Consider the following 111,586-nt stretch of genomic DNA (forward strand, 5'->3'; position numbering starts at 1 on the left):
GGTTGATAGGCCAGATATGGAAGACCGGTAACGGTTGGAGTTGACTGGTACTAATAGGCCGAGGGCTTGTCCTCAGTTGCTCGCGTCCACTGTGTAGGTTCTGAAGTAACGACCTGTGTCCATGCCGGGTTGGTCAACTTCATAGTGTTTCGGTGGTCATTGCGTTAGGGAAACGCCCGGTTACATTTCGAACCCGGAAGCTAAGCCTTTCAGCGCCGATGGTACTGCAGGGGGGACCCTGTGGGAGAGTAGGACGCCGCCGAACAATTTTTGTGAAAAGCCCCGTGAGGAACTCAGGTTCCTCACGGGGCTTTTTCGCGTTTCCGGCACGCTCGCTACCCTCGGGGTATGCGCTACGACCTGGTCATTTTCGACAACGACGGCGTCCTCGTGGACAGCGAGCCCCTTTCGAACCGGATTCTCGCCGCGTACCTCACCGAAGTGGGCCGCCCCACCACCTACGAGGAATCGTTGCGCGACTACATGGGCTCCGCCATGCACCGCATCCACGATGTCGTCCTCGAGCGGTACGGCCAGCGGCTGCCGGAGGAGTTCGACGAGACCTTCCACGCCCGGGTATTCGAGGCGTTCCGCCGGCAGTTGGAGCCCGTGCCGGGCGTGACCGAGGTCCTGGAGAAGCTCGCGGCGGACGGGGTGCCCTACTGCGTCGGCTCGTCGGGGAGCCATGAGCGTATCCGGGTGGCGCTGCACAAGACCGGGCTGTTCGCGCGGTTCGGGGACGAGCGGATCTTCTCGTCGCAGGACGTCGGGCGGGGCAAGCCGGCACCCGACCTGTTCCTGTACGCCGCGCGGCAGATGGGTGTGGCGCCCGAGCGGTGCGCGGTCGTCGAGGACAGCCCGCTGGGGGTGCAGGCGGCCGTCGCGGCGGGAATGGACGTCTACGGCTTCACGGCGATGACGGCCGGGACGAAGCTCGCCGGAGCCACGGCGCTGTTCTCCGACATGGCGGAACTGCCGCACTTGCTGCAGTAGCCGCGCGGGCCGCCCCGGACGACCGCCGCTTCACCCCCTGGGCATCAGTCGGAATTGGTGAGGTGATCCATCTACCCAGTGGTAGTGGGGAGTTCTAGGCTGAGCCGCCATGACGGCCCCTCGGGTACCTGGAGCGCAGCTGCGGCACGGCCGGCTCTCGCTCGGTCTGAGCTTTTTCATCCAGGGTGCGGTCTTCGCCCTCCTCGTGACCCGTATACCGGCGATCCAGGACCGCTACGGCATCTCGGACGGTCTGTTGCCGGCGTTCCTGGCGGCGGTGCCGGTCCTGGCCGGGGTCGGCAGTGTCGTCACCGAGCACCTGGTGAAGCGGGTCCGGCCGAGTGTGGTGCTGCGGAGTGCGCAGCCTGTGGTGTGTCTGGCGCTGCTCGCTGCCGGGGCCGTCGGCTCCATGGCGCAGGTTGCGGTGGCGCTGGCGGTGTTCGGGTTGTCCGTGGGTGCGCTGGATGCCTCGATGAACATGCTCGGGGTGAGCCTGCAGAGGGCGTACGGGCGGAGCATCATGCTGGGCTTCCACGCCGCGTACAGCCTGGGCGGCATCGTGGGGGCCTCGCTGGCCTGGGCCGGGGCGCACTGGCAGCTGTCGCTCGCGGTGCTGTACGGGCCGGTGGTGGCCGTGCTGGTGCCGCTCGCGCTGGGCGTGGGCCGGTGGTTCGTGGACCGGGAGGCGGTGGGACTCGCAGCGGGGGCGGAGGCCCCTCCGGCGGACAGTGCCGCGGTCGGGGCCTCACCGGCCGGTGCCGCGTCGTCCGGCGGGCCTGTCGTGATGAAGCTGCTGTGGCCGCTGTGTCTGGTGATGGCGTTCGCGTACATCGGGGATTCGACGGTCTCCAACTGGAGCGCCAAGTATCTGCAGGACGTGCTGGGCAGCTCCGAGCAGCTCGCCACCGTCCCGTACAACGTCTACATGGTCACCACGCTGCTGGGACGCGCGGTCGGTGACCTGGGGGTGCGGCGGTTCGGGGCGGCCGCGGTGGTGCGGACCGGGGCTGTGGTGGCCGCGGCCGGGTTCGCGGTGGTGGCGGTCGCGCCCGGGGCGTGGGCCGGAATGGCGGGATTCACACTGTTGGGCCTGGGGCTTTGTGTGATTGTGCCGCAGACGTTCGCGGCGGCCGGGCGGCTGTTCCCGGGGGCTTCGGACACGGCCGTGGCACGGTTGAACATCTTCAACTATGTCGGTTTTTTGGTCGGTTCCCCTCTGGTGGGGGCTCTGGGCGATGCCTGGAGTTACCGCGGGGCCATGCTGGTCCCGATGGCTCTCGTGCTGGTGACGCTCGTGTATGCCCGTTCGTTCGGTTCTCAACAGGCCCGATACGGTGACAGGCATGAGCGGCCGAGCACAGCTGATGTGGGACGAGGCAGTAACGAGCTATGACTTCGGGCCCGGGCACCCCATGGACCCGGTCCGGCTCGCGCTGACCATGCGCCTGGTGGAGGCGTTCGAGCTTGACCGAGGGCCTCTGGAGGTGATCGCCGCCAAGCCCGCAGGGGACTCCACCCTGCGGCTGGTGCACCGCGAGGACTACATCGCGGCGGTCCGGGCCGCGTCGGCCGATCCGTCCGCCGCGGACACCGCGTACGGCCTGGGCACGGAGGACGATCCGGCCTTCGCCGGTATGCACGAGGCGGCGGCGTTGATCGCCGGGCAGTCCGTGGGCGCGGCCGAGGCCGTCTGGCGCGGTGACGCGCTGCACGCGGTGAACTTCACAGGTGGGCTGCACCACGCCATGCCGGGCGGTGCGGCCGGCTTCTGCATCTACAACGACGCCGCGCTGGCGATCGCCCGGCTGCTGGAGCTGGGCGTCGAGCGCGTCGCCTATGTGGATGTGGACGTGCACCACGGCGATGGCGTTCAGGCGGCGTTCTGGGACGACCCGCGGGTCCTGACGATCTCGCTGCACGAGCACCCGCGGACGCTCTTCCCGCAGACCGGCTGGCCGGAGGAGACCGGCGGCGAGGCCGCGGAGGGCAGCGCGGTCAATGTGGCGCTGCCGGCCGGGACCGGGGACGAGGGCTGGTTGCGGGCCTTTCACGCGGTGGTGCCGGAGCTGCTGGGGGCGTTCCGCCCGCAGGTGCTGGTGACGCAGCACGGCGCGGACACCCACTTCGAGGACCCGCTGGCGCATCTGGCGGTGAGCCTCGACGCGCAGCGTTCGGTGGCGGAGTCCTGCCACGACCTGGCGCATGAGCACGCGGACGGCCGCTGGGTCGCCCTCGGTGGCGGCGGCTACGAGGTGGTGGACGTGGTGCCGCGCAGTTGGACACATCTGACGGCGATCGCGGCAGGACGGCCGATCGATCCGACGTCGACGGTGCCGGAGTCCTGGCGGCACGAAGTGTTCCGCAGGACCCGGCAGTTGGGGCAGTTGCGGATGACGGACGGGCGTACGCCGCACTGGCGGGACTTCGCCGACGGTGGCTACGACCCGGCGGACCGGCTGGACCAGGCGGTGCTGGCGACGCGCCGGGCGGTGTTCCCTTCGCACGGGCTGCTGCCCTGAGGGCTGCCGCGACGGCGGGTGGCGAGGAGGCCGGCCGGGGTACGGGCCGCTCGGGCGGTGGCGCCGATGGCGCTCTGCTTTAGCGCGTGCGGGACATGGGCGGGCGGCGTACGCGTCCTCGTGCCCCCGGATGTGTGACTACCCGTCGGTTAGGGCATCCGGTAGCCGACCAACGGACCAGCATGAGCGTCGTGTTGGGCACCGGGGCGCTGCGCGCGCACCTGATCGAGGCGCGGCTCGCGGGCAGGATCGCGACCCTGCGCGAGAAGAGCCTGAGCCGCTATCGGCTCTTCTCCGCGCGTGACCCGCGGGTGCTGCTCGGGCTGGACCCCGAGGGGGACTGGCCGGTCGCGGAAGTACTGCGACTGATGGGGCAGAAGTGCGGGGTATCGGTCGATCCTGCACACACTTCCGGCCCCGACTTGATCGATCCCGATCGGACGATCGCGGGGTTGGACGGCTTCGCCGACCGGATCGGTGAGGCGGCGGGCCGGCGGACGCCGGTGCTGATCGGCACGGGGCATCCGCACCGCCTGCTGGAGTTCTACGCCGCCCTCGCAGACGCCCTCTCGGCGGCGGGCTGCCCCGTACTCACCCCGGCGTATGGCTGCCGTGTCGACATAGCGACCCGGTTCGGCGTACGTACGCACGCACTCTCATACGTACGGGGAGTCGCGCTGATGCGCGAGACCGGCGTGCGGGGCGCACCTGGTGAGGGGGGCGTGCACACCCATTCCCCGTTGCCGGTACGCACCGCTCTCGCGGCCGCGGCGGATGCCCGGGGCCCGCTGCCGGGGTTGGTGATCGGGGACCACGGATGGGTCTGCGGAGCAGGTCAACTGGGCATCGAGGCGATCGGCCTGGCGGACACCGACGATCCCGCGCTGTTCGTCGGGCAGGCCGAGGGGCGGGTGTCCGCGGTGGTGCCGCTCGATGACGCCGTACGGTCCGCGTACTACCGGCCCCTGACGCGCTATGTACTCAATCGGGCGTGTCTGTCACAGTAGGCGCGCTTCGCTGCTCCTCTTCCCCACTCGCATCACCCGCCCCTAAATTGGGGAGTGAGCGCATAGCGACGAAGAGTCACCGGAGGGGAAGCCGGTGCCCGTCTTATGCGGAAGGTGCAGGTGTGTCATGGCCGCAGACCAGAGGCCTCTGAACGAGGTCGTGTTTCTGACAGTGGCGGAAGTCGCCACGGTGATGCGAGTGTCGAAGATGACCGTGTACCGCTTGGTGCACAGCGGTCATCTGCCGGCGATCCGGGTGGGAAGGTCCTTCCGGGTCCCGGAGCAGGCGGTGCACGACTACCTCCGTGAGTCCTATGTGGGGGTGGAATCGGCCTGAGGAGCCCTCTCGGACCCTCGGATTACGCCGTACGCCCGGCGCCGGGTAGGCTGGCCCGATGTAGGTAGTGTGGGCTCGGACGCCCCGCACCGAGTGATTCGAAGTAAGCGAGGGTAGTCGTGGGCTCTGTTATCAAGAAGCGGCGCAAGCGGATGGCAAAGAAGAAGCACCGCAAGCTGCTCAAGCGCACCCGTGTTCAGCGTCGTAACAAGAAGTAAGCGACGCTGATCGCGATTTCGCAGCCCCCCACCACACACCTGTGGTGGGGGGCTGCGGTGCTTTGTGGGCCGTATGGGCGGTGCGCGGGGCGGGAAATGTCGCGGACGGCATCGTGGGGTCATCACAGCGCAACACCGACCCGATAGCGTGGCGCGTACAGCTCGGCTCAGGCGGACGTCGAGGGGCGAAGGAAGGGCTGATCTTGGGCAAGGTCGTGCTCGTCACGGGAGTCGCGCGGCAGTTGGGCGGCCGGTTCGTACGCCGTATCCAGCGTGATCCCGACGTCGACCGGGTGATCGGGGTCGATGCCGTGCCACCGGAGCACCATCTGGGCGGCGCCGAGTTCCTCAAGGCCGACATCCGGCATCCGGCGATCGCGCGAGTCCTGGCCGAGACGGGCGTCGACACCGTGGTCCACATGGATATCAACGGCACGCCGCTGGGCAGCCGTGGTGGCCGTGGCTCGGTGAAGGAGACGAATGTCATCGGGACCATGCAGCTCCTCGGGGCCTGCCAGAAGGCCCCGAACGTGCGGCGCCTGGTCATCAAGTCCACCACCAGCGTCTACGGTTCGGCGCCCCGTGACCCCGCCGTGTTCACGGAGACCACGACGCCCAAGTCTCTGCCGAGCGGCGGCTTCGCCAAGGACGCCGTGGAGGTCGAGGGGTACGTACGGGGCTTCGCGCGGCGCCGGCCCGACGTGGCGGTGTGCGTGCTGCGCTTCGCCAACATCCTGGGGCCGTCCGCGGACTCCCCGCTCGCCGAGTACTTCTCGCTGCCCGTCCTGCCGACGGTTTTCGGCTACGACCCGCGGCTGCAGTTCCTGCACGAGGACGACGCCATCGAGGTGCTGCGCATCGCCGCCTCCGAACCGCGTCGCGGCACGCTCAACAGCGGCACGTTCAATATCGCCGGAGAGGGCGTCCTGCTGCTCTCGCAGACCTCACGGCGGCTGGGACGGCCCACGCTGCCGCTGTTCCTCCCGACGGTGACGTGGGCCGGCTCGGCGCTGCGCTCCGTCGGGATCACCGACTTCTCCCCGGAACAGATCCGGATGCTGACGCACGGCAGAGTCGTCCAGACGACGCAGATGCGCGAGACACTGGGGTTCCACCCGCAGTACACGACGGCGGAGACCTTCGCGGAATTCGCCCGCAGCCGCGGACCCGGGCTGTTGCCGCCCGAGTCCCTCGCCCGCACCGTCGACCGGCTCGCCGGCGTGCTGCCCGCACGCGGCGGCCCGACCCAGTGAGGAGTTCAATCCACCATGGCGGACGCCAAGGTCATTCCTTTCGGCGAGGAGCCTCGGGCGCGCAGAAAGGCCAGGCGGGCCGTGCGCGAGGGGCGTAAGGCGGGCCTGGTGCCCGTGCCGGAGGCGCGGTCCGGCCCGGAGGAGCCGGTGCTGCCCGAGCGGCCCGCCGCCGGGCGGAGCCTTGACGAGCGGATCGCGGGCGGGCTGAGCTTCCTGCGCCGGCGGATCACGGGCGACTACGAGGTCGACGACTTCGGCTATGACGAGGAACTCACCGACCAGGTGCTGATGTCGGTGCTGCGGCCGCTGGCCGACAAGTACTTCCGGGTCGAGGTGAAGGGCATCGAGAACATCCCCACCGAGGGTGGGGCACTCGTCGTCTCCAACCACTCCGGGACGCTGCCGCTGGACGGCCTGATGCTGCAGGTCGCCGTGCACGACAACCACCCGGCCCGGCGTCACCTCCGCCTCCTGGCTGCCGACTTGGTGTTCGTGCTGCCGGTGATAAACGAGCTGGCGCGCAAGGCCGGGCACACCCTCGCCTGCGCGGAGGACGCGCAGCGGCTCCTGGAGCGCGGTGAGATCGTCGGGGTGATGCCGGAGGGCTTCAAGGGCATCGGGAAGCCCTTCGCGGACCGCTACAAGCTCCAGCGCTTCGGGCGGGGCGGCTTCGTCTCGACGGCGCTGACCGCCGGGGTGCCGATCGTGCCGTGCTCGATCGTGGGCGCGGAGGAGATCTATCCGATGATCGGCAACGCCAAGACGCTGGCGCGGGTGCTGGGGCTGCCGTACTTCCCGATCACGCCGACGTTCCCGTGGCTGGGGCCGCTCGGGGGCGTGCCGCTGCCGACGAAGTGGACGATCCAGTTCGGTGAGCCGATCCCGACGGACGGCTATCCGCCGGAGGCGGCCGACGATCCGATGCTGATGTTCAACCTGACCGATCAGGTGCGAGAAACGATTCAGCACACGCTGTACAAGCTGCTCGTGCAGCGACGCTCGGTGTTCTTCTGAGGAGCTGAAGAACACCGAGCGTCGGCTCGGGGACTTGCTTGGGCCCGCCGCACGCGCGGACCGTCGGGGCGGACCTCTTACTTCGGGAGGTCCTCGCCGTCGATGCCCAGGCCGGGAAGGAGCCCCGGGATCAGCGGCGGGAGGGTGACGTCGGGCGCGGCGGGGGTGTCCTTGCCGCTGCCGTCCGGGCTGGGACTGCCGCCCTTGGACGGCTGGCCCAGCAGACCGCCGGTGTTGCCGCCGAGCAGGCCGTCGTCCTGGGACGGTGAGGCCGACGGGCGCGGAGCGTGGCCACCCTTGCCGTGCTTGCCGGAGGTGGATTCGCTGCCCGAAGGAGCCGGCCGGCCGCTCCGACCCGATCCGGTGCCCGCGGTGCCGGGCGCCTCCTTGCGCGCGTGCTTGCCGCCCGGCGTGGCCGGCAGCAACGAACGCAGCGGTCCGACCTCTTCGTCTATGGCGTCGAAGACCGAGCTGACCTGATCGCGGACATCCGTGAGCTGAACCGGGAGCCGGTCGCGCAGCCGCGACCAACTGTCGCGATGCGACTTGGTGAAGGAGTTCAGCGCCTGGATGGGGCCGAGCGAGCCGTCGCGTTCGTACGCCTCGTGCAGCAGGCGGTGTCCCTCCCCGGCGTCGTGCCGGACACCGGAGAGCGCCTTGCGGACCTCGCCGATGGACTCGTGGTCGAGGTCGGCGACCCGCCCGCGCTCCATCAGCCGCCGGGCCTCCATCATGCGTGTCGAGGCCTGGTCGAGGTAGAGCTGTCCGCGGTCGGAGTCGTCGTCGGACATGCCGAGTTTGAGGTCCTCCATTCCGCGTTTGAGGCCGTAGAGCGAATCGCCCGGAAGGGCGTCGGAACTGGCCGCTGCGACGCCGCCGAAGGCCCCGGCGGCGACGCCGACCGTCAGTCCGCCCGCGGCCAGCCTCTTGGAGAGGCGGGAGCGCGGGCGCAGCCGGCCGATCGATGGGGTCGCGCGGTGCGCCCCCTTGGATGTGCGCTGCTCGGGCACCCTGGTGTCGTCGGACGGAGCGCCTTCGGCGAAGGCGGCCTCCATCGCGGCGACGAGCTGGGCGCGCTGGACAGTCTTGACCTCGGTTGCCATCTCCGGCCTCGGGAGTTCCCCGAGGCCGTCGGCAACCGCCAACAGTCGTGCTTCTCCCGGCGTTTGCGCCGGATTGTCGACCTGGTCCTCGGCCGCCGCGCCCTCAAGGACCTGCTCCTCCAGGGCCTGGGCGAAGGCGTTGGCCCGCCGGTGCACCGAGACATTCGCGATCACGGGCGGCACCTCCTCTCGTCATCCCGCTCGACTCCCCGGACTGGCTTTGACTGTCCAGACGGACCGGACGGTTGCACGCCGATATCCGCGGCCACTCGAAAGAGTGAGAGGCAGCGGGCATGGCGTGACCGCATGGAGCCTGCATCCCGCACAACGAGCGGCGCGGCACTCGGGTTACGCACTCACGATGATGTGACCGACCGGTCATGACAGGTCACCAAGCGTGAGGGCAAGTGGGTGTGCGGGGGGTCGGTGAAGGACGGGTTGTCGGGGTCAGCGGGCGTCTTCGGGGAGCAGGCGGGCGAGGGTGCGGACCGCTCGGTATTGGAGGGTCTTGATCGCCCCCTCGTTCTTGCCCATGACGCGGGCGGTCTCGGCGACCGAGAGGCCCTGAAGGAAGCGAAGCGTGACGCATTCCTGCTGTTGGGGGTTGAGCTTGCGTACCGCCTCCAACAGGGCGGCGTTGGAAAGGGATTCGAGGACCGAGTCCTCGGGGCTGCGCTCGACCTCGTTGGCGTCGAGCATCTCCCCGGTGGTGACTTCCAGGCGGAAACGGGAGGACTTGAAGTGGTCGGCGACGAGGTTGCGGGCGATGGTCACCAGCCAGGCGCCGAAGTCACGGCCCTGCCAGGTGAAGGTGCCGATACGGCGCAGGGCGCGCAGGAACGTCTCACTGGTGAGGTCTTCGGCCGTGGCACGGCCGCCCACGCGGTAGTAGATGTAGCGGTAGACCGTGTCGGCGTACTGGTCGTAGAGCCGGCCGAAGGCCTCGGCCTCGCCGGCCTGGGCTCGTTCGACAAGATCCATCATGCGACGGCTGTCGCTGTCGGCGGGGCGACGGGCGGTGGTCGTGCCGGCGCCGGAACGGCGGGTTCTGCCGGCGGCCTTGCCGACCGCAGCACTCCCGTCGGCCAAGGCGTAGCAGGGGCCGGCGGGGACGGCTGAGGCGAATGCGGGGACGGCGTACGCGGTGGGGACAAAACTGCGCAGGTGGTCGACGAGTGTCGTACGCAGCGTAGCCAGGCCCGAGGCGTCAACCCCGACGTGTGGGTACACGGGACTCCCAGAGGCAGAGCTTCCATCACGTGCAGTGCGGGACCATTCACTCGTCGTAGGGACGTGTGGGTTCCGGATTGCGTCTGAGGAGAATAACGCTTCGTACAGGCAGCGCTACACCCAGTTGCTCAAATCATCGATTACTTACGGTCCGTGCCGGGTTGGTGGCAGATCAAGTATCGAATATTGAGCAACTTTTGATCGGAAGGGAACGCAATCTGCCTGGTTGGAGGGCGTGTTGTGGTTGAGCCGCGGCAGTCGGACTGCCGGGGGCGCGGCGGGGGTAGGTAACGAGGATGCCCGCCGCGCCGACCGGTGATCAGTCCTGGTCAGCGGCGGCGGCGTTGCAGCGCCACAGCTGCCGCGGCACCGCCCGCGAGGGCGCCCACTCCGGCCGCCGCCGGGATTCCGATCTTGACCGCTTTGCGGCCTGTTCGGTAATCACGCAGTCGCCAGCCCTGTTCGCGGGCGTGCTTGCGTAGTCGGCTGTCGGGATTGATCGCGTAGGGATACCCGACGAGCGACAGCATCGGGATGTCGTTGGCGGAGTCGCTGTAGGCGGCGCAGCGCGAGAGGTCGAGTCCCTCGGCGGAGGCGAGCGCGCGGACGGCCTCGGCCTTGGCCGGGCCGTGCAGCGGTTCGCCCACCAGCTTGCCGGTGTAGACGCCGCCGACGGATTCGGCGACGGTGCCCAGCGCGCCGGTCAGGCCGAGCCTGCGGGCGATGATCGTCGCGGTCTCCACGGGGGCCGCAGTCACCAGCCAGACCTTCTGGCCGGCGTCGAGGTGGGCCTGGGCCAGGGCGCGGGTGCCCGGCCAGACACGCTCGGCCATGTACTCGTCGTAGATCTCCTCGCCGATGGACATCAGTTCGGCGACACGGTGGCCCTGGACGATGGACAGCGCGCTGTTGCGGACGTCCGCCATGTGCTCGGGGTTCTCCGAGCCGGCCAGCCGGAAGTAGATCTGCTGCCAGGCGAAGCGGGTCAGGTCGCGCTTGTGGAAGAAATGCCGCTTGTAGAGGCCGCGGCCGAAGTGGAAGAGCGCGGCGCCCTGCATGACGGTGTTGTCGAGGTCGAAGAAGGCGGCGGCGGCGACGTCCCCGACGACCGGGAACTCGGGCTCTTCCGGGGTCTCCTCGACCTCGGGCAGCTCCTGGGAGCTTTTGCGGGCGGCCTCGGCCGCGGCCTCGCCGGCCAGCACGCTGCGCGCGGTGGCGGCTCGTCTGCGGCGGGTGAACCATCCCGTGGGGAAGTGCATCCCGGAGGAGCTCCTGCCGGGGCGGTGGGCGGGCGACGGGTGGGCCATGCGGCTAGCCTAGCCAGTTTGTTCGGTGCGGCCGGTTACGCCTGCATGTCAGGCAGGCACGTCGTGGTCGACGGGCGTGTTAAGGCCATTACGGGCGGCGCTCCGGAGGGGCGCCCCGGGGGCTGTCGCTGGAGGCCGTGGGCGGGGTGGGGCCGTCAGGCGCCCAGGGCGGCGCGCAGGCGTGCCGGGTCGACCCGCCAGAAGTCGTGCTGGGCGCCGTCGACGAGGACGACGGGAATCTGCTCCCAGTACTTGTGGTGCAGTTCGGCGTCCTCGGTGATGTCCTTCTTCTCCCAGGACGCGCCGGTCTCCGCGCAGACGGTCTCGATCACTTTCTGTGCGTCGTCGCACAGGTGGCAGCCCGGCTTGCCGATGAGGGTGACCATGCAATCGGCCGGATTCTTGCGGGTGCCGCGGCTGAACAGGGGTGCCATGCGGCCATTGTGCCCGGTCGCACGGCGGTTTTGGAGTGCTGCCCGGTCGATTACGATCGGTGGGCGATTTGTAGGTTTCCGGGGGCATGACGATGAGGAGTGAGGGTGCGTGCTCCCGTCTGTATTGCCGCGATATGAGGGCTGCGCGGGCGAACGGAGTGACGTGGGAGTTGGTTCCGCGCACACCGGGAAAAGCCGCGTGACCCCGGTCACTTTGGGCGGACAAAACGGACACCATCTTTGTGCACGCGTTCACAAAGACATAGCCTGCTGTAGACGGGGCGGTCGGGGGACGTACGGCCGCCCGCAGCCCCGCTCTACCCGCAGGAGCACCGTGGCAACTGGCCGAACTCACCGACCGGCGACCCGAAGCCGAGGCATCCCCGAGGCCACCGTCGCCCGGCTTCCGCTGTATCTGCGCGCCCTGACCGCGCTCTCCGAGCGTTCGGTACCCACGGTCTCCTCCGAGGAGCTCGCGGCCGCGGCGGGGGTCAACTCCGCCAAGCTGCGCAAGGACTTTTCCTACCTCGGCTCCTACGGGACGCGCGGTGTCGGCTACGACGTGGAGTACCTCGTCTACCAGATCTCGCGAGAGCTGGGACTGACGCAGGACTGGCCCGTCGTCATCGTCGGTATCGGCAACCTCGGCGCCGCGCTCGCCAACTACGGCGGTTTCGCCTCCCGCGGGTTCCGGGTGGCCGCGCTGATCGACGCCGACCCGGCCATGGCCGGCAAGCCGGTCGCCGGCATCGCCGTGCAGCACACCGACGAGCTCGAGCACATCATCGACGACAACGGCGTCTCGATCGGCGTCATCGCGACGCCGGCGGGCGCGGCCCAGCAGGTCTGCGACCGCCTGGTCGCCGCCGGGATCACGTCGATCCTCAACTTCGCGCCGACCGTGCTGACCGTCCCGGACGGGGTGGACGTGCGGAAGGTCGACCTGTCCATAGAGCTGCAGATCCTCGCCTTCCACGAGCAGCGCAAGGCGGGCGAGGAGGCGGCGCAGGACGGTGGCCCGCCGGCCCCCGTCTCCCGCGCCGCGGCCGCGGCGGCCAACCGCAAGGGACCGGACGGGGACGTGCCCGCCGTGATGCCGGCATGAGCGAGCGAATGAGGGAGAAGCGCGGCACGGGCGAAAGCTGTACCGCGCGGAGTGAGGTGCGAGCATGAGCCTCCTTGTTGTCGGGCTGAGCCACCGCAGCGCGCCGGTCAGCGTGCTGGAGCGGGCCGCCCTCGCCCCCGAGGCGCGCGGCAAGCTGCTGCAGGACGCGGTGTCGACCGAGCCGGCCACCGAGTGCGCGGTGCTCTCCACCTGCAACCGCATCGAGCTCTACGCCGACGTGGACAAGTTCCACGCCGGAGTCGCCGAGCTGTCCACCCTGCTGGCCCGCCACAGCGGTGCCGGCCTGGAGGAGCTCACCCCTTATCTGTACGTCCACTACGAGGACCGTGCCGTCCACCACCTCTTCTCGGTGGCGTGCGGCCTGGACTCGATGGTCGTCGGCGAGGGGCAGATTCTCGGGCAGATCAAGGACGCGCTGGCCGTCGCCCAGGAGCAGCACACCGCGGGCCGCCTGCTGAACGACCTGTTCCAGCAGGCCCTGCGGGTCGGCAAGCGCGCCCACAGCGAGACGGGCATCGACAAGGCCGGCCAGTCGCTGGTCACCTTCGGCCTGGAGCAGCTCGCGGGCGACACCGACGTCGAGACGTGGGCCAAGGGCAAGCGGGCGCTGGTGATCGGCGCCGGTTCGATGTCCTCGCTGGCCGCCACCACCCTCGTACGGGCGGGCATCGGTGACCTGGCGGTCGCCAACCGGACCGTGGAGCGCGCCGAGCGGCTCACCCAGATCCTGACCGAGCCGGGCGGGCCCGGTGCCGCGAACAGGCTGACCGCGCGCGCCGTGGCGATGACCGCCGTCGAGGAGGAGCTGTCCCGGGCCGACATCGTCGTGTCCTGCACCGGCGCCACCGGCCTGGTCCTCGCCGGTCTCGTGGTCGCCGCCGCGCTCGCCGAGCGGGAGGCCCCGCTGGCGCTGCTCGACCTGGCGATGCCGCGCGACATCGACGCCGCCATCCACCGGATCGATGGCGCGCACCTCGTCGACATCGAGTCGCTGGCCGACGCGTCCGCGGACGCGCCGATGGCGGCCGACGTGGACCAGGTGCGCGGCATCGTCTCCGACGAGGTCAGCGCGTTCGGCGCCGCGCAGCGTGCCGCGCACATCACCCCCACCGTGGTCGCGCTGCGCACCATGGCGGCGGACGTCGTCACGGGCGAGATCGCCCGGCTCGACGGCCGCCTCCCCGACCTTGACGACAAGCAGCGCGCGGAGATCAGCCAGACCGTGCGCCGTGTCGTCGACAAACTCCTGCACGCGCCCACCGTGCGGGTCAAGCAGCTCGCGAGTGAGCCCGGCGGCGCCGGCTACGCGGACGCGCTGCGGGAACTCTTCGACCTCGACCCCCAGACGGTCGCCGCCGTCAGCAGGGCCGACACGCGGGCCGACAGGCACGATGCAGCACGGGAGCGGGCATGACTGACAGCACTATGAGGGCCCTGAGACTGGGCACGCGGCGAAGCAAGCTCGCGATGGCCCAGTCCGGACAGGTCGCCGAGGCGGTGCGCGAGCTGACGGGTCGCCCCGTCGAGCTGGTGGAGATCACCACCTACGGCGACACCTCCCGCGAGCACCTCGCGCAGATCGGCGGCACCGGCGTGTTCGTCTCCGCCCTGCGCGACGCACTGCTCGCAGGGGAGATCGACTTCGCCGTCCATTCGCTCAAGGACCTGCCCACGGCGCAGCCCGAGAACCTGACCCTGGCCGCCGTTCCGGTGCGTGAGGACCCCAGGGACGCGCTGATCGCCAGGGACGGGCTGACCTTCGAGGAGCTCACCGCGTCCCCGGACCGGGTGGCGCGGATAGGCACCGGTTCGCCGCGCCGCATGGCGCAGCTGAACGCCTGGGCCAGGTCGCTCGGCCGGCAGGTGGAGACGGTGCCGATACGTGGCAACATCGACACCCGGATCGGCTTCGTCACCAAGGGCGAGCTGGACGGGGTCGTACTGGCCGCCGCCGGACTCATCCGGATCGGCCGCATCGACGAGGCGACGCAGCTGCTGTCGCCCGACGTGGTTTTGCCCGCCCCCGGCCAGGGGGCACTGGCGATCGAGTGCGCTGCGTCCAACGCAGAACTCGCCGCCCTGCTCGCCGAGCTCGACGACCCGTTCACCCGGGCCGCCGTGACCGCCGAGCGTTCCCTGCTCGCCGCCCTGGAGGCCGGCTGCTCCGCACCTGTGGGTGCGCTGGCCGACCTTTCCCCAAGCTCTCGACTTCGTTCGAGCAGGGGAGACCCCAAGGCTGACGAGCAGGCTGTCACCGAAATGCACCTGCGCGGCGTCGTCGGCACGACCGACGGCAGCGCGATGGTGCAGCTGTCCACCACCGGGCACGTACCCGCCTCTCCCGACGATGTATCGACCCCGCAGGACATGGGTCGAGAACTCGCCGCCGAGATGCTCGCAAAGGGTGCGGCCGGTCTTATGGGGGAGCGAGCACTTTGAACCCCACCGCCCCGAACCACTCCGCCTCCGGTCAGGTCACCTTCCTGGGTGCCGGGCCGGGAGACCCGGGTCTGCTGACGCTGCGTGCCGTGGAGGCGCTGGCCACCGCGGACGTGCTGATCGCCGACCCGCAGGTGCTGGACGTCGTCCGCGTGCATGCGCGGGCACAGGTCGACACACCACTGCAGACGTCGACTGACGAGGCGTCAATTACCGGCGCCTCCACCGACGTTTCGCCCCTGCGGGACACCGCCAATCTTGTCATGGCGGCGGCCCGTGCGGGCAAGCGGGTGGTGCGAGCCGTCGCCGGTGACCCCGGCCTCGACGGGTATGTCGCCGAGGAGATGCTGGCGTGCGCCGCCGAGGGCATCGTCTTCGAGGTCGTGCCCGGCGTCGCCGCCGCGGTCGGCGTGCCCGCGTACGCCGGTGTGCCGTTGCGCGACGCGCAGGGCACGGACGTGCGCTTCGTCGACGCCCGCAGCGCCGACGACCGCTGCTGGACCGAACTCGGCGCCAGCGACGCGACCGCCGTCGTGACCACCACGCTGGACTCGGTGGCCGCGGCCGCCGGGGAGCTGGTGGCCGCCGGCCGCAAGCCCGACACCCCGCTGACCGTCACGGTCGCCGGCACCACCACCCGGCAGCGCACCTGGAACGCGACCCTCGGGTCCGTCGCCCAGGTGCTCAAGGCCGCCAAGGTGCTGCCCTCGCCCGACGGGGGCCAGCCGGTCATAGCCGTGGTCGGTGAGCGCAGCGCCGCAGCGCAGCGTGGCCAGCTGTCGTGGTTCGAGTCCAAGCCGCTCTTCGGCTGGCGGGTGCTCGTGCCGCGTACGAAGGAGCAGGCCGCGTCGCTCTCCGACCAGCTCGTCTCGTACGGCGGGGTGCCGCACGAGGTGCCGACGATCGCCGTGGAGCCGCCGCGCACCCCGCAGCAGATGGAGCGCGCGGTCAAGGGCCTGGTCACCGGCCGCTACGAGTGGATCGCCTTCACCTCGGTCAACGCCGTCAAGGCCGTCCGGGAGAAGTTCGAGGAGTACGGCCTGGACGCCCGCGCGTTCGCCGGGATCAAGGTCGCCGCGGTCGGCGAGCAGACCGCCAAGGCGCTGGTCGCCTTCGGTGTGAAGCCCGACCTGGTGCCGAGCGGTGAGCAGTCCGCTGCCGGGCTGCTGGAGGACTGGCCGCCCTACGACCCGGTCTTCGACCCGATCGACCGGGTGTTCCTGCCGCGCGCCGACATCGCCACCGAGACCCTGGTGGCCGGTCTGATCGAGCTGGGCTGGGAGGTCGACGACGTCACCGCCTACCGGACGGTGCGCGCGTCGCCGCCGCCGGCCGAGACCCGGGAAGCCATCAAGGGCGGCGGCTTCGACGCGGTGCTCTTCACGTCGTCGAGCACGGTGCGGAACCTCGTCGGTATCGCCGGCAAGCCGCACAACGTGACGGTGATCGCCTGTATCGGTCCGGCCACGGCGAAGACCGCCGAGGAGCACGGGCTGCGCGTGGACGTCATGTCGCCGGAGCCGTCGGTGCACAAGCTGGCCGAGGCGCTCGCGGACTTCGGTGCGGCGCGGCGCGATGCCGCGCTCGACGCCGGGGACCCGGTCACCCGGCCGAGCGAGCGGCGGCCGGGGTCGCGGAGACGCGCCCGTAGCTGAGCAGCCGGTAATCACGTGCCCCGCCCCGATCCGTCGGGTGCGGGGCATGGCTGTTTAGTGCGTCAGTGTCCGGAGACGTACGGCAGGAAGTCGGCCCAGGTGGTGGGAGCGAAGGTGAGCTGGGGGCCATCGGGGTTCTTGGAGTCGCGGATGCGGATGGTGTCGGGGGCGGTCGCCACCTCGACGCAGGAGTCACCTTCGCTGCTGTTGCTGTAGCTGCTCTTGGTCCAGGCGACTTCGACGCAGTCGTTGCCGTCACCGCTGCTGCTGTAGCTGCTCTTGAACCACTCCAGCTCGGAAGTACCTCCGGCAGAGGACTTCAGGGTCATGTCTCTCCCAGTACCTGCTCGATGAAGGCCAGTGACTCCCGTGGCGTGAGAGCCTGGGCCCGGATCATCCCGTAGCGCAACTCAAGGATCCTGAGCTGTTTGGGGTCGGATACCGGGCGGCCGCTGAACGCGCCCTCGGAACGCCCCACCGCGGTGCCGTCGGGGAACTTCAGCACCTCGATCAGCCCACCGGTCCCGGGATGTTCCTCGCAACTGGTCGGCATCACTTGGATCGTGACATTCCGCAACTTCCCCACCTCCAGAAGGCGTTCGAGCTGTCGGCGCCACACCATTGTGCCTCCGACCGGACGGCGAAGCGTCACCTCTTCCTGCACGAAGCTGAGTGGGATGGGATCCCGATCGAAGATGGACCGCCGAGCCATCCGGGCATCCACCATGCGATCCATCTCGCCTTCCGTGTACGCGGGCAGCCACCCCGCGAACAGCGCCCGCATGTGCTCCTCGGTCTGCAACAGGCCATTGATGTTGTGGTGGTGGTACGCCGCCACCTCCACCGCCTTGGCCTCCAGCTTCGCCAAGTCCCGCACCTTCTTCGGGTACCGGGCCTCCGCCACATCCCGTTTCATGGCGGCCAACTTGCCGCCCGCCCGCAGCACTTCGTCCGCTCTGTCCAGCAGCTCCGGCCGGGGGATCCGGCGTCCGCCCTCCACCTTGTAGATCAGGTCCTCGCCGTACCCGATCGCCGCTCCGAGTTCGCAGGCCCGCAGGCCGGCCGCCTCGCGCCATGCCTTGAGCTGGCGGCCCACTGTCGCGACCACCGCCGCCCCCGACTCGTCGTCCGGATCGACGTCCCAGCCCGGCTCGTCCGCCCCGCTGTCCGTGTTCTCGCCGTCCCCGCCGTCCACGCCGTCCACGTCCATCCGTGACCACCTCCGAGATGCCGTTCCCGTTCAACTCCCACCCGCCGCGCAGCGTCACTCCGGACAGCCGGGACAGCACTGGACAAGCCCGGGACAGTCTCCGTACGCACAGGCGTCAGCGCTTCTCAGTGTGCACAGGAGTCGCCACGCTGAGTGACATGAATCAAGAAGTCGCCGTATCCGGCACCAGTACGCGGCAGTTCGCCGTCCAGCTCTCCGCCACCCGCAGAGGTGCCCGGCTCGCCCGGCTGCTCGCCACGGAGCAACTCCGTTCCTGGGAGCTCCCGTTGGATGCCGCCGCCCTTGTCGTCGCCGAACTCGCCGCCAACGCCGCGCTCCACGGACGCGTACCGGGGCGGGACTTCCGGCTCAGGCTCGCCGTCCACGGTCATACGCTCCGTATCGAGGTGACCGACGCCCGAGGTGACCGGCTGCCTGCCCGTCCACCGGCCACCTGTGGCTGCCCGGCGGAGTTCGGCTACGGGCTGCTGCTCGTGGCGGAGTTGGCGGACCGGTGGGGTGTCGAGGACGGGCCGGGGCCGTGCAAGACGGTCTGGGCGGAACTCGCTCTCGATGCCGGTCGCTGAGCGCCGGACCGGAGCCCGGAAACGCGGGATCCGGTGGTCCGGGCGGCGGCAGGGCGGGCGATCAAGAACAAAGAACCCGGGGAAAGAACCTTCCAAACCAACCAAACCCCGGATTCGTCACCCATGGGGGTGAACCGCCTCAACTCGGCTGGCGCGGCGGAGGTTTGGGCGGGCAGGGTCGCTCCTGACAACCACAGACATGCGACGGCCCCCGCCGGGACTGGCATCCCAGTGCGAGGGCCTGACCTCCAGAGGAAGCAGAACCTTCCCTGATGGCTGAGAAGAAGCCTAGCGCCGCTGTGCGCGCCCATCCCCGTGTTCGGCGAACTGCCACCCACGCCGGGGTCACCCACATCACGCGACATCAGCCCGATCGCTACACGATCATCGGCAATCACCTCGCACAGCACCGCGAACTGTCCCTGACCGCGATCGGGGTGGGCACCCACATCCTGTCGCTGCCCGAGGGCGCGTCCGTCGATATCCGCACCCTCGCCGCTCGTTTCCCCGAGGGGCGTGACCGGATCGCCTTCGCGCTGCGGGAGCTGGAGGCGCACGGCTACATCGAGCGGGTACGGGAACGCGTCCCGGGCGGCCGCGTCATCACCCGGACCTACGCCCACAACGCCCCAGGCGGCGCCCAGGGCCATGGCAGCACCCAGGGCCGTACGGCGATCGGCCGCGGCCAGGAGGCGAAGCCCCCGTCGCCACCCGCTCCGGCACCCGCTCCGGCCGAGCCCCGCCCCGTAAGGCCGGTCGCGGCCGTGCCACCCGTGCCGCGGGTGTCGCCCGCGCCCGCGGACGCGCCTCGCAGCGAGCACCAGGATGCAGCCGTCGCCCTCCTCGCGGCCCTGCGTCGCACCGACGACCGGCTCACTCTCTCCGCACGGGACGTACGCCGCCTCGCCCCCGACGCCATCGCATGGTTCGACAACGGCGCCACGAACGCGGCCGTCCATCGCGCTCTGACCGCGAACCTCCCGCCCGAGGTGGAGAGCCCGGCCGGGCTGCTCGCCCACCGTCTCCGGGAGCTGCTTCCGCCACCCCTTCCCGCAGGGCCCACGGCCTCAGCAGGCCCCGCCGCAGACGCTCGTCCCCGTCCGCACCCACTGCAGACCTGCGACGGCTGTGACCGCGCCTTCCGCGCCGAGCAGCCGGGGTGCTGCCGCGACTGCCGCTCGCAGCCGACGGCCGGAGGCACCGTTCTCGTGGCCTGACCCGTCCGACGCCCAGTCGGCAAAGGCACGGGTGGGGCGGGCGTAGCGTGGCCGTATGACGAAGTACGGAAGCTTCCCCGGGGCGCGGCCGCGTCGACTGCGCACCACCCCCGCCATGCGGCGGATGGTCGCGGAGTACCGCCTGCATCCGTCCGACCTGATCCTCCCGGCGTTCGTCCGGGAGGGCATCTCGGAGCCGGTGCCGATCTCCGCGATGCCGGGCGTCGTCCAGCACACCCGTGACACGCTGCGGAAGGCCGCCGCCGAGGCGGTCGCGGCGGGCGTCGCCGGGATCATGCTCTTCGGTGTGCCGGAGGACGAGAAGAAGGACGCGCTCGGCACGGCCGGCACGGACCCCGACGGCATCCTCCAGGTCGCCATCCGCGATGTGAAGGCCGAGGTCGGCGACGATCTCGTCATCATGTCGGACCTGTGCCTGGACGAGTACACCGATCACGGCCACTGCGGTGTGCTGGACTCCGACGGCCGGGTCGACAACGACGCGACGCTGGAGCGGTACGCCGAGATGGCGCAGGTCCAGGCCGACGCGGGCGTCCATGTGGTGGGCCCCAGCGGCATGATGGACGGTCAGGTCGGTGTGGTCCGGGATGCGTTGGACCAGACCGGGCACGAGGACGTCTCGATCCTCGCCTACACCGCGAAGTACTCGTCGGCGTTCTACGGCCCGTTCCGCGAGGCCGTCGGCTCCTCGCTCAAGGGCGACCGCAAGACCTACCAGCAGGACCCGGCCAACCTCCGCGAGTCGCTGCGTGAGCTGGCGCTCGACCTGGAGGAGGGCGCCGACATGGTCATGGTCAAGCCGGCGCTGCCGTACCTCGACGTGCTGGCGAAGATCGCGGACGCGGTGGACGTGCCGGTCGCGGCGTACCAGATCTCCGGTGAGTACGCGATGGTCGAGGCGGCTGCCGAGAAGGGCTGGATCGACCGGGAGAAGGCGATCCTGGAGACCCTGACGGGCGTCAAGCGCGCGGGCGCCAACATGATCCTGACCTACTGGGCGACGGAGGTCGCGCAGGGGCTGTGATGTGCGGCAGGGCGGTCGCCGGCGCGGTGCCCGCCCCGCTGTGGCTCCCGTTCCCGGGCGACCGGGGGCGGGAGCCTCGTCGTAGCGGTCGTCGTAGCGGGCTTCGTGGTCGCGGGTTTCGCCCGGTGGGCCCCGGGCACGCGCCCTGTGTCAAGGAAGACCCCGACCGATCGAGGAGAGGGAACACCATGACTGCCAAGCGCACGATGCAGGCCAAGGGCGCGCAGGCTCGCGGCACCGTCAAGGAAGCCGCCGGCCGAGCGATGGGCAACCGTCGGATGCAGGCGGAGGGCCGGGCGGAGAAATCCGCGGGCCACTCGCTGGACTCCGCGCAGAAGGCCAAGCACACGATGCGAGGGCATTGACGCACAGCGCCCCCGTCCGGCTCCGGCCGGGCGGGGGCGACGTGTGCGGCAGGCGGTGAGCCGTCAGAGGCGCTCGGGGGTGCGGATGCCGAGCAGGGCCATGCCCTGGTGCAGGGTGCGAGCCGTCAGGTCGCACAGGAACAGCCGGTTGGCGATCTGGTCCGGGCCGCCCTCGGCCTTCAGGACCGGGCACTGGTCGTAGAAGGTCGTGTAGAGGGAAGCGAGCTGGTAGAGGTACGCGGCGAGCTTGTGCGGCTCGAAGGAGCCGGCGACCTCGGCCAGCACCTCGGAGAACTGGTCGAGGTGCAGGCCCAGCGCCCGCTCGGCCGGGGCGAGTTCGAGCTCGGGGTGGGCCGCGGGCCGGGCGTCGCCGCTGAGCCGAAGGATCGACTGGATACGGGCGTAGGCGTACTGGAGGTACACCGAGGTGTCGCCGTTGAGCGAGACCATCTGGTCCAGGTCGAACTTGTAGTCGCGGGAGGCGGACGTCGAGAGGTCGGCGTACTTCACCGCGCCGATGCCGATCTGGACACCGTTCGCGACGATCTCTTCCTCGGTGAGCGCGATCTTCTCGTTGTTCTTCTCGCGTACGACCGTCGTCGCCCGCTCGATCGCCTCGTCGAGGAGGTCCACCAGCCGCACCGTCTCGCCCTCACGGGTCTTGAACGGCTTGCCGTCCTTGCCGAGGACCGTGCCGAACGCGAGCTGGACGGCGTCGACCTTGTCGCCCAGCCAGCCGGCCCGGCGGGCGGTCTCGAAGACCATCTTGAAGTGCAGCGACTGGCGGGCGTCGACGACGTACAGCAGGGTGGACGCGCCGAGGTTCTGGACGCGGTCGCGGATCGCGGAGAGGTCGGTGGCGGCGTAGCCGTAGCCGCCGTTGGACTTCTTGACGATCAGCGGGGTCGGATTGCCGTCCGGGCCCTTCACATCGTCGAAGAAGACGCAGAGCGCACCGTCGGAGCGGACCGCGACGCCGGTCTCCTCCAGGATGCGGCAGGTCTCCTCCAGCATGTCGTTGTAGCCGGACTCGCCGACCACGTCGACGTCGCGGATCTCCATGTCGAGCTTGTTGAAGACCGAGTAGAAGTAGATCTTCGACTCGTCGACGAACCGCCGCCACAGCGCGAGGGTCTCCTCGTCGCCCGCCTGGAGATCCACGACCCGGCGGCGGGCCCGGTCCTTGAACTCCTCGTCGGAGTCGAAGAGGCCACGCGACGCCTTGTAGAGCCGGTTGAGGTTGGACATGGCCTCCTCGCCGGAGACCTCGCCGTCGTCGTGGTCCAGCTCGTGCGGGTGCTCGATGAGGTACTGGATGAGCATGCCGAACTGGGTGCCCCAGTCGCCGATGTGGTGCCTGCGGACGACCTTCTCGCCGGTGAACTCCAGGATCTCGGTCATCGCGGCGCCGATCACGGCGGACCGCAGATGGCCGACGTGCATCTCCTTGGCGACGTTGGGCTGCGCGTAGTCGATGACGGTGGTGCCGGACTCCACGGCGTACGGCACGCCGAGGCGGTCATCGGCCGCGCGCTCGGCGAGCGTCTTGATGATCGCCTCGTCCGCGACGGTGATGTTGAGGAAGCCGGGCCCGGAGACCTCGACCTCCTTGATCACCGCGCCACTGCCCGTCGGGATGCCCTCGACGACCTGGGACGCCAGCTCCCGCGGGTTGCCCTTGAGCTTCTTGGCGAGCGCCAGCATGCCGTTGGCCTGGAAGTCGGCCCGGTCGCTTCGTCGCAGCAGCGGGTCGGCGGCGCCGGCCTCCGGCAGGGCTGCCGAGAGGGCGTCCGCGACGCGCTGGTGTACCGAAGCTGCGAGCGAGGTGACCGAGGCCATGGAGAAGAGCCGTTCCGTCGGGAGTGGAAAGGGTTTGCCAACGAGTATCCCACGGCACTACCACTGAATTTCCGCCCGGAGGACGTCTGGGAGAATGGGTGCCGTCAGGCTTTTGTGCGCCGGACGGCGCAAAAGGAAGAGGAAGGGCCGATCGTGGCTCAGCAGAGCACCGAGACCGACTGGGTCTCCAGGTTCGCGGACGAGGTCATTGCCGAGGCGGAGCGCCGCGCTCCCGGCAAACCGATCGTCTGCGCCTCGGGTCTGAGCCCGTCCGGCCCCATCCACCTCGGCAACCTCCGCGAGGTCATGACGCCGCACCTCGTCGCGGACGAGATCCGGCGCCGCGGCTACACCTGCGAACACATCCTGAGCTGGGACGACTACGACCGGTACCGCAAGGTCCCGGCCGGCGTCGACCCGTCGTGGGCCGAGCACATCGGCAAGCCGCTGACGTCCGTGCCCGCCCCGCCCGGCAGCCCGTACGGCAGCTGGGCCGAGCACTTCAAGGTGGCCATGGAGGCCGCCCTGGAGGAGCTGGGCATCGAGTACCGCGGCATCAGCCAGACCGAGCAGTACACCTCCGGCGCCTACCGCGAGCAGGTCCTGCACGCGATGAAGCACCGCTCGGACATCGACGCCGTCCTGGACCGCTACCGCACCAAGGACAAGGCGACCGGCGCGCCCAAGAAGCAGGGCCAGAAGCAGCAGAAGCCGGTCGACGAGGCCGAGCTGGAGGCGGCGGAGGGATCCGGCGCGGCGAGCGAGGACGACGGCAGCGCGGGCGGCGCGGGCTACTTCCCGTACAAGCCCTACTGCACGGTCTGCGAGAAGGACCTGACCACGGTCACGTCCTACGACGACGAGAGCACCGAGCTGGCCTACCACTGCACCGCGTGCGGCCACGCCGAGACCGTCGTGCTGCGTGAGTTCGACCACGGCAAGCTGGTCTGGAAGGTCGACTGGCCGATGCGCTGGGCCTACGAAGGGGTCGTCTTCGAGCCCAGCGGCGTCGACCACAGCTCGCCCGGCTCGTCCTTCGTCGTCGGCGGCCAGATCGTGCGCGAGATCTTCGGCGCCGATCAGCCGATCGGCCCGATGTACGCCTTCGTCGGCATCAGCGGCATGGCCAAGATGTCGTCCTCCAAGGGCGGCGTGCCCACCCCGGGCGACGCCCTGAAGATCATGGAGGCACCCCTGCTGCGCTGGCTGTACGCCCGGCGCCGCCCCAACCAGTCGTTCAAGATCGCCTTCGACCAGGAGATCCAGCGGCTGTACGACGAGTGGGACGCCCTGGAGCGGAAGATCGCGGACGGCTCGGTGCAGCCGGCCGACGCCGCGGCCTACGCGCGCGCCATCGGCACCGCCGCCGGCGAGCTGCCCAGCACGCCCCGCCCGCTGCCGTACCGCACCCTGGCCTCGGTCATGGACATCACCGCGGGCCACGACGAGCAGACGCTGCGCATCCTGAGCGAACTCGACCCGGAGAACCCGGTCACCTCGCTGGAGGAGACCCGGCCGCGGCTCGACAGGGCCGAGTACTGGATCACCACCCAGGTGCCGGCCGAACAGCGCACCATCGTGCGGGACGAGCCGGACGAGGAACTGCTCGGCTCCCTCGACGAGGAGGCGCGCGCCTCGCTGCGGCTGCTCCTCGACGGGCTCGACGAGCACTGGTCCCTGGACGGCCTGACCACGCTGGTCTACGGCGTCCCGAAGATCCAGGCGGGCTTCGCGCCGGACGCCAAGCCCACCCCGGAGCTGAAGGTCGCCCAGCGGCAGTTCTTCGCGCTGCTCTACACGCTGCTGGTCAGCCGGGAGACCGGGCCGCGGCTGCCCACGCTGCTGCTGGCGGTCGGCGCGGACCGGGTGCGCAAGCTGCTCGGCGGCTGAATCGCGGCGGGTGGTCGCCGGACGTGAGGCGTAGGGCCCCGCGGGCGACTGCGACTTCGGAGTGACACGGGTTCGGCCCCAGGGAGGAGGAATCCCTGGGGCCGAACCCGTCACGCTGGGGGCATGAGAGGAATCATCGGCTTCATCGCCATGCTTCAGGGGGCTCTGGGTTTCATCGGCCAGGTGTTCTTCGACGGCGCCTGGGGTCTGCTGCCCCACTGGTTCGCGCTGCCGTCGGTCGCCTACGTCGGCGTGTTCGCGGCCGGTGCCGCGCTGGCCGTCTGGGGGGACACCGACAAGAAGCGCAAGCAGGCGCGGTCGGGGGGCGGGACGGTGGCCTAGCGCAGCCTCGGCGCCGGCCCTGGCCCCGGTGCCGGCTACGGGATGTGCTCGGTCTCCATCTCCATACGGAGCCGCAGCCGGAAGTCCCTTACGAATCCGCGCAGGTAGCTCTCGGACAGCGGGCCGCCGTCCCGGCCGGTCACGCCGTAGAAGTCCAGGAGATAGCGGCCGAACTGCCGGGAGTCGGGGAACCCGTTCTTCTCCGCGACATACGCGCGAAAGGCCGTGAAGTACGCCTCGTCCCGCGGGATATCGTCCGGCAGCGTGCTGAGCGGCGGCAGCTGCACGGGATCCGGGGCGAATCCGGCGGCCGGGTCGGCGGGCGCGGTGAGCGGCTCGGCGTACGCCTCGACGGCCTCCGGTTCCTGCGCCGGTACGGTCCCCGCCTCAGCCGTCGGCACGCCGCCGCGCTGCTCGGGGATCGGCAGCGCACCGCCGACGCTGCCCAGCGGACGACTGCGCCCCGGACCCACCGGAACGGTCAACTGCGGTGCCCCGGCGTCCTGTTCGGTGTCGCGCGCGGGCGGTTCCTCGGACAGTGCATGGCTGATCTCCGGCTCGGCGGCGGCCGTACGGAGCGGCGGCGCGGGCTCGGAATCCGTCCGGCCGGTGAGGGCGGCGGCGGTCTCGTGCGGCTGCCCCGCGGTGTCGTTCGGCGCGGGGGCCATCGACGGGACGGGCGCGTGCCGGTCCTGCGATGTCGATCCTGCGGGCATCAGGGCCGCAGGTGCGATGCCGGCCGCGGCGAGGCCGGCGGGCGCGGTCTTGGCCAGCGGCACGCCGTAACGCGCCAGCCGCAACGGCATCAGCGACTCGACGGGCGCCCTGCGGCGCCACGCCCGCCCGTAGCGGGCCCGCAGCCGCGCCTGATAGACGAGCCGGTCCTGTTCCAGCTGGATGACCTGTTCGTAGGAGCGCAGCTCCCACAGCTTCATTCGGCGCCACAGCCGGAACGTGGACGGGAAGGCGAGCAGCCAGCGGGTGAGCCGGACGCCCTCCATGTGCTTGTCGGCGGTGATGTCCGCCATCCGCCCGACGGCGTGCCGGGCGGCCTCGACGGCCACCACGAACAGCAGCGGGATCACGGCGTGCATGCCGACGCCGAGCGGGTCGGGCCAGGCGGTCGCGCCGTTGAACGCGATGGTCGCCGCCGTCAGCAGCCACGCGGTCTGACGCAGCAGCGGAAACGGGATGCGGATCCACGTCAGCAGCAGATCCAGGGCGAGCAGCACGACGATCCCGGCGTCGATGCCGATGGGGAAGAAGACCGAGAAGCCGCCGAAGCCCTTCTTCTCGGCCAGCTCGCGCACCGCCGCGTAGGAGCCCGCGAATCCGATGGCCGCGATCACGGCGGCCCCGGCGATGACCACACCGATCAGGATGCGGTGGGTACGAGTCAACTGCGCCGTGTGCGTCGCGGACACCCGCGGTCCCTCCCGGCCTCGGCGACATGACGCGCCTAGGGTGGCACACCTGTTCGCCGGCCGCCGCCGCAGGTGCCCCCGGCCGGGCCGGGGGCAGTCAGGGACGTGGTGCGGTCAGCTGTTCGCCTTGGCCGCGGCGGCGACCGCCTCCTTGGCGGCGGCCTGGGCCTTCTTCAGCAGGTCGTCGGTCTTCGGGGTGTCGCCGCCGGCCAGACCCGCGCCGTTGTAGTTGAGGGTGACGACGATGTTCGACGTGCGGGCCACCACCGTCGTGTTCTTGAAGTCGTTGTCGTCCTTCTTCAGGTCGTAGGTGACCGTGGTCGCCTCGTCGCCCGTACCGGACGTCTGGACCGTCTTGACCTTCTTGGCGCCCTCGGAGGTCTTCGCGCCCGCGACCTGCTTGCCGTAGAACTCCCGGGCGCGCTGCTCACCGGAGCCGAGGGCCGCCTCGGAGTCGTAGCGCTGGTAGCCGATGTCCAGCCAGCGGAACTGGGTGCCGTCGACGCCCTGGGCGTCCGAGCTGTTCCAGGCGCAGGTGCCGTGCGCGGAGTTGTCGTTGGACTTGCCCCGCTCCCCGGACTCGTCCTTCACCTCGGGCAGCAGCTTCTTGACGGTGTCCTTGGAGAACGCCTCGCACGGGCTCGGCAGCTTCTTGTACTTCGCGGCCGCGACCTTCGGCGACGGGCTGTTCGCCTTGCCGGCGGTGTCCGAGGAGGAGGAGGCGCCGGAGTCCTTGGAGTCCGAGTCGGAGCAGCCGGCAACGAGCATCACCGGTACGGCGGCGCAGGCGAGAAGGCTGGCGAGTCGCTTGGCTGAACGGTGCATGGTTCCTTCGCTGTTCGTCGTCGTGAAGTCGGCGTGGCGCGACCGTGGGGGTCGCCCGTGGCGGCGAGCCCTGCCGCACACGAGGGGCAGGACTAGACGGCACGGTACGCGGCGGAACGGGATGGGTGGCCGATTCGTGTCGTTTGCGACATCGGGCAAAGGTGATTCACTCGCCGCTAAGGGGCAAATGGGCTTATTCGGACTTACGGGACTATTCGTTGAACCGCTCGACCAGCTCGCCGGCCAGCGAACGTGCCCTGTCCTGCAATTCCTGGCTTTCGGGCAACATCGTCTTGTCGGTGGACCACTGGTCGTACCCGATCGTCACAATCACATTCGACGTGCGGAAGACCACAGTCACATCACGGTGTACGCCGGAGTCCGCGGTGATCAGTTTGTCGTTGAGGAACGCGGCGTCGCCGAGGTCGTCCAGCACGCGCGGAGCGGTGGAGCTGTCCGGGGCCGTGCTCGCGTCGGAGGACGCCGAGGGGCCGGTGGAACCCTTGCCGCCGTCCTCGGGGGCCTTGGCCGCCCCGGACGCCTTTCCGGCGCCGGACGCCTTGCCCGCGCCGGCGCCGTTGGCCGTCCCGGCTCCCTTGCCCTTCGTCGCGGACGCGGACGCGGACGGAGGTGTGGGCGAGGTCGAGTCGGCGTCGCCGGCCGGAATGTCCGCGGCCAGCTCCTTGTCCGCGTAGATCTCCTGCGCCTTGTCGTCGTCGCTGACGGCGGCGTCGTAGGAGACCACCCGCTGGATGTCCAGGCTCAGATGGCGGGTGCCCGCGGCGGTCTCGCGCTTCCAGCGGCAGCCGACACGGCGGTCGGTGTCGTAGGTGATGTCGGCCTCGCCGCCGTAGATCTTCTCCGCGTCGGCCTGTGAGGGCTGCCGGCCGTCACCGGGCAGCATGCCCCGCACCGTGCCGCGTGCGGGCAGTCCGCAGGCCTCCGGGAGGGTCTGATAGCGGCCGGGCTCGGCGGCCTGGCTCGATGAGGTGGCGCCGCCGGCCTTGGCGTCGGCGGCGTCGTCGTCGGTGCTGGAGCCGCCGGTGCAGCCGGCGAGGCCGACGGCCAGTGCCGCGGCGGCCGCCACTGTGGCACCGGGTACGAACGACTTGCGTGGCATCGTTCGCGGCTCCTTCCCTGCGAAATGCGGTTGCCGCCGGACGGCGGGCGATGGACACAATGTGTACCGCACGTCTTGCCGCGAACGCCGGTCCGCCGTCCGTCATCGGATGAGTTGTCCGTCTTTTGCGTTTTATGTTTTTTCGGGGGAATGGGGGAGTCATGTCGTACACCGAGGTGCCCGGGGCGCAGGTGCCGATCCGGATGTGGGCGGACCCGTCCACGGTCGAGGGCGTCGCCATGCAGCAGCTGCGCAATGTCGCCACGCTGCCGTGGATCAAGGGCCTCGCCGTGATGCCGGACGTGCATTACGGCAAGGGGGCCACCGTCGGCTCGGTGATCGCCATGCACGGTGCGGTCTGCCCGGCGGCGGTCGGCGTCGACATCGGCTGCGGGATGAGCGCGGTGAAGACCTCCCTCACCGCGGACGACCTCCCGGGCGATCTCTCCCGGCTCCGTTCCAAGATCGAGGAGGCCATCCCGGTCGGCCGCGCGATGCATGACAGCCCGGTCGACCCCGGGCGGATGCACGGCTTCCCGGCGGCGGGCTGGGACGACTTCTGGGCGCGGTTCGACGGAGTGGCGTCGGCGGTCAAGTTCCGTGAGGAGCGGGCCGTCAAGCAGATGGGCTCGCTGGGCGGCGGCAACCACTTCATCGAGTTCTGCCTGGACGAGGCCGACACGGTCTGGCTGATGCTGCACTCCGGCTCCCGGAACATCGGCAAGGAGCTGGCCGACTTCCACATCGGCCAGGCGCAGAAGCTGCCGCACAACCAGGGGCTGGTCGACCGCGACCTGGCCGTCTTCGTCTCGGACACCCCGCAGATGGAGGCGTACCGCAACGACCTGTTCTGGGCGCAGGAGTACGCCAAGAACAACCGCTCGATCATGATGGCGCTCTTCCAGGACGTCGTCCGCAAGGAGTTCAAGAAGGCCCGTCCGACGTTCGAGCCGGTGATCTCCTGCCAGCAGGAAGATGCCGAAGGTCAGATGAGGACCGTCGAGTACCGTCCTGGCGTGATCAGCTGCCATCACAACTATGTCAGCGAAGAGCGCTACGACGGTATGGATCTGCTGGTTACGCGTAAGGGAGCTATCAGCGCCCGTGGTGGTGAGTGGGGCATCATCCCCGGCTCGATGGGGACGGAGTCCTACATCGTCCGTGGCCTGGGTAACGAGAAGTCCTTCAACTCGGCCTCGCACGGGGCCGGCCGCAAGATGAGCCGGAACGCTGCGAAGAAGCGGTTCTCGACGAAGGACTTGGAGCAGCAGACGGCGGGCGTGGAGTGCCGCAAGGACTCCGGCGTCGTTGACGAGATCCCTGGCGCGTATAAGCCGATCGGCAAGGTGATCGAGCAGCAGCGCGACCTGGTCCAGGTCGTCGCCAAGCTCAAGCAGGTCATCTGCGTCAAGGGCTAAGGCCAGCGCTACACGTGACCGACAAGCCCCGGACGGTTCGTCCGGGGCTTTGCGCTTGCAGTAAGGCGGCAGGGGGCTTCTGATCGAGGGGAACGCGGCTGCGTGGCTGATTACGGCCGCTGCGCCAAAGTGCACGGGAGTACGAGATGACAGACCAGCCAGTGTCCGAGGACGGCGTTCCCATCTCGTTCGCTGTGCCGATCAGCGAGCCATTCGCGCAGGCCGCAGCCCAGGTGCTCAAGGATGTCCGGGAGCTGGCCGACGATGGCTTTCCCGACAGCATGGAGGGTGCAGGGACGCCGTTCAGCCGCGAGGCGGAGAGCTTCTGGAGTTTGCCTGATCCTGTCGGCGAGGCGAGGAGGTCGATGCTCGGCCTGATCCTGGAGCTTGGCCAGCTGTCGTGGGCGAACGCCCTTGACCATGTGCGGGCTCTGGAGCAGGACATCATCATGAAACCGCCGCCCGTCTGGTCGCCCCTAACCTTGGGTCGAGCGGTGATGGAGAACTGTCTGCTCCTTCACTACTTGCTGGACCCATCGATCTCTGGAGCCAAGCGATTGGCTCGTTGGGCCGGGCTGCGGCACACAGATATCGAACACATGGAGAAGACGGCAGTTGCCTTCGGCCCTGAGCAGGTGGCAAGGGTTGCTGAGCTGAAGACGCAGGTGCAGCGGGGCCTCGTTGATGTCGGGGCCACAGAGTGCTCGAACCCGAACGGCAGGGTGGTCGGATACGAAGTCGATCACGAGAGAGCTGGCCTGGACATCAACCTCACAGAGGAAGCTAAGGCCCTGCCGGCATACCTCCTCGTCCCGTATCGGGTTCTTTCGGGAGCGGCTCATGGCCGACCGTGGATGACCGGCCGCGCGCGGGAACTGGCGCAGGGGACCGGCGAGCCATTGGCTGGCGAAGCGGCCACCGTCATGCACGCCGTCATGGCCGTCATCGGCTCCCTAGAGACGGCGCTGGTGGCATGGCAGGACTACTGCGGGGCCGACCTCAGCGACACGTTGCAGGGACTGCTCGACCGGCGAATGACGTTCTTCATTGATGCGGTTGGCCTGACCCATGAGGAGATGCCTTAGGGCGAGTCAACTGGCTGTGCTCGGCACGGCTTTGGATGCTGTCGCCTTGCTGATGAGTAGCGGTGCAGGTTTGGGTCGGACACGCGGAGTGGACCTGCTGGATACCCCGAAGGGCGCCACAAGCGCGCGTGGCGGCTGGTAGGCACACTCCCGGCCGTAGGACACGGAGTCGTGCATCGCGTCGTGTGCAACAAGAACCCTCTGGCTGTGGGTGAGGTCCCGATGTATGCCTGCCGGTTGGCGAGGACACTCAGGGGCCGAAGGACGCTAGTTAACGCGTTTTCTTGTTTGCGCATTCGAGCGCTGCCACAAGTGGCGCCAAACCGCGAATAAAATTGTCGGAAAATTCCAAAAGGTCAGCTTCGCCTCTCAGGGACTCGACTCTATCGGAATCGATTCTTACGGCGCGGACTGGCCATTGGTTGCGCCGTGCCTTATCCAGAGCCGTCTGGAGGCAAGACAGCTTACCTGTTAGGGTGAGAAGGTCAACGCCTTCGACGTTTTTATAGCTACGCGAGATAACCCCGGGGCGTCGCTGGCGAGTCCCGATGGCGTGGAGACGCTCAAGCAGGTTCGCTGCTTCCAGGTCGGCCTTTATTAGTAATCTCTTCGTCAGTTCGGCCTGGCCTTTTTCGCGCAATCCGGGCAACGTCGTGAGGGTGACATTTGTTTTTCCGGCGGACTGGATTGCGCCTGATTGGAACCCGGAATCAGCAACGAACAGACCTCGATCGGCACCGACGTCTTGGACGATTCCGATGAAGGTCAGAACCTTACTCTTTTCGACTCGTCGTTCTTGCTGCTTACACTCGACGATCCAAGTAAAGCAGATTCCTGTCTTTTCATAAGTCCCAACGACATCCAAATCGTGTGATCCGCGTGCTCCTTCCAGGGTCACATCAACGGCTGCCGTGAATCCCATGCTCCTCAAGAACTCAGCTACCTCCTCTTGGTAGTCATGCCAGCTGGCCACGGGGGGCTCCTCTCTGGATGAAGATTCTAGGTAGCTGACCGGACTTTTTCGTATACCTTGCGGCTCTGCCAGTAGGGAAGATGTCGAAGGTCAGATGAGGACCGTCGAGTACCGTCCTGGCGTGATCAGCTGCCATCACAACTATGCCAGCGAAGAGCGCTACGAGGGGTGGATCTGCTGGTTACGTGTAAGGGGGCGATCGGCGCCCATGGCGGCGAGTGAGGCATCATCCCCGGCTCGATGGGGAGGGAGTCCTACATCGTTCGTGGCCTGGGCGAGGAGAAGTCCTTCAACTCCGCCTCCCATGGTGCCGGCCGCAAGGTGAGCTGGAACGCTGCGAAGAAGCGGTTCTCGACGGAGGACTTGGAGCAGCAGACGGCGGGTGTGGAGTGGCTGCGGTGGTGGACGAGATCCCCGGTGCGCACAAGGTGATCGAGCAGCAGCGGGATCGTCCAGGTCGTTGCGAAGCTCAAGCAGGTCACAGGCCATCTGTGTGAAGGGCTGACCTGCAAGAGTCACGTGATCAGCAAATCCTGGATTCTGCGCGTGCTCTACCGAAGCGCGTCCTCGACACCGCTCTCTGCGCGGAAGTGGTCGTCCACTCGACAAGCCCCCGTGGTGAAACCGCCCGGCTAGGTGGGAGCGTCTTCGGGGTATGACCTCTGCAGGACTCGATTCTTTTCTCCCTACACCGGACTGGTCACCGTGTGGTTTCGGTGCTCATCCTTCGATTGACCCTGTTGGCTGTCGAGGCGTCCTCATTCCTGGTCGCGATGCTTGTCTGGCTCATCTGGGCGAGGCGGAACGAACCGCTCACATGGCTACCCTCTCGTCAGGCGCCGACATCGACCATCGCGGTACGCCCTTCACCGAAGATCTGCTGACCGAACTGCTCAGAGCGGTCACCGACCCCTCTACTAACCGCCCCTGCCTTGGTGATGCTTGGTTTGTCGGCGCGAGGTTTGAGGGCCCTGCCATGTTTGCTGACGTGACGTTCGGTGGCCACGCCCGGTTCGACGAAGCGACGTTTGAGGACGAAGTCTATTTCACCGAGGCTAAATTCAGCTGCGAAGCCCGGTTCGCCGAGACGACGTTCGAAACTGCTTGGTTTATCGGTGCGACATTTTTCAAAGTTGCCGTGTTCACCGGGGCTACGTTCGGTGGTAACGCTTGGCTTTCAGGTGTGAAGTTTGGCCATGAAGCCGTATTTGTTGGAACGCAGTTCGAAAGCTTCGCCAACTTCGAGGGGGCGAAGTTCGATGGCGAAGCCAGGTTCAATTCCGCGAGGTTTGGTGATAGCGCCGTGTTCGGCGGGGCGCTCTTTCGCAGTGACGCCAAATTCCCGAGAGTGGCGTTCGAGCGAGCTGTAGCGGTGGGACCGCTGGGATGCGTGGGGACATTCGATCTTTCGGAGGCGGAGTTCGGCACCGCTGTGGTGATCGAAGCGGCAGCAGCGGCAGTGCGTTGCCGGCGAACGCGGTGGTCCTCCACCGCCGCGCTGCGGCTGCGACATGCGTCCGTGGACTTCAGCGACGCCGTAATGGAGTATCCGGTGAGTCTCTCTGCCCACCCCCGCCCCTTCAGACTGCGGGATCAAGAGGTGGCCGAACCTGAGGTGTCGGAATCCCGTGTGCGGGCCGTATCGCTGCGGGGGGTGGACGCGGCGCACATGGTGCTCACTGACGTCGACCTCACCGTCTGTCAGTTCACCGGAACCATTCACCTCGACCAGCTGCGCCTGGAAGGGCGGTGCCGTTTGGCAACGGCTCCCTCCGGGCTGCGCTGGCATGGGATACGGCCGGTGCGCTGGTCACCGCGCCGGACGCTGGCGGAAGAGCAGCATTGGCGTGCCGCACAGGGATCTAACGCAGAGGGTTGGACTTCCGTAGCAGAGGGAGGGGAGGTGCTGGGCCCAGCCGCGCTCGCGCCGGTGTACCGACAGCTGCGCAAGGCATTCGAGGACAGTAGGGACGAACCCGGCGCGGCTGACTTCTACTACGGCGAAATGGAGATGCGCCGCCACGATGCCGACACTCCTCGGGCCGAGAGACTCCTGCTCGCTGCCTACTGGGGAGTGTCGGGTTACGGCATGAGGGCCTCCCGAGCGCTGGGCTTGCTGCTGGTGGCTATGACCGCCACCGTTCTGGCGATGATGCTGTGGGGTCTACCGCAGGACGCATCGAAGCCGACCAGCACCGGCACCTTCACCGGCCGCAATATCACCATGACCACCGACACGCCTGATCCGGTCAACCCCTCTGGACCGTTGCGTGGGCGGCTGACCACGGAGCGATTTGAGAAGTCCTTGCGGGTGGTGATCAACTCGGTTGTGTTTCGCTCCTCCGAGCAGGAGCTGACCACCGCCGGTACCTATACCGAGATGGCATCCCGCGTCACTGAGCCGCTGCTCCTCGGGCTGGCCATTCTGGCTATCCGTGGTCGGGTCAAACGCTAGTTGCCAAACAGTTCACGGTCAGCGTTGGCCCTGAACCTCCGAGGCTGAGCGGTCGAGCGCCGACTCCGTAGGCACCGAGCATCGAGGAGGTCACTCTTGTCAGATCGCTAACTAGGCCGTTTCCTACGGATCATCTTGCTGACCAGATGAAGATTGCGGCGAGGTGGAGCCCGGTAGATGGTGGCGGTCCCGGGTAGCGAGACCACGCCACTGCTTGAGCTTGTTGGTGCACCGCTCGACGGAGTTGCATCGGCGGGAGGCGTCGCGGCCGAAGGTTGGCAGCCTGCCGGCGGACCAGCCTCGCTTCCTGCGGTTGATGATCTGGTCGGCGGGCTGGGGGGGACCGCCCGGGTCCCGCCGCAAGGCAGGCGGGCTTATCCCGTTGCTACACTCTCTCGAATGTTTCTGATGGGTTCATGCCAGTGAATTCAGTTCATTTACCGAGCATTGGGGGGCGTTGAGAATGCCGGACGGGTTCTCCGTGGACCTCGAGGCGCTACACAAGGCCGCATCTGGGATCAGAACCACTCTGGACGCGATGGCCACCAAGAAGGTGAGCGACATCGACGCTCCCGAGGACGCCTTCGGACACGATGAACTGGCCACAGCGGTGGTCGATTTCTGCGATCGGTGGAACAGCGGTGTCTCACACCTGGCATCTGACGGTGCAGAGGTCTCCGACCGGCTGAACCACTGCGTCAAGAGCTACGCAAGGGCTGAGAAACATATCCAACTCTCAGCTCAGGGCATTCTTCATTCCTCTTCCGGAAAAGATCCGGGGGCGTCCTGATGGCTCAGCTTGGTGAGACGTCGAATCCCCGCGAGCTTGTCCCGGGCGCACCGGGTGCCCTGACCACGACCGCACAATCTCTGCTTGCCTACGGTGATGTACTTCAAGAGGCTGGCCAGGGGTTGGCGAAAATCGACACTGAGGCCGGCTGGAGTGGCAAAGCCGGTGATGCCTTCCGTGATCGCTTTCATGGCCAGCCGGCCAGATGGTTAGAGGCAGGCAAGGATTTCCACGCAGCCGCGGCCGCCTTGTACGAATACATCCACACCCTGCGCGCAGCTCAGCAGCGCGCCGACGACGCCATATCCCAATTCTCGCGCGGCGAGGCGAGTACCAAAACTGCCGAGAAAGCCCATGCTCAGCGAGTTAGTGACGCCTCCAGCAGAGGGGACAGCGTCGAGATCCCTTTTCACGATCCTGGCGAAGCGGACCGTACTACCGCTCGTGAGAATCTCGAAACTGCTCGCGGCAATGTGAAAGACTCTGGGAACACCGCGGCCAGGCTGGTGAGGAAGGCCACGGAGTCCGCCCCGGAGCGCCCAGGATTCTGGTCCGACGTCGGCGATTTCTTCAGCGATGTGGGTGAAGGGTTGGTGGACGGTGGTATAGACGTTCTCACTGGCCTTGCCTCCTTCGGAAACGCCATGATCCAGCATCCGGGCGACACCGCGGCGCTGCTCGGCGGTACGCTCCTGGCCGGGGTCAGTGCCGGCGGTGAAGGGCTGGGCATTGCCCTGGACGCCACCGGTGCCGGTGCTGTCGCTGGAGTACCGCTCGGCGCTGTCTCCGCTGCCGGGATCGCCACGGGAGTCGGACTGGCAGGTGCTGGCGCCGCGGATCTCGCCCAGCACGCCGCACGCGACTCCAAGGTCGAACCTCTACAGAGGAACAGCGAAGGGCCTGGCGCCAGCGGCTCCGAACAGCAGCAAGCGTCCGAGCTGATTAAGAACGGTCAGCATTACAAGGGCACGGGTGGTCGCGCAGGGAACAATCTGCCGGTGGAGGGCGGTCCGGAAAACGGAACCCTCTACAAGACCAATCCGGAGACGGGAAATGTAAGCAACTATACAACTTACGATTCCGCAGGACGGCCTTTGAAGCGTGTAGACTTGGAAGGTGATTCGCATGGCGGGGTGGAGACGCCGCATGTCGTAGAATACACGCACAATACCAATCCGAAGACCGGTGAAGTCTTCGTGCGCCCATCAAGGTCAGTGCGCGCCGCATTCCCCTGGGAGATCCCGTGAACAGCAGCAAACCGGCGTGGTCCGAGCGTGAGCTGCCGGTATTTTTCAGGCAATGGCGCACTGAGTGGAAGGACGAGGGCCTCTCGCCGGACAACTACCTTGACTTCGAGGGCGGCCTGCGTTTCGTCCTGGCCGCAGCCTGGCTGTTCTGCCCCGAGACGGTCGAGTACCGCGGCTGCGTGTTTCTCAAGGAGAACTTCAGTCAGAGCACTGCCGACGACTGGTTCACGAACCTGGAGGACGATCGGCGCCGTATCGAACTCGTCGTCAATCACGTCGAGTTGTGGGCAATTTTCAGCAACACCGCTTTGACGGATGACAATCAACTCGGGGAGGAACTTCCCCAACTCGCGCTGGCTCTGGGGGAGTGCTGGCAGGGAGTCCTGTCCGCGCGTTACCCCGACCGAGAGATCACGGTCGAGGTGAGCGACGAGGAGGACGGCTCCTACGGGCCGACAGTAACTTTCTGGACATCGCCGTCCATCTCTGCCTTCGGCTAGGCCGTTTCCTGCGGATCGCATTGCTGACCAAATGAAGACGGTGGTCCTGGCGGCAGTCAACGTCGCTTGCCCTGAGCTAGGGCCTGACTGGAAGGGCAGCTGACGGCCCACACGGAGTGGACGTCACAGTCGCCTACCGTCATTCTCGATGCAAGAGGGCCCCGGCAGGTAATTGCTGGGGCCCTCTTGTTCTGCCCTGCACGTCAGTCGGGCGGGTCCGACCCTGTGCACGGGGGCGGCGGCGAGACCGCGTGGCCTACCTCCCGGGAACGGTAACCGCGCCGTTGGCGGCAACCTCGTCTGAGATGCTGGGGGCACCAGGCGAGAGGGGCACGTTCATGCAGTGGAAGACTCATGGCGAACGGCAGATCTACACGAATCCTTGGGTGAACCTGTGCCTGGTGGATGTGCAGCAGCCGGACGGACGACGTTGGGAACATCATGTCGTCCGGCTTCGGCACCTGGCCGTGGGCGCCGTGGTCAATGATCGCTCTGAGGTTCTCATGATGTGGCGCCATCGCTTCATCACGGACGCATGGGCCTGGGAATTGCCAATGGGTCTCATAGAGGAGGGGGAGACGCCGGAGCAAGCGGCGTCCCGTGAGGTCCTCGAAGAGACCGGCTGGCGACCTGGACCGATGAAGCCTGTGATCTACGCCGAGCCAGCCAACGGGATCACGGACTCGCAGCACTATGTCTTTCGTGCCGACAGTGCGACCTACGTCGGTCCGCCGACGGAGAAGAACGAATCCGACCGCATCGAGTGGGTCCCTCTCGCCGACGTTCGAGGCATGATCGACCGCCGGGAGATCGTGAGTAGCGGCTCGCTTGTTGGTCTTCTATACGTGCTCATGGACGAGGCGACCAGCTGATCTATGTGGGGAGGGCTTCCCTCAGGCGCGCCTCGAAGGCTAGTGCCACAGGCTCCTGCCGGTAAGCAGCCAGCTGTTCGTAGAACTCTCTGAGGTGGCCGGCCAGCCGCTCGGAAGCAACCGCTGAGGCGGAATCAAGGGCTTCTGTAGCGGCGTGGCATGCCTGGTCCAGCTTGCCGAGCTGCAGTTGGGTGCGGGCCAGCCAAAAGGCGTGGAAGGCGCGTCCTCGCTGGTTGGAGGTGTACTCCCTGCGCATGGCCTCTGCGATCAAGGGCTCAGCGGTTGCTGCTTCCCCGAGCTGGCCGTGTGCGATGCCGGTGTCCACGATGAGCTTGGGCTCGTCGAAGTAGAACATCCACGCCGGGTCAGGGTCCTTTGCGTCGATGAGTTCGAACTGCCGGTGGGCTTCAGAGATCGCCCTGTGAGTGGCTGTCTGGCTGCCGAGTGCCGCATGTGCGAATGCTTCCCTCATGGACAGCATTGACAGGAGTCGGGGGGTTGAGCCCATACCGGTGTGAGCGGCATCTTGTGCGGCGTTGACGAGTGCCAACGCATCCGCGGGCTTCTCCTGGTACGTCGCTTGCAGGCTCATACAGGCAAGCACGTTGGCCATGAACGGCCGGTCCTCGATCTCCCTGGCTAGTTGCAGTGACTCCGTGAAGTAGGCACGCGCTTGGCTGTATTGGCGGGCGTCGAAGTGCGTCCAGCCGGTGAGACGCGCAAGTTCGGCAGCCACCCCATAGAGGCCGTGCCTCATGGACGTCGACTTACTCTCCGGCAAGAGGCCCACTACATAACGCAGTTGTCCGACCACTGCTGGCCTCAGGGCCTCGCCACCGTGCTGGTCGTCCCGTCGCCAGTAGTCCTCAATCGATGACTGAAGTGCCCGCAGTGTGGACGGGCCTGGGCTGGTCCCTGAAGTGATGGCAAGGATGCTGTCGACATCGGGGCCCGCCAGAGTCACGGGGCTAGATAGCGCAGGCTGCGAAGCTTGAGGCGGCTCTCGCTCGGTGACTACAAGCGCCTGCGGCGTTTCCCAAGGCCGGCGGGCGAGGCCCAGCATGTCTCCGGGGATGCGCAAGCCATCAGAGATGCGCTCGATAACGTCCATGTGCAGCAACTGACGTTGACCGGCAATCACTTCACCGACACGACTTGGCGTCAGATCACATAGCCGGGCAATCATCGACGGGTAGATGCCTGCCTGCTTCTTCACCAACCGAAACACCCGAGCGAAGTCCCGGACTCGGCACGCATTGATCATCTCTGGGTCGGTAAGCAGCCTTGCAGGAAGCTCCCGCGGTTGGGCCAGCTTCGTCATCGAGCGGGCTCCCATGCTTGAGGGCTACGCAACGTCGCAAATTCTCCACCTCTCGTGATGTTACCCAAGTTGGGTAACCAGCTGGGCCTTTGAGGGGTGTTGGCAGGAGCGCGATGCTCCTGGGCATGGCTACAGGGCAACCAGTGGAATTCACCTGTGACCGCTGCGTGAGGCGGTCTCACTGCTTCCTGACCAGGAGGCCAACGATGAACAGGACAGGTACGCCGGCCGTTCTCTACATCTGCGCGGCCCGTAACCAGGACGCCCCTGGCTTGGCGGTGCAGCGCGCTGAGCAAGAGGGCCGCGAGTTCGCGTCCGATCGCAACTTTCGCATCGTCGGGGAGATCAACGACGCCTTCGGCGAGCCGGACCCGCAAAGACGCTCAGGCTGGCTGCGAGTTCGGGAGATGGCCGAGCGCGGCGAGGTGCAGGCAGTCATCACGCGTTGGCCCAACGCGTTGTCCCCGGTACCTGAACTGCGTCACCCGGAGCTGGATCACCTCGGACGCCATGGCGCGCAGGTGCTCTTCACCTGGGCGCCGTTGGTCGCGACGCCTGCTGGCGTGAGTGCGCCGTGAGCGGCCGCCATGCGCGGGACACGCCGTCACGCCCTGGTTTGGCGGTTGCCCTGTTGGGCGTGCTGGGGCTGGCACCGCCTGTGGTGATCGTCGGGGATGCGGTGGCTGCTCGCAGCCTCCCACCTCCGGCGGCCCGAGTGGAGATCGACCCCCAGGGCCTCACAGCTGGGGACGACGGGCGGGGCGAATGGCATGGGGGCGTCGATGGTGAGGGGGTTGGAAGTGTCCGAGTATCCGGTGCGTAAGCCGTCCGTGGTGCCTTACGTCGCGTCGTGGTCTGGCGAACTTGCCGTCTTTGAAAATGAGTTAGTGGTGCAGTTGGCCCGGGGTGGGCCGAGGCTTGGCTACAGGAACGAGCGCCCCTCAGACCGTTCCGGTCGTGACGAGGTGCTCTGGGGGCGGATGGATAAGTTGCCTGGGGCGGGCCGGCCTCAGTACGACTGCATGCACCCTGCGCGCCAGTACATCGCGATGTATTCGATGAAGTGCCAGATCTGCGGCCAATCGGCGTCCAGGAACGAGGACGGTTGGCTGTTCCTGGATTGGCGCAAGCCCTATGACCCGCCGACCTGGCCGGAGCGTTCGTTGACGGCTATGCCGCCGCTGTGCGAGACGTGCGCCCGTGTGTCCGTCGCCGAGTGCCCGCACCTCAGGAACACGGAGATCGCTGTGCTCAGAGCGCGGACGCCTCGTCTGTGGGGCTTCTCCGGTACGCCTTACACGCTTACCGCTGACGGCTGGAAGGGGCACGAGCAGGACGCGCTGTTGCCCTGCGGCGATCGAAGACTCCGAGGCTTGCTCGCCTCGTGCCTCTACCGCGAGCTGCGCAACGTCACCGTTGTCGGCGGTGGGCTTGCGGGCTGATCTGCCTTCGCCGGTGATGCCGGCCTAACAACAACTGAGACCGGACCGCCCTGAGCCTGGCAGCACGCGGGCGGTCCGGCCGGAGAGTTCCTGTTCAGAACCCTGGTGCCGATGGTACCGGGGCTGTTGTCGTGCGCACGTTCGGCCAGCCTCAGCTCAAGTCCGGTTTCGAGAGGGAGTGGTGGGGCTGTTTCTGACTGGTGAGACCTCGGCGTGGGCGGACGGCAAGGGCTGGTGGGTTGTTCCGCCTGACCCACGGAAAGTCAGCCACGACGCTGCTGCGCTGTGGGGAGCACCCGTCACGTGTGCCACCCGCGCCCTCGACGGCCTGTGCCACGCTGCCCTGCTTGAGGTTGGCCCGCGAACTGCCGGGCGTCACCGCGGATTCGGGGGCTGGCCACTGGTCGCGTGCGCCTGGTCGTGGTGCCGGCGTGGGTCGCGTCGTGGTCTCGGCCTGGTGGTGCTGCTTCGGGCTGGTCGGGTTGCTTCACGGGCTCTGTCGGGTCGCTGTTGGTCTTGCGCGCTGAGCTGCCGGGGGCTGCCGGAGCGGGGCGGTAGACAGGAGCGTCGGCGGCCTTCGGCCGCCAGCGCGCGCGGCCCGCGTAGCGGGCCGCCTTGATCCAGTAAAGAAACTTTGAACAGCTCGCCTGGCGCCCGGCCTTGCCCATTGCTGCGAAGCGTTCCCTCGCTGCTTCGTCACCCGCGCCGCCAGCGCCACAGATTGCCATGAACTACGCCGCTTTGTGCGTATTCGTCTCTGTGATCGTAGAAATCTATCCACAGGCAGATCGGTCCAAGGTTCCTACATGCCGATTTCAAGCGAGCGCGATTCGAGATGTCCGCGATCTCCTGCACAAAGCGGATGGGCTCCCGGCCAGTTGTCGCACTGGTTGGGCGTGAGGTCCTGCCCGTTTCGGGGCTCCGCTCCGTGCCCTGCCGACCGCCGAAATGTTGTCCACAGGGAGAGCTGTCCGCTTTCTGTGAAGGGATGTCCTCGACGGCGTCCATGCCGCAGGAGGCGGAAGCGGAAGGAGGTGTGTGATGCGCGTCACATGCTGTCCGAATCGGCCTCATGCCCGCACTTGGTCCTAGTGAAGAAGGTCTGCGGCTCGGTTAGTTGGGCCGGTGGCCCTGGAGGAGCGCTTTCGAGGAGGTGTCCGACAGCGGTGTTGGACTGGTCGAGAAGGTCCACCCTTTCGGCGCGCGATGCCGGCCTTCGGGAATCCGGGAGCGGTTGGTGTGGTGATGGCCGATCAGGGTGGCTGGCTGCAGGGCCCGAGGGAGTGGAGGAGCGCGCCGTGTACGCGGTGGGCGAGGAGTGGCGAATCGTTCCGTCGCGCGGGACGTGGGTGCGGATTGATTCCCGCGTGACGGGGTTTCCGAGGGAGGCCGGCCGCCGGGCGGGAAGTGCCGCTGGGGCTGTTGTGCGCGGCCTGCAAGGTGGTGCCAGGTGCGTGGGCCGGGAGTCGTTGTGTGAGGAGCGGGGCCGCGCTTACCAGGGCTTCCGGGGGCTTACCACGGCGCTTACCAGGGCGGTTGTGCCGCTTCCGTTACCTCAGCAGGCCCATTTGGCAAGCGGGGCGGTAAGGGCACTAGGGCTCACTGGGGTGGACGGGCAATGACGCACGGAACGGGGAATCGCGCGATGAACGAGCATGAAGTAGCGGTGCTGGAAGAGGCGTTGGCTGTGCTGTGCGGTCAGCTCGCCGAGCTATACGAACTGCTGGAGGAGCGGGGAGAGGCTACTTCTCCTGGCTTTCCCGGGCCTGCTCAGTGATCAGGGTTCGCAGCCGCTCCATCTCGCGGGACAGCTCAAGAATGCCGTGTGCGAGGGTGTTGAACTCCTCGCTGCGCAGGTGGCTGGGGGCAAGTTCGATGCCCTCGGCCACGCCGTCGTCGGCGTCTTTCAGGCGCTGCTCCTCGTCCTTTCCGTCCGGTTCGGAGGGCTGTTCGGCCTCGGGGGCGACCAGGTCGGAGCGCACGAAACTGCCGCGTCCCTGGACGCTGTAGATCAGCCCTTCGCTCCTCAGCACCCGCAGCGCGTTCTGCACGGTCGAGCTGGCGATGCCGTACTCGGTCTGTAGCTCGCGGGCAGACGGCAGCTTGTTGCCAGGCTTGAGGAGGCCACCCCTGATCTGGCGGCGCAGGACCTCGGCCGCCTGGACGTAGGGGGGCCTGGGGTCGTCTTCAAGTGGCAGTTGCATGCCCGCAGGATACGGCGACTCCTCCACACGCGATACAGCCAAGTCAGCCACTTCACCAGGGTGTATCGAGTGACCAGGTGTGCGGGTGTAGCGGGTGTGGCGGGTGTTGTGGTTATGTAGTGATGGCAGGCACCGCACAAGGCGGAGCCGAACGAAAGGAAGAAACAGATGGCTCGCACGAGCATTCGCGTTGGACTGCTGCCTGAGACCCAGCTCATGGCTGGTTCATTGCCGGCGGCGAAGTGGAAGGACCAGGAGAAGGGTGAGCGCGCCATTGACCAGGCCACCGGCGCACCACTGTCCACGGTGATGATCTTCCTGATGGAGGGTGAGCGCGCTGAGGCGCTGAAGGTCACCGTTCCGGAGAAGGGTCTGCCCAACGGCCTCAAGCCCGGCATGCGGATCAAGACCGTGGACCTTATGGCCAACCCCTGGGCCAACCTGTTCAACGGTCAAGTGTCCTCGGGCGTGGCCTATCGCGCCACCGCGCTGGTGTTGGACCAGGCGCCGGAGTCGGGCGAGTGAGGGACGTCATTCCGGGCTGGGATCGGGCCTATCCGGTCCCAGCCTCCACCCCCGATAGGCGTTTCAGCGAAGACCTTGTCAACCAGACAGCTGCCCTGCTGGTCGCCCACGGATACCCGCCGCTCTCTCATCTCTTCGAGTGGGGCGAGCTGGAACTGGCCCTGTGGGACTTCCTCTACGGAGAACGGAAGCAGACATGACACTGAACGAACTCGACACCTACGCCCCGGTGGTGGCGATGTTGGTCCTGACCGTCTTCGCGGTCATAGCGGCTGTGTGGCTGGGTCGCTACATCGCGGCGGACCGAACGATGCGGGCCAGCATCCGACAGGCGGTCCGTGTGCGGTGGAGTTGGAAGCGTCTCGCGCAGATGGCCGGTCTGTCCGTCACGGACAAGATGCCTACCCCGTTGGCCGCATTTACCTCCGATGGCGATAAGCCGCCAAAGCCGCGCGTGCTCACTCCGTCCTTGAAGGTCAAGCCCGACCGGTTCGGGATCGTGGCGCGGGCCAACTGCCTGCCCAAGGTCAGCCTGGAACAGTTCCAGAAGGCCGCGCCGTTCCTCGCCGACGCCTGGCGCTGCACCCGCGTCTCTGTCCTGCCGGACGGGCCTGGACAGGTCGTCATCCGTGGCGTGCGCACCGATCCGCTGATCACCCTGACTGAACATGCCCCCACGGGAGAGGTGCCGGAAGATCTCGTCATCTGGCACCTGGGCGTGTACGAGTATGCGCAGCCGGTGACGGTGGCGCTGAGCAACGTGCCTGGGGTGACTGTGGCCGGCCTTCCCGGCTACGGCAAGACCTCGCTGATCAATCGGTTCATCTGCGACTGCGCCCCCGCGCCGGAGATCCAGTTCGCGGTAGCGGATGGCAAGGTATCGGCCGCCTATGAGGGGGACTACGCAGACCTGATGGGCCGACTGTTCGCCTTTGTTGGGGACGACCTGAAGAAGGCGAATGAGCTGTTCAAGCGTCTCGTGAAGCTGCGGCGGGGGCGTTCGGCCAGCATCAAGGACGTCCTGGGCGTGAAAAACCTGTGGCAGGTCGGTCCTTCGGAGAACTGGCCCCTCACGGTGCTGATCATCGATGAGGCGCACACCTTCTTCCGCGACTACAAGGGCAGTGACCCGGAGACCAAGAAGCTTGCTGCCCTGGCGGCGGAGAACGCCCGGCTCGTCGAGGATCTGGTCAAGAAGGGCCGGAGCGTCGGCATGCTGGTCATCCTCGCCACGCAGAAGAGCACCGGTGATGCGATCCCCACGTTCATCCGGGACGTGTGCCCGGTGGGCCTGAGCTTCGCGCAGAAGACCGCTGAAGCCTCCGTGGCGGCCCTCGGCGACGACATTCGCAACTGGCCCGATGCCAACCCGGTCAACCTGCAAGACCCCGCCTATGTCGGCGTCGCCTCCATGGCCTTGCAGGGGCGCCCAGGCTTCACCCGCCTCCGCACTCCCTACGTGAACGACGCGCACACCAGCGAGATCTCAAGCGCTACTGCCCACCTCACCTACGACCCTCAAACCCTCCTCGACTACTACACCGACCACTGCCCCGCCACGCTCATTGACCTCGACAAGGGCAACGACAGCAAGGTGGCGTGACCTCAATGCCTCTGACCAGGCAAGAACTTGAAGGGAGGTGAACCCTCAATGTCTGAGGACCGGATCACCCAGCGCACCGTGACCGTGGTCATGGCCGTCATCGCGGCCCTGGCGTTCGTCTTCTCCTTCGGCAACGTCTGGTCCCTGGCCCTGCGCCTGGGCGTCCCTCACCCCGTCGCACCGCTGATCGCCCCCATGGTCGACCTGTCCGTGGTCGGCCTCCTGGTGGCCCTGCGCTACCTCTCCCTGCGCGGCATCCCCGCCGACCAGATGAAATCCGCTTCCCGACTCATGCACCTATCCGGGCTGCTGACCCTGGCTCTCAACATCGCCGAACCCCTCCTCGCCCACCACTGGGGCCGCGCTGCGGTCGACGCAGTGGCACCCTTGCTCCTCCTCGGATGGGGAACGGTCGGCCCACAGCTCCTTCGCCACTTCCACTCCGTCACGCAGCCTGCACCGGTGTCCGCCGACACCACCCCGGATCCGGCACCTGTCGCGGCTCGGGCTCCGCAACAGGCAGATACGGCTCCGGCCCTCGCGCCCGAGCTGACCCCCGCCCCGGCCTCCGTCGCCCCGGCAAGAGCAGTAGACCCCCCCGCGGCTTCGCCCCCGGTGCCTGCTCCCCTGCTGGAGGAAGCGCGCAAGATCGCGGCATCCCACCAGGCCGAGCACAGCGAGCCCATCACGGCCGCCCAGCTCAAGGCCCGACTTGGCGTCGGCCTTCCGTTGGCGACTGCCGCACACCAGGCCCTAACGGCCTGACCTTCTGCCGGCCTTCCGGCGCACGCCCCACCACTGCCCTACAGGGGCCCGTCCGCCATGCCCACAACCGGGCAGCGACCGCCCCCAATCGTGCGGTCGCTGCCCTCTGACCCTCGGTGGCAACCGAGCTCCACGGCGGTCACCACCAGCGCTGGCGGCAACAGCCTCAATCAGTTGTCGCCTGGCCCGCTCACCCTCCCGCAGGAAAGGAGACATCGCAGCATGACTCGCCCCCTCGACCTGCGTCACGTTAAGAGCCTCGCTGTGCGGGACCTGCTCGAACTGGCCAACCTCGAAGACTTCGACCGCGTGGCCGAACAGGTGAACCGCATGGCCGGCTGCACCCGCCCGGTCAACCTCGTCGGCTCCACCGCCACCATTGATGCCGCCACCCGCACCGTTCTGCGCTCCTACAGCACCGCTGATGAACCCACCGGCCGTCTCCTGACCACGTGCGGAAACCGCCGTAAGTCGCGTTGCCCGTCTTGCTCCCGTGTCTACGCCGCCGACACCTACCACCTGATCAAGGCCGGCCTTTCCGGCGGCAAGAACGTCCCCGAAGCTGTCCGCACTCACCCCCGCGTCTTCGTCACCCTCACCGCCCCCTCCTTCGGCGCTGTCCACAACATCCGGGACGATGGCCGCTGCGCCTGCGGCGCCCAACACAACAAAAAGTCAGCTGAGTTGGGAACGCCCCTACGCCCGTCCGCTTACGACTACACAGGCGCCGTGCTCTGGAACGCACACGCAGGCGCCCTGTGGGCACGGACGACCACCTACATCCGCCGCGCCCTGGCCGCCCTTCTCGACATGACCCAAAAGGCTCTGAACGCCACTCTGCGGATCTCCTTCGCCAAGGTCGCCGAATACCAACAGCGCGGCCTTGTCCACTTCCACGCTGTGATCCGCCTCGACGGCCCTGAAGGCAGCACCGAGCCCCCGCCCTCTTGGGCCACCGTCGGCGACCTGACCGACGCGATCAAGTACGCCACGTACAAGGAACCGGACGACAAGCTCCGCAAGGACATGCGCGCCTATCTCACTGTGGCCTCGGACCACACCGGAGACCGCGAAATCCGCTGGGGTGACCGCGTCGACGTACGCGAGATCACCGCACTCGGCGACGGCGAACTCACCGACCAGGCCGTTGCCGGGTACATCGCCAAGTACGCCACCAAGAGCGCCGAAGACTCCGGCACCGTGGACCGCTCCCTCGTCTGCACCCCCTGTGGCGGACGCGGCTACCTACGCAGCCCCGACGGCTTCCGCGACCTGTGCGACGACTGTGACGGCACCGGCCAGGCCGAACCCCTGCCGAACCTCCGGGTACAGCGTCACGTCCGCCAGATGATCCGCACGGCCTGGGCACTCGGCCACCTCCCGGAATTCGCGGCTCTCAAGATTTGGAAGTGGGCGCACATGCTCGGATTCCGCGGCCACTTCTCCACAAAATCCCGCCGCTACTCCACCACTCTCGGCGCCCTTCGCGACGTACGCAAAGCCTGGCGCACCGAACAAGCCCACGCCCATGCCGGCCAAGACGCCACCGAGGAAGACACCACCCTCATCACCGAATCCTCCTGGGCCTACCTCTCCTCCGGTTACCGCCCCGGCGAGGAATTCCTCGCCGAACAAACGCGCCACGAGATCAAACAAGCCCGGCAGGCCGCTGTCCGTGTCAAGTCAGAGGGGGAGCTGTGGCAATGACCGCCGTGGTAGAGCGCACCGCTCGCCGGACCGAGATGGGCTTCCGGGCCGTGGAATCGACAGGTGCCCCGGCTGGAGCCGAGGCACCTGAGGACGAGATGACCGAGGCGGAGCGGGCTTGGATCGCCAAGTGGGTTGCCAAGTCGCCTGAGTGGAGCCCTGAGAAGTGGAACCGAATGGGTCACCGGCTCGGTGTCCGCTTCAGCTAGTGCCGCATCAGCCAAGGTTCGCCCTGTCGAGGATCTTGCGTAGGCGTTCGTCGGCCGCGTGCTTGTTCCGCCAGGGAATGTACCCGGCGGATCACGCTGACGGCCGAGCACTGCTCGGCAACAGAACCCGATCGGCGCCTCACATGACAGCAGGGCGAAGGTTGCCTGGAACGGCACTGGGGCGTGCCTAAATTTCACGGGCCGTGACGGGGGTGCGCTATGCCTGCGTGAACTGGACACCACCGGCAACGGCCTGTCGCGACTGCGTGGCTCGCCCTGAGCCGGAGTGCGGTAGCACCCACCGACGAAGCCGAGTGGACATCAGCTGGGTCCGCCGAGGTGCACACGTGCTCAGTCGGAGAGAACATGACGGTATGGGCGATAGGAAAGGCCGGGGCGATCCCTCGGCACGAGACTTGGCGCTTGTTGTACAAACCCGGTCGGCCATCGGGCGTTCCAAGAAGCACATAGAAACCCTACGCTCTCTTGGCCTCGGAAGAATCGGGAAGGCCAAACTGGCGCACATAGACAATCCATCAGTTAGCGGGATGCTAGCCACCGTACGTGATCTCGTGGAAGTGCGTGAGGTGACCCCGGAGGCGACGGCGCAAGAGCACGGTGCGTACTTGATCGAGCGGGATTACGGTGACGGCGAGACGCTGGCGCGTCTCTATAAAACGGCTAACGATGAGTACATTCGTGTCGAGGCTAATGCTGATTCCATATCGCTCGGATGGTCTACTCGACTCACAGTCGCTGATGCAATCGATGCCTTGGCGGACACGTACGCTTTCCGGGATCGCCCTGGCGACCGCGAGGCGGTTGTTCATACTCGCCCAGGAAGGGCTCATCTCCACCTAGCTCCACGCAAGGCGCTCGATTATGCACGCAAGAATTCGGGCGCCATCCGGGCAATGCGCGCAGATTTTGCGGAATTCACATTCTCCTGGAAGATGCCATCAAACCTAGGAGCGGGTGGAAAGTATGCGCAAATCGTCCTCCAGTTGGACACGTACGATGAAAGCAGCATGGCCCATGTATTGGCAAAATCAGCCACGCCTGAGATCAAGCGCGTCGCTCCAGATGTCGTTACGAGGGTGGGTTCCATATTTCTAGAGGCTCAACAGTCTGTGAAGCCATCCCATCAGATAGACAGGGGAGGCGAACATGACTTGCGCTGGTGAGTGTAGCGATCACTGGGATATTAAGTTCACCTCTCAGGTCGAATGCCCTAATGGGAGCCCTCACGCGGTCCCGGCAAAGGAGAGGGTCCTTCATCGGATCACGGTTTGGAATGAAGGGTCTTTCAGTGGATGGGTTCACATAAGGGCCAAATGTAAAGGGCGTGGCCGGCTGAACTATGACGAGCCTGGAGAACCAAAATACAAGTGGGAGGAGAGCTTCCAGATTGAGCGGAATCAGCGCTCAAGCCTGAGTTACCCTAAGGCGATCAAGAATCGACATGTAGTCAATGTATTGCATGCGCCTGCGGACTCAGAGTCAATAACGTTGACCGTACTTTGCTCCGCGCAGGAAGACGCCAAAAAAGAGCTGATCGGCTCAATGACGCTCAAGGTCGCGTGTACGTGAGTACGCAGGTGGATGCAACGGGATGGTCTCCCTCTCTCATGGGCGGCGTCGCCGGCGACGGAGGAGCGCAGATATTCGTTGGTGCGGAACCTTGGGAAGTTGCACTTCCCTTCGGAATTGCAATTATTCTCATGGGTATGGGTGCTATTGCCATGGCGCTGATGACGCGCCATATGGAGCATGTTCTCCGGGAGCGCATTGCAGGGGTCAACGAGGAGGCGAAAAAGGCTGGGGAATCCGAATTTCACATTCCCTCCTTTCTGCGACCTGGTTCGATCGCCAGTATTGTGGAATGGTGTTCCGATGCGTCGCAGGCCCTCGGACTCGTGCTGGCTCCCACAATCGGGCTGAGCGCACTTATTGTGCAAGGGAGTTCTGTGCTGCTTTTCGGTCTCATCCTCCTTGTGGTCCTCATAGGGTTCGGCCTGTTCGCCCTCATACATAACTGGAAAAATCCCACTGATTACATGGGATATGCCGCGAATTGGGAGAGGCGCATATCTAAAATGACGGGCGCCCGCGGTGTGGCGATGTGGCCGATTGGAAAAATGCTGGCCATGCCTAGACGGCTCCACCTCACTTTTGTGAACTTTATCGGTATGGTAATCAACTTCCTCTTTGGTGTAGTCATCCTTGTGGTGGGTTACTGGGGTGAGATATTTTGAATCCCTACCGATCAGGGCGAGAAAAGAGGATGTCACCGCCGATTCCCGCAATCGGTGGTCCGTCGTGTGCATCGGTGCTGCAAGGGCAGGCATGTCTAGTGTCGTTCCAGGCAACGTTTGCCCTTCTGTGACGTGACGAGCCGTTCGGATTCTGTCGCCTAGTACTGCTCGGCGACAGAATCCGAACGGCGGTACATCATTTGCCAGAGCATGCGGCCGACGAACGCCTACGCAAGATCCTCGACAGGGCGAATGGTGCCTGATGCGGCACTGGTCTTCTCTTCCTTCCACACGGGGATGATTGTTTCGGGATCGAACTTGTGTGATCCCTTCACGCCAGGAAGAACGACCACAGCTTCCAGCGCGTCGAAAATGACTCCGCGCCTCTGCTGCAAATCCATGCTCTTCCACTCGGCCCGCGCATCTGTGACCCTGTGTTTCTCCGTCTCCTGGCGGGCGGCCCAAGCCTTCCGGTCGTTGGAGAGGCGCTTGATCTCTGCCTCTTCCTTCTTCAGGAGGGAGAAGAACGTCGAATCGATGATCTCTTCCGCGTGCCACTGCTTTTCCAGCGCGGCCTTCCTGCGTTGTGCCGCCTCCAACTTGTGCTCTTCGGCCCACGTCTCTTCGACCGGTTGACGCTCCGCGTTGCGCTTCTCCAACTTGGCGAGCACGAGTTCCTTGATCAGCTTGTCGATGGCCGGGCCCTGACGGCTCAGCTTGTCGCAGCCCCCGTCCAGCACAGACCGGCACCGATACTTGTGCGTCTTCCGGGCGGGGGCGCCGTGCATTTTCGCGTTGCACGTCCGCCCGTCCTCCAGCTTCTTCCCGCAACGCAGTAGACCCGTCAGCAGGTACTTTCGCGGAGTCCTCATGCTGTCGCCGGAGCCGTCCCAACCCCCTGCGCTGCGGTTCTTCTCCAGCAGCGCAGTGACGGCGTACCACTCTTTCGGCGAGACGATGGGTGTCCATTTACCGACCACCGGGTTGCCCTCGGCGTCGGTCACCAGCTCGCTCTTCATCTTCCGATAGCCACAGATGCGCGGGTTGCGAACGATCTGCTTGACCGTCTGAAGCTGCCAACTGTTGCCCATCGTGGTCTTGAGCCCAGATTCGACAAAGTTCCAGGTCACGGTGGTGATGCTCTTGCCCGCGAGCAAGTCCGTAACCCCTTGACGAACGACCTTGGACTCCTCGGGGTGGAGGGTCAGCTTGTCGTCACTCCAGCCGAACGGACGGCGACCCGATACCGGCTCGCCCCTCTCCGCTCGGGCAAGGTGATTCAGCCGTGCCCGGCGCTTCTTCTTCTTGGTCTCCGATCGGGAGGCGGCAACACCGAGCAGTCCCCGGTACTCGGCTCCGTCGCCGTAGAGGTCATGGCGTCCGGTGTCGTCGGCATAGACCCGATCGGGGTGGGAGGTGAACGAGTCCACGAAGCGCTCATACGCGTGTGCACCTCGGTAGAGCCGGTCATCAGCGACGCACACCACACCGTCCACGGGGTAGCCGTGCTCCGTGGCGCCTCGTTCCAGTGAGTCGATCATCTTGTCGAAGTCGGCGCGTACGACGTTCGCTTTCGATGCTGACTTGTCGTTGTCGATGTAGTGGTGAATCACGACCCCGCGCATGTGGCCGGCGATCCGCCCGCAGTGCCGAGTCTGGTCCTCCACGCCGTGGCCGTCACGCTTGTGTGCGTCATCGGAGATCCGGCAGTAGGCCAAGAGAAGCTGCCAACCTTCTGCGCGTAGGGCCTTCGCCTCCTCCAGGCTCGGAGCGTCGGTTGGCACCCCGCGAAGCCTCTCGACCAGCCGCTCTACTTCTGCGGCGGTCAGCTTCTTCCTTGGTCGTTGGTCCAGCGTCAAGACCTGTCCCCTCGTTGGCACTTCATATGAAATTAGCAGTTCTCCTGCCACCACAACTACGTGGCGGAGGAGCGGTACGACGGGATGGACCTGCTGGTGACCCGTAAGGGCGCGATCCGGGCGGGCAGCGGCGAGTACGGCATCATCCCGGGCTCCATGGGCACCGGTTCGTACATCGTCAAGGGGCTCGGCAACGCCGCGTCCTTCAACTCCGCCTCGCACGGCGCCGGCCGGAAGATGAGCCGGAACGCCGCGAAGAAGCGCTTCTCCACGCGGGATCTGGAGGAGCAGACGCAGGGTGTGGAGTGCCGTAAGGATGCCGGAGTGGTGGACGAGATCCCCGGTGCGTACAAGCCGATCGAGAAGGTCATCGATCAGCAGCGGGACCTGGTGGAGGTCGTCGCCAAGCTCAAGCAGCTGGTGTGTGTGAAGGGTTGAGCGGGCGGGCGGGACCGGTGGACGGTCCCGCTGCCGACGCGGCAAGGAGCCGGGATGCCCAAGGCGGGTGTCCCGGCTCCTTGCTGTGCGAGGGGCGGTGCGGACGGGGCGCCGCACCGATGGGTCACGTCGTGCGGTGCACCTTGGAGTTGGACGCCTGGGCGCGCGGGCGGACCACCAGCAGGTCGATGTTGACGTGCGAGGGGCGGGTGACCGCCCAGGTGATGGTGTCGGCGACATCGTCGGCGCTGAGGGGCTCCGCGACGCCTTCGTAGACCTTGGCGGCCTTGGCCGTGTCGCCGCGGAAGCGGGTGGAGGCGAACTCCTCGGTCTTGACCATGCCGGGCGCGACCTCGATGACCCGTACGGGCTGTCCGCACAGCTCCAGGCGGAGCGTCTCGGCGAGGACGTGTGCGCCGTGCTTGGCGGCCACATAGCCACCGCCGCCCTCGTAGGTGGCGAGGCCGGCGGTGGAGGACAGCACCACGACGGTGCCGTCGCCCGAGGCCGTCAGCGCGGGCAGCAGCGCCTGGGTGGTGTGGAGTACGCCGAGCACGTTGACCTCGTACATCGCGCGCCAGTCGGCGGGGTCTCCGGTGGCGACCGGCTCCGCGCCGAAGGCGCCGCCGGCGTTGTTGACCAGGACGTCGCAGCGGTCGAGGGCGGCCGCGAAGGCATCGACCGCGGCGCGGTCGGTGACGTCGAGGGCGTACGCCTCGGCGTGCGGCAGCTCGGCGGCGAGCGCCTCGATGCGGTCCTTGCGGCGGGCGGTCAGCACCACGCGGTAGCCGGCCTCGGCCAGCGCTCGCGCGGTCGCGGCGCCGATGCCGCTGCTGGCTCCGGTGACGACGGCGGTACGGGCGTCGGCGGTCATGGCGCTCTCCTCGGGCCTGTGCGTGTGATGCGCGCCGTTTCGGGTGCGGAACGGCGGCTGCGGTCTGCGGATCGCGGTCCGTGGGTGGCGGCCGCGGTGCCCGGCCAGGATATGCAGGCCGGATCAGCGGCCCCGCGGGGCGTACATGATCACGGCCATGCCGGCCAGGCAGATCAGGGCGCCGATGACGTCCCAGCGGTCGGGGCGGTAGCCGTCCGCGACCATGCCCCACGCCAGCGAGCCGGCGACGAACACGCCGCCGTACGCGGCGAGGATCCGGCCGAATTCGGCGTCCGGCTGGAGGGTGGCGGCAAAGCCGTACACACCGAGGGCGATCACTCCGGCGCCGATCCAGAGCCAGCCCCTGTGCTCGCGGACTCCTTGCCAGACCAGCCAGGCCCCGCCGATCTCGAAGAGGGCGGCCAGGACGAACAGCAGGACGGAGCGGGCGATCAGCATGCGGACAGCGTAAGGAGGCGTCGGCCCGGTGGGGCTCGGCGCGTCGGGGCTCGGCCCGTTGGGTGCGGGGCGGGTGTCAGTGGGGTGTGAGAGCTTCGGGTCATGCTCATCGAACGCGCTTACGTGGACCTTCCGCAGGGGGAGGGGACGGCGGAGGACGGCTGGCCCTGGACGGTGCCGTGCGTGCGCCAGCTGGTCGAGGAGGGGCTGCCGTTCCGGGCGCCGGTGACGTTCCTCGTGGGGGAGAACGGCTCGGGGAAGTCGACGCTCGCGGAGGCGCTGGCGGAGGCGTTCGGTGTGGACTCCTACGGCGGCTCGGCCGGGTACAAGTACGCCGGCTCGCGGGAGCCGTCGGTGCTCGGCCGAGCAATGCGGTTCGACCCGACGATGGCGGGGCGCCGGATGGTGCGAGGGCCGCGCACCCGTAGGCGTGGCTTCTTCCTTCGGGCGGAGACGGCGCTGGAGGCGCTGAGCCGGGAGCGGTTGTCGCAGGTCCCGGGCGAGCTGAGCCATGGGGAGGGCTTCCTGATGGCCTTCCGGGAGAAGTTCGCCCAGCCGGGGCTGTATGTGATGGACGAGCCGGAGGCCGCGCTGTCCTTTACCTCCTGCCTTGAACTGGTCGGGCTGATGAGCGACTTGGGGAGCAGTGGCGCGCAGATCATCTGCGCCACGCACTCCCCGCTGCTGACCGCGCTGCCCGGCGCCGCGATCGTCGAGGTCGGCGAGCACGGCATGCGGCAGGCGCAGTGGGCGGAGCTGGGTCTCGTCGATCACTGGCGCCGCTACCTCAAGGACCCGCAGGCGTATCTGCGGCATGTGCTCCCGGGGTGAGGCTGCCGGGCGCGCGGGCGGCTTCGGGAGCGGGGGCGGCTTCGGGTGCGGGGGCGACGCCGGTCCAGCGGCTGAGGGCGTCGCGCAGCGCCGCAGCGCGCTTGGCGGGGGCGCCTGAGTCATCGGCCCAGGCGATATAGCCGTCGGGGCGGACGAGGAGGGCCGTGCGCCGAGGGCCCTCCCAGGAGGTGTGCAGGAAGCGGTCGTCGGTGGGCTGCACGGTGGTTTCGTCGGCCGGGGTGATGAGGACGAACCCGCCCTGGCGCAGGAGTGCGTAGAGGCGACGGCCGTCGGCGAGGCGGAGGTCGGGGGCCCGGCGGCCGGTGAGTGGGTGGGCGCCGGGCGGGGCTGCGTAGCCGATGCCGATGCCGATGCCGGAGAGGTTGAGCATCGCGCGCCGGGCGAGCGGCCGAAGACGGTGGAGGAGCTGAGCCGCGAGGGTGCGGGCCGCGCGCCCCGGAGGGGTGTGCACCAGGGCGAGCCGGACGATGGCACCGCTGCTGCGCAGGACGAGCTTTCCCACCGGGTGGCGCTCGGAGTGGTAGCTGTCCAGCAGGCTGTCAGGTGCCTGACCGCGCAGTACCGCGGTGAGCTTCCAGCTGAGGTTGGCGGCGTCCTGCAGTCCGGTGTTCATGCCCTGGCCGCCGGCGGGGGAGTGCACATGGGCGGCGTCACCGGCGAGGAAGACGCGGCCCACGCGGTAGTCGGGGACCTGGCGTTCGTCGCTGTGGAAGCGGGAGATCCAGCGGGCGTCGTGCATGCCGTAGTCGCTGCCGAGGGCGAGCCGGGTGAAGGTCCGGACCTCGTCGAGGTCGGCCGGTACGGAGTCGTCGGCCTGGCGGTGGCGGTTCCAGCCGATGACGCGGTACCAGCCGTCGCCGAAGGAGCCGATCAGGGCCAGGGCGTCACTGGTGGCGTTGACGGTGAAGGGGGAGTCGGGCTCCTGCGCGAGCCGGACGTCGGCGAGGACGAGGGAGCGGATGACGGACTGCCCGGGGAAGGGCAGGCCGAGGGCCTGTCGGACGGTGCTGCGGACGCCGTCGGTGCCGACCAGATATGCGGCGCGGGCGCTGCGGACGCCCCGCGGGTCACGGACGCGGACCGTCACGCCGTCGGCGTCCTGTTCCAGGCCCAGCACCTCGCTGTCGTGCCGGAAGGTGACGCCCGCCCGGCGGGCGCGCCGCTCCAGCAGCCGCTCCACCTCGAACTGCGGGGTGACCAGCACGAACGGGAAGCGGGACGGGAGCGCCGTCGGGTCGAGCGTGGCACTGCCGAAGAGGCGGAGCCGGGTGACCGGGTGGCCGCCGGCGACCAGCTCGTCGGCCAGGCCGCGGGCGTCGAGCTGCTCCAGGGTGCGGGCGTGCACGACCAGGGCGCGGGTGAGGTTGCTGGTCGTGTCGGCGCGCCGCTCCAGGAGGGTGACGCGCAGACCGGCCTCGGCGAGGTCCCCGGCCAGCAGCAGGCCGGTCGGACCTGCCCCGACGACGAGGACGTCGGCGTCCGGGGCGTCCGCGGCGTCCGGAGTGGCCGGGATGGGTTCGGTGCTCGTGGCGCTGCTCGGGTCTGTGGTGCCGGGTTCGCGGTGCGTGTCCGCCATGGCTGCCCCTCCTGTGCCAACACGTGTTGGTCAACGCTTGTTGGCAAGCGTAGGGCGGCCGCTTCTGGCATGTCAACGGGCGTTGGCCTACATTTGTGGGCATGGCCGAACCCGCACCGCCCGCCGAGGCCGCACCGGCCTCCGGCGCTCCCGCGTCCCACTCCGGCGTCGCGGACCCCGCGCGCCCCCGCCGCTCCGAGGTCACCCGCGCCGCGATCCTCGCCGCCGCGAAGGACCGCTTCGCCGCCGACGGCTACGAGCGCGCCACCATCCGCGCCATCGCGCGCGAGGCAGGCATCGACCCGTCGATGGTGATGCGCTACTACGGCAACAAGGAGGGCCTGTTCGCGGCCGCTTCGGAGATCGAAGTGGACCTCCCCGACTTCACCGGAGTGCCGCGCGACGAAGTCGGCGCCCGGCTCGTACGTCACTTCCTGGAGCGCTGGGAGTGCGACGAGACGCTCACCGGCATGCTCCGCGTCGGCGTCACCAACGAGGCGGGCGCGGACCGGATGCGCGGCGTGTTCGCCGGTCAGGTGCGTCCGGTCCTCGCGGCCGTGTGCCCGGTCCCCGAGGAGGCGCCGACCCGTGCCGCGCTGATCGCCTCGCAGATCCTCGGGATGGCGCTGTGCCGCTATGTGCTGCACGTCCCGCCGGCCGTCGGCCTCAGCCACGACGAGGTCGTCGCCTGGCTGGCACCCACGGTCCAGCGCTATCTGACGGCCGAGAGCCCGGATGGCGGCGGGCCCGGATGACCGGGAGCAGGCGTCAGCGGGCGTAGGCCGTGGGAGGGACGCCGACGGTCGCGGTGACATCGCGGACGAGATGCGCCTGGTCGCTGTAGCCCAGCTCGGCGGCGAGCGCGGGCCAGTCGACCTCCGCGTCGGACGCGGCGCGCTCCAGGGCCTCGTGGACGCGGTAGCGCAGCAGCACCCACTTGGGGCTGACCCCGACGTATCCGGCGAACAGCCGCTGCAGGGCTCGTACGGACATGCCCTCGGCCCGCGCGAAGTCCGCGACGCGACGGATCGAGCGGTCCGCCCGGATCCGGCCGGCCAGCCCCATCGCGAGTTCGGTCTGTTCCAGGAGCCGCGGCTCGGTGTGCAGTAGGGAGGTCAGCAAGGCGTCGAGCGCGGCCACCCGTTCGTCCTCCGCGGCGGGCCCCAGCACCGCTCGCGCGGCTTCCGCCGCGGCGGCCCTGCGCCCGCCTTCCCCGCCTGCGCCGTCCGGGGACGCGGCCGGCCCCGCGCTGTCGTCCCCCTCGCCCCCGTAACTCCCGCCGGCCTCCGCGTCCTCACCGGCTCCTTCGTCCCCACCAGGGCACCCACCGGTCTCGAAGAGCACCTCCAGCGGCAGCCGGCGGCCGGTCCAGTCCGTGACCGGTCGGGCCGGGGCGAACGGGCGGAAGCCGCCCGGCCGGAACTGCACCCCGCACACCCGGCCGCGCCCCGCCAGCTTCTGGGAGAAGAGCTCCAGCCCGACTCCCGCGACCTCGCCGAATCCCGGGCGGTCCGCATAGCGCTGGAAGACGAGGTTCACGCAGGGGTGCGGGACGACATGGGTGGCGTACGGCTCGGCGAGATCCCAGTCGATCAGCCAGTAGTGCTCCACATACGGGCGCAGCGCGGCGGCGGGGGTGCGGCGGCGGAACTGCACCCGGGTGAAGAGTTCCGGGGCGTCGACGATGCCCCGGGTGTCACGCCGTGGAGCGGCCATGCCATGAATCCTAGGCGCGGCCCCGGGGGTGCGGCGGCTGTCGCTGTCGCGTTTCTTCAAGCCGTCGCCGGCGGCCGGTCGTAGCGTCGTCGGCATGACGGACATCACAGGCATGACGGACGAAGAACGGCGTACTCCGGGGCGGGAGGAGCGTCCCGCCCCGATCAGCGAGCTGCTCGACGCGGCGGCGGGGGCGGCGCTCCCGGTGCTGTGCGAGGTCTCCGACGACGAGCTCGGGCAGCGGACGCCGTGCACCGAGTACGACGTGCGGTCGCTGATCAACCACCTCTTCCAGGTGGTGGTCGCCTTCCAGACGCTGGCAGGCAAGAAGGAGGTGGACTTCCGGCACACGCCCGACCGGATCGCCGAGTTCGGTGCGCGCTGGCCCGACCGCTTCGCCGAGGAGAGCGCCCGGCTGGTCGAGGCATGGGCGGCACCGGGCGCGGAGGAGGGCCTCACCGGCGGGATGAACCTGCCCGCGCGGACGGTCGGCCGGATGGCGCTGCTGGATCTGACGGTGCACGCCTGGGACGTGGCCCGGGCGATCGGCCGGCCGTACACGCCGGCCCCGGGATGTGTGCCCGAGCTGCGGCAGCTGGCCGCCGACATGGGGCCGACGGCCCGGAAGATGCAGGTCTTCGGTGAGCCGGTCGCGGTGCCGGAGGGGGCGTCCGAGCTCGACGAGCTGCTGGCGGCCACCGGCCGTGACCCGGGGTGGACGGGCTGAGGCGCGTCCCCCGGGAGGCGCCCCGGCCGCTCCCGGTCCGGTGACAGCGCCGCCTCGCGGCCGAGCGGCACACGGGGTCTCCCCCCTTTCCGGCCCAGTGGTGCGCGGGCTTCCCCGCCGCAGCCCCTGCCGACCGGCGCCTGCGCTCCTCGCCCCACCCCGACGGCATCCGCCCCGGGCGTCGCGGTCCCTCGGGACGGTCCGCGGACACGGCGCCGACATGTCCCGATAGCGCCCGTGCCGCCCGCCCCCTGCCTAGGGTGTGGACCGAGACGGGAGGCCCGCACATGCATCAGCCCGGCCCGAACACGCACCAGCCGAAGTCCGCGACCTCACCGGGGCGCCGGCCCGCGGACGCGCAGGCGGGGCAGCTGCCCGGCGGCGACCCGCTCCCCCGAGCGCTGATCGACTTCTACGGGCTGGTGCCGCTGCCCCGCGAGGGCGGGCGGTTCCGGCGCACCTGGGCCGGGCCGGAGCGCGCCGACGGGCGGCCCGAGGGGTCGGCGATCATCATGCTGCTGACCTCGGAACCGGGCGATTTCTCGGCCCTGCACCGCCTGCCGTCTGACGAGATCTGGCACTTCTACCGCGGTGACCCGCTCACCCTGCTCCTGCTGTCCGAGACGGCCCCCGAGGGCGCGCGGGGTGACGGCCGGAGAGCCACCGCCAGGTCCGTCGTGCTGGGCCCCGATGTGCTCGGCGGGCAGCACGTCCAGTTCACGGTGCCGGCCGGCACCTGGATGGGCGCGACGGTCGCCGACGGAGGCGCCTGGACACTCTTCGGCTGCACCATGGCGCCCGGCTTCACCTTCGCGGACTACGAGCAGGGGGACGCCGCCGAACTGGCCGCCCGCTTCCCCCAGGAGGCAGCGCGGATCGCCGCACTGAGCCGCCCATGACCGCACTGCCCGACCAGCCGCCGCCCGGCCCCGCCGCCGCGGACGGCCGCCGGTCACTCCCCGACCTCACCGGCCAGGTCGTCCTCGTCACCGGGGCGGGCGGCGGGATCGGTGGCGGCATCGCCCTGCGGTTCGCCGCCGCGGGCGCCGCCGTGGTGGCGCATTTCCGTACCCGGGGCGACGCCGCGCGGGCGCTCGTGGCGCGGATCGTGGAGTCCGGCGGCAGCGCGCTGGCGCTGGGCGCCGACCTGGCCGAGGAGGCGGAGTGCCACCGTCTGGTGCGGTCGGCCGCCGCCTGGCGTGGCCGGCTGACCGCGCTGGTGAACAACGCGGGGGTGCAGCCGGTCCAGGGGCTGCCGGAGATGTCCCTCGCCGACTGGCGGGCGGTGGCCGATACCAACGTGCACAGCGTCTTCGCCTGCACCCAGGCCGCGGCCACCGTGATGCGGGAGGGCGGCGGCGGGTCGGTGACCCATGTCGCCTCCATCGAGGCGGACCGGCCGGCACCGTTGCACGCCCACTACAGCGCGTCGAAGGCCGCGGTGGTGATGCACGCACGCTCCGCGGCGCTGGAGTACGGGGCGTACGGCATCCGCGTCAACAGCGTCTCCCCGGGGCTGATCGCGCGTCCCGGTATCGAGGCGGACTGGCCGGAGGGGGTGCGCCGCTGGCAGGAGGCGGCACCGGCGCGCCGGTTGGGGCGGCCCGAGGACGTCGGCGACGCCTGCGTCTTTCTCGCCTCGCCGATGGCTTCCTGGATCACCGGTCACGATCTTGTCGTCGACGGCGGTGTCTCGGCCCGCCCCACCTGGTGAGCGAAGGTCCGTCCGGTCCCCGGGTGCCGCACCGAGCGGCGCGTTTCGCGGCTCGGGAGCTACCCGGCGCGGCTCGCCGTCGCGCCGGGGTGGTGGCTCAGGGCCACACCAGGCAGTACGCCTCGTGCCCCGCTTCGTGCAGCCGGTGGCTGAAGTCCTGCCACTCGTGCAGGAGCTGGTAGACGGTGAAGGCGTCCTGCGGGCCGCCGCGGTCGGGGACGGTGGACCAGATGAAGGCAGCCGCGCCCACGGACTCCTCGCCGACCCCGCGCAGCGGGTCGACCACGGTCATGGGGAGTTTGACGACGGCGTAGTCGGGGTGGAGGACGACCAGTTCGAGCGGCGGAACCTTGTGGAGAGGTATGCCCTCTATACCGGTGAGGACCATGGCGGCCATCGTCTCGGGCTTGATCTTCGTGAACATGCCGCCCATGCCGAGTTCATCGCCACCGAGTTCCTCAGGACGCATGGAAATCGGCACCCGGGCCGCAGTCGCGCCGTTCGGCGCGCCGAAGTATTTGTACGTCACCCCCATGCGGCCGCCTCTGTTTTCCCCACCCTGGATGCCCTCGGTGTCCTCACGCCGGTGGCGACCGCGCTGGGCGCGCTCGGGACCCCGGTCGTCGGTCCCCTCGCCCAGTCCGCCACCGCGATGCATATCTCCACCCGACCACTCGCAGCTACAGCCGCGCAACCCGATCATCGTCTCAGAGACCTCCCCAGTAACCGGCGTGTGAAACGCCCGGCCGCACGCCCCTGCGCGCCTCTGAGACCATTGCTTGCGTGACTTACTCGTACGACGGCCCAGTTTCGCAGATGCGAGGGGGCTGACGCCCGGTAGAGAGCAAGAGGAATCAAAAAGGGACCGAGTGGGAACCGAGCGGCGCCTGCAGGTGGTACGCGAGGGGATTCCCGCACCGTTGTCAGCCGGGTCGCGTCCGAGTGCCGCCGCCCTCCCTCCGTTAATGCAGGTCAGGATCACAGTGTCTTTTCCGTATGAAGCCCCTGTTTCGCAGTCGCTGTTCGACCGCGCGTCCGCGGTGACGCCCGGCGGCGTCAACTCTCCGGTGCGGGCGTTCCGCGCCGTGGGTGGTACGCCCCGGTTCATGGTGTCCGGTACCGGTCCGTACCTCACCGACGCCGACGGTCGCGAGTACGTCGACCTCGTGTGCTCGTGGGGACCGATGATCCTGGGCCACTCGCATCCCGCGGTGATCGCCGCGGTCCAGGAGGCGGTCGCGCGCGGCACGTCCTTCGGTACGCCCGGCGAGGGTGAGGTCGAACTGGCCGAGGAGATCGTGGCGCGGATCGCGCCGGTCGAGGAGGTGCGGCTGGTCTCCAGCGGCACCGAGGCGACCATGTCGGCGATCCGCCTCGCGCGTGGCTTCACCGGCCGGGCGAAGGTGATCAAGTTCGCCGGCTGCTACCACGGTCATGTGGACGCGCTGCTGGCCGCGGCCGGCTCGGGCGTGGCGACCTTCGGTCTGCCGGACACCCCGGGGGTGACCGGTGCGCAGGCCGGCGACACGATCGTGCTGCCGTACAACGACATCGACGCCGTCCGTGCCGCGTTCGCCGCGCACCCCGGGGAGATCGCATGTGTGATCACCGAGGCGTCGCCCGGCAACATGGGCGTGGTGCCGCCGCTGCCCGGTTTCAACCAGGGCCTGAAGGACGCGTGCGCCGAGCACGGCGCGCTCTACATCTCCGACGAGGTGATGACGGGCTTCCGCGTCAGCAAGGCCGGCTGGTACGGCATCGACGGGGTGCACCCCGACCTGATGACCTTCGGCAAGGTCATGGGCGGCGGCTTCCCGGCTGCGGCGTTCGGCGGCCGTGCCGACGTGATGGCGCACCTCGCGCCGGCCGGTCCCGTCTACCAGGCGGGCACCCTGTCCGGGAACCCGGTCGCCACCGCCGCCGGCGTCGCGCAGCTGCGACTGCTGGACGATGCCGCGTACGACACGGTCGACGCGGTCTCCGCCGAGGTGCGGGGGCTGGTCACCGCGGCGCTGGCGAAGGAAGGCGTCGCACACCGGCTGCAGGTCGCGGGCAACATGTTCTCGGTCTTCTTCACCGGCGCCGAGGTCACCGACTACGACACGGCCAAGACGCAGGAGGCGTTCCGCTTCACCGCCTTCTTCCACTCGATGCTGTCGCAGGGGGTCTACCTCCCGCCGTCCGCCTTCGAGTCGTGGTTCGTCTCCACCGCGCACGACGCCGCAGCCGTCGAGCGCATCGCCGCGGCGCTGCCGGCCGCCGCGCGGGCCGCGGCCGAGGCGACGGCCTGACCGACCGCGTTCCGACTGCGTTCCGGCCGTGTGACGCGCCGGGTGACGCGCCAGGGCCCGGCCGGGGGCCGGCCGGGCCGGCGACTGCATGCAGAGGACTGAATGAATGGGTGACATGAGCAGCGAAGACATCACCGTCGTGCACCTGATGCGGCACGGCGAGGTGCACAACCCCGATGGCGTTCTCTACGGGCGCCGGGCCGGTTACCACCTCTCCGACCTCGGCCGGAAGATGGCCGACCGGGTCGCGGAGCATCTCGCGGAGCGGGACATCACGCATGTCGTCGCCTCCCCGCTGGAGCGCGCGCAGGAGACGGCGGTGCCGATCGCCGGGGCGCACGGTCTGGAACTGGCCACCGACGAGCGGCTGATCGAGGCGGCCAACGTCTTCGAGGGGAAGACCTTCGGGGTCGGCGACGGCGCGTTGAAGAAGCCCGGCAACTGGAAGTACCTGACGAATCCGTTCCGGCCGTCCTGGGGCGAGCCGTACATCGAGCAGGTGGTCCGGATGATGGCGGCGCTCGCCACGGCGCGGGACGCGGCGCGCGGCCACGAGGCGGTGGCGGTCAGCCATCAGCTGCCGATCTGGATCGTGCGCAGCTTCGCCGAGCGGCGCCGACTGTGGCACGACCCGCGCAAGCGGCAGTGCACCCTCGCTTCGCTGACGTCCTTCACCTTCCACGGCGACAAGATCATTTCGGTCGGCTACAGCGAGCCCGCCCGCGACCTGGTTCCCTCCCACCTGCTGGCCGGCGCGAAACCCGCCAAGGGGAAGTCCAAGGCTTTCGGGGCCTGACTGCGCGTCAATTAGCGGTACGTCAATAACAGGCAAAATGACAAAATTGAGCGACTAATTCGGAACCGCCGTGCCAGGCATGCCCTCTTCTCCGATGTCCGTTTATATGGATATTGAGTACGGCGAGCACGGATGGGGACGACGGTATGCACGCGATCAGTCGACGGGGCCTGCTGGGTACGGTGGTTGGGGCGGCTGCGGCGATGGGGGTCGGCGGCTGTTCCCTGTCAGGCTCGGACGACGCCTCGGATAAACAGCGGGTGAAGAATTCGGTACAGGCCAGGTCGAAGCCCATCGGTGACGGTTCGACCGCCGATTCCGGAGCGCAGCCGCACCAGCCGAAGAAGCCCGAAAGGCTGGAGCCGGGGCAGACCCCGCCGCAGTTCGTCATCTTCTCGTGGGACGGCGCGGGAGAGGTCGGCAACGGCCTCTTCCCGCGCTTTCTCCGGCTCGCCCGGGACCACGGCGCGGCCATGACTTTCTTCCTCTCCGGGCTGTATCTCCTGCCGGAGTCGAAGAAGCACCTCTACCGCCCGCCGAACAACCGCACCGGCGCCTCCGACATCGGCTACCTCACCGACGGGCACATCAAGGAGACGCTGAAGAACGTGCGCGCGGCGTGGCTGGACGGCCACGAGATCGGCACCCACTTCAACGGCCACTTCTGCTCGGGATCCGGAACGGTCGCGCACTGGACGCCGGAACAGTGGCGCTCCGAGATCGACCAGGCGATGGATTTCGTCACCAAGTGGCGTACCCACACCGGTTTCAGTGACATAGAGCCGCTGCCGTTCGACTACCGCAAGGAATTGGTGGGCGGTCGCACACCCTGCCTTCTCGGCCAGGAGAATCTGCTGCCGACGGCCCGGGATCTCGGGTGGCGCTATGACACGAGTTCGCCCGGCGGACTCCAGATGTGGCCCAAGAAGAAGCAGGGAATCTGGGACTACCCGCTCCAGCAGATTCCCTTTCCGGGTCACTCCTTCGAGGTCCTCTCGATGGACTACAACATCCTCGCCAACCAGTCGAAGAACTCGACAAAGGCGCCCTCGTCCAACTACCCGGGTTGGCGGCAGCAGGCCACCGATGCCTATGTCTCGGGATTCCAGCGGGCGTACCAGACCAACCGCGCCCCGTTCTTCATCGGCAACCACTTCGAGCAGTGGAACGGCGGCATCTATATGGACGCCGTCGAGGAAGCCCTCAAGCACATCGCGAACGAGCAGAACAAGGATGTGCGCCTGGTGTCCTTCCGGCAGTTCACCGACTGGCTCGACGTCCAGGACCCGCAGGTCCTGAGCAAGCTCCAGGGGATGGGCGTCGGGGAGCGGCCGGCCGGCGGCTGGCGCACGTTCCTCTCCGCGGCCTGACGTCCGGCCGGCCGGGGGACGCCCACGGGCTCGCAGGGGCCCGTGACATGCCGATTCGTGCGGCGTGCGACGGTGTGAGGGGGGCGCGGAAGATCCGGAAATGGCCCATGCGAAACTTTTCACATGAGTGCTTGCCGCGCCCCACGCCGCCTCACGAGCCGCCGCCGCATCACCCTGCTCGCCGCAGGGGCCGCGGCCGCGTCGCTCACGCTGAGTGCCTGCGGGGACGGTGCCTCCGGCGGCTCCGCGCAGACCCGCTTCGTCCAGGGCAAGAACGGCGTCGACACGGTGAAGAAGACCGAGCGGCAGCCCGCCCCCGCCCTCTCCGGTGAGACCACCACCGGCAAGCAGCTCGACGTCGCGGACTACAAGGGCAAGGTCGTCATCCTCAACGTCTGGGGATCGTGGTGCGGGCCGTGCATCGCCGAGGCGCCGAACTTCACGAAGGTCGCGAAGGACACCGAGGACAAGGGCGTGCAGTTCATCGGGATCAACACCCGTGACTCCGAGAAGTCGCAGGCGACGAGCTTCGAGGAACAGCACAAGGTGCCCTACCCGAGCCTGTTCGACCCGTCGGGCAAGCTGATGCTGCGCTTCCCCAAGGGCAGCCTCAACCCACAGTCCATCCCCTCCACGATCGCCATCGACCGCCAGGGCAAGGTCGCCGCGCGCTCGATCGGCCCGCTCGCGGAGGACGATCTGCGCAAGATGATCGAACCGCTGATCGCCGAGAAGTGATCGCGTGATCGAGCTCGCCGCCGAGGCCGCGCAGAACCAGACCGTCCTGACCGGCGCCCTGCTGGCCGCCGTACCCGTCGCACTGCTCGGCGGGTTGGTCTCCTTCTTCTCGCCCTGCGTCCTGCCGCTGGTCCCCGGCTACATGTCGTACGTCACGGGCGTCACCGGTACGGACCTCGCCGAGGCCAGACGCGGCCGGATGCTGGCCGGGGCCTCGCTCTTCGTCCTGGGCTTCACCGCGGTCTTCGTCTCCGGCGGCGCCCTCTTCGGCTTCTTCGGGCAGAGCCTCCAGGAGTACAAGGACGTCATCTCGCGGGTCCTGGGTGCGCTGATGATCCTGCTCGGCCTGGCGTTCGCGGGCGTCCTCAAGCGCTTCGGACAGCGGGAGCTGCGGTTCCACAAGAAGCCCGCCATGGGACTGCTGGGCGCGCCGGTGCTCGGGGTGCTGTTCGGCGTCGGCTGGACGCCGTGCCTCGGCCCCACCCTCACCGCCGTCAACACCCTCTCGATCTACCAGGCGAGCGCGGCCCGCGGCGCCCTGCTGACCGTGGTGTACTGCCTGGGCCTTGGCCTGCCGTTCATCTTCGTGGCGCTGGCCTTCCGCCGGGCGCTCGGTGCGTTCGGCTGGGTCAAGCGCCACTACCTGTGGGTGATGCGGGCCGGCGGCGGCATGATGGTCGCGCTCGGAATCCTCCTCGTCACCGGCGTCTGGGACAGCCTGATGTCCGAGCTCCAGGGCTGGACGCAAAGCTTCACCGTTGGGATCTGATTGATGTCCACCAAGACCGACTCCCCCCGCGACCCGGGCGGCGGCCCGGACCCCGGCGCGCAGGCCGTCGCGGAGGGTGGCACGGATCTCGGCGCGGCCGGATCCCAGCTCTCCACCGCCCCCACGGAGGACGTCAGCTTTCCCTCGCTCGGCCCGGTCGGCTGGGCGCGGTGGTTCTGGCGGCAGCTCACCTCGATGCGGGTGGCGCTGCTGCTGCTCTTCCTGCTGTCGATCGGTGCGATCCCCGGCTCGCTGATTCCGCAGACCAGCATCGACCCGGTGAAGGTCGACCAGTTCAAGGCGGACCACGACACCCTCGGCGCGCTCTACGACAAGCTGGGGATGTTCCACGTCTACAGCTCGGTGTGGTTCTCGGCGATCTACCTGCTGCTGTTCATCTCGCTCATCGGCTGCATCGTGCCGCGCACCTGGCAGTTCGTCGGGCAGCTGCGCGGCCGTCCGCCGGCCGCCCCGCGCCGGCTCACCCGGCTGCCCGCGTACACCACGTGGCGTACGGACGCCGAGCCCGAGGAGGTGCTCGGCGCGGCGCAGCGGCTGATGCGCAAGCGCCGTTTCCGGGCTCACCGGGCGGGCACCGCGGTGGCCGCGGAGAAGGGCTATCTGCGCGAGACCGGCAACCTGCTCTTCCACCTCGCGCTGATCGTGATGCTGGTGGCGTTCGCCGTCGGCAGCCTCTGGAAGTCCGAGGGCGGGAAGCTGATCACCGAGGGTGACGGCTTCTCCAACAGCCTCACCCAGTACGACGATTTCAAGTCCGGTGCGTTCTTCGACACCGACACCATGGAGCCCTTCGGCTTCACGCTCAACAAGTTCGAGGCGACCTACGAGCGGTCCGGCCCGCAGAAGGGCACTCCGCGCATCTTCCGCGCCCACGTCAGCTACTTCTCCGGCGCGGACGGCAAGGAGCACAAGACGGCGATCGAGGTGAACACCCCGCTCGACATCGCGGGCTCGAAGGTCTACCTGCTCTCGCACGGCTACTCCCCGGCGGTCACCGTCAAGGACGGCCGCGGCAAGGTCGTCTACAAGGGCGCGGTGCCCTTCCTCCCGCAGGACCCCAAGAACTTCACCTCCACCGGTGTGGTGAAGGTGCCCGGCGCGCAGACCAAGGACGGCAAGCGCAACCAGCTCGGCTTCCAGGGCTTCTTCGTGCCGACGTTCGGCGGCAAGGGCTCCGGCTCGATGTTCTCCCAGTTCCCGGCGCTGGACTATCCGGTGCTGACGCTGACCGCCTACCACGGTGACCTGGGCGTCGACTCCGGTCTGCCGCAGAACGTCTACCAGCTGCAGAAGAAGAACCTGAAGCAGTACAAGGTCAAGGGCGCCCCGTTCGCCAAGATGATGCTGCCCGGCGAGACGATGAAGCTGCCGGGCGGCGACGGCAGCATCGAGTTCACCGGCATCAAGAGCTGGGCCAGCTTCAAGATCACTCACCAGCCGGGCAACGGCCTCGCGCTGACCGGCGCGGTGGCGGCCCTGGTGGGTCTGGCCGGTTCGCTGTTCATCCAGCGGCGCCGGGTGTGGATCCGGGCGGAGCGGGTCGAGGAGAACGGCGTCGGCGTGACCGTCGTCGAGATGGCCGGCCTCGGCCGCAGCGAGTCCCCCCGGCTCCCGGACGAGCTGGGTGACCTCGCCGAGGCGCTGGCGCCGCACGCCCCCGTCGCCCCGGACGGGCCCGAAGCGTCCGGGGCCGGGACCGATGCCGGATCCGGCACCGGCCCCGAACCCGAAGACCCCGCGGAGCCCACCGACTCTGCCGACCCTGCTGATCCCTCTGAAGGAGCGCGCGCGTGAACATCGCTGCCGCAGCCAACGAGACGCTGGCGCACAACAGCAATCTGCTGGTCTATTCGGCGATGGCGGTCTACACCCTCGCCTTCCTCGCGCACCTCGCCGAGTGGGTGTTCGGCAGCCGCAGCAAGGTCGGCCGCACCGCCGCGGCGCTGACCACCCCGGTCAGGACGTCCGCCGCGGCGGGCGCCCCGGCGGCGCAGAAGGGCGGCACGGCCGTACTGGAGCGCCCGAAGGTCATCACCAAGAGCGCCGCCGGCAGCCGCGACGTCCCCGACGGGCCGGGCGCCGCGGGCGGCACGGAGAAGGGCGACCTCTACGGCCGGATCGCCATCTCGCTGACCGTCCTGGCCTGGGGGATCCACGTCGCCGGTGTGGTCGCCCGCGCCCTGTCCGTGCAGCGTGCCCCCTGGGGCAACATGTACGAGTTCTCCACCACCTTCGCCGCGGTCGCGGTGGGCGCGTACCTGATCCTGCTCGCGCTCAAGAAGAACGTCCGGTGGATCGGGCTGCCGCTGATCACCACGGTCCTGCTGGACCTCGGCCTGGCCGTCTCGGTGCTCTACACCGCCAGCGACCAGCTGGTGCCCGCGCTGCACTCCTACTGGCTGTGGATCCACGTCAGCTGCGCGATCATCTCCGGCGCGGTGCTCTACCTCGGCGCCGTCGCCACCCTGCTCTTCCTCTTCCGCGACCGCTACGAGGCCAAGCTCGCCGACCCGACGGGCCCGCAGCCCGGCGCCTTCGCCAAGTCGGTGCTGGAGCGGCTGCCCTCGGCGGCATCGCTGGACAAGTTCGCCTACCGGGTCAACGCCACCGTCTTCCCGCTGTGGACGTTCACCATCATCGCGGGCGCCATCTGGGCCGAGGCCGCCTGGGGCCGCTACTGGGGCTGGGACCCCAAGGAGGTCTGGTCCTTCATCACCTGGGTCGCCTACGCCTGCTACCTGCACGCCCGGGCCACCGCCGGCTGGAAGGGCCGCAAGGCCGCCTGGCTCGGCCTGGTCGCGTTCCTCTGCTACCTCTTCAACTACTACGGCGTGAACATCTTCGTCACCGGCCTGCACTCCTACGCGGGAGTCTGAGGCCGGCCGCCGCCGGTCCGAGTTGCTCCGACCGGCGGCGCACGCCGCGCGCTGCTCTGCGCATCACGGTGCCGTACGCGATCGTGGGCTCATGGAGAGTCCGATCCCGTACGGCACCGTCGTTTCCGGCGGGGAGACGCAGACCATTTCCTTCGCGCTGCGTTTTCCCCAGCCTGTGGAGGAAGTCTGGGCGGCGGTCGCCACCCCCGAGGGGCTGGCCTGCTGGCTCGCCGCCGCCGCTCCTTTCGAGCAGCACCAGGGAGGCGCGGTCACCTTGCGCTGGCTGGACCCGGATGAGCACGGCGCCGCGACCGTCGCCCCGGGCCGCGTCACCGGCTGGGGCCCGAGCCGGCTTGCCGAGTACACGGTCGACGCGCACGGCCGGATCCGGTTCGAGCTGGTCGCGGACCCCGACCGGGCCGCGGACGGCGCCCCCGGCACCCGGCTGCGCTTCACCAACGAGCTGACCGCGCCCTACAGCGCGGCCCTGCGCCATCTCGCCGGCTGGCACCAGCACTTCGAGTTCCTCGTCGAGGCGCTGGCCGGCCGGTCCGCGGACTGGCGGGCCTGGAACCTCGAACGCTGGCGCGCGCTGCACGGCGCGTACGAGCGCGCGCGCTGAGCATCTGCCCGGCAAGGCAGGCCGTCAGCGGCGCCTGCGGTTGCCGCGTTCCTGGACCGGTGGCTGCTGGCCCTCCGCCGGCAGCGTCGGCTTGGGCAGCCGCGTCAGGTCCTGCCGGGCGGCGGCCAGCAGCGCGGCGGTGTCCCCTGGCAGCGCCGGGGGCGCGGGCGCCGGCCGGCGGAAGCCGAACGCCGAGGTCAGGTCCCCGAAGGTCGCGCGCCGCCAGTCGCTGATGTTGGGCTCCTGCACGCCCGTCCAGCGTTCCAGGAACTGCAGCACGGAGGTGTGGTCGAAGGGGTCGCCCGCGGCCCACCCGCCCACCGTCCACGGCGAGACGATCAGGCAGGGGACGCGGAAGCCGCCGCCGATCGGCAGGTCCCGGACGAACTCGTCCGGCGTCCCGGGCGGCGGCACCGGCGGCGGCACATGGTCGAACAGGCCGTCGTTCTCGTCGTAATTGAGGATGAAGACGGTCTTGCGCCACACCTTCGGGTTGGCGGCGATGGCCTCGATCTTCCGCGCGACGTAGTCGGCACCGGCGGCCGGCAGATACTCCGGGTGCTCGGACTGCGGGCCGGTGGGGATCAGCCAGGAGACGGCCGGCAGCCGGTCGTGGCGGGCGTCGTCCTCGAAGGTGCCGGCCGGCTGCGACCGAATCCCGCGCTCGAACAAGGGCTCGCCCGGCGCGGCCTCCCGGAAGCGCTGGAACTGCTCCAGCAGATTGCAGCCGTAGTCGTCCTCCTCCTGGTAGACCCGCCAGCTCACGCCGGCTTCCTGGAGCCGCTCGGCGTACGTCGTCCAGCGGTAGGGCTGGGGCGCGGTGTTGTTGAGGATCGGGCCGCCCCGGGTGCCGCCCGGGTCGAGGGTGCCGGTCATCCAGTACAGCCGATTGGGCCAGGTCGGACCGAGGACCGAGCAGAAGTAGTTGTCGCAGAGGGTGAAGGTCTCGGCGAGGGCGAACTGGAAGGGAATGTCCTCGCGGGTGTGGTAGCCCATCACGTACGGACCGTTCATCCCGTCGGCCTTGCGGTGCGCGGGCAGCCAGCCGTCCATCTTCCCGCCGTTCCACGCCTCGTGCTGCACGGACCAGGCGTGGCTGGTGGACGGGATGGCCTGGGCACTGGAGGTGCGGGTGTTGAGGCGGAACGGCAGCAGATAGCCGTCCGGGTGCTCCGCGTCCGGCTGGTGGAATACCGACCGGCCGCTCGACAGGGTGAGCACGTCGGGGTCGGCGAAGCCGCGGACACCGCGCAGGGTGCCGAAGTAGTGGTCGAACGAGCGGTTCTCCTGCATGAGCAGGACGACATGCTCGATGTCGTGCAGCGAGCCGTGCGGTGGGGGTCCGGCGGCGACGGCCTTTTGGACGCTGGGCGGCAGCAGTGACAGCGCGGCGGCGCCACCGATCGCGCCGGCCGCGGAGCCGAGGAGTCTGCGTCGGGTCATAGCGGGCATATGGGCCACTCTCCCTGAGGCGTGTGAGCTCAGGGCGCACCGTGTTGACGGTGGTGATGGCCGGATCCCCGGGTGCGGCGAAATAGCTGAAAGATGCATCAATATGCCGCTCGGCGCTGCCAGTTGGCCGGGTCGGGTCGTACGCGGCCCAGGCGACACGCGGGCCCGCGGGGGCCCGTGAGCAGGGCGCGCCCCGGCCTCCTGGCGTCGTGTCAGGACACGCGGTCGAGGCCCGGAGTTCCCTCGGGTGCAGGGTAGGGCTGCTCCACCGGAAGCAGCGCGGCCGCCCTCGCCGTCTCCCCGGAACGGACCAGCGCGTGGATCTCGTGGGCCAGTGCGGTCACGTCGGTGATGCCGACCGTCCACTCGTCGGCGTAACGGCGCGACGCCTCACCGGAGAGGCCCAGCTGCAGCGAGCGGTACGGCAGCTGCTGAAGCCGCAGGTCGCGCTCCGGATCCCACTGCACCCGCGCCGGCGACGCCTTCAACCGCTGCCGCCAGGCCGCGCGGTCGGGGTGCACGGCGGCGTCGTGGTGCGACAGGCAGGCGTGGCGCAGCGCCCAGTCGAAGCCGGACCGCTCGATCTCGACGGCGAGCACCGTCTCCTGGTCGGCCTTGGCGCCCCAGCCGCAGCGATACATCATCCACAGGAACGACGGCTTGATCCATGTCATCCGCTCCCGCTTCCAGGCGGCCGGGAAGCGGTTCTCCCGGGCGGCGGGAAGGCCCAGCGCGGGCGCGTACGCCTGGTAGACGGTGACGGTCCGTGCGGTGTGCAGCGCCCGGACGCGGCGTCGCGGCTCCGCCGGGGCGACGGGCGCGGAGGGCGGGTCGGGGGCGTGCGGAGTGGTGCTCATGGGGCGTCATCGTCGCGGACGGCGCGGTCGGGCGGCCAGCGATTTTCCCTGGGGGCGGGCCGGTTGCCGCCCCTCCGCCGGGCGGGCGTCACTCGTCGCCGATGTCCTCGTTCCAGAGGGCCGGCCGGGCGCCGATGAAGTCGCGCATCATCGTCGCGCACCCGGTGTCGTCCAGCAGGACGATGCGTACGCCGTGCCGGGCCAGCCAGTCGTGCCCGCCGTGGAAGGTCCGGGCCTCGCCGATCACCACCCTGGAGATGCCGAACTGGCGCACCAGTCCGCTGCAGTACCAGCAGGGCGAGAGCGTGGTGACCATCGTCGTACCGCGGTAGCTGCGCTGCCGGCCGGCAGCGCGGAAGGCGGAGGTCTCCGCGTGCATCGACGGGTCGTCGTCCTGGACGCGGCGGTTGCGGCCGCGGCCGAGCAGGGTGCCGTCCGGCCCGTAGAGCGCCGCGCCGATCGGGATGCCGCCCTCGGCCAGCCCGGCGCGCGCCTCGGCGACCGCGGTCTCCAGCATGGCGCGGGCCTGTTCCTGCAGATGGTCCCGATGCCCGGACGGGTCGTGGTGGCCCGCGGTGGTGCCGTGCAGCCGGAACTCGTCGCGGTCCTGCGCCCAGTCCTGATCCCGTGCCTGGTCCATGCCGGTCACTCTCCTCGCTCGGGGCCGACCCGGCAACGTGCGAACGGGCGAAGTACGGCCGTGACCGGCACCGCGGCGGCCGCCGCACGGGCTCCGGGCACGGAAGCGGCGGGGCCCGGCAGCGTGTCAGCTCTTGCCGGGCGGCGGCGTGTCGTCGGGGCCCGGCGTGTTGTCGCGGGGGCCGTCCTCCTTGCGGCGCAGCTCCTCCTCGCGGCGGCGCAGGTCGGCCTCCCAGTCCTTGAGCAGGGCGTCATCCTTGGAGTTCCGGTCGTTCCCGCCCTTGGAGTGCTCGTCCCCGAGGGACTTGAGGAACTCGGGGTTGTCGTCCGGCGCGACCCACCGGGCGCGGCGGTTGCGGTGCTGCTCGGAGGGGGCGCGGCCGTCCGCGGGCGCATGCCTGACCTTGCCGGCGACCAGCCAGGCGACCGGCCCGATGAGCACCTCGCCGAACAGCAGGATGATGATCACCCAGATCACCTTGGGCAGACCGCGCACCTGTGATTCCGGCGTGTTGAGGCAGTCGATGAACGCGTAGATCCACAAAGCCAGCACCAGAAGGAACGGCAGATACCTGAGCATTGCGGAACGGGCCCCCTGCGACCGGCGGCGGGCCCGCGGCGGGGCCCGGTGACCCGTACAGGGTAGTGCGTACCGGATACTGGAACGCATGGCTTATGACGATCTTCGCTCGTTCCTGCGCGCGCTCGACAGGGAAGGTGACCTCAAGCGGATCAAGGCCGAGGTCGACCCGTATCTCGAAGTCGGCGAGATCGTGGACCGGGTGCAGAAGGCCGGCGGGCCCGCGCTGCTCTTCGAGAACGTCAAGGGTTCGGCGATGCCGCTGGCGATGAACGTCTACGGCACCGACCGCCGGCTGTTGAAGGCGCTGGACCTCAAGGCGTTCAGCGACATCAGCGACAAGATCGGCGGGCTGCTCAAGCCGGAGCTGCCGCAGGGCTTCGTCGGGGTGCGGGAGGCGTTCGGCAAGCTCGCCGGGATGACGCATGTGCCGCCGAAGAAGGTGAAGAGTGACAGCGCCCCCGCCCAGGAGGTCGTGCTCACCGGCGACGACGTCGACCTCGACGCGCTGCCCGCGCTGTTCACCTGGCCGGAGGACGGCGGTTCCTTCTTCAACCTGGGGCTGACGCACACCAAGCACCCGGAGACGGGCGTGCGCAACCTCGGCCTGTACCGCCTCCAGCGCCACGACAAGCGCACCATCGGCATGCACTGGCAGATCCACAAGGACAGTCGCAACCACTACCAGGTCGCCGCCAAGCGCGGTGAGCGGCTGCCGGTCGCCATCGCCTTCGGCTGTCCGCCGTCGGTGACGTACGCCTCCACCGCCCCGCTGCCCGGCGACATCGACGAGTACCTCTTCGCGGGCTTCGTCCAGGGCAAGCGGATCGAGATGGTCGACTGCAAGACCGTGCCGCTGCAGGTCCCGGCGAACGCCGAGGTCGTGCTGGAGGGCTGGCTGGAGCCGGGCGAGATGCTGCCCGAGGGGCCGTTCGGCGACCACACCGGCTTCTACACACCGCAGGAGCCGTTCCCTGCGCTGACCATCGACTGCGTCACGATGCGCAAGCGGCCGCTGCTGCAGTCGATCGTGGTGGGCCGGCCGCCGACCGAGGACGGGCCGCTGGGGCGGGCCACGGAGCGGTTCTTCCTCCCGCTCCTCAAGATCATCGTGCCGGACATCGTGGACTATCACCTGCCGGAGTCCGGCGGTTTCCACAACTGCGCCATCATCTCGATCGACAAGAAGTACCCCAAGCACGCCCAGAAGGTCATGCACGCCATCTGGGGCGCCCACATGATGTCGCTGACCAAGCTGATCGTCGTGGTCGACGCCGACTGCGACGTGCACAACCTCCACGAGGTCTCCTGGCGGGCGCTGGGCAACACCGACTACGCCCGCGACCTGACCGTCGTCGAGGGCCCCGTCGACCACCTCGACCACGCCTCGTACCAGCAGTTCTGGGGCGGCAAGGCGGGCATCGACGCGACGAAGAAGTGGCCCGAGGAGGGGTACACGCGGGACGGGGGCTGGCCGAACATGGTCGAGTCCGACCCGCGGACGGCGGCGAAGGTCGACCGCCGGTGGAAGGAGTACGGCCTGTGACCAGCGCCGCCGCCGCAGTCCCGCAGCCGGGCAGGACCAGGTCCTTTCTCCGGCTGGTGATGATCGAGCACTCGGTCTTCGCGCTGCCGTTCGCCTATATCGCCGCGCTCACCGCGATGTTCCAGTGGGACCGGAACATCCACTGGGGCCGACTGCTGCTGGTCACCGTCGCGATGGTCGGGCTGCGGACGTTCGCGATGGCCGCCAACCGCATCATCGACCGCGAGATCGACGCACGGAACCCGCGGACCGCCGGCCGTGAGCTGGTCACCGGCGCGGTGACGGTGAAGTCGGCGTGGACCGGTGCGCTGATCGCCGTCGTCGTCTTCCTGGGCGCGGCCGCGCTGCTCAACCCGCTGTGTCTGGCGCTGGCGCCGGTCGCGGTGATCCCGATGGTGGTCTATCCGTACGGCAAGCGGTTCACGCACTTCCCGCACGCGATCCTGGGGCTGGCCCAGGCGATGGGGCCGGTCGGCGCGTGGATCGCGATCAGCGGCACCTGGTCGTGGGACGCGGTCATCCTCGGTCTCGCGGTCGGTGTCTGGATCGGCGGCTTCGACCTGATCTTCGGCTGCCAGGATGTGCAGGCCGACCGGGCGCACGGCGTGAAGTCGGTGCCGGCCCGCTTCGGCATCCCGGCGGCGCTGTACGGCGCCCGCGCCTGCCACGCCGTGACCACCGCCCTGCTGGTCTGGTACGCGCTCGCCACCGGCGCAGGGGTCTGCTTCTGGGTCGGTCTGGTGGTCGTGGCCGGCGCGTTCCTCTACGAGCACACGATCGTCCGCCCGCACGACCTGTCCCGGCTCAACCGGGCGTTCTTCACGGTCAACGGCTTCATCGGCATCGCGCTGTTCGCCTGCGCGCTGCTGGATCTGCTGGTGCGCGGCCTGTCGGTCTGACGGGCCGTGAGCGGCGGTGGCGGGGGTCGGGCCGTGGGCCCGGCCCCCGTTCGCCGTGCGGCCCCGGGGTCCTTCAGCCCTTGCTGATCGGCCAGGCGATCAGCCGCGGGTAGGTCCACAGCTCGCCGCGGGTCGCCTTCACGGTGGCGATGATGGCGCAGACGATGGCGGCGATGCCGTTGGCCGCCATGATCCCGATGACGGTCAGCAGCGGGACGGCGAGGCCTGCGCCGGCGCGCTGGGCCTCGTCCGCGGCGACCGAGAAGATGATGCCGCTCGCGACGTACAGCACCACGCCGATGACCGCCATGATGGCCTGGGTGATGCCGAGGTTCAGTGCCTGGGTGGCGTGGTGGCGGACGTAGGGGTCGTGCTGGTGGCGCTCGTTGCCCCGGATCGTCATGGGGGCGATCCAGCCGGCGATGGAGCCGATCCCGCAGCACATCGCCGAGCCCACGGTGATCGTCAGCAGCGCGCCCAGGTGGGCCCACATCGCGGGGCTCGTCGACGGGGACGGCGGCTGGGGGCCGTAGCCGGGGCCGTAGGCGGGGCCGGTGGGGTAGCCGGGCGCCGGAGGAGGCCCGGCCGCACCCGGGTAGCCGTAGCCGCCGGGCGGTACGCCGGTGTCCCACCCCGGCTGCGCGCCGTACGGCTGCTGCGGTCCGCCCGCCTGGCGCCCGTAGCCGGACTGGTGGTAATCGGACATCTCTGCTCACCCCGTGATCGCTGCGTGCTGCCGCGTGGCCGTGCATCGGCAAGCCCCGCAGCTCGTGCCCGCTGAGACTACGGGACCTGACGGACAGTGGCCCCTGCCGGGACGGGGCGGCTGTGCTCCTTGAAGGCGAAGGCCGCCAGCACTCCGCCGAGCAGCCCGAACAGATGCCCCTGCCAGCTGATGCCGCTGTCGGTGGGCAGCGCGCCCCAGACGAGGGAGCCGTAGACGGCGGCGACGACCACGCCGATGCCGATGTCGAGGAGCTTGCGGTCGATGAAGCCGCGCACCACGAGATAGCCGAAGAGGCCGAAGACCACGCCGGAGGCGCCGGCGGTGTTGCTCTGCGGCGGCGCGGTCAGCCATACGCCCAGGCCGGAGGCGAGGATGATCAGCAGGACCACCGCGAGGAAGCGGCGCACCCCGCTGCGCAGCGCGGCGACGAAGCCGAGCAGCAGCAGCGGCAGGGTATTGGCACTGAGGTGGCCGAAGCCGAAGTGCAGGAAGGCGGCCGGGACCACATCGACCAGTTCGGCGGGATCGCGCGGCTGGATCCCGAAGGAGTCCAGGGCGTTCCCGGTGGCGACATCGAGGCCCTCCAGCAGCCAGAGCAGCGCCACCCAGCCCAGCATCAGGCAGATGGCGGGCTTCGCGCGTCGTGTCATCTCCCGGCCCTCTCTTCTCTCCCGGCGGCGCCGCCCGGTGGCGGCTTCGCGGGGTGCATCGTTAAGAACGGCCGTGACGGGGTCCGTGGTTCCGCCGGATAGGCTCGATGCGTGGAGCCGCCGCACAGCAACACCAGTCAGCAGGACCCCGGCCGACGCCGTCCGTGGGTCGTGGGGATCTCCGGTGCGTCCGGGACGCCGTACGCGGCGTCCGTACTGCGCGGGCTGCTCGCCGCCGGGGAGGCGGTGGACCTCATCGTCAGCCGGGCGTCGCGGCTGACGTTGCTGGACGAGACCACGATCGCGTTCCGGGACGCCCACTGGCGTACCGACCTGCGGCAGTGGCTGGCTCGGGGGGCCGACGGGAAGCCGGACACGTTCCCGGTGTCCGAGGCGTCGCTGGCGGATGTCCGCTACTGGGCGGCCGGGGACCTGGCCGCCGGGCCGTCGTCGGGTTCGTATCCGGTGAAGGGGATGCTGATCGTCCCGGCGAGCACGGCGTGTGTGGCCGGGGTGGCGCTGGGACTGTCGAAGGATCTGCTGCAGCGGGTGGCGAGCGTGACGCTCAAGGAGCGGCGCCGGCTGGTGGTCGCGGTGCGGGAGACCCCGCTGAACGGACCGACGCTGAAGCAGCTGGTGACGCTGGACGAGGCGGGCGCCGTGGTGCTGCCCGCCTCTCCGGCGTTCTATGCGGGGGCGACACACATCCAGGATCTGGTGGACTTCGTCGCCGGCCGGGTGCTCGATGCGGCGGAGGTGCCGCACGGGTTGTACCGGCGTTGGGAGGGGGAGCTCGGGGGTGGCTCCAAGGAGGAGGCCCCGGACGCTTCCTAGCTCTTCTTGGCTGCGGCGGCGCGGCCGAAACGGCGCCGGGCCCGCGGGGCCGCGGGCTGGTGGGCACGGGAACGATTGGCCTGGTCCTGCAGCTCGCGCATGCGGGCGTAGGCCATCTCGATCGAGTACACGGTGACAACTCCTGTGAGATCGTCTGTGATCTTTTGAAAGATTTACAGGGTCCGAGGCCCTGTATGCCTTAGATTCTACATGCAGAACTCGAAAATGCGTAAAGATTGGAAGGCTTGAGGGCATGGACGCGGTGGATAGGCAGCTCATCCAGGCACTGCGCGAGAACGGCAGGGCCTCCTATGCGGAGCTCGGCCGGCTCGTCGGCCTCTCCGGGCCCAGCGTCACGGACCGGATCAACCGCCTCGAAGCGGCCGGCGTGATCACCGGATACCGCGCGACGGTCGACGCCGCATCGCTCGGCCTCGGTGTCACCGCGCTGGTCGGCATCTCGCTGTCGGACGCCACCGACCACGAGGACGTCGCGCAGCGCCTGCGCGCCCTCGAAGAGATCGAGGACTGCTGGTTCATCGCCGGCGACGACTCCTACATGCTCAAGGTGCGGGTGGGCGACGTCGACGGCCTGGAGCGCACCATCCGGCGGCTGTCCGGCACCAAGGGCGTCTCCCGCACCCGCACCACGATCGTGCTCTCCACCAAGTGGGAGAACCGCGTCGGCGAGCTGCCCGAAGAGGCCGAATAACCCCGGCGGCACCACCCCGCACCGGGCGGACGGAGCGCGGCCAGGGCGCTCCGTCCGCCCCGGCACGCAGGGAGTAGGCTCGGCGAAGCTCGTTTTGGCACAGAAATGCCAGAGATACGGCAGAGATACGGCAGAGACGGCCGAGATACTGGGAGGCGACCGGATGGCTGCGTCGATGGATGTGGGCCTCAAGCGCGAGCTGGAGGCGAAGGTCCACGCCGGGGAGCGGCTGACCCGCGAGGACGGTATCGCCCTCTACGAGTCCGACGACCTGGCATGGCTGGGCGGTCTCGCCCACGAGGTGCGCACGCGTAAGAACGGCGACGTCGTCCACTTCAACGTCAACCGTCACCTCAACATGACGAACGTGTGCACCGCCTCCTGCGCCTACTGCTCCTTCCAGCGCAAGCCGGGCGAGAAGGACGCGTACACGATGCGCATCGAGGAGGCCGTCCGCCTCGCCAAGGCGATGGAGGGCGAGAACCTCACCGAGCTGCACATCGTCAACGGCCTGCACCCGACGCTGCCGTGGCGGTACTACCCCCGCTCGCTCAAGGCCCTCAAGGAAGCCCTCCCGCAGGTCTCCCTCAAGGCGTTCACCGCCACCGAGATCCACCACTTCGAGACCATCTCCGGGCTCGACGCGAGCGAGATCCTCGACGAGCTGATCGAGGCCGGCCTGGAATCGCTGACCGGCGGCGGCGCCGAGATCTTCGACTGGGAGGTGCGCCAGCACATCGTCGACCACCGCACCCACTGGGAAGACTGGTCGCGGATCCACCGCCTGGCGCACGAAAAGGGCCTCAAGACCCCCTCGACGATGCTGTACGGACACATCGAGGAGCCGCGCCACCGCGTGGACCACGTGCTGCGGCTGCGTGAACTCCAGGACGAGACCGGCGGCTTCCAGGTCTTCATCCCGCTGCGCTACCAGCACGACTTCGTGGACATGCAGGACGGCAAGGTCCGCAACCGTCTGCAGGCCCGCACGACGATGGCGAGCGGCGCCGAGGCGCTGAAGACCTTCGCGGTCTCCCGCCTGCTCTTCGACAACGTCCCGCACGTCAAGGTCTTCTGGGTGATGCACGGTCTGCAGACCACCCAGCTCGCGCTCCAGCACGGCGCGGACGACATGGACGGCTCGGTCGTCGAGTACAAGATCACGCACGACGCGGACAACTTCGGTACGCCGAACAAGCTCACCCGCGACGACCTGCTCACCCTGATCCGCGACGCCGGCTTCCGCCCCGTCGAGCGCAACACCCGCTACGAGGCCATCCGGGAGTACCCGGGCCCGGACCCCGAGCGCCGCGAAGCGCCGCAGCCGATGCGCCTGTGACCAGGCCGATGTCCGCTCCGTGAACCTTTCGGAACACGGTCGGCGGGGAGAGTTAGGGTCCGGGTCATGAACGTGCGCTTCAACCTGGACCCTTCTGTCACCCCCGAACTGCGGGACGGGATCTGCGCACTGTGGGCGGATGTCTCCAATGCCGGTGGCGCGGTGGGCTTCGTTCCGCCGGTCACCCGCGAGGACATACGCCCCGACCTGCTCAAGCATCTGACGGCGATGGCCGAGGGGCGCGAGCGGCTGATGGTGGGCCGTGACGAGGACGGCCGGGTGCTGGCGACGGCGTTCCTCACGCTCAACTCCCACCGCCTGATGCGCCACTGGCTGTGGATCTACACCGTGATGGTCCACCCCTCCCTCCAGGGACAGGGTGCCGGCCGCGCGCTCATGACCGCGGTCGCGGACTCCGCCCGCGGCATCGACGGCATCAGCGCCCTCCGCCTCACCTGCCGCGGTGGCACGGGCGTCCGCCGCTTCTACGAAGCCTGCGGCTTCAAGGAAGTCGGCCGGGTCCCCGGCGCGATCAAGGTCGCCGACGGCGACTTCCGGGACGACATCACCATGTGGCTCGAACTGGGCTGAGTGCCCCGGCCAGGCGCCTTCCGGGCCGGGACGGGGGCCGGGAAGATCGCTTCCGGGGCTGTGCTTGACTGGACGGAGACCCTTTCGGTTGCCGTTGAGAAGAAGGTCCCGTCCGTGAGTAGCTCCAAGTTCGCCACGCTCCGCTACACCGCCCTTCGCATCGGCCTGTTCGTCGCCTCGTTCGCCGTGGTCTGGGTGCTGGCGTACTTCCGGATCATTCCGCTCGGCATCGGCCGGGCCAACACCGTCTGGCTGCTGCTGCTCGCCATCGTGATCTCCGCGCCGCTCAGCTTCGTGCTGCTGCGCAAGCAGCGGGATGCGATGTCCGAGCAGATCGTGACCAAGGTCGACCGCCAGCGCGACCGGCTCGCGGCCAACCGCAGCCAGGAGGACGGGCTGCTGTAGCCCGGCCCCGGCCATGACGGCCCCGGATCTGACGGCCACCGGTCCCCACGGATCGGCCGAAGCCGGGTAAGACACCTCACACACGACAGGCGCCCGGCCGTGGAGTTCCGCTCCACGGCCGGGCGCCTGCCCCGTTCCGCCCAAAATTCTCCGGCGTGGCCCGCCGTGACCCAAAGATCTTCTTTGGGTTCCTCAAAGTTGAAGTGTTAACGTACGCGATGTGAAGACTGCAGCAGCGACTCCGTTCCCCATGAGCGTCCCGCTCGTGGCGCGCCTGCATGTCGATCTTTGCCGCTGTGTTTCCGCGGCCTGTTGTCGCCGTTGATCAAATCGCAGCGGCCGGAGATCCTACGGACCTCCTGGCGCCCCTTCGCCGATTCCCGATGGCTCGATTCGTACCCGGAGTGTGTCCGTTGTCCACGTCTGCCGAGACCTCTGCATCGCCAGAGGCCCCCAAGACCCCCAAGTCCTCCCGAATACCGAAGATCCCGTTCTGGGCGCAGATCCTGGCCGGCCTCGTCCTGGGCGTACTGCTCGGCTGGATAGCCAAGAGCGGTGACGTGGGCTGGCTCACGTCGACGCTCCAGCACATCGGCGACCTCTTCGTCCAGCTGCTGAAGCTGGCCGTCGCCCCCCTGGTCTTCTTCGCGATATTGGTGTCCATCACCAACCTGCGGCAGGTCAACAACGCCGCCCGGCTCGCCACCCGCACCCTGCTGTGGTTCATGGCCACCTCGCTGATCGCCGTCGCGATCGGTCTGGCCATCGGTCTGCTGACCAACCCCGGCGCCGGCACCGGCCTGACCCCCAAGGACGGCAAGGCCCCCGACGAGGCCGGCTCCTGGATCGACTTCCTGACCGGCATCGTCCCCACCGACATCATCACGCCGTTCACCGAGCTCAACGTCCTGCAGATCGTCTTCATGGCCGCCGTCGCCGGTATCGCGGCGCTCCAGCTCGGCGAGAAGGCGCAGCCGGTTCTCAGCATCAGCCGCTCCGTCCTGGAGCTGCTCCAGAAGGCCCTGTGGTGGGTCATCCGCCTCGCCCCGATCGGCACCGTCGGCCTCATCGGCCACGCCATCGCGACGTACGGCTGGAACCTGATCGGCAAGTACGCGACCTTCACCGTCGACATCTACGTCGGCTGCGCCCTGGTGCTGTTCGGCGTCTACCCGCTGCTGCTCGTGACCGTCGCCAAGGTCAATCCGCTGCAGTTCTTCAAGGGCGCCTGGCCCGCGATCCAGCTGGCCTTCGTCTCCCGCTCCTCGGTCGGCACCATGCCGGTCACCCAGAAGGTCACCGAGCGCCTCGGCGTGCCGAAGGAGTACGCCTCCTTCGCGGTGCCGTTCGGCTCGACGACGAAGATGGACGGCTGCGCCTCGATCTACCCGGCGATCGCCGCGATCTTCATCGCCCAGATCTTCGATGTGCAGCTGGGCGTCGGTGAGTACATCCTGATCGCCTTCGTGTCGGTCATCGGCTCCGCCGCCACCGCCGGCCTCACCGGTGCGACGGTCATGCTGACGCTGACCCTCTCCACGCTGGGCCTGCCCCTGGAGGGCGTCGGCCTGCTGATGGCGATCGACCCGATCCTGGACATGATGCGCACGGCCACCAACGTGGCCGGGCAGGCGGTCATCCCGATCCTGGTCTCCGCCAAGGAGAAGATCCTGGACCGCGAGGCCTACGCCACCGCGGCCGGCACCGGTCTCGACGGCGACGCCGAGCCGGAGCAGACGGCCACCGCCGTGCCGGCCACGGCCGGCGTGAGCTGACCCGCAAGGCACCTCACGGCGCCCCCGCAGCCCCTACGGCTGCGGGGGCGCCGTCGTGCTGCCGGGGAGTGCGGCCCGGTCCGCGGCCTCCGTGTGCGCCAGGATCGCTTCGGCCAGCGGGCCCTGGACGGCCGGCGGCAGCGCATGCCCCATGCCCGGGATCTCGACCAGGTGGGCGCCCCTGACGCACTGCGCGAGGTGCTGGGCGTGGGGCGGCGGAAAGACCGGTTCGGCGGGGGCGTGGACGACGAGCGCCGGTACCCGGTTCTCGGCGAGCCGGTCCGTACGGAGCATTCCGCCGTCGTCCGCACGGCCGTGCGCGGTGTTGGTCCTGTGGTGCCCCGTGTGCGCGATGGCCCGTTCCTCAAAGGCGCGGAAGTAGTCGGCGTCGAAGGGGAGTTGATCGCCGGCGAGTACCCGCCAGTGGGCGATCCGCCGCTCGATCTCCGCCGCCGGGCTGTGATCCTCGACCGGGCGGGCCCACATCTGCAGTACCTCGGGCGCGATGCCGGGGAGTTCGCCGGCCGGGACCGTGCTGCCGTCCGGCCGGGTGTAAGGGGCGGTGCTGAGGGCGAGGGTGCCGAGGAGGGTGGCGCTGAGCACGCGGTCGGGGTGGTCGGTGAGCACCATCTGGGCCAGCATGCCGCCCAAGGACATGCCGACGAGGTGTGCCCGCGCGATCCCCAGCCCGTCCAGGACCGTGATCGCGTCCTCGGCGAGATCCGCGATCCGGTAGGGGCGTCTTTCGAACGCCCACGTCGAGCGGCCGGTGTCGCGATGGTCGTAGCGGATCACCCGGTGCCGCGTCGCCAGCGCGTCGACCAGCGGCTCCGGCCAGCCGACTCCGGTGGCCTGGGCGCCCATGATCAGCAGGAGCGGGGGTGCGTCGGGGTTGCCGCGCTGCTCGGTCCACAGCCGGATGCCGGGGGCGGCTTCGATGAACTGCTGCATGGTCTGTCCTCCGGAAGGCGGGCTGGTAGCCGGTGCGCGTACGTCAACGCGACGAGACGTATCGTCTCGCTAGCCACATCGCCCTGTCAAGGCCGAGGAGTGGGAGTCGGGAGATCGTAAACTTACTAGGCAGTAATGGGGCGGGATGGAAGGACATTCAGGGTGGGAGCTGTGAAGAGCAAGCGGATGCCGCGGGCGGTCCGGGAGCGGCAGATGCTGGACGCCGCGGTGCTGACCTTCGCGCGGCGCGGCTACCGCGCGGCCTCCATGGACGAGATCGCCGAGGTCGCCGGAGTCTCCAAGCCGCTCGTCTACCTCTACCTGAACTCGAAGGAAGAGCTGTTCAGCGCCGTCATCAAGCGGGAGTCGGACGCGTTGGTGGGCGCCGTCACCGCCGCCGTCGAACCGGACGTGTCGGCCGATCGCCAACTGTGGAGCGGGCTGCAAGGGTTCTTCGCCCACACCGCCGCGCATCCGGAGGGCTGGGCGGTGCTGCATCAGCAGGCCCGCACCCACGGTGAGCCGTTCGCGCGCGAAGTGGCCGCGATGCGCGCCCACATCACGGACTTCGTGACGGGACTGATCAGCGCGACGGCGAAGGAGGCGGGCTGCGCGGGCGAGCTGGCCGACCGTGAGGTGGCCGCCCTCGCCCACGCGCTGGTCGGCGCGGCCGAATCCCTCGCCGAATGGGCCAACGCCCCCACGGGCGAGGGCGCCACGGGTGAGCGCCCCCACCCGACCGCCAAGGAGACGGCGGCCACGCTGATGAACTTCGCCTGGGCGGGGCTCGGCCGCTTGTTGGGCGGTGAGCGGTGGACGCCGGGGGGTTGAGGGTGCCAGGCCCCCGGTCCGCTACGGCGCACAACCGCGCGCTAGGGCATGCGGACCTCTCCGCTGAGGTGGAGGCGAGGCCGGTCGGCCGGGCCGCCGCGTAGGTGGAAGGTGGTGCCCTGGCCGTCGGCGCCGGTCTGCTGCGCGTAAGCGACGGTCGCGGGCAGCAGTACCGGAGCGCGGAACTCGGCGGCGATGCGGAGGGTGGCGGCGCCGGGTGGGACGGCTTCCGCAGCGCAGCGGGCGAAGGTCCACATCCCGTGGGCGATGGCGCGCGGGAAGCCGAGCAGCCGGGCGGTGAGCGGGTGCAGATGGATCGGGTTGTAGTCGCCGGAGACGGCGGCGTGACGGCGGCCGAGGTCCGCGGCGAGCTGCCATTCGGCGCGTACGGGGAGGTCGGGGGAGACGTCGGCGGACGCGGCCTTGGCAGGGTTCGGGGGATCCGTGCGGGCGTCGGGGACGGCGTCCGCGGGTGTGGTGGTGGTCTGGTCGGCAGCTGCCCGATGGCGTGCCAGGTAGCTGCTGCGGTCGGACCAGACCAGCCGGCCCTCGCGACGGGCCTCGGTGGTCATCACGACTTCCGTACCGCGCCGGTGGGCGCGCAACTCCTCGGCGTGGACGGTGAGTTCGAGCCGGTCGTCGAGGTGCAGCGGTGCCCGCTGGTCGATCGCGATGGTGGTGTGCACCAGTCCGAGCAGCGGCAGCGGGAAGGCGCGGGCGCTCATCAGGCGGGCGGCGAGCGGGAAGCCGAGGATGTGCGGGTAGGTGACGGGCAGCGGCCCGGTGGCCGGGAAACCGCAGAGCCGGGCGTACGCCGCGACGGCCGCCGGGTCGATCCGGGCGGCGGAGAGCACCAGGCGGGTCGGTGGCAGGACGGCGTCCGGGTGCGGGCGTTTGCCGATGCCCGTCAGGACGCCCTTGCCGAGGGCGGGCATCAGGCGGGGTGCGTGGCGCAGCGGCACGGTATCGGCCGTGGCCGGCGCGGTGCGGCGGGGCGCGCGGCTCATCAGGCCCCCAGCAGGCTCTGCCCGCACACGCGGACGATCTGGCCGTTGACGCCGGAGGAGGCCGGGCTCGCGAGCCAGCAGATGGTCTCGGCGACGTCGACCGGTTGGCCGCCCTGGCCCAGTGAGCTCATCCGGCGGCCGGCCTCGCGGATGAACAGCGGCACCGCCGCGGTCATCCTGGTCTCGATGAAGCCGGGCGCGACGGCGTTGACGGTGACGCCGTGCCGGTCGGCGGCCCGTGGCGCCAGTGAGCGGACCAGGCCGATGACGCCGGCCTTGCTCGCGGCGTAGTTGGTCTGCCCGGTGTTGCCCGCGATACCGGCGATGGAGGCGGTGCCGATGACGCGGCCGGTGTCCCGGCGCAGCGCCTCCGCGGACAGGAGGTGGTCGGTGGTGCGCAGTACCGCGCCGAGGTTGACGTCCAGGACCGAACTCCAGCGTTCCCCGGGCATGTTGGCGAGCCGCCGGTCCCGGGTGATGCCGGCGTTGTGGACGAGGATGTCCAGGCCGTCGGCGGGCAGCGCGGCGGCGATCCGCTCGCCCGCGTCGGGTGTGGTGATGTCGAGGGGCAGGGCGCTGCCGCCGAGCCGGCCCGCCACCTGTGCCAGGTCGGCCTCGGTCTGTGGGATGTCGAGGCAGATGACCTGGGCGCCGTCGCGGGCCAGCGTCTCGGCGACGGCGGCGCCGATGCCCCGGGCGGCGCCGGTGACCAGCGCGGTGCGGCCGGCGAGCGGGCGCGCCCAGTCGTCGGGTGAGGTGTGCCGGGCCGGGCCGATCTCGATGACCTGGCCGCTGACGAAGGCGGACCGGGGAGAGAGCAGGAAGCGCAAGGTGGACTCGGCGGGGTCCGCGGACCCCGGGGTCAGTCGCAGGAGTTGGGCGGTTCGGGCCTTGCCGAGTTCCTTGCCCAGGGAGCGGACGAAGCCTTCCAGGGCCTGCTGGGCGGCGGCCTGGTGGTGGTCCAGCGGATCGGGGACGGCGCCCAGGACGATGACGCGGGCGTGGTCGTCGAGTTCCCGTATGACGGGGTGGAGGGCGGCGTGCACCTCGCCGAGGCCGGTCACGTCGGTGACCCCGGTCGCGTCCAGGACGATGCCGGAGTGGCGGGTGCCCGCCTCCGGGGCGTGGTCGGTGTGCACCGTCAGGCCCGTACGGGCGAGGACCGCGGCCGGGTCGGTGGCGGATCTGCCGGCGGTCAGGTGGAGTACCGGCCCGTCCGGGCCGGGGTGTTCGGCGCTCCAGCGGCGCAGTGGGGTGGGCTGCGGCAGGCCGAGCCGGCGGGCGAGGAACTGGCCGGGGCGGGAATTGGTGAGACGAAGGTAGCGATCGGGCATTGGCCAACTCCTGGTCCTCGCGTAAATTTACTTCGAAGTAAGGTTACTGTCGGGTCAGGAGTTGGTCGAGGATGCGATACCGGGGTCTGACAACTGGCGGCGCCATCCAGCGGGTTGCCGTCATCGGCGGCAGCCGGATCCCCTTCGCACGGTCGGACGGCCCCTACGCCGCGGCATCGAACCAGGGCATGCTCACCGCGGCGCTCAACGGCCTGGTCGAGCGTTACGGCCTGGCCGGTGAGCAGGTCGGCGAGTTCGTCGCGGGCGCCGTGCTCAAGCACAGCCGCGACTTCAACCTCGCCCGCGAGACACTGCTCGGCTCCCGGCTGGACGCCCGCACCCCCGCCTACGACATCCAACAGGCATGCGGCACCGGACTCCAGGCCGTCATCGCGGTCGCCAACAAGATCGCGCTGAGCCAGCTGGAATGCGGCATCGCCGGTGGCACGGACACCGCCAGCGACGCCCCGCTGGCCGTCAACGACGCGCTGCGCAAGATCCTGCTGGCCGCCCGGCGCGCGACGTCAACGGGCGACCGGCTCCGCCAGATCGCCCGTATCCGGCCGCGGCACCTGCTGCCCGAGATCCCGCGCAACGCGGAGCCGCGTACCGGCCTTTCGATGGGCGAGCACGCCGCCCGTACCGCGAAGGAATGGGGCATCGAGCGCGTCCCGCAGGACGAATTGGCCGCCACCAGCCACCAGCGGCTGGCCGCCGCCTACGACCGCGGCTTCCTCGACGACCTCGTGGTGCCCTTCCAGGGCCTGGTACGCGACCACCAGCTGCGGCCGAACTCGACGGTGGAGAAACTCGCCACGCTCAAGCCGGTGTTCGGCACCGACCTGGATGGCGCCACCATGACGGCGGGCAACTCGACACCGCTCACCGACGGCGCGGCGACCGTCCTGCTGGCGAGCGAGGAGTGGGCCCGCGAGCGCGGACTGCGGCCCCTGGCCTACCTGACCGCGTACGAGACCGGCGCGGTGGACTTCGTGGACGGCGACGAGGGGCTGCTGATGGCTCCCGCCCACGCGGTGCCGCGGATGCTGGAGCGCGCCGGCCTCGGCATCGAGGATTTCGACCTGGTCGAGATCCACGAGGCGTTCGCCTCCCAGGTGCTCGCGACCCTGGCCGCCTGGGAGAAGCAGGGACTCGCGCCGGTGGACCGGACCCGCCTCAACGTCGCGGGCTCCTCGCTCGCCACCGGCCACCCCTTCGCGGCCACCGGCCCCCGCATCGTCGCCACCCTCGCCAAGCTGCTCGACGAACACGGCCCGGCGCCGGACGGCGGCCCCGTCCGCGGGCTGGTGTCGATCTGCGCGGCCGGCGGACTGGGGGTGACGGCGATCCTGGAGCGGGCCGAGGGAGTGTGACGACACCGCCCGCTCGACGGCCCCTGCCGGACGACACCCCAGCAGAGCTCGCACCGCCGGAACCGACCCGTAGGCCGGGAAGCGCCCCCACCGCCCCCGCCTCGCGACGAACGCACCTTGCCCCGCAAGAACAGCCGTGCCGCGCCGCGCCGCCGCCCGCTCCGTGAGTGCCGGAGCCTTCGGCGGCCGGCGGCAATTCGTCCGAGAGATGAGGAGCCGCTCGTGTTCAGCCAGGACAGCCAGGAAGTGACAGCCCCCCGATCAGCCATCGGCCCGGCCCCCGGTGGCGGCCCCGCCGGGGGTTCGGCCGAGCCGGAGAAGACCGTCGTCGACGGCGTCGTGCGCGAGGTGTCGGTGCCCGCGCTGGTGCCGCCGGCGCCCACCGGTTCGCTCGGCGACCTCCCCTTCGCGAACGCCGCCGAGGCGCCCGACGACATCGTGCTGGCCCGCAAACAGCCCAGCGGCGCCTGGCGGGACATCAGCGCCGCGGAGTTCGCCGCCGAGGTCCGGGCGGTCGCCAAGGGCCTGATCGCCCACGGCCTGCGCCCCGGCGACCGGCTCGCGATCATGGCCCGTACGACCTACGAGTGGACCCTCGTCGACTTCGCGGCCTGGGCCGCCGGCCTGGTCACCGTCCCCCTCTACCCCACCTCCTCCGCCCACCAGGCGCAGTGGATCCTGTACGACTCCGGCGCCACGGCCTGCATCGTGGAAGGCGTCGAGGAAACCCGGCTGATCAGCGGGATCCGCGGGGAGCTGCCCGGACTCGCGCACCTGTGGCAGTGCGACGCGGGCGCCGTCGCCCAACTGGTCTCGGCGGGGCGCGCGCTGCCGGACTCGGCGGTCGACCAACGGCTGGCCGCGGTCGGCCCGGACGCCCTCGCCACCCTCATCTACACCTCGGGCACCACCGGCCGTCCCAAGGGCTGTGTGCTCACCCACGCCAACTTCTTCGCCGAGGTCGACAACGCCGTCGCGCTGCTGCACCCGGTGTTCACCTCGGTCAGCGACGAGCCCGCCTCGACGCTGCTGTTCCTGCCGCTGTCACACGTCTTCGGCCGGATGGTCGCCGTCGGCTGTCTGCGCGCCCGGGTCCGCCTGGGCCACGCGCCCAGCATCCAGACCGACGAGCTGCTCGGCGATCTGGCCACCTTCCGGCCCACGTTCCTGCTGGCCATCCCCTATGTCCTGGAGAAGGTCTACAACACCGGGCGGGCCACCGCGGAGAAGATGGGCCGGGCCGCTTCCTTCGACCGGGCCGCCCGGATCGCCCGTTCCTACGGCGAGGCGGTCGAGGCCCGGGAGCACGGCACCGGATCCGGCCCCGGCCTCGGCCTCAAGGCAGCCCGCAAGCTCTACGACCCGCTGGTCTACCGCCGCATCCGGGACGCCCTCGGCGGCAAGGTCCGCTACGCCCTCTGCGGCGGCTCCCCCCTGGGGCACCGGCTCGCCGCCTTCTACTCCGGCGCCGGCATCGAGATCTTCGAGGGCTACGGGCTGACCGAGACCACCGCGGCGGCGACCGTCACCCCGCCGCTGCGCCCCCGGATCGGGACGGTCGGCTGGCCGCTGCCGGGCACCGCGGTACGGATCGCCGAGGACGGTGAGGTGCTGCTGCGCGGCGGTCAGGTCTTCGCCGGTTACTGGGACGCGGAGCTGGGCGCGGCCCGGCAGGCGACCGACCGGGGCTGGTTCGCGACCGGCGACCTCGGCGCGCTCGACGCGGACGGCTACCTCACCATCACCGGCCGCAAGAAGGAGATCCTGGTGACGACGGGCGGCAAGAACGTCGCTCCCGCGCCACTGGAGGACCGGCTGCGGGCGCATCCGCTGGTCGGCCAGTGCATGGTGATCGGCGACAACCGCTCGTACATCACGGCGTTGCTCACCCTGGAGCCGGACGGGCTCTCCCACTGGCGGCAGATGCACAAGAAGCGGGACGTGCCGCTCGCGGAGCTGGTGCGCGACGAGCGGCTGCTCGCCGACCTCCAGCACGCCGTGGACGACGCCAACAAGCTCGTCTCGCGCGCGGAGTCGATCCGGCGGTTCGCGGTGCTGCCGGTGGACTTCACCGAGCAAACCGGGCATCTGACCCCCTCCCTGAAGCTCCGGCGGGCCGCGGTCGCCCGGGACTTCGCCAAAGAGATCGAGGGGTTGTACCAAAGGACCTGACCCCGCTCTGGAGTCCAGGCCCCGGGCGCGTCAGACTGGAACCCCGTGTCACCTCTGTGGGGGAGGTGGCACGGGGCCTTTCTCGCTGCGGTTTCGCTGCCCTTTCGCCGCGGGTTTCGCCACCCGTTTCGCCGCCGGATTCGCCACGGGAGTCGCTCCCCGGGTGGCAGCCGGCGGCGCCCGGAGCCCTCGCAGCGGCATCCCGCACCCCGCCGGGCGGGGAAGTGGAGCGGCGCCGCGCCCGGCCGCGTACCCCGAAATCGAAACGCGGTATTCATATCTTCGAGGCGGCTGGTTTCCGCCCCGGCAAAGAGGAAGCCGGCGTCCGCCGAGCGGTACCTGCGGCGTTCTTCACGTTCTTCCGCGGCCGCTTCGGTATGTCGACAAAAGGCAGGAGCCCCTCTCCCCACCGAAGTGGAGGAGCGGGGCTCCTTGGGTACTGCTTAAGTCGACCTAAAGGTCGGACCGGGCAACTCAGACCGGCGTAACGTTCTCCGCCTGCGGGCCCTTCGGACCCTGCGTGACGTCGAAGTTCACCTGCTGGTTCTCCTCCAGGGAGCGGAAACCAGAGGCGTTGATCGCCGAGTAGTGGACGAAGACATCCGGGCCGCCGCCGTCCTGGGCGATGAAGCCGAAGCCCTTTTCAGCGTTGAACCACTTGACGGTTCCGGTAGCCATAAGCCCTCCTTGGGCCAAAGGGTTGCCCTGCTCCAGAACCTGCAAACAAGTCTGAAAACTACAAAAGCCTGCGGGTCACATGCTCCGCAGGCTCTGTACTGCAAGGGAAACCAAACTGCAACTTGCGCTGAGCGTAGCATGCAGCGCTCGTGAGGTGGAAGAGCCAAAGATCACGTTTAGTCGACACCGCCGTCGGCCATACGTCGCCCCGCCGCTTCGTGGCCCGTCCGACAGGACTAGCCTCCGCATGTGGACAATTCAACCTTCACAGACGGACCCGCGGAAGCCGCAGCCGATCACCGTCGGAGCCGGCCGCGGGTGGGCCACATCCAGTTCCTGAACTGCCTGCCCCTCTACTGGGGTCTCGCCCGCACGGGCACCCTGCTCGATCTGGACCTCACCAAGGACACCCCGGAGAAGCTCAGCGAGCAGCTGGTTCGCGGGGACCTCGACATCGCACCGATCACCCTCGTCGAATTCCTGCGCGCCGCCGACGACCTGGTGGCCTTTCCCGACCTCGCGGTGGGCTGTGACGGCCCGGTGATGTCCTGCGTGATCGTGTCGCAGAAGCCGCTGGACCAGCTGGACGGGGCGAGAGTCGCTCTCGGGTCGACCTCGCGGACCTCCGTCCGCCTGGCCCAGCTGCTGCTCGCCGAGAAGGTCGGCGTCCGGCCGGACTACTACACCTGCCCGCCCGACCTGGGTCTGATGATGCAGGAGGCCGACGCGGCCGTGCTGATCGGCGACGCCGCGCTGCGCGCCAACCTGCACGACGGTCCCCGGCTCGGCCTGGAGGTCCACGACCTCGGCCAGATGTGGAAGGAGTGGACCGGGCTGCCGTTCGTCTTCGCCGTCTGGGCCGCCCGGCGCGACTACCTGGAGCGCGAGCCCCTCGTCGTGCGCAAGGTGCACGAGGCGTTCCTGGCCTCCCGCGACCTGTCGCTGGAGGAGGTCGGCAAGGTCGCCGAGCAGGCGGCCCGCTGGGAGACCTTCGATGAGCCGGTGCTGGAGCGCTACTTCACGACGCTGGACTTCCGGTTCGGCCCCGACCAGCTGCGTGGCGTCACCGAATTCGCCCGCCGGGTCGGCCCGACGACCGGCTTCCCCGCCGATGTGAAGGTGGATCTGCTGGGCGCCTAGGCGCGGGACCATCCCCCGCACGGCGTGGCGCTCGCGGGGGTTGGCGGGCGGCGGCGGTCGCGATCCCCGGTCGCGCCGCCGCGTACGGAGCGGTCGGGCCGCCTGATCGATGCCGAAGCGACGCACAGGATTCCGGTGGCCCGGCACGGCCCGGGTTCTAAGCTGTGAGGGCTGTCGCGAGGGGGAGGCAACGCCATGGAGCCGCTGGCAGGGGACGATCCACGGGTCCTGGGCGGGTACCGGCTGCTGGGCCGGCTCGGCGCGGGCGGGATGGGCCGGGTCTATCTCGGGCGCAGCGCGGGCGGGCGCACCGTCGCGGTGAAGGTCGTCCACGCGCACTTCGCCGCCGACGACCAGTTCAGGGCCCGCTTCCGGCGGGAGATCGAGTCGGCGCGGCGGGTCGGCGGCGCCTGGACCGCCCCGGTGCTGGACGCCGACCCGGACGCCGCCGTTCCGTGGATCGCCACCGGCTACGTCGCCGGCCCCTCGCTCGCGCAGGCCGTCGCCGATGTCGGACCGCTGGCCGAGCACTCCGTACGCGCCCTGGGCGCCGGGCTCGCCGAGGCGCTGGCGGCCGTGCACGCCCTCGGGCTGGTGCACCGGGACGTCAAACCGTCCAATGTGCTGCTCACCCTGGACGGCCCGCTGCTGATCGACTTCGGGATCGCGCGGGCCACCGAGGGCACCGCCTCGCTGACCTCGACCGGGGTCTCCGTCGGCTCGCCCGGCTACATGGCGCCCGAGCAGATCCTCGGCAAGGGCACGTCGGGCGCCGCGGATGTCTTCTCGCTCGGCGCTGTGCTGGCGTACGCGGCCACCGGCGCCGGGCCGTTCTCCGGCGACTCCTCCGCCGCGCTGCTCTACAAGATCGTCCACGAGGAGCCGGAACTCGACGGCCGGCTGACCGGCGAACTGCGCGAGCTGGTGTCCGGCTGTCTGGCCAAGGACCCCGCGGCCCGGCTCGCCCCGCAGGACCTCGCAACCCGCCTCGCGGGCGAGGGCGGTGCCACGGACCTGGTGCGGACCGGCTGGCTGCCCGCCGCCCTGGTCGAGCGGGTCAGCAGGCAGGTGGTGGAGCTGCTGAACCTCGACACGGACGAGAGCGGTGCGGGCGCGGCAGCGGATGCCGGGCCGGCGACGGAGGCGGGTGCGGCGCCGTGGACCGGCGCGCACGCCCCGGCACCGGCCCCGCTCGGGGGCGCGTTCGGCCCGCCGGACCCCTCCTACGGTGCGGCGTCCGGGCTGGTGCCGTTCGACGCGCAGCCGCAGCCGCAGCCGCAGCCGCAGCCGCAGCCGCAGGCGCAGCCGTCGGCGGACGCTTTCGGGCCGGCCGGGGCGGGCGCCCCCACGCCCGCCGCGGCCGGCCCTGAGGTTCCCGTGTTCCGCGACCGGTCACCCGGCCCGCCGCCGCACGCCTCGTGGCCGGTCGCCGGGGCGGCACCGGCCGCCTCCGCGGTCGGTGGCCCGCCGAGCGGTTACGCCTCCCCGCAGACCGGGCCACCATCGCCGGATCCGGCGGCATCCGGTCACCAGGCCACCGGCCCCGGCCTCGCCGAGCTGCCGACGGCCGCGCCCGCTTCGCCTCCAAAGGAACGGCGCATCGCACTGACCGGGGCCGTCGGGGGCAAGAACCGCCCCCGCCGGGTGAGCTGCTCACTCGTGCTGTCCGTGGCCGGGGCGCTCGCCGTCGCGACGACCACGCTGTCCGTCTTCCAGCTCGTCCCCGGCGGAGACCACAGCGGCAACGACACCAGCGCGCGACCCCCCTCGGACACCGGACGGACGCCCGGCGGTACGCCCTCTTCCGGGACCGGCGACCCGGGGAGCGGAGGAGCGGAGCCCGCCGTGGCCAAGGGCTTCCTCGGCACCTGGACGGGCAGCGTCCGGATGGCGAACGGCATCCCGAACGGCACCATGACCAGCGTGGTCAAGGCCGGCGGCAACGGCGACTACGTGATCCACACGACGTACGACGTGGCAGGGGTGCTGAGCTGCGAGGCCAAGTCGCAGCTGGTCTCGTCGACCGGCACGCGGCTGCGGCTCACCGAACGCCCCGACGGCAAGCAGGGGCCGGGCTGCACCGGCACCACGTCCGAGGTCACCTACACCCTCGGCAAGGACGGCACCCTCTCCTTCGTCTCGGCGGACGACGCGGGCGGCAAACCGCGGGCGACGCTCACCAAGGGCGGCGGCTGACGACCGGGGACGGCCCGTACCCGCACGCCGGGACCGTCCCTGCCACCCGTCGGCCCCGGCGGCCCGGCCGCCAACAAGGCCGCCACCCCCCTGGCGTAGGCTGGTTCGGTCGTTATGCCCGCCTCCGAAAGGGACGCCCCGGTGACCGAGAACGCCGACCTCCAGTCCGTGCTCGACCGCGCCGCGCAGGGCGGCCGCATCACTCCGGAGGAAGCGCTCGACCTGTACCGCTCCGCACCGCTGCACGCGTTGGGCAAGGCCGCCGACGCGGTGCGCCGCCGGCGCTACGCGGGCACCGAGCACATCGCGACGTACATCATCGAGCGCAACATCAACTACACCAACGTCTGCGTGACGGCCTGTAAGTTCTGCGCCTTCTACGCCGCGCCCAAGGACACCGCCAAGGGCTGGACCCGCGACCTCGACGACATCCTGCGCCGCTGCGCGGAGACCGTCGAACTGGGCGGCACCCAGATCATGTTCCAGGGCGGCCACCACCCCGACTACGGCGTCGAGTACTACGAAGAGCACTTCTCCGCCATCAAGAAGGCGTACCCGCAGCTGGTCATCCACTCCCTCGGCGCCTCCGAGATCGAGCACATGGCCAGGATCTCCAAGGTGACGCCGGAGGAGGCGATCCGCCGGATTCACGCGGCCGGCCTCGACTCCTTCGCAGGCGCAGGCGCCGAGCTGCTGCCGGCCCGCCCGCGCAAGGCCATCGCGCCGCTGAAGGAGTCCGGCGAGCGCTGGCTGGAGATCATGGAGACGGCGCACGGCCTCGGCGTGGAGTCGACGTCCACGATGCTCATGGGCACCGGCGAGACCAACGCCGAGCGCATCGAGCACCTGCGGATGATCCGCGACGTCCAGGACCGTACGGGCGGCTTCCGCGCCTTCATCCCGTACACCTACCAGCCCGAGAACAACCACCTGAAGGGCCAGACGCAGGCCACCCTCTTCGAGTACCTGCGCATGATCGCCATCGCCCGACTCTTCTTCGACAACATCGCGCACATCCAGGGCTCGTGGCTGACCACCGGCAAGGAGGTCGGCCAGCTCTCGCTGCACTACGGCGCGGACGACCTCGGTTCGATCATGCTGGAGGAGAACGTCGTCTCCTCGGCTGGTGCCAAGCACCGCTCCAACCGCATGGAGATCATCGACCTGATCCGTACCGCGGGCCGCGTCCCGGCGCAGCGCGCCACCACGTACGAGCACCTGGTCGTGCACGACGACCCGGCCAACGACCCGGTCGACGACAAGGTCGTCTCGCACTTCTCCTCGACCGCCATCGAGGGCGGCACGGCCCACCCCGAGCTGAAGCTCGTCGAGGCCAACTGAGCGGCGAGCGGCGGGAGTCGAGAGCGGGCTGAGCCGGTCGTGCTGACGATCCACGCCGCCGACGCGGTGTTCGCGCGCGGTGCCTGGTGCGAGGCGGTGGCCGTCGACGGCGGTCTGATCGTGGGTGTGGGCTCGGCCGAGGAGCTGACCGCCGCCCGGCCGCAGGCCCGCGTGCGCCGATGGCCGGGCCTGCTGACTCCCGGCCTGCTCAACCCCCTGGCCGCCGCGCTGCTCGAAGCGGCCTACCACCCCGACCCGCGCGAGGCCGACGCGCTCGGCACCGCACCGCTCACCGGCGACGCGCTGGCCGCTCTGGCGATGGATGACGCGCGCTGGGGCGCGAGCGCCAGGCGCGGACTCCAGCGGATGCTCCAGCACGGCACGACGGCCGTGGCCGGGCCGTTCCGGCGGCCGGCGGTGCGCAGCGCCGTGACCCGCTCCGGCCTGCGGGTACGCGAGGCGGGGACACTCCAGGAGCCGGCGCGGGAGCGCGACGATGCGCCCACCCTGGATCTGTTCGCGCTCCGGCCGCCCGGTGCGCTCCTGGACGGTGCGCTGGCCGTCGGCGGCCCGGCCGACTTCGCGGTGTTCGACGTCCCGGTCGGCGCAGGGCCCGAGCTGCCCGCCCTGGCCCTGCGGCAGCACGGCGCGGGCAGCTGCGTGGCCACCGTGCTGGCCGGTCGCCTGGTGTTCCGGCGACGCTGAGCGGGCGCGCCCAGGTCGCCCCTAGGCCGGTGGCCCTGCGTTGCGCCGCCCGCCGGTGCGCCGCCCCGCAGAACCTCCGTGCGGGCGCCCGGACGCGACATCGGGGCGGGCCGCTGCCGGGCACGGCGGGGCACGGTGGACAATGGCCGGGTGACCCGAGCATCCCTGGACAAGCAGCCGCACGAAGTCGCCGCGATGTTCGACGGCGTGGCGGCGCGCTACGACCTGACCAATGACGTGCTGTCCCTGGGGCAGGCACGCCTGTGGCGCAAGGAGGTCGACCGTGCGGTCGCCGCCCGGCCCGCCGAGCGGGTCCTCGACCTCGCGGCCGGTACCGGCACCTCCTCGCTCCCGTTCGCCAGGACCGGTGCCTACGTCGTGCCGTGCGACTTCTCGGTGGGCATGCTGCGGGAGGGCAAGAAGCGGCACCCGTGGCTGCCGTTCACCGCGGGCGACGGCACCCGCCTCCCGTTCGCGGACGGGGTGTTCGACGCCGTCACCATCTCCTTCGGGCTGCGCAACATCCAGGACACCGACGTCGCGCTCGCCGAGCTGTACCGCGTCACCAAGCCCGGCGGCCGGGTGGTCATCTGCGAGTTCAGCGAGCCGACCTGGGCGCCGTTCCGGACCGTCTACACCGAGTACCTCATGCGGGCGCTGCCGCCGGTCGCCCGCGCGGTCAGCAGCAACCCCGACGCGTACGTCTATCTCGCCGAGTCCATCCGCACCTGGCCCAACCAGCCCGAACTCGCCGCCCGCATGCAGGGCGTCGGCTGGACGAAGGTCGCCTGGCGCAATCTGACCGGCGGCGTCGTGGCACTGCACCGGGGGACCAAGCCGGTCAACTGACCGCGCCACAGCGGTGACCGCGGGCCCGGGGCGACCCGGGCCTGGCCGGTCGCCGCGTCGCGTCGGGCGGCGGTCTCGCTCGGGTAACGACCCTTCACAGCGGGTGATACGCCGGGAACCATGCGTACGACAGCCGTGTCTGTACGTTCGCCAGTGGCAGTTGTCCGCGCTGCCCTTGAAATTCCCGGAGTCCGCCTTGTCATCGTTCTGCCCGGACTGTGGTTCTTCTTCGCCGCCCGAGGCGCGGTTCTGCATGGGGTGCGGCCGGGAGCGGCAGGCCGCCGCGCCACCCGCGCCGGGCGGACCGCCGCCCGCTCCGGGACAGCCCCCGGCGCCCGCGGCCCCGCCCGGCCACCCGCCGTACGCCGCCCCCGCCCGCCCTTCGCCCCTGGGTGCCTTTCTCACCCGTACGGCGAAGGGCGACTGGGTTGCGGCCCTGAAGGTCGCCGGGTGGCCGACGCTGGTGCTCTTCGTCCTCGCCTGCCTGTTGGGGATCTTCTCCTCCGACGACACCGATGACGCCGGTATCGGCTGGGGCACCCGGATGCGGATCGCCCTGGCGCTGCTGTTGCAGAGCGTCGGTGGCGGGGTCGGCCTCGCCGGCAACGCCGGTGCTTCCCTCGGGTCGTTCGGCGAGGGGCTCGCGGGGGAGGCGTCGCTGTCGCTGGTGCCGCTGGTGGCCACGGCGGTGTGGGCCGGCGCGCTGGTGATCGCCGCCCGCCGGGGCGGCCCCGGTACGACGGCCACCGCCGTGCCGGTGGCCGTCGTACCGGGGGCGCTCCCGCAGACCGCCGTCCTGGAGAAGATCCTGCGGATCGCGGCGCTGTGCGGCGTCGGCACCTTCCTGCTCGGGCTGCTGGCCCAGCCGTCGTACGGCGGCGTCGAGTTGTCGTCGTCGCCATGGCTCGCGCTGCTGTGGTCCTTCCTGCTGGCGGCCGTGGTGAGCGGTGCGGTGCTCGCGCGCACCGAGGCCCGCGCCTGGCTCGCCACCCGGCCCGCCTGGCGGACTGCCACCGGGGCACTGCGCAGCGCGTTGTTCGCGTTGTTCGCCGTCCTCTCCGTGGCCGCGGTGGTCACCTTCGTGACCTTGCTCGCCACGGCGGACGACCTCGACGGCGGCCAGGTGCTCGGCATGCTGGTGCTGCTGCCCAACCTCGGCGCGCTGGCCCTCGCGATGGCGTGGGGCGCGCCGCTGAACGCCGAGTGGAACCTCCCGGACATGCCCTTCCTGGACTCGGGGCGGGTAGCCGTCGGCTACTCCGAACTGGGTGACGAGGGCGGCGGATGGACGGTGTTCGGCGTCATCGTGGGCGCTGTGGTGTGTGCGCTGCTGGTGGGCTCCCTGGTCGTACGGCGCAGCGCCGACCGGCGGGAAGCGCTGCTGGCCGCGGGCTTCTTCGTCGTCGCGCTGGTGTGCGTGGTGCTGGTCGCGGGGGCGAGCGTCTCGGCGACGTTCCACGACCCCGACAGCGGCGGCTACGGCGGCGGTCCCGGCTACGGCAGTGGCTACGGCGGGAGCGGCCCGAGCATCGGCGCCCACGCCGAACTGGCCGCGGGCCTCGCCGAGACGCTGCTGTTCGCGCTGCTGTGGACCTTCGGCGCGGTGCTGCTCGTGCCGTACCTGCTGATGATCCTGGGACGAGGCGGCTACGCCGCGCCGACCGCCCCCTACGGCGCCCCGGCCGGGGCGCCCGGCGGCTACGGCTACCCGCCCGCGGGCGCCGCATACGGCCCGCCGCCTACGGGCGCGCCGGCGGCGCCGGTGGATTCGGCTCCGGCAGCTCCGGCAGCACCGGCAGCTCCGGCGCCTCCGGCCGAGAACGCCGCAGGACCGGGCGCACCACCCGTCGCGCAGCCCGCACCCGCCACACCCCCCACCCCGACCGCCCCCGACCTCCCTGCCGTCCAGCTCGGCCACCCCCCGGCCCCCGGCTCGACCCCGCCCTTCACCCCCGTCCCGCAGCCGGCTCCGGGCGACGAGCCCCGGCCGCCGCGGCGTGGTGCCGTGAAGTGGGTGGCGTTGGCGCTGGCCGCGTTCCTGGTCGGAGGCGGCGGAACGGCCGGCGCGCTCTACTTCAAGAACCAGCAGGACAACACCGGCGACAAGGCCGACAAGCCCGCCGCGGTCAAGAGTGAAGGGCCAGGCGACGATCGCGGGCGCTCCGCGAGCCCGACCCCCTCGGCCACGCCCACCGGTGGCCCGTCCGGCACCCCGACCGCGAACCCCACCGCCGGAACCCCGTCACCGGGCGCTCCCCTCCCGGACGGCTTCGTCCAGCAGCAGGACCCCAAGGGTTTCTCGCTCGGTGTGTTGAGCGGCTGGAAGCGCTCGCAGAAGGGGACCCAGATCGACTACAAGGCCCCGACTGGACGGTCGTATCTGCGCATCGGGGTCATCCCGGACGCCCCGCAGTCCTCGTACGAGAACTTCCGCACCCTGGAGAAGGGCGCCAGGAAGCGGACGAACTACCAGCGCACGGAGCTGACGCAGAACACCTTCCGGAACAGCGCGGGCGCACGCTGGGAGTTCACCTACGTCAACGACGAGACCGGCGACACCATGCACGCCATCGACCAGGCCTATGTAGCCGCCGACGGCACCGAATACAGCATCTACTACGAGTGCGTGGACTCCCTCTACCGCCCGGCCGAGGACCAGGTGTTCAGCACGGCGCTCAACACCTGGTCCGTGGGCGGCGGGACTTCCTAGGGGAGGCCGTCAGGCCGTGCCGGGCACACCGCCCCGCCCACGGCCGGGACTCCGACGGGCCGGCGCGTCACGACGACCGCGCCGGCCCGTCTCCTTCCGTGCCCCGTGCCCCGTGCCCCGTGCCCCGCGCCCCTCGCCGTCAGATGTCCAACCGGTAGCAATGGGCCGTCCGTTGCCCCGTCGGCGTGGGCAACGTCTCCGCGAGCCGCATGCCCAGCCGCCGGGTCACCGCGATGGAGCGCTCGTTACGGGAATCCACCATCGCCACCACCTCCCGTACGCCGGCCTCCCGTACGGACGCGAGCGCCGCGTGTGCCGCGGCCGTGGCGTAGCCCCTGCCCCAGTACGCGCGGCCGAGCCGCCAGCCGATCTCGATCTCGCCGACCGGGCCCCAGTCACCCGGCCAGGGCTGTGCGCCGGTGAACCCGATGACCGCGCCGTCCACCGGATCCAGCAGGGTGTGGAAGCAGAAGCCCCGCTCCGCGTGGTGTCTGCGCTGGCGTGCGGTGAGCTCCTCGTAGACCGACAGCTCGGCCGCCTTGCCGCCGTGGAATTCCATGACGTCGGGGTCGTTGAAGACGTGGTGCCAGTGCCACGCGTCCTCCTCGGTGGGCACGCGCAGATCGACGGCGGGGAGCGGTGTAGTCATCGGCCAACCCTTCAGGTTCTGATCACCAAGGCCCCCATAGACTGCATGTGCCCCGTGCCCGTCGGCACCCAGATATCCAGATATCGACTTCCGGGAGACCCCCCGTGACCGAGCCCGCGTCCGTGACCGAGTCCGTGACCACGCCCCGATCGGAGCACAGCGCGGATGTGATCGTCGTCGGTGCCGGCCCCGCCGGCTCGGCCACCGCCTACCACCTCGCCAAGTCCGGTCTGGACGTGCTCCTTCTGGAGAAGACGGCGTTCCCCCGCGAGAAGGTCTGCGGTGACGGCCTGACCCCGCGCGCGACCAAGCAGCTCGTCGCGATGGGCATCGACATCTCCGAGGAAGCGGGCTGGCTGCGCAACAAGGGCCTGCGCATCATCGGTGGCGGCTCCCGTCTCCAGCTCGACTGGCCGGACCTCGCCTCGTTCCCCGACTACGGACTCGTCCGCAAGCGCGACGACTTCGACGAGCAACTGGCCCGGCAGGCGCAGAAGGCGGGCGCGCGGCTCCACGAGCGCTGTAACGTCGGCGCACCGATCATCAACGAGCTGACCGGCCACATCACCGGCGTGCACGCCAAGCTCGGCGAGGAGAAGACCCCGGTCACCTTCCACGCCCCGCTCGTCGTCGCGGCCGACGGCAACTCCACCCGCCTCTCCCTGGCGATGGGGCTGCACCGCCGCGAGGACCGCCCGATGGGCGTCGCGGTCCGCACCTACTTCACCTCGCCCCGCCACGACGACGACTACCTGGAGTCCTGGCTGGAGCTGTGGGACCGCCGCGGCGCCCAGGACCGCCTGCTCCCCGGCTACGGCTGGATCTTCGGCATGGGCGACGGCACGAGCAACGTCGGTCTCGGCGTCCTGAACACCTCCAACTCCTTCAAGGAGCTGGACTGGCGGGAGATCCTCAAGGCCTGGTGCGCCTCGATGCCCGCCGACTGGGGCTACACCCCGGAGAACATGACGGGACCGATCCGCGGCGCCGCCCTCCCCATGGCCTTCAACCGCCAGCCGCACTACACCAAGGGACTCCTCCTCGTCGGCGACGCCGGCGGCCTGGTGAACCCCTTCAACGGCGAGGGCATCGCGTACGCCATGGAGTCCGGCAGCATCGCCGCCGAGGTCATCGTGCAGGCCCACGCCCGTCAGACCTACGCCCAGCGCGAGCTCGCCCTGCACCGCTACCCGAAGATCCTCAAGGACACCTACGGCGGCTACTACAACCTCGGCCGCGCGTTCGTGAAGCTCATCGGCAACCCGAAGGTCATGCAGATCGCCACCCAGCGCGGCCTGACCCACCCGCTCCTGATGCGCTTCACGCTCAAGATGCTCGCCAACCTCACCGACCCCACGGGCGGCGACGCGATGGACCGCATCATCAACGGCCTCAGCAAGGTCGCCCCCAAGGCGTGACGCCGTCTCCCGCCGGTCTCGGCGGCCACCGGTCCCCCAAGGGTCCGCCATGGGCCGCGAACGGCAAGAAGGCCCGCCGAGGGGCGTCACCGCCGTCCTCGACGAGCCTGGGAGACCGGCTCCCCGGTCAGCCGTCGTCGCGAGGGCGGCGGCGGGCCAGCAGGTAGCAGCCGCAGGCCGCGGCGGCGAGCGCCGTGGAGCCTGCGGTGATCATGGTGAGGTCGGCGTTCCCGGCGGCGCCGCCGGTACCGGCCTGCATCGCGCCGTGCGGGCTCCCGGCGTGCGGGCCGGTCACCTGCTGCGGGCGCACGGTGGCGCTCCAGGACTTGCCGCCGGGGCAGGTGCCGTCGATGGCCCACACGGGCCTTTCGCCCGCGCGGTCCTGGCCGGCGGCGAGCTTGTCGGTGACGCGGGCGGAGCCGGCGTAGGTGCCGGTGGCGTCCACGCGCTTGAGCAGGACGGTGCCACGGGTCAGGACCTGGCCGTGACCGGTGATGGTCTCCGGCGGGTGGCCGCCGCGCCGTCCGCACAGGACGGTGAGGGTGATGGTGCCACCCGGGCCGACGGCCGTCGGACTGACCGCGGCTGACGGGCTGACCTCGCCGACCGGGTCGGCGAACGCGGTCGGCACGGCCGTGCCGAGGGCCACGACGGCGAGCGCGGACGCGGCCAGAGTGCGGCTGACGAGACGCATCGGAGGTTCCTCCATGAAGGCAGCTGCGGAGGGGGGCCCGCAGCGGTGGGGCGGTCTTTTCCTGATGCCATGTCAAAGGAGCTGGTCGCGTCGCGCATGTCGAACCATGGGGCGGATCGGCCAAGGGCCGGTGCCGGACGGCCCGGCAGAGGGGCATTAGCGCATGTCGGACCGCGTGTCGCGGGCAGCGAGCGGTCCGCCCGTTCGGCGCATCCCCGGATGCGCGGGAGACGCGGCACCCGGTCGGCGTGGCGCGGGCAGCGGCCGGGAAGGGGCGGGGCGCCGTCCGGGTGGGGGAGCGGCCCCGCGTGGCCGGAAATGTGGGCGACGGGTGTCCCAGGGCGGTGCGTGAGGCCCGCGGACCGGGCCGATGACGCCCCTGGAGGCGGCGTCGGACCGTACGGCGCCAGGCCCCCCAGGGGCGCCGTACGGGACTGCCGACCCGCGGGGACGTCAGCTCACGGGAACAGAGGCCGGGGCCCGCCGGCGTCCGTTCGGACCGGTCAGTTGCTCGGCGCCGTCCGGTACCGGGACCGCCGCGAAGATGGCGTTCTGCTGTTCCTGGAGTTCCCGTACCCGCTCCGGCGGGGTGCCGGGCAGCCGCTGCTCCTCGTACAGCTTGTGCGTCTCCAGCTGGGCCGCCTTGCTCTGCGGGGTGTGGAACTGGACCTCGAAGAGCTGTCCGGAGCGGGGCGCGCGCCAGGCGGAGTTGATCGCCTTGTAGCCCGCGGCGCGGTGCCAGGTGTTGGCCCAGCGGGTGCTGTCGTTGCCCCACGCGGAGAGCAGCCCGGTCGCCGCGGTGACACCGGTGCTGTACTCGTCGGCCGGCCACTGCAGGGTGAAGCGCACGGCGTCGTTGATCATGGCGAGCGACTTGTCCACCGTCTGTCCCGGCGTCTCCCGCATCCCGGTCGCGACCTTGCGCTTGAGCGAGTCCGGCGACTTCAGCCGCTGGTCGAAGCCGATCAGCTCGGCGTCGCTCAGCTCGGCGGCGGCGCGCACCTGGGGGCTGACGGAGCGCTCGGCCTGCCGGGCACGGGTGACGAACGCGTCGACCTTGCGGTTGTCGGCGGCGTTCAACGCCAGCCCGTCCTGGTGCCAGCCGCCGTCCGGGTCGGCGACGGACCGGTCGGCCGCGGGGGCGGACCGCGGGGCGGCGACCTCGGTGGACGGGGAGGCGGCCGGGCCGGATGCGGCCGCGGTGTGGACGGCGCCGAGGCCGAGCGCGGTGGCCAGCGCGGCGGCCGTCGCGGCACGGGTGACGAGGCGCCTGGTGAGGCGATGCGTGTTCATCGGAGTGCGGGGTCCCTCTCGCTACGGGTACCGCGGGTGCCTACGTGGCATTTGTGCGGCATGTAACGAGAAGTGAACGGCGCGCACCCGCCGCGGAGAGCCGTACACGCGGCGGCCGAGCGGTACCTGGCCGGAACACGGCGCTGTACGGCGCAAATCGGACGCCGTGGACCATACGTCAGTCCCGGGAGCGCGCGAAGGACCGCCCCTCCCGAGCGGCGGGAGGAGCGGTCCTTACGGCGGTCTGCCGATGCGGCCGACATCAGCGGGCGGCCGCGAACAGGGCGTTCAGCGTATTCAGCGCAGGTGCTTCAGCCGCCGGCGCAGACGGAGCGAGCGCCTCAGGTGAAGCAGGTGCCGGAGAGTTTGCAATTCCTCAGAGCACGCGTACGGCGCCGGTCGGCTGGTCGTAGTCCAGCGGACGCTCGACGATGCCGGTGCTGGAGTTCTGCGCGCCGATGAAGTTGCCGTCACCGACGTAGACACCGACGTGGTACGCGCTGCCCGCGCTGCCCCAGTACAGGATGTCGCCGACCTGGAGGTTGTCGAGGCCGACCTGGGTGCCGGTGGTCGACTGGTCCTGCGAGACGCGCGGCAGGTCGACGCCGATCTGGCGGAACGCGGCCTGGGTCAGGCCGGAGCAGTCGTACGCGGACGGGCCGCTGGCACCCATCACGTACGCCTTGCCGAGCTGTGCCTTCAGGAAGGAGATGAGCGTCGCGCTGCTGCCGGTGGCGTTGGACGTCGACAGGGAGGCGGAGAGCGTCGAGCGCTCGGAGGAGCGCGAGGCACGGGCCTCGGCGGCCTCCTTGGCCTTGCGGGCCTCCTCGGCCTTCTTCTTCGCCTCGGCCTTCTTCTCGGCGGTGGCCTGGGCCTTCTTCGCTGCCTTGGCGGCGTGCGAGACGGCGCTGTCCTGCAGGGCCTGGCGCTCGTAGCTGAACGCCACCTGCTGTGCGGCGTCGGCGCTCTTGGCGGCGCTGGTCGCCAGCGCCGTCGTGATGGTGGGCATCTCCTGGGTTTCGGAGACGGGCTTCTCAGCGGCGTTGGCCGGCACGGTCGCGCCGGACACCGCGAGGGTGAGGATGCCACCGGTCACGCCCGCACGCAGTGCCCGCGAGGACGCGGAACGGCGGGGTTTCCGGTGGCTGGGTATGAGTGCGTTCGGGGACATGGCACCACGGCTATCAGGAGCCGCAGGTTGCTGCCAACAAAGGTGGAGTGCACCACACTTGACGCGTACGCGATGAACAAAACGGACTTTTGGCTGCCCGTTGGCCCGCCGTCGCGATGTCCGAATTTCGCGATCATGTGTCTACGCATGGCATTTGCAGCTCGATGCGGGGTCCGGCGGCACTTATCACCTGGCCATCCGCCACGCCAAGGCTTCCCTGTCGTCAAGGACTTAGAGCCTGAAGCCTCGTGGGATAGGTCACTCTTGAGTGTCCGTTATGTTCCCGTGACCCACGAGCGCCGCGGCCGCTCGTGAATGCGAGCACGTACCGATGATCACGGTCAGGTCACGGCGGGCCGCCGCCATCGGATGCGCCCCCTCTAGCAGTTGGCACCGTCCAGCGCCAATTTGCCTGCACCACGCATGTCTTGATAGTGACGCTGCCCCTCTGACCAGCGGTAACCCGGGTGAATGTCACCTCTCGTGATCACTCGCGCGCTTCACGTATGAAGATCACCGCTCATCCGACTTCATGATCGTTCGTCGGGTGGTGGAGATCACAAAGGCGTTGTCGTACCCCGTGTCGCAGATCACAGACCGACGGGCATAAGATGCAGGCGGTTCGGGCTTGTGAACTGCCTCACATGTGCACGATCTCCGCGGGGCGGCCACGAGGCCCGAACGGACCGCCATCCAGTCATCGTCGACTGAAGGGAGCGAGGACGGTGAACGCTTACGCGCCCATCCTCGTACTGGGAGCCCTCGGGGCAGGCTTTGCGATCTTCTCTGTCGTCATGGCCTCGCTCGTCGGACCCAGGCGCTACAACCGGGCCAAGCTCGAGGCGTACGAGTGCGGAATCGAGCCGACCCCCCAGCCGTCCGGCGGCGGTCGCTTCCCGATCAAGTACTACCTGACGGCGATGCTGTTCATCGTCTTCGATATCGAGATCGTCTTCCTCTATCCCTGGGCCGTCACCTTCGACGCCCTGGGGCTGTTCGGGCTCGTCGAGATGCTGCTCTTCGCGCTCACCGTCTTCGTCGCCTACGCCTATGTATGGCGTCGTGGCGGCCTGGAATGGGACTAGGGGTCACCCATGGGACTTGAAGAGAAGCTGCCGAGCGGCTTTTTGCTGACCACTGTCGAGCAGGCCGCGGGCTGGGTGCGCAAATCCTCGGTCTTCCCCGCGACCTTCGGTCTGGCCTGCTGCGCCATCGAGATGATGACGACCGGCGCCGGGCGCTACGACCTGGCCCGCTTCGGCATGGAGGTCTTCCGTGGCTCGCCGCGGCAGGCGGATCTGATGATCGTGGCCGGCCGGGTGAGCCAGAAGATGGCGCCCGTGCTGCGGCAGGTCTATGACCAGATGCCGAACCCGAAGTGGGTGATCTCCATGGGGGTTTGTGCCTCATCGGGCGGGATGTTCAACAACTACGCCATTGTGCAGGGTGTTGATCACATCGTCCCCGTTGACATCTATTTGCCCGGCTGCCCGCCGCGCCCCGAGATGCTGATGGACGCCATTCTCAAGCTGCACCAGAAGATCCAGGACACCAAGCTCGGGGTCAACCAGCAGCAGGCGGCCCACGAGGCGGAGCAAGCGGCGCTCAAGGCGCTCCCGCTGATCGAGATGAAGGGGCTGCTGCGGTGACCGACCCGAAGAACGCCGACGGTCCCGGTACCCCCGAGGACCAGGACGACAACGTCCCGGCACCGCGCGAGGACACCGGCGACCTCATCGCCACCCGCCGCGGCATGTTCGGCGCGAACAACGGCGGCGACACCTCCGGATACGACGGGCTCGTCCGCTCCGTCCGGCTGCCCGGCGCCACCGGCCGGCCGTATGGCGGCTGGTTCGACGAGGTCGCCGACGAGCTGGAGGGCGCGCTCGACGAGCAGGGACTGGTCCCCGAGAACGTCATCGACAAGACGGTCGTGGACCGCGACGAGCTCACCTTCCACATCGAGCGGGAGTACCTGCTCACCGTCGCCAGGACCCTGCGCGACGACCCGGCACTGCGCTTCGAGCTCTGTACGGGCGTGAGCGGGGTGCACTTCCCGGGCGACAAGGGCCGCGAACTCCACGCCGTCTACCACCTGCGCTCGATCACCCACAACCGGCTCATCCGGCTGGAGGTCTCCGCGCCCGACGCCGATCCGCACATTCCCTCGCTCGTCGAGGTCTATCCGACCAACGACTGGCACGAGCGCGAGACCTACGACTTCTTCGGCATCGTCTTCGACGGCCACCCCGCGCTCACCCGGATCATGATGCCCGACGACTGGCAGGGCTTCCCGCAGCGCAAGGACTACCCGCTCGGCGGCATCCCCGTCGAGTACAAGGGCGCCCAGATCCCGGCTCCCGACCAGCGGAGGTCGTACAGCTGATGCTGCTTTTCCCCGGGGGGCGACCCCCGTACCCCCAGCAGGAATCTCCCACGTGGCAGGGGCCGTCGGTATCGGCACCGGGAGGAGGAGCCCGATGAGTACCTCGCACGCAACGCCCCGCGAGACGACCGAAGGCACGGTCTACACCGTCACCGGCGGCGACTGGGACGAGGTCGCGGCGGCGGCCGCCAAGTCCGACGACGAGCGGATCATCGTCAACATGGGGCCGCAGCACCCCTCCACGCACGGCGTGCTCCGGCTGATCCTGGAGATCGACGGCGAGACCGTCACCGAGGCCCGCTGCGGTATCGGCTATCTGCACACCGGTATCGAGAAGAACCTCGAATACCGCACGTGGACCCAGGGCACGACCTTCGTCACGAGGATGGATTACCTCACCCCCTTCTTCAACGAGACGGCGTACTGCCTGGCCGTGGAGAAGCTGCTCGGCATCACCGAGCAGGTCCCCGACCGGGCCACCGTCATCCGCGTGCTCCTGATGGAGCTCAACCGGCTCTCCTCCCACCTCGTGGCCATCGCCACCGGCGGTATGGAGCTGGGCGCCACCACGATCATGATCTACGGCTTCCGCGACCGTGAGCTCATCCTCGACATCTACGAGTTGATCACCGGCCTGCGGATGAACCACGCCTACATCCGCCCCGGCGGACTGGCCCAGGATCTGCCCGCGGGCGCCGTCGACCAGGTGCGCGCCTTCATCAAGACGATGCGCAAGAACCTCCACGAGTACGACAAGCTCGCCACCGGCAACCCGGTCTTCAAGGGCCGCATGGAGGGCATCGGCCATCTCGACCTGGCCGGCTGCCTGGCCACCGGCGCCACCGGCCCGGTGCTGCGCTCCGCCGGACTGCCGCACGACCTGCGCAAGACCCAGCCCTACTGCGGCTACGAGACGTACGACTTCGAGGTGCCGACCGCCGACACCTGCGACTCCTACGGCCGGTTCCTGATCCGGCTGGAGGAGATGCGCCAGTCGCTGCGGATCGTCGAGCAGTGCCTGGACCGGCTGGAGCCAGGACCGGTGATGGTCGCGGACAAGAAGATCGCCTGGCCCGCCCAGCTCGCCATGGGGCCGGACGGACTCGGCAACTCCCTCGACCACATCAAGAAGATCATGGGCACCTCGATGGAGGCCCTGATCCACCACTTCAAGCTGGTGACGGAGGGCTTCCGGGTCCCGCCGGGACAGGCGTACACCGCGGTGGAGTCGCCCAAGGGCGAGCTGGGGGTGCACGTGGTCAGCGACGGCGGCACCCGCCCCTACCGGGTGCACTTCCGCGACCCGTCCTTCACCAACCTCCAGGCCATGGCGGCCATGTGCGAAGGCGGCCAGGTCGCCGACGTCATCGTCGCCGTCGCGTCCATCGACCCCGTGATGGGAGGCGTCGACCGGTGAGCGACGTCAGTTTGGGGATGCCGCAGCTCCCCGCCCCCGATTACCCGGCAGACGTACGGGCCCGGCTCGAAGCCGATGCCAAGGAGGTGATCGCCCGCTACCCCGGCTCGCGCTCCGCGCTGCTGCCGCTGCTGCACCTCGTGCAGTCCGAGGAGGGGCACGTCACCCGCACCGGCGTCCGCTTCTGCGCAGAACAGCTCGGCCTGACCACGGCCGAGGTCACGGCGGTCTCGACCTTCTACTCCATGTACCGGCGCAAGCCGGGCGGCGACTACCAGGTCGGGGTCTGCACCAACACGCTGTGCGCGGTGATGGGCGGCGACGCCATCTTCGACGAGCTGAAGGAACACCTCGGCGTCGGCAACGGTGAGACCACCGAGGACGGCGCCGTCTCCCTCGAACACATCGAGTGCAACGCCGCCTGCGACTTCGCGCCCGTCGTGATGGTCAACTGGGAGTTCTTCGACAACCAGACCCCGCAGAGCGCCAAGCAGCTGGTCGACGACCTCCGGGCCGGACGGACCGTCGAGCCCACCCGCGGCGCGCCGCTGTGCACGTACAAGGACACCGCGCGGATGCTCGCCGGATTCCCCGACGAGCGGCCCGGCGCCGTCGAGGCGACCGGCGGAGCGGGCCCGGCCTCCCTGGTCGGGCTGCGCCTGGCCAAGGGGGAAGGCGTCCCCGGACGCGGCGCGGACCACGTCATCTCCCCGCGCACCGCCGATCACCCCAAGGGGCAGCAGCGGCCGACGCACCCCAGCTCGCACGACGCACCACAAGAGACCTCGGCCTCCGATCCTCACCACCCGGCCGGGCCCGCAGCCGAGGAGGGGGAGTGATGACGGTGGCAGCCGAGAACGGCGGTACCGCCGGGCCCGACGTCGGGGGAGAGGTCAGCCCCGAGAAGATCCTCACGCCGGTGCTCTCCGCCTTCTGGGACCAGCCCGAATCCTGGACGCTGGAGACCTACCGGCGGCACGAGGGCTACGAAGGCATGCGCAAGGCGCTCGCGATGCCGCCGGACGACGTCATCGCCTACGTCAAGGACGCCGGCCTGCGCGGCCGTGGCGGCGCGGGCTTCCCGACCGGCATGAAGTGGCAGTTCATCCCGCAGGGCGACGGCAAACCGCACTACCTCGTCGTCAACGCCGACGAATCGGAGCCCGGGACCTGCAAGGACATCCCGCTCCTCTTCGCCAATCCGCACTCCCTCATCGAGGGCATCGTGATCGCCTGCCACGCGATCCGGTCGAACCACGCCTTCATCTATCTGCGCGGCGAGGTCGTGCCCGTCCTGCGGCGGCTGCACGAGGCCGTCCGCGAGGCGTATGCGGCGGGCTACCTCGGCAAGAACATCCTCGGCTCGGGGCTCGACCTGGATGTCATCGTGCACGCGGGCGCGGGCGCCTACATCTGCGGTGAGGAGACCGCGCTGCTGGACTCGCTGGAGGGCCGGCGCGGGCAGCCCCGGCTGCGTCCCCCCTTCCCGGCGGTGGCGGGCCTCTACGCCTGCCCCACCGTGGTGAACAACGTCGAGTCCATCGCGTCGGTTCCCGCCATCATGAACCGGGGCAAGGACTGGTTCCGGTCCATGGGCAGCGAGAAGTCCCCGGGCTTCACGCTCTACTCCCTCAGCGGCCACGTCACCAACCCCGGCCAGTACGAGGCCCCGTTGGGCATCACCCTGCGCCAGCTGCTGGATATGAGCGGCGGCATGCGGCAGGGCCACCGGCTGAAGTTCTGGACGCCCGGCGGCTCCTCGACCCCGATGTTCACCGACGAGCACCTCGACGTCCCGCTCGACTACGAAGGCGTCGGCGCGGCCGGCTCGATGCTCGGCACCAAAGCGCTGCAGTGCTTCGACGAGACCACCTGCGTGGTGCGCGCGGTGACCCGCTGGACCGAGTTCTACGCGCACGAGTCCTGCGGCAAGTGCACACCCTGCCGCGAAGGCACCTACTGGCTGGTGCAGTTGCTCCGCGACATCGAGGCCGGCAAGGGCCGGATGGACGACCTCGACAAGCTCAACGACATCGCCGACAACATCAACGGCAAGTCCTTCTGCGCCCTCGGCGACGGCGCCGCCTCGCCGATCTTCTCCTCGCTCAAGTACTTCCGCGAGGAGTACGAGCAGCACATCACCGGCAAGGGCTGCCCCTTCGACCCCGCCAAGTCGACCGCCTGGGCCGACCGCAACGCTCACCTGGGGGTGAATGCATGACCGTCACGACAAATGCCCCCAGCGGGGGTGGCGAGGCGGCGATCCCGCCGGAAGACCTCGTCTCCCTGACGATCGACGGCATCGAGATCTCCGTCCCCAAGGGGACGCTGGTCATCCGCGCCGCCGAACTCCTCGGCATCGAGATCCCGCGCTTTTGCGACCACCCGCTGCTCGACCCGGCCGGCGCCTGCCGGCAGTGCATCGTCGAGGTCGAGGGCCAGCGCAAGCCGATGGCCTCCTGCACGATCACCTGCACCGACGGCATGGTCGTCAAGTCGCAGCTCACCTCGCCGGTGGCCGAGAAGGCCCAGCGCGGCGTGATGGAGCTGCTGCTGATCAACCACCCGCTGGACTGCCCGGTCTGCGACAAGGGCGGCGAGTGCCCGCTGCAGAACCAGGCGATGCAGGTCGGCGACACCGACACCCGCTTCGAGGGCAAGAAGCGGACGTTCGAGAAGCCGGTGCCGATCTCCACG

General features: G+C 69.4%; 106 protein-coding genes, 1 rRNA gene and 3 pseudogenes (1 of these 110 cut by a window edge). 76 read left to right on the plus strand and 34 right to left on the minus strand.

Annotated elements, in window-relative coordinates; genetic code table 11:
• The first annotated feature begins 148 nt into the window (after positions 1-148).
• From rrf to ACH4FH_RS00045, 9 genes are all read left to right on the plus strand, one after another.
• Positions 149-265: ribosomal RNA gene (rrf, locus tag ACH4FH_RS00005) — 5S ribosomal RNA — on the plus strand.
• Between the two features lie 83 nt (positions 266-348).
• On the plus strand, positions 349-993 hold the full coding sequence (locus ACH4FH_RS00010) for an HAD family hydrolase (protein WP_398553439.1): 645 nt from the start codon (positions 349-351) through the stop codon (positions 991-993).
• Between the two features lie 109 nt (positions 994-1,102).
• Complete coding sequence (locus tag ACH4FH_RS00015) at positions 1,103-2,386, plus strand: MFS transporter (RefSeq protein WP_398553440.1); 1,284 nt, start codon at positions 1,103-1,105, stop codon at positions 2,384-2,386.
• Positions 2,337-3,512 (plus strand): acetoin utilization protein AcuC, encoded by a 1,176-nt coding sequence (locus ACH4FH_RS00020; protein WP_398553441.1) that lies wholly within the window; start codon positions 2,337-2,339, stop codon positions 3,510-3,512. Before ACH4FH_RS00015 ends, ACH4FH_RS00020 begins: the two co-directional genes overlap by 50 nt.
• Positions 3,513-3,703: 191 nt before the next feature.
• A complete protein-coding gene (locus ACH4FH_RS00025; protein ID WP_398553950.1) occupies positions 3,704-4,519 on the plus strand; it encodes a phosphatase in 816 nt (271 codons plus the stop codon).
• A 127-nt stretch (positions 4,520-4,646) separates the two neighbouring features.
• Positions 4,647-4,856 carry a helix-turn-helix domain-containing protein gene (locus tag ACH4FH_RS00030; protein WP_014144137.1) on the plus strand — a complete coding sequence of 70 codons (210 nt, stop codon included), beginning with the start codon at positions 4,647-4,649 and terminating at the stop codon, positions 4,854-4,856.
• 119 nt (positions 4,857-4,975) lie between these two features.
• Complete coding sequence (locus ACH4FH_RS00035) at positions 4,976-5,074, plus strand: 30S ribosomal protein bS22 (RefSeq protein ID WP_003948845.1); 99 nt, start codon at positions 4,976-4,978, stop codon at positions 5,072-5,074.
• A gap of 203 nt (positions 5,075-5,277) precedes the next feature.
• A complete protein-coding gene (locus ACH4FH_RS00040) occupies positions 5,278-6,327 on the plus strand; it encodes an NAD-dependent epimerase/dehydratase family protein (RefSeq protein ID WP_398553442.1) in 1,050 nt (349 codons plus the stop codon).
• A 15-nt stretch (positions 6,328-6,342) separates the two neighbouring features.
• Positions 6,343-7,341, plus strand: a complete 999-nt coding sequence (locus ACH4FH_RS00045; RefSeq protein WP_398553443.1) for a lysophospholipid acyltransferase family protein — start codon at positions 6,343-6,345, stop codon at positions 7,339-7,341.
• A 77-nt stretch (positions 7,342-7,418) separates the two neighbouring features.
• On the opposite strand, the gene ACH4FH_RS00050 is transcribed toward ACH4FH_RS00045, so the two are convergent.
• From ACH4FH_RS00050 to ACH4FH_RS00065, 4 genes are all read right to left on the minus strand, one after another.
• Positions 7,419-8,618 carry a DUF5667 domain-containing protein gene (locus ACH4FH_RS00050; RefSeq protein WP_398553444.1) on the minus strand — a complete coding sequence of 400 codons (1,200 nt, stop codon included), beginning with the start codon at positions 8,616-8,618 and terminating at the stop codon, positions 7,419-7,421.
• Between the two features lie 273 nt (positions 8,619-8,891).
• Positions 8,892-9,674 (minus strand): ECF subfamily RNA polymerase sigma factor, BldN family, encoded by a 783-nt coding sequence (locus ACH4FH_RS00055; RefSeq protein ID WP_393897970.1) that lies wholly within the window; start codon positions 9,672-9,674, stop codon positions 8,892-8,894.
• A gap of 329 nt (positions 9,675-10,003) precedes the next feature.
• On the minus strand, positions 10,004-10,933 hold the full coding sequence (locus tag ACH4FH_RS00060) for an HAD family hydrolase (protein WP_398553951.1): 930 nt from the start codon (positions 10,931-10,933) through the stop codon (positions 10,004-10,006).
• A gap of 203 nt (positions 10,934-11,136) precedes the next feature.
• Positions 11,137-11,415 (minus strand): glutaredoxin family protein, encoded by a 279-nt coding sequence (locus ACH4FH_RS00065; RefSeq protein ID WP_398553445.1) that lies wholly within the window; start codon positions 11,413-11,415, stop codon positions 11,137-11,139.
• A gap of 334 nt (positions 11,416-11,749) precedes the next feature.
• Here ACH4FH_RS00065 and ACH4FH_RS00070 point away from each other — a divergent pair, with 334 nt between their 5' ends.
• The 4 genes from ACH4FH_RS00070 (at position 11,750) to ACH4FH_RS00085 (ending at position 16,635) form a co-directional block, all read left to right on the plus strand.
• Positions 11,750-12,520 carry a redox-sensing transcriptional repressor Rex gene (locus ACH4FH_RS00070; protein WP_398553446.1) on the plus strand — a complete coding sequence of 257 codons (771 nt, stop codon included), beginning with the start codon at positions 11,750-11,752 and terminating at the stop codon, positions 12,518-12,520.
• A 64-nt stretch (positions 12,521-12,584) separates the two neighbouring features.
• Entirely contained in the window at positions 12,585-13,955 is a 1,371-nt protein-coding gene (locus ACH4FH_RS00075; RefSeq protein WP_398553447.1) for a glutamyl-tRNA reductase, read from the plus strand.
• Entirely contained in the window at positions 13,952-14,980 is a 1,029-nt protein-coding gene (gene hemC / locus ACH4FH_RS00080; protein ID WP_398553448.1) for a hydroxymethylbilane synthase, read from the plus strand. Before ACH4FH_RS00075 ends, hemC begins: the two co-directional genes overlap by 4 nt.
• The gene (locus ACH4FH_RS00085; protein ID WP_398553449.1) at positions 14,977-16,635 is read left to right on the plus strand and encodes a uroporphyrinogen-III synthase; all 1,659 of its coding nucleotides are present in this window, start codon (positions 14,977-14,979) and stop codon (positions 16,633-16,635) included. Before hemC ends, ACH4FH_RS00085 begins: the two co-directional genes overlap by 4 nt.
• Before the next feature lie 62 nt (positions 16,636-16,697).
• On the opposite strand, the gene ACH4FH_RS00090 is transcribed toward ACH4FH_RS00085, so the two are convergent.
• Both ACH4FH_RS00090 and ACH4FH_RS00095 read right to left on the minus strand, forming a co-directional pair.
• Positions 16,698-16,964, minus strand: coding sequence for a DUF397 domain-containing protein (locus tag ACH4FH_RS00090; protein ID WP_398553450.1), 267 nt, complete (start codon positions 16,962-16,964; stop codon positions 16,698-16,700).
• The gene (locus ACH4FH_RS00095; RefSeq protein WP_398553451.1) at positions 16,961-17,845 is read right to left on the minus strand and encodes a helix-turn-helix domain-containing protein; all 885 of its coding nucleotides are present in this window, start codon (positions 17,843-17,845) and stop codon (positions 16,961-16,963) included. The genes ACH4FH_RS00090 and ACH4FH_RS00095 overlap by 4 nt, the downstream gene beginning before the upstream one ends.
• A gap of 158 nt (positions 17,846-18,003) precedes the next feature.
• Here ACH4FH_RS00095 and ACH4FH_RS00100 point away from each other — a divergent pair, with 158 nt between their 5' ends.
• The 4 genes from ACH4FH_RS00100 to ACH4FH_RS00115 all read left to right on the plus strand — a co-directional run bounded on the left by ACH4FH_RS00100 (position 18,004) and on the right by ACH4FH_RS00115 (position 21,059).
• The gene (locus ACH4FH_RS00100) at positions 18,004-18,432 is read left to right on the plus strand and encodes an ATP-binding protein (RefSeq protein WP_398553452.1); all 429 of its coding nucleotides are present in this window, start codon (positions 18,004-18,006) and stop codon (positions 18,430-18,432) included.
• A 272-nt stretch (positions 18,433-18,704) separates the two neighbouring features.
• The gene (locus ACH4FH_RS00105; protein WP_398553453.1) at positions 18,705-19,649 is read left to right on the plus strand and encodes a helix-turn-helix domain-containing protein; all 945 of its coding nucleotides are present in this window, start codon (positions 18,705-18,707) and stop codon (positions 19,647-19,649) included.
• 55 nt (positions 19,650-19,704) lie between these two features.
• On the plus strand, positions 19,705-20,694 hold the full coding sequence (gene hemB, locus ACH4FH_RS00110) for a porphobilinogen synthase (protein ID WP_398553454.1): 990 nt from the start codon (positions 19,705-19,707) through the stop codon (positions 20,692-20,694).
• 188 nt (positions 20,695-20,882) lie between these two features.
• A complete protein-coding gene (locus ACH4FH_RS00115) occupies positions 20,883-21,059 on the plus strand; it encodes a CsbD family protein (protein WP_398553455.1) in 177 nt (58 codons plus the stop codon).
• A 63-nt stretch (positions 21,060-21,122) separates the two neighbouring features.
• Here ACH4FH_RS00115 and argS read toward each other — a convergent pair whose 3' ends face one another.
• Positions 21,123-22,898 (minus strand): arginine--tRNA ligase, encoded by a 1,776-nt coding sequence (gene argS / locus ACH4FH_RS00120; protein WP_398553456.1) that lies wholly within the window; start codon positions 22,896-22,898, stop codon positions 21,123-21,125.
• A gap of 153 nt (positions 22,899-23,051) precedes the next feature.
• On the opposite strand from argS, the gene lysS reads away from it, so the two are divergent.
• Together lysS and ACH4FH_RS00130 are read left to right on the plus strand one after the other, a co-directional pair.
• Positions 23,052-24,788, plus strand: a complete 1,737-nt coding sequence (gene lysS, locus ACH4FH_RS00125; RefSeq protein WP_398553457.1) for a lysine--tRNA ligase — start codon at positions 23,052-23,054, stop codon at positions 24,786-24,788.
• Positions 24,789-24,911: 123 nt separating this feature from the next.
• Positions 24,912-25,130 carry a hypothetical protein gene (locus ACH4FH_RS00130; protein ID WP_398553458.1) on the plus strand — a complete coding sequence of 73 codons (219 nt, stop codon included), beginning with the start codon at positions 24,912-24,914 and terminating at the stop codon, positions 25,128-25,130.
• Between the two features lie 35 nt (positions 25,131-25,165).
• Here the strand turns inward: ACH4FH_RS00130 and ACH4FH_RS00135 are convergent, their stop codons facing one another.
• The 3 genes from ACH4FH_RS00135 to ACH4FH_RS00145 all read right to left on the minus strand — a co-directional run bounded on the left by ACH4FH_RS00135 (position 25,166) and on the right by ACH4FH_RS00145 (position 28,499).
• A complete protein-coding gene (locus tag ACH4FH_RS00135; RefSeq protein WP_398553952.1) occupies positions 25,166-26,530 on the minus strand; it encodes a DUF2637 domain-containing protein in 1,365 nt (454 codons plus the stop codon).
• 138 nt (positions 26,531-26,668) lie between these two features.
• Positions 26,669-27,379: a DUF3558 family protein gene (locus ACH4FH_RS00140; protein WP_398553459.1), complete on the minus strand. Its 711-nt coding sequence runs from the start codon at positions 27,377-27,379 to the stop codon at positions 26,669-26,671.
• Positions 27,380-27,590: 211 nt separating this feature from the next.
• On the minus strand, positions 27,591-28,499 hold the full coding sequence (locus tag ACH4FH_RS00145; RefSeq protein ID WP_398553460.1) for a hypothetical protein: 909 nt from the start codon (positions 28,497-28,499) through the stop codon (positions 27,591-27,593).
• A 161-nt stretch (positions 28,500-28,660) separates the two neighbouring features.
• Between ACH4FH_RS00145 and ACH4FH_RS00150 the strand changes: the two genes are divergently transcribed.
• Together ACH4FH_RS00150 and ACH4FH_RS00155 are read left to right on the plus strand one after the other, a co-directional pair.
• Positions 28,661-29,917 (plus strand): RtcB family protein, encoded by a 1,257-nt coding sequence (locus ACH4FH_RS00150; protein ID WP_398553461.1) that lies wholly within the window; start codon positions 28,661-28,663, stop codon positions 29,915-29,917.
• Between the two features lie 146 nt (positions 29,918-30,063).
• Positions 30,064-31,002 carry a hypothetical protein gene (locus tag ACH4FH_RS00155; protein WP_398553462.1) on the plus strand — a complete coding sequence of 313 codons (939 nt, stop codon included), beginning with the start codon at positions 30,064-30,066 and terminating at the stop codon, positions 31,000-31,002.
• 271 nt (positions 31,003-31,273) lie between these two features.
• Here the strand turns inward: ACH4FH_RS00155 and ACH4FH_RS00160 are convergent, their stop codons facing one another.
• A complete protein-coding gene (locus tag ACH4FH_RS00160; RefSeq protein ID WP_398553463.1) occupies positions 31,274-31,975 on the minus strand; it encodes a restriction endonuclease in 702 nt (233 codons plus the stop codon).
• A 103-nt stretch (positions 31,976-32,078) separates the two neighbouring features.
• Between ACH4FH_RS00160 and ACH4FH_RS00165 the strand changes: the two are divergent.
• The 6 genes and pseudogenes from ACH4FH_RS00165 to ACH4FH_RS00190 form a co-directional block, all read left to right on the plus strand.
• Positions 32,079-32,455: pseudogene (locus ACH4FH_RS00165) on the plus strand (RtcB family protein); the annotation flags it as partial.
• A gap of 337 nt (positions 32,456-32,792) precedes the next feature.
• Positions 32,793-34,430, plus strand: a complete 1,638-nt coding sequence (locus ACH4FH_RS00170) for a pentapeptide repeat-containing protein (RefSeq protein WP_398553464.1) — start codon at positions 32,793-32,795, stop codon at positions 34,428-34,430.
• A gap of 538 nt (positions 34,431-34,968) precedes the next feature.
• Positions 34,969-35,220, plus strand: a complete 252-nt coding sequence (locus ACH4FH_RS00175; protein WP_398553465.1) for a hypothetical protein — start codon at positions 34,969-34,971, stop codon at positions 35,218-35,220.
• Positions 35,220-36,467: a putative T7SS-secreted protein gene (locus ACH4FH_RS00180; protein WP_398553466.1), complete on the plus strand. Its 1,248-nt coding sequence runs from the start codon at positions 35,220-35,222 to the stop codon at positions 36,465-36,467. Before ACH4FH_RS00175 ends, ACH4FH_RS00180 begins: the two co-directional genes overlap by 1 nt.
• The gene (locus tag ACH4FH_RS00185) at positions 36,464-36,967 is read left to right on the plus strand and encodes a hypothetical protein (RefSeq protein ID WP_398553467.1); all 504 of its coding nucleotides are present in this window, start codon (positions 36,464-36,466) and stop codon (positions 36,965-36,967) included. Before ACH4FH_RS00180 ends, ACH4FH_RS00185 begins: the two co-directional genes overlap by 4 nt.
• Positions 36,968-37,305: 338 nt before the next feature.
• Positions 37,306-37,839 (plus strand): NUDIX hydrolase, encoded by a 534-nt coding sequence (locus ACH4FH_RS00190; RefSeq protein ID WP_398553468.1) that lies wholly within the window; start codon positions 37,306-37,308, stop codon positions 37,837-37,839.
• A 1-nt stretch (position 37,840) separates the two neighbouring features.
• On the opposite strand, the gene ACH4FH_RS00195 is transcribed toward ACH4FH_RS00190, so the two are convergent.
• Positions 37,841-39,160 (minus strand): hypothetical protein, encoded by a 1,320-nt coding sequence (locus ACH4FH_RS00195; RefSeq protein ID WP_398553469.1) that lies wholly within the window; start codon positions 39,158-39,160, stop codon positions 37,841-37,843.
• Between the two features lie 206 nt (positions 39,161-39,366).
• Between ACH4FH_RS00195 and ACH4FH_RS00200 the strand changes: the two genes are divergently transcribed.
• The gene (locus tag ACH4FH_RS00200) at positions 39,367-39,738 is read left to right on the plus strand and encodes a hypothetical protein (RefSeq protein WP_398553470.1); all 372 of its coding nucleotides are present in this window, start codon (positions 39,367-39,369) and stop codon (positions 39,736-39,738) included.
• Positions 39,739-39,960: 222 nt separating this feature from the next.
• A complete protein-coding gene (locus tag ACH4FH_RS00205; protein ID WP_398553471.1) occupies positions 39,961-40,602 on the plus strand; it encodes a hypothetical protein in 642 nt (213 codons plus the stop codon).
• Between the two features lie 1,742 nt (positions 40,603-42,344).
• Here ACH4FH_RS00205 and ACH4FH_RS00210 read toward each other — a convergent pair.
• A complete protein-coding gene (locus ACH4FH_RS00210; RefSeq protein ID WP_398553472.1) occupies positions 42,345-42,806 on the minus strand; it encodes a GntR family transcriptional regulator in 462 nt (153 codons plus the stop codon).
• Positions 42,807-42,974: 168 nt separating this feature from the next.
• Here ACH4FH_RS00210 and ACH4FH_RS00215 point away from each other — a divergent pair, with 168 nt between their 5' ends.
• The 8 genes and pseudogenes from ACH4FH_RS00215 (at position 42,975) to ACH4FH_RS00250 (ending at position 49,870) form a co-directional block, all read left to right on the plus strand.
• Positions 42,975-43,331: a hypothetical protein gene (locus ACH4FH_RS00215; protein WP_398553473.1), complete on the plus strand. Its 357-nt coding sequence runs from the start codon at positions 42,975-42,977 to the stop codon at positions 43,329-43,331.
• The gene (locus ACH4FH_RS00220; protein ID WP_398553474.1) at positions 43,328-43,531 is read left to right on the plus strand and encodes a hypothetical protein; all 204 of its coding nucleotides are present in this window, start codon (positions 43,328-43,330) and stop codon (positions 43,529-43,531) included. Before ACH4FH_RS00215 ends, ACH4FH_RS00220 begins: the two co-directional genes overlap by 4 nt.
• Entirely contained in the window at positions 43,528-44,934 is a 1,407-nt protein-coding gene (locus ACH4FH_RS00225) for a cell division protein FtsK (protein WP_398553475.1), read from the plus strand. Before ACH4FH_RS00220 ends, ACH4FH_RS00225 begins: the two co-directional genes overlap by 4 nt.
• Positions 44,935-44,982: 48 nt before the next feature.
• On the plus strand, positions 44,983-45,699 hold the full coding sequence (locus tag ACH4FH_RS00230; protein WP_398553476.1) for a DUF2637 domain-containing protein: 717 nt from the start codon (positions 44,983-44,985) through the stop codon (positions 45,697-45,699).
• Between the two features lie 222 nt (positions 45,700-45,921).
• Positions 45,922-47,406, plus strand: a complete 1,485-nt coding sequence (locus tag ACH4FH_RS00235; protein WP_398553477.1) for a replication initiator — start codon at positions 45,922-45,924, stop codon at positions 47,404-47,406.
• Positions 47,407-47,989: 583 nt separating this feature from the next.
• A pseudogene (gene rpmD, locus ACH4FH_RS00240) lies at positions 47,990-48,190 on the plus strand (50S ribosomal protein L30); the annotation flags it as partial.
• 3 nt (positions 48,191-48,193) lie between these two features.
• Complete coding sequence (locus tag ACH4FH_RS00245) at positions 48,194-48,799, plus strand: hypothetical protein (protein WP_398553989.1); 606 nt, start codon at positions 48,194-48,196, stop codon at positions 48,797-48,799.
• Between the two features lie 402 nt (positions 48,800-49,201).
• On the plus strand, positions 49,202-49,870 hold the full coding sequence (locus ACH4FH_RS00250) for a hypothetical protein (protein ID WP_398553478.1): 669 nt from the start codon (positions 49,202-49,204) through the stop codon (positions 49,868-49,870).
• Positions 49,871-50,097: 227 nt separating this feature from the next.
• On the opposite strand, the gene ACH4FH_RS00255 is transcribed toward ACH4FH_RS00250, so the two are convergent.
• Positions 50,098-51,729: a recombinase family protein gene (locus tag ACH4FH_RS00255; protein ID WP_398553479.1), complete on the minus strand. Its 1,632-nt coding sequence runs from the start codon at positions 51,727-51,729 to the stop codon at positions 50,098-50,100.
• Between the two features lie 42 nt (positions 51,730-51,771).
• Here ACH4FH_RS00255 and ACH4FH_RS00260 point away from each other — a divergent pair.
• Positions 51,772-52,167, plus strand: a pseudogene (locus ACH4FH_RS00260) (RtcB family protein); the annotation flags it as partial.
• A gap of 124 nt (positions 52,168-52,291) precedes the next feature.
• Here the strand turns inward: ACH4FH_RS00260 and ACH4FH_RS00265 are convergent.
• Together ACH4FH_RS00265 and ACH4FH_RS00270 are read right to left on the minus strand one after the other, a co-directional pair.
• Positions 52,292-53,041, minus strand: coding sequence for an SDR family oxidoreductase (locus ACH4FH_RS00265; RefSeq protein WP_398553480.1), 750 nt, complete (start codon positions 53,039-53,041; stop codon positions 52,292-52,294).
• A gap of 123 nt (positions 53,042-53,164) precedes the next feature.
• Positions 53,165-53,500 carry a YnfA family protein gene (locus ACH4FH_RS00270; protein ID WP_398553481.1) on the minus strand — a complete coding sequence of 112 codons (336 nt, stop codon included), beginning with the start codon at positions 53,498-53,500 and terminating at the stop codon, positions 53,165-53,167.
• A 102-nt stretch (positions 53,501-53,602) separates the two neighbouring features.
• Here ACH4FH_RS00270 and ACH4FH_RS00275 point away from each other — a divergent pair, with 102 nt between their 5' ends.
• Positions 53,603-54,331, plus strand: coding sequence for an AAA family ATPase (locus ACH4FH_RS00275; protein WP_398553482.1), 729 nt, complete (start codon positions 53,603-53,605; stop codon positions 54,329-54,331).
• On the opposite strand, the gene ACH4FH_RS00280 is transcribed toward ACH4FH_RS00275, so the two are convergent.
• Positions 54,288-55,928 carry an FAD-dependent oxidoreductase gene (locus tag ACH4FH_RS00280; RefSeq protein ID WP_398553483.1) on the minus strand — a complete coding sequence of 547 codons (1,641 nt, stop codon included), beginning with the start codon at positions 55,926-55,928 and terminating at the stop codon, positions 54,288-54,290. The genes ACH4FH_RS00275 and ACH4FH_RS00280 overlap by 44 nt on opposite strands.
• Before the next feature lie 101 nt (positions 55,929-56,029).
• Here ACH4FH_RS00280 and ACH4FH_RS00285 point away from each other — a divergent pair, with 101 nt between their 5' ends.
• Positions 56,030-56,683, plus strand: a complete 654-nt coding sequence (locus tag ACH4FH_RS00285; RefSeq protein WP_398553484.1) for a TetR family transcriptional regulator — start codon at positions 56,030-56,032, stop codon at positions 56,681-56,683.
• A 13-nt stretch (positions 56,684-56,696) separates the two neighbouring features.
• On the opposite strand, the gene ACH4FH_RS00290 is transcribed toward ACH4FH_RS00285, so the two are convergent.
• Complete coding sequence (locus ACH4FH_RS00290; RefSeq protein WP_398553485.1) at positions 56,697-57,644, minus strand: DUF6597 domain-containing transcriptional factor; 948 nt, start codon at positions 57,642-57,644, stop codon at positions 56,697-56,699.
• A gap of 94 nt (positions 57,645-57,738) precedes the next feature.
• Here ACH4FH_RS00290 and ACH4FH_RS00295 point away from each other — a divergent pair, with 94 nt between their 5' ends.
• The 3 genes from ACH4FH_RS00295 (at position 57,739) to ACH4FH_RS00305 (ending at position 60,085) form a co-directional block, all read left to right on the plus strand.
• Positions 57,739-58,371, plus strand: coding sequence for a TIGR03086 family metal-binding protein (locus ACH4FH_RS00295; protein WP_398553486.1), 633 nt, complete (start codon positions 57,739-57,741; stop codon positions 58,369-58,371).
• A gap of 287 nt (positions 58,372-58,658) precedes the next feature.
• Positions 58,659-59,270: a cupin domain-containing protein gene (locus ACH4FH_RS00300; RefSeq protein WP_398553487.1), complete on the plus strand. Its 612-nt coding sequence runs from the start codon at positions 58,659-58,661 to the stop codon at positions 59,268-59,270.
• Positions 59,267-60,085 (plus strand): SDR family NAD(P)-dependent oxidoreductase, encoded by an 819-nt coding sequence (locus ACH4FH_RS00305; protein ID WP_398553488.1) that lies wholly within the window; start codon positions 59,267-59,269, stop codon positions 60,083-60,085. Before ACH4FH_RS00300 ends, ACH4FH_RS00305 begins: the two co-directional genes overlap by 4 nt.
• 97 nt (positions 60,086-60,182) lie before the next feature.
• Here ACH4FH_RS00305 and ACH4FH_RS00310 read toward each other — a convergent pair whose 3' ends face one another.
• Positions 60,183-60,743 (minus strand): hypothetical protein, encoded by a 561-nt coding sequence (locus ACH4FH_RS00310; RefSeq protein WP_393892856.1) that lies wholly within the window; start codon positions 60,741-60,743, stop codon positions 60,183-60,185.
• A gap of 307 nt (positions 60,744-61,050) precedes the next feature.
• Here ACH4FH_RS00310 and hemL point away from each other — a divergent pair, with 307 nt between their 5' ends.
• The 8 genes from hemL (at position 61,051) to ACH4FH_RS00350 (ending at position 69,568) form a co-directional block, all read left to right on the plus strand.
• Entirely contained in the window at positions 61,051-62,376 is a 1,326-nt protein-coding gene (hemL, locus tag ACH4FH_RS00315; protein ID WP_398553489.1) for a glutamate-1-semialdehyde 2,1-aminomutase, read from the plus strand.
• 115 nt (positions 62,377-62,491) lie between these two features.
• Complete coding sequence (locus tag ACH4FH_RS00320; protein WP_398553490.1) at positions 62,492-63,172, plus strand: histidine phosphatase family protein; 681 nt, start codon at positions 62,492-62,494, stop codon at positions 63,170-63,172.
• Positions 63,173-63,318: 146 nt separating this feature from the next.
• Positions 63,319-64,542: a hypothetical protein gene (locus ACH4FH_RS00325; protein ID WP_398553491.1), complete on the plus strand. Its 1,224-nt coding sequence runs from the start codon at positions 63,319-63,321 to the stop codon at positions 64,540-64,542.
• Positions 64,543-64,665: 123 nt separating this feature from the next.
• Positions 64,666-65,280 (plus strand): TlpA family protein disulfide reductase, encoded by a 615-nt coding sequence (locus ACH4FH_RS00330; RefSeq protein WP_398553492.1) that lies wholly within the window; start codon positions 64,666-64,668, stop codon positions 65,278-65,280.
• 7 nt (positions 65,281-65,287) lie between these two features.
• Complete coding sequence (locus tag ACH4FH_RS00335; protein ID WP_398553953.1) at positions 65,288-66,049, plus strand: cytochrome c biogenesis CcdA family protein; 762 nt, start codon at positions 65,288-65,290, stop codon at positions 66,047-66,049.
• Between the two features lie 3 nt (positions 66,050-66,052).
• Complete coding sequence (locus tag ACH4FH_RS00340) at positions 66,053-67,864, plus strand: cytochrome c biogenesis protein ResB (protein WP_398553493.1); 1,812 nt, start codon at positions 66,053-66,055, stop codon at positions 67,862-67,864.
• Positions 67,861-68,946: a c-type cytochrome biogenesis protein CcsB gene (ccsB, locus tag ACH4FH_RS00345; RefSeq protein WP_398553494.1), complete on the plus strand. Its 1,086-nt coding sequence runs from the start codon at positions 67,861-67,863 to the stop codon at positions 68,944-68,946. Before ACH4FH_RS00340 ends, ccsB begins: the two co-directional genes overlap by 4 nt.
• Positions 68,947-69,037: 91 nt before the next feature.
• Positions 69,038-69,568 (plus strand): SRPBCC domain-containing protein, encoded by a 531-nt coding sequence (locus ACH4FH_RS00350; RefSeq protein ID WP_398553495.1) that lies wholly within the window; start codon positions 69,038-69,040, stop codon positions 69,566-69,568.
• Between the two features lie 24 nt (positions 69,569-69,592).
• On the opposite strand, the gene ACH4FH_RS00355 is transcribed toward ACH4FH_RS00350, so the two are convergent.
• The 4 genes from ACH4FH_RS00355 to ACH4FH_RS00370 all read right to left on the minus strand — a co-directional run bounded on the left by ACH4FH_RS00355 (position 69,593) and on the right by ACH4FH_RS00370 (position 73,096).
• The gene (locus ACH4FH_RS00355) at positions 69,593-71,020 is read right to left on the minus strand and encodes an alkaline phosphatase family protein (RefSeq protein WP_398553496.1); all 1,428 of its coding nucleotides are present in this window, start codon (positions 71,018-71,020) and stop codon (positions 69,593-69,595) included.
• A 212-nt stretch (positions 71,021-71,232) separates the two neighbouring features.
• The gene (locus ACH4FH_RS00360; protein WP_398553497.1) at positions 71,233-71,877 is read right to left on the minus strand and encodes a DUF4291 domain-containing protein; all 645 of its coding nucleotides are present in this window, start codon (positions 71,875-71,877) and stop codon (positions 71,233-71,235) included.
• An 88-nt stretch (positions 71,878-71,965) separates the two neighbouring features.
• A complete protein-coding gene (locus tag ACH4FH_RS00365; protein ID WP_398553498.1) occupies positions 71,966-72,517 on the minus strand; it encodes a nucleoside deaminase in 552 nt (183 codons plus the stop codon).
• Between the two features lie 126 nt (positions 72,518-72,643).
• Positions 72,644-73,096 (minus strand): PLD nuclease N-terminal domain-containing protein, encoded by a 453-nt coding sequence (locus ACH4FH_RS00370; protein ID WP_398553499.1) that lies wholly within the window; start codon positions 73,094-73,096, stop codon positions 72,644-72,646.
• Positions 73,097-73,184: 88 nt separating this feature from the next.
• Between ACH4FH_RS00370 and ACH4FH_RS00375 the strand changes: the two genes are divergently transcribed.
• On the plus strand, positions 73,185-74,642 hold the full coding sequence (locus ACH4FH_RS00375) for a menaquinone biosynthesis decarboxylase (RefSeq protein WP_398553500.1): 1,458 nt from the start codon (positions 73,185-73,187) through the stop codon (positions 74,640-74,642).
• Positions 74,639-75,541 (plus strand): menaquinone biosynthesis prenyltransferase MqnP, encoded by a 903-nt coding sequence (gene mqnP, locus ACH4FH_RS00380; protein ID WP_398553501.1) that lies wholly within the window; start codon positions 74,639-74,641, stop codon positions 75,539-75,541. The genes ACH4FH_RS00375 and mqnP overlap by 4 nt, the downstream gene beginning before the upstream one ends.
• A gap of 73 nt (positions 75,542-75,614) precedes the next feature.
• On the opposite strand, the gene ACH4FH_RS00385 is transcribed toward mqnP, so the two are convergent.
• Complete coding sequence (locus tag ACH4FH_RS00385; protein WP_398553502.1) at positions 75,615-76,247, minus strand: DUF4870 domain-containing protein; 633 nt, start codon at positions 76,245-76,247, stop codon at positions 75,615-75,617.
• Between the two features lie 77 nt (positions 76,248-76,324).
• A complete protein-coding gene (locus ACH4FH_RS00390; protein WP_398553503.1) occupies positions 76,325-76,918 on the minus strand; it encodes a rhomboid family intramembrane serine protease in 594 nt (197 codons plus the stop codon).
• A gap of 111 nt (positions 76,919-77,029) precedes the next feature.
• Between ACH4FH_RS00390 and ACH4FH_RS00395 the strand changes: the two genes are divergently transcribed.
• The gene (locus ACH4FH_RS00395; RefSeq protein ID WP_398553504.1) at positions 77,030-77,752 is read left to right on the plus strand and encodes a UbiX family flavin prenyltransferase; all 723 of its coding nucleotides are present in this window, start codon (positions 77,030-77,032) and stop codon (positions 77,750-77,752) included.
• On the opposite strand, the gene ACH4FH_RS00400 is transcribed toward ACH4FH_RS00395, so the two are convergent.
• On the minus strand, positions 77,749-77,883 hold the full coding sequence (locus tag ACH4FH_RS00400) for a hypothetical protein (RefSeq protein WP_398553505.1): 135 nt from the start codon (positions 77,881-77,883) through the stop codon (positions 77,749-77,751). The two genes, ACH4FH_RS00395 and ACH4FH_RS00400, sit on opposite strands and share 4 nt — an antisense overlap.
• Positions 77,884-78,005: 122 nt before the next feature.
• On the opposite strand from ACH4FH_RS00400, the gene ACH4FH_RS00405 reads away from it, so the two are divergent.
• From ACH4FH_RS00405 to ACH4FH_RS00425, 5 genes are all read left to right on the plus strand, one after another.
• Entirely contained in the window at positions 78,006-78,464 is a 459-nt protein-coding gene (locus ACH4FH_RS00405) for an Lrp/AsnC family transcriptional regulator (RefSeq protein ID WP_398553506.1), read from the plus strand.
• A gap of 175 nt (positions 78,465-78,639) precedes the next feature.
• Complete coding sequence (mqnE, locus tag ACH4FH_RS00410; protein ID WP_398553954.1) at positions 78,640-79,803, plus strand: aminofutalosine synthase MqnE; 1,164 nt, start codon at positions 78,640-78,642, stop codon at positions 79,801-79,803.
• Positions 79,804-79,869: 66 nt separating this feature from the next.
• Positions 79,870-80,394, plus strand: coding sequence for a GNAT family N-acetyltransferase (locus ACH4FH_RS00415; protein WP_398553507.1), 525 nt, complete (start codon positions 79,870-79,872; stop codon positions 80,392-80,394).
• A 114-nt stretch (positions 80,395-80,508) separates the two neighbouring features.
• The gene (locus ACH4FH_RS00420) at positions 80,509-80,799 is read left to right on the plus strand and encodes a DUF4229 domain-containing protein (protein WP_398553508.1); all 291 of its coding nucleotides are present in this window, start codon (positions 80,509-80,511) and stop codon (positions 80,797-80,799) included.
• 413 nt (positions 80,800-81,212) lie between these two features.
• The gene (locus tag ACH4FH_RS00425) at positions 81,213-82,574 is read left to right on the plus strand and encodes a dicarboxylate/amino acid:cation symporter (RefSeq protein WP_398553509.1); all 1,362 of its coding nucleotides are present in this window, start codon (positions 81,213-81,215) and stop codon (positions 82,572-82,574) included.
• Between the two features lie 33 nt (positions 82,575-82,607).
• Here the strand turns inward: ACH4FH_RS00425 and ACH4FH_RS00430 are convergent, their stop codons facing one another.
• Positions 82,608-83,525 carry an alpha/beta fold hydrolase gene (locus ACH4FH_RS00430; protein WP_398553510.1) on the minus strand — a complete coding sequence of 306 codons (918 nt, stop codon included), beginning with the start codon at positions 83,523-83,525 and terminating at the stop codon, positions 82,608-82,610.
• A 162-nt stretch (positions 83,526-83,687) separates the two neighbouring features.
• Between ACH4FH_RS00430 and ACH4FH_RS00435 the strand changes: the two genes are divergently transcribed.
• Entirely contained in the window at positions 83,688-84,356 is a 669-nt protein-coding gene (locus tag ACH4FH_RS00435) for a TetR/AcrR family transcriptional regulator (protein WP_398553511.1), read from the plus strand.
• Positions 84,357-84,397: 41 nt separating this feature from the next.
• Here the strand turns inward: ACH4FH_RS00435 and ACH4FH_RS00440 are convergent, their stop codons facing one another.
• Positions 84,398-85,291, minus strand: coding sequence for a MaoC family dehydratase (locus ACH4FH_RS00440; protein WP_398553955.1), 894 nt, complete (start codon positions 85,289-85,291; stop codon positions 84,398-84,400).
• A 71-nt stretch (positions 85,292-85,362) separates the two neighbouring features.
• Positions 85,363-86,697: a 3-oxoacyl-ACP reductase gene (locus ACH4FH_RS00445; protein ID WP_398553512.1), complete on the minus strand. Its 1,335-nt coding sequence runs from the start codon at positions 86,695-86,697 to the stop codon at positions 85,363-85,365.
• Between the two features lie 71 nt (positions 86,698-86,768).
• On the opposite strand from ACH4FH_RS00445, the gene ACH4FH_RS00450 reads away from it, so the two are divergent.
• Together ACH4FH_RS00450 and ACH4FH_RS00455 are read left to right on the plus strand one after the other, a co-directional pair.
• Positions 86,769-88,070 (plus strand): acetyl-CoA C-acetyltransferase, encoded by a 1,302-nt coding sequence (locus tag ACH4FH_RS00450; RefSeq protein WP_398553513.1) that lies wholly within the window; start codon positions 86,769-86,771, stop codon positions 88,068-88,070.
• Between the two features lie 267 nt (positions 88,071-88,337).
• Positions 88,338-90,242: an AMP-dependent synthetase/ligase gene (locus tag ACH4FH_RS00455; protein ID WP_398553956.1), complete on the plus strand. Its 1,905-nt coding sequence runs from the start codon at positions 88,338-88,340 to the stop codon at positions 90,240-90,242.
• Between the two features lie 474 nt (positions 90,243-90,716).
• On the opposite strand, the gene ACH4FH_RS00460 is transcribed toward ACH4FH_RS00455, so the two are convergent.
• Complete coding sequence (locus tag ACH4FH_RS00460; protein ID WP_003984261.1) at positions 90,717-90,920, minus strand: cold-shock protein; 204 nt, start codon at positions 90,918-90,920, stop codon at positions 90,717-90,719.
• Between the two features lie 249 nt (positions 90,921-91,169).
• On the opposite strand from ACH4FH_RS00460, the gene ACH4FH_RS00465 reads away from it, so the two are divergent.
• The 6 genes from ACH4FH_RS00465 to ACH4FH_RS00490 all read left to right on the plus strand — a co-directional run bounded on the left by ACH4FH_RS00465 (position 91,170) and on the right by ACH4FH_RS00490 (position 99,861).
• Positions 91,170-92,060, plus strand: a complete 891-nt coding sequence (locus tag ACH4FH_RS00465; protein WP_398553514.1) for a menaquinone biosynthetic enzyme MqnA/MqnD family protein — start codon at positions 91,170-91,172, stop codon at positions 92,058-92,060.
• Between the two features lie 195 nt (positions 92,061-92,255).
• Positions 92,256-94,256, plus strand: coding sequence for a serine/threonine-protein kinase (locus ACH4FH_RS00470; RefSeq protein ID WP_398553515.1), 2,001 nt, complete (start codon positions 92,256-92,258; stop codon positions 94,254-94,256).
• Positions 94,257-94,397: 141 nt separating this feature from the next.
• Positions 94,398-95,597: a cyclic dehypoxanthinyl futalosine synthase gene (gene mqnC, locus ACH4FH_RS00475; protein WP_398553516.1), complete on the plus strand. Its 1,200-nt coding sequence runs from the start codon at positions 94,398-94,400 to the stop codon at positions 95,595-95,597.
• Positions 95,598-95,636: 39 nt separating this feature from the next.
• Entirely contained in the window at positions 95,637-96,302 is a 666-nt protein-coding gene (locus ACH4FH_RS00480) for a hypothetical protein (protein ID WP_398553517.1), read from the plus strand.
• 150 nt (positions 96,303-96,452) lie between these two features.
• Positions 96,453-97,151 (plus strand): demethylmenaquinone methyltransferase, encoded by a 699-nt coding sequence (locus ACH4FH_RS00485; RefSeq protein WP_393892771.1) that lies wholly within the window; start codon positions 96,453-96,455, stop codon positions 97,149-97,151.
• 253 nt (positions 97,152-97,404) lie between these two features.
• Positions 97,405-99,861, plus strand: a complete 2,457-nt coding sequence (locus ACH4FH_RS00490; protein WP_398553518.1) for a hypothetical protein — start codon at positions 97,405-97,407, stop codon at positions 99,859-99,861.
• Between the two features lie 139 nt (positions 99,862-100,000).
• Here ACH4FH_RS00490 and ACH4FH_RS00495 read toward each other — a convergent pair whose 3' ends face one another.
• A complete protein-coding gene (locus ACH4FH_RS00495; RefSeq protein WP_398553519.1) occupies positions 100,001-100,510 on the minus strand; it encodes a GNAT family N-acetyltransferase in 510 nt (169 codons plus the stop codon).
• Between the two features lie 104 nt (positions 100,511-100,614).
• Here ACH4FH_RS00495 and ACH4FH_RS00500 point away from each other — a divergent pair, with 104 nt between their 5' ends.
• Positions 100,615-101,928 (plus strand): geranylgeranyl reductase family protein, encoded by a 1,314-nt coding sequence (locus ACH4FH_RS00500; protein WP_398553520.1) that lies wholly within the window; start codon positions 100,615-100,617, stop codon positions 101,926-101,928.
• Between the two features lie 127 nt (positions 101,929-102,055).
• Here the strand turns inward: ACH4FH_RS00500 and ACH4FH_RS00505 are convergent, their stop codons facing one another.
• From ACH4FH_RS00505 to ACH4FH_RS00515, 3 genes are all read right to left on the minus strand, one after another.
• On the minus strand, positions 102,056-102,622 hold the full coding sequence (locus ACH4FH_RS00505; RefSeq protein ID WP_398553521.1) for a hypothetical protein: 567 nt from the start codon (positions 102,620-102,622) through the stop codon (positions 102,056-102,058).
• A gap of 453 nt (positions 102,623-103,075) precedes the next feature.
• A complete protein-coding gene (locus ACH4FH_RS00510) occupies positions 103,076-103,915 on the minus strand; it encodes an ATP nucleotide 3'-pyrophosphokinase (protein ID WP_398553522.1) in 840 nt (279 codons plus the stop codon).
• Between the two features lie 376 nt (positions 103,916-104,291).
• Positions 104,292-105,086, minus strand: coding sequence for a C40 family peptidase (locus ACH4FH_RS00515; protein ID WP_398553523.1), 795 nt, complete (start codon positions 105,084-105,086; stop codon positions 104,292-104,294).
• A 725-nt stretch (positions 105,087-105,811) separates the two neighbouring features.
• On the opposite strand from ACH4FH_RS00515, the gene ACH4FH_RS00520 reads away from it, so the two are divergent.
• From ACH4FH_RS00520 to ACH4FH_RS00550, 7 genes are all read left to right on the plus strand, one after another.
• Entirely contained in the window at positions 105,812-106,171 is a 360-nt protein-coding gene (locus ACH4FH_RS00520; RefSeq protein ID WP_066931103.1) for an NADH-quinone oxidoreductase subunit A, read from the plus strand.
• 9 nt (positions 106,172-106,180) lie between these two features.
• Entirely contained in the window at positions 106,181-106,735 is a 555-nt protein-coding gene (locus ACH4FH_RS00525) for a NuoB/complex I 20 kDa subunit family protein (protein ID WP_398553524.1), read from the plus strand.
• Entirely contained in the window at positions 106,732-107,472 is a 741-nt protein-coding gene (locus tag ACH4FH_RS00530) for an NADH-quinone oxidoreductase subunit C (RefSeq protein ID WP_398553525.1), read from the plus strand. Before ACH4FH_RS00525 ends, ACH4FH_RS00530 begins: the two co-directional genes overlap by 4 nt.
• 94 nt (positions 107,473-107,566) lie before the next feature.
• The gene (locus ACH4FH_RS00535; RefSeq protein ID WP_398553526.1) at positions 107,567-108,889 is read left to right on the plus strand and encodes an NADH-quinone oxidoreductase subunit D; all 1,323 of its coding nucleotides are present in this window, start codon (positions 107,567-107,569) and stop codon (positions 108,887-108,889) included.
• Entirely contained in the window at positions 108,886-109,728 is an 843-nt protein-coding gene (gene nuoE, locus ACH4FH_RS00540; protein WP_398553527.1) for an NADH-quinone oxidoreductase subunit NuoE, read from the plus strand. The genes ACH4FH_RS00535 and nuoE overlap by 4 nt, the downstream gene beginning before the upstream one ends.
• Positions 109,728-111,110 (plus strand): NADH-quinone oxidoreductase subunit NuoF, encoded by a 1,383-nt coding sequence (gene nuoF, locus ACH4FH_RS00545; protein WP_398553528.1) that lies wholly within the window; start codon positions 109,728-109,730, stop codon positions 111,108-111,110. The genes nuoE and nuoF overlap by 1 nt, the downstream gene beginning before the upstream one ends.
• A protein-coding gene (locus tag ACH4FH_RS00550) for an NADH-quinone oxidoreductase subunit G (RefSeq protein WP_398553529.1) crosses the window boundary here: on the plus strand, positions 111,107-111,586 show its 5' end (the start). 2,028 nt of this gene lie beyond the right edge of the window; the window shows 480 of its 2,508 coding nt (coding positions 1-480); it begins with the start codon at positions 111,107-111,109; the stop codon falls past the right edge of the window. Before nuoF ends, ACH4FH_RS00550 begins: the two co-directional genes overlap by 4 nt.

The sequence above is a fragment of the Streptomyces sp. NPDC017993 genome, assembly GCF_044328065.1.
GTDB lineage: Bacteria > Actinomycetota > Actinomycetes > Streptomycetales > Streptomycetaceae > Streptomyces.

What these genes read in the sequence shown, in the direction of transcription:
- ACH4FH_RS00010 (WP_398553439.1), top strand. Translation starts at nt 349, where the DNA reads ATGCGCTACGACCTGGTCATTTTCGACAACGACGGCGTCCTCGTGGAC.
- ACH4FH_RS00015 (WP_398553440.1), top strand. Translation starts at nt 1,103, where the DNA reads ATGACGGCCCCTCGGGTACCTGGAGCGCAGCTGCGGCACGGCCGGCTC.
- ACH4FH_RS00020 (WP_398553441.1), top strand. Translation starts at nt 2,337, where the DNA reads ATGAGCGGCCGAGCACAGCTGATGTGGGACGAGGCAGTAACGAGCTAT.
- ACH4FH_RS00030 (WP_014144137.1), top strand. Translation starts at nt 4,647, where the DNA reads ATGGCCGCAGACCAGAGGCCTCTGAACGAGGTCGTGTTTCTGACAGTG.
- ACH4FH_RS00045 (WP_398553443.1), top strand. Translation starts at nt 6,343, where the DNA reads ATGGCGGACGCCAAGGTCATTCCTTTCGGCGAGGAGCCTCGGGCGCGC.
- ACH4FH_RS00060 (WP_398553951.1), bottom strand. Translation starts at nt 10,933, where the DNA reads ATGCACTTCCCCACGGGATGGTTCACCCGCCGCAGACGAGCCGCCACC.
- ACH4FH_RS00065 (WP_398553445.1), bottom strand. Translation starts at nt 11,415, where the DNA reads ATGGCACCCCTGTTCAGCCGCGGCACCCGCAAGAATCCGGCCGATTGC.
- ACH4FH_RS00075 (WP_398553447.1), top strand. Translation starts at nt 12,585, where the DNA reads ATGAGCCTCCTTGTTGTCGGGCTGAGCCACCGCAGCGCGCCGGTCAGC.
- hemC (WP_398553448.1), top strand. Translation starts at nt 13,952, where the DNA reads ATGACTGACAGCACTATGAGGGCCCTGAGACTGGGCACGCGGCGAAGC.
- ACH4FH_RS00090 (WP_398553450.1), bottom strand. Translation starts at nt 16,964, where the DNA reads ATGACCCTGAAGTCCTCTGCCGGAGGTACTTCCGAGCTGGAGTGGTTC.
- ACH4FH_RS00095 (WP_398553451.1), bottom strand. Translation starts at nt 17,845, where the DNA reads ATGGACGTGGACGGCGTGGACGGCGGGGACGGCGAGAACACGGACAGC.
- ACH4FH_RS00100 (WP_398553452.1), top strand. Translation starts at nt 18,004, where the DNA reads ATGAATCAAGAAGTCGCCGTATCCGGCACCAGTACGCGGCAGTTCGCC.
- ACH4FH_RS00105 (WP_398553453.1), top strand. Translation starts at nt 18,705, where the DNA reads ATGGCTGAGAAGAAGCCTAGCGCCGCTGTGCGCGCCCATCCCCGTGTT.
- hemB (WP_398553454.1), top strand. Translation starts at nt 19,705, where the DNA reads ATGACGAAGTACGGAAGCTTCCCCGGGGCGCGGCCGCGTCGACTGCGC.
- ACH4FH_RS00115 (WP_398553455.1), top strand. Translation starts at nt 20,883, where the DNA reads ATGACTGCCAAGCGCACGATGCAGGCCAAGGGCGCGCAGGCTCGCGGC.
- argS (WP_398553456.1), bottom strand. Translation starts at nt 22,898, where the DNA reads ATGGCCTCGGTCACCTCGCTCGCAGCTTCGGTACACCAGCGCGTCGCG.
- ACH4FH_RS00130 (WP_398553458.1), top strand. Translation starts at nt 24,912, where the DNA reads ATGAGAGGAATCATCGGCTTCATCGCCATGCTTCAGGGGGCTCTGGGT.
- ACH4FH_RS00140 (WP_398553459.1), bottom strand. Translation starts at nt 27,379, where the DNA reads ATGCACCGTTCAGCCAAGCGACTCGCCAGCCTTCTCGCCTGCGCCGCC.
- ACH4FH_RS00145 (WP_398553460.1), bottom strand. Translation starts at nt 28,499, where the DNA reads ATGCCACGCAAGTCGTTCGTACCCGGTGCCACAGTGGCGGCCGCCGCG.
- ACH4FH_RS00150 (WP_398553461.1), top strand. Translation starts at nt 28,661, where the DNA reads ATGTCGTACACCGAGGTGCCCGGGGCGCAGGTGCCGATCCGGATGTGG.
- ACH4FH_RS00155 (WP_398553462.1), top strand. Translation starts at nt 30,064, where the DNA reads ATGACAGACCAGCCAGTGTCCGAGGACGGCGTTCCCATCTCGTTCGCT.
- ACH4FH_RS00170 (WP_398553464.1), top strand. Translation starts at nt 32,793, where the DNA reads ATGGCTACCCTCTCGTCAGGCGCCGACATCGACCATCGCGGTACGCCC.
- ACH4FH_RS00175 (WP_398553465.1), top strand. Translation starts at nt 34,969, where the DNA reads ATGGCCACCAAGAAGGTGAGCGACATCGACGCTCCCGAGGACGCCTTC.
- ACH4FH_RS00180 (WP_398553466.1), top strand. Translation starts at nt 35,220, where the DNA reads ATGGCTCAGCTTGGTGAGACGTCGAATCCCCGCGAGCTTGTCCCGGGC.
- ACH4FH_RS00190 (WP_398553468.1), top strand. Translation starts at nt 37,306, where the DNA reads ATGCAGTGGAAGACTCATGGCGAACGGCAGATCTACACGAATCCTTGG.
- ACH4FH_RS00195 (WP_398553469.1), bottom strand. Translation starts at nt 39,160, where the DNA reads ATGACGAAGCTGGCCCAACCGCGGGAGCTTCCTGCAAGGCTGCTTACC.
- ACH4FH_RS00200 (WP_398553470.1), top strand. Translation starts at nt 39,367, where the DNA reads ATGAACAGGACAGGTACGCCGGCCGTTCTCTACATCTGCGCGGCCCGT.
- ACH4FH_RS00210 (WP_398553472.1), bottom strand. Translation starts at nt 42,806, where the DNA reads ATGCAACTGCCACTTGAAGACGACCCCAGGCCCCCCTACGTCCAGGCG.
- ACH4FH_RS00215 (WP_398553473.1), top strand. Translation starts at nt 42,975, where the DNA reads ATGGCTCGCACGAGCATTCGCGTTGGACTGCTGCCTGAGACCCAGCTC.
- ACH4FH_RS00225 (WP_398553475.1), top strand. Translation starts at nt 43,528, where the DNA reads ATGACACTGAACGAACTCGACACCTACGCCCCGGTGGTGGCGATGTTG.
- ACH4FH_RS00230 (WP_398553476.1), top strand. Translation starts at nt 44,983, where the DNA reads ATGTCTGAGGACCGGATCACCCAGCGCACCGTGACCGTGGTCATGGCC.
- ACH4FH_RS00235 (WP_398553477.1), top strand. Translation starts at nt 45,922, where the DNA reads ATGACTCGCCCCCTCGACCTGCGTCACGTTAAGAGCCTCGCTGTGCGG.
- ACH4FH_RS00265 (WP_398553480.1), bottom strand. Translation starts at nt 53,041, where the DNA reads ATGACCGCCGACGCCCGTACCGCCGTCGTCACCGGAGCCAGCAGCGGC.
- ACH4FH_RS00270 (WP_398553481.1), bottom strand. Translation starts at nt 53,500, where the DNA reads ATGCTGATCGCCCGCTCCGTCCTGCTGTTCGTCCTGGCCGCCCTCTTC.
- ACH4FH_RS00275 (WP_398553482.1), top strand. Translation starts at nt 53,603, where the DNA reads ATGCTCATCGAACGCGCTTACGTGGACCTTCCGCAGGGGGAGGGGACG.
- ACH4FH_RS00280 (WP_398553483.1), bottom strand. Translation starts at nt 55,928, where the DNA reads ATGGCGGACACGCACCGCGAACCCGGCACCACAGACCCGAGCAGCGCC.
- ACH4FH_RS00285 (WP_398553484.1), top strand. Translation starts at nt 56,030, where the DNA reads ATGGCCGAACCCGCACCGCCCGCCGAGGCCGCACCGGCCTCCGGCGCT.
- ACH4FH_RS00290 (WP_398553485.1), bottom strand. Translation starts at nt 57,644, where the DNA reads ATGGCCGCTCCACGGCGTGACACCCGGGGCATCGTCGACGCCCCGGAA.
- ACH4FH_RS00295 (WP_398553486.1), top strand. Translation starts at nt 57,739, where the DNA reads ATGACGGACATCACAGGCATGACGGACGAAGAACGGCGTACTCCGGGG.
- ACH4FH_RS00300 (WP_398553487.1), top strand. Translation starts at nt 58,659, where the DNA reads ATGCATCAGCCCGGCCCGAACACGCACCAGCCGAAGTCCGCGACCTCA.
- ACH4FH_RS00305 (WP_398553488.1), top strand. Translation starts at nt 59,267, where the DNA reads ATGACCGCACTGCCCGACCAGCCGCCGCCCGGCCCCGCCGCCGCGGAC.
- ACH4FH_RS00310 (WP_393892856.1), bottom strand. Translation starts at nt 60,743, where the DNA reads ATGCATCGCGGTGGCGGACTGGGCGAGGGGACCGACGACCGGGGTCCC.
- hemL (WP_398553489.1), top strand. Translation starts at nt 61,051, where the DNA reads ATGCAGGTCAGGATCACAGTGTCTTTTCCGTATGAAGCCCCTGTTTCG.
- ACH4FH_RS00320 (WP_398553490.1), top strand. Translation starts at nt 62,492, where the DNA reads ATGAGCAGCGAAGACATCACCGTCGTGCACCTGATGCGGCACGGCGAG.
- ACH4FH_RS00325 (WP_398553491.1), top strand. Translation starts at nt 63,319, where the DNA reads ATGCACGCGATCAGTCGACGGGGCCTGCTGGGTACGGTGGTTGGGGCG.
- ACH4FH_RS00330 (WP_398553492.1), top strand. Translation starts at nt 64,666, where the DNA reads ATGAGTGCTTGCCGCGCCCCACGCCGCCTCACGAGCCGCCGCCGCATC.
- ACH4FH_RS00340 (WP_398553493.1), top strand. Translation starts at nt 66,053, where the DNA reads ATGTCCACCAAGACCGACTCCCCCCGCGACCCGGGCGGCGGCCCGGAC.
- ACH4FH_RS00350 (WP_398553495.1), top strand. Translation starts at nt 69,038, where the DNA reads ATGGAGAGTCCGATCCCGTACGGCACCGTCGTTTCCGGCGGGGAGACG.
- ACH4FH_RS00355 (WP_398553496.1), bottom strand. Translation starts at nt 71,020, where the DNA reads ATGCCCGCTATGACCCGACGCAGACTCCTCGGCTCCGCGGCCGGCGCG.
- ACH4FH_RS00360 (WP_398553497.1), bottom strand. Translation starts at nt 71,877, where the DNA reads ATGAGCACCACTCCGCACGCCCCCGACCCGCCCTCCGCGCCCGTCGCC.
- ACH4FH_RS00365 (WP_398553498.1), bottom strand. Translation starts at nt 72,517, where the DNA reads ATGGACCAGGCACGGGATCAGGACTGGGCGCAGGACCGCGACGAGTTC.
- ACH4FH_RS00370 (WP_398553499.1), bottom strand. Translation starts at nt 73,096, where the DNA reads ATGCTCAGGTATCTGCCGTTCCTTCTGGTGCTGGCTTTGTGGATCTAC.
- ACH4FH_RS00375 (WP_398553500.1), top strand. Translation starts at nt 73,185, where the DNA reads ATGGCTTATGACGATCTTCGCTCGTTCCTGCGCGCGCTCGACAGGGAA.
- ACH4FH_RS00385 (WP_398553502.1), bottom strand. Translation starts at nt 76,247, where the DNA reads ATGTCCGATTACCACCAGTCCGGCTACGGGCGCCAGGCGGGCGGACCG.
- ACH4FH_RS00390 (WP_398553503.1), bottom strand. Translation starts at nt 76,918, where the DNA reads ATGACACGACGCGCGAAGCCCGCCATCTGCCTGATGCTGGGCTGGGTG.
- ACH4FH_RS00405 (WP_398553506.1), top strand. Translation starts at nt 78,006, where the DNA reads ATGGACGCGGTGGATAGGCAGCTCATCCAGGCACTGCGCGAGAACGGC.
- mqnE (WP_398553954.1), top strand. Translation starts at nt 78,640, where the DNA reads ATGGATGTGGGCCTCAAGCGCGAGCTGGAGGCGAAGGTCCACGCCGGG.
- ACH4FH_RS00415 (WP_398553507.1), top strand. Translation starts at nt 79,870, where the DNA reads ATGAACGTGCGCTTCAACCTGGACCCTTCTGTCACCCCCGAACTGCGG.
- ACH4FH_RS00430 (WP_398553510.1), bottom strand. Translation starts at nt 83,525, where the DNA reads ATGCAGCAGTTCATCGAAGCCGCCCCCGGCATCCGGCTGTGGACCGAG.
- ACH4FH_RS00440 (WP_398553955.1), bottom strand. Translation starts at nt 85,291, where the DNA reads ATGCCCGCCCTCGGCAAGGGCGTCCTGACGGGCATCGGCAAACGCCCG.
- ACH4FH_RS00445 (WP_398553512.1), bottom strand. Translation starts at nt 86,697, where the DNA reads ATGCCCGATCGCTACCTTCGTCTCACCAATTCCCGCCCCGGCCAGTTC.
- ACH4FH_RS00450 (WP_398553513.1), top strand. Translation starts at nt 86,769, where the DNA reads ATGCGATACCGGGGTCTGACAACTGGCGGCGCCATCCAGCGGGTTGCC.
- ACH4FH_RS00460 (WP_003984261.1), bottom strand. Translation starts at nt 90,920, where the DNA reads ATGGCTACCGGAACCGTCAAGTGGTTCAACGCTGAAAAGGGCTTCGGC.
- ACH4FH_RS00470 (WP_398553515.1), top strand. Translation starts at nt 92,256, where the DNA reads ATGGAGCCGCTGGCAGGGGACGATCCACGGGTCCTGGGCGGGTACCGG.
- ACH4FH_RS00490 (WP_398553518.1), top strand. Translation starts at nt 97,405, where the DNA reads ATGGGGTGCGGCCGGGAGCGGCAGGCCGCCGCGCCACCCGCGCCGGGC.
- ACH4FH_RS00495 (WP_398553519.1), bottom strand. Translation starts at nt 100,510, where the DNA reads ATGACTACACCGCTCCCCGCCGTCGATCTGCGCGTGCCCACCGAGGAG.
- ACH4FH_RS00505 (WP_398553521.1), bottom strand. Translation starts at nt 102,622, where the DNA reads ATGCGTCTCGTCAGCCGCACTCTGGCCGCGTCCGCGCTCGCCGTCGTG.
- ACH4FH_RS00510 (WP_398553522.1), bottom strand. Translation starts at nt 103,915, where the DNA reads ATGAACACGCATCGCCTCACCAGGCGCCTCGTCACCCGTGCCGCGACG.
- ACH4FH_RS00515 (WP_398553523.1), bottom strand. Translation starts at nt 105,086, where the DNA reads ATGTCCCCGAACGCACTCATACCCAGCCACCGGAAACCCCGCCGTTCC.
- ACH4FH_RS00525 (WP_398553524.1), top strand. Translation starts at nt 106,181, where the DNA reads ATGGGACTTGAAGAGAAGCTGCCGAGCGGCTTTTTGCTGACCACTGTC.
- ACH4FH_RS00535 (WP_398553526.1), top strand. Translation starts at nt 107,567, where the DNA reads ATGAGTACCTCGCACGCAACGCCCCGCGAGACGACCGAAGGCACGGTC.
- nuoF (WP_398553528.1), top strand. Translation starts at nt 109,728, where the DNA reads ATGACGGTGGCAGCCGAGAACGGCGGTACCGCCGGGCCCGACGTCGGG.